Genomic DNA, 115,343 nt, shown 5'->3' with positions numbered 1-115,343 from the left:
CCAAGCCCCGTCGACGCACCCGCGCGGTCAAGGCCGTCGAAGCCGTCGACACGGCGGAAGCAGCCACCCCGGAGGCCAAGCCCAGGCGTACGCGTGCGGTGAAGGCCGTCGCGACCGCCTCCGCACCGGAGTCCGCGGAAGCCGAGGCCGAGGTCAAGCCCCGCCGACGCACCCGTAAGACGGTCGCGGCAGCGGACGCACCTGCTGCTGTCGCCGAGGGTACGGCCGTCGCCACGGAGGCCGCACCTCGTCGCCGCACCCGTACGACCAAGGCTGCGGCCCAGGCCGAAGCCTGATCCGATCGCCCGACGGCCCGGTTTCCCCGCAAGGGAGCCGGGCCGTTTTGCGTGCGGGTGCCCGCTGCCCAGTACGGCCGGGCGGGCCGGATGGCCCCCGGGTAATCTCCCTGTATGAGTCGTCCGCCGACCTTCGCTCCTCCTCCCTGCGCCCGCTCCGGGAGGCTGCGCACCTCTCGTGGGGAGTTCGCCGTGCTCGACGCACGGGCGACGGGCGAGCACGGCGCCCCCTCGGGTACTGCGCTGCTGCTCCCGGGATTCACGGGGAGCAAGGAGGACTTCATCGCCATGCTCGCTCCGCTCACGGAAGCGGGCTTTCGCGCGGTGTGCGTCGACGGCCGGGGCCAGTACGAGACGACCGGCCCGGACGAGCCCGACGCCTATTCCCAGCGGGAGTTGGCCCTCGATGTGCTGGCGCAGGTGGAGGCGGTGGCCGTCGATGGGCCCGTGCATCTGCTCGGGCACTCGCTCGGTGGGCAGATCGCCCGCGCCGCGGTCCTGGAGGTCGCGGCGACCCGTGCCGTCTCACCCTTTCGTACGCTGACCCTGATGTCGTCCGGTCCTGCGCAGATCAGTGCCGCCCAACAACAGAGGGTGGCGCTGCTGAGCCAGGCGCTGGCGCAGTTGAGCATGGCCGAGGTGTGGGCGGCGATGCAGGCGTTCGAGACGCCGGAGGAAGCCGCCGTCGACGGCGAGGACCTGCGTCGGCGGTGGCTGCGGCACCATCCGCAGCAGCTGATCACCACAGGTCGACAGTTGTCGATCGAGCCGGACCGGGTCGATGAGCTCGCGGCCGTCCCGGGGCTTCCCGTGCATGTGATCAGCGGCGAGAGCGATGACACCTGGCCGGTGCCGCTGTTCGATCGGATGGCGGAGCGGCTCGGCGCCCGGCGGACCGTCGTTCCCGGTGCCGGGCACTCCCCGAACACCGACCGACCGCGGGAGACCGCCGAAGCCGTCGCGAGGTTCTGGGCGGCCCACTGACACGCGCCGCGTGCCGTCTGGCCCCGCCCCCACCGGCGCGAGGGCGGCCAGGAGTGCCGAACGTCCGTCAGAACTGGGACTGGAGATGCTGCCAGAAGCCGTCGCGCAGAGCCCTGCGCAGGACCGCGTGTCCCCGTAGCGACCGTTGGAGCAGTGCCTCCGCCTCGATCAGCAGATCCTGGTCGACGGGTCCCGGGAGATAGGGATGGCCGGGCAGTAGCTCGGCGAGGGCTTCGCTGCCCCGTTCCGCCAACCAGGTGGCGGCGATCCGTGCACCGACGAACCGCACCTCATCGCGCGAGGGGGGCGGCGTACCTTCGTTCTCGTACGTTGAGACGGCTCGGCGGGTGAGGTACGGGCGGCAGAAGTCCAGGTCGAAGGTGCGGGTACTGTCCACTTCCCAGCGCAGCGCCTCGGCCTGGTTGACGCCTTCGGAGGCGTCGATGCCCCAGAGGTGCACCCGTGCCCCGTACCCCTGGGCCGCCTCCACCGCGGACACCAGGTCCTCGTCACCGCCCACGAGGGCCGCGTCGCTGATGGCCCGATGGCGTGCGAGGGACTCCAGATCGGTGCGGATCAGCGAGTCGACGCCCTTTTGCTGGTTGTTGGCGTTGAGGTTGCCCAGTCGCACCTTGACGTCGGGCAGTTCGGCGATCGACTGCTGCTCCGGCGTGGGGATGCGGCGCCTGGCGCCGTCGTACCAGTACACCCGGAGCAGCCTGCTGTCGGCGAAGATGCTGCGGGCCTTGTCGATGAACGCGTCGATCAGACCTTCTGCATCCAAGTCGAAGGAGCGTCGGTCCTCGGTGCCCGCAACCAGCAATCCTGCCGCAGCGTAGACGTAACCTGCGTCCACGAAGATGGCGTGTGTGGAGGGCGTCTTGGCCACCTCGGCGAGCATGCGGTGCAGTAGCTCGTTGGTGCGGTCCAGACGTGCGCTGATCTGGGTGATCGCTGTGTCGATCGTTGCCTCGTTCATACGGAGCTCATTCTCAGGGCGCTCGGCGACACCCACCAGTAGTTAGCGTGCCAAAGATTTTCTTTAGTGTAAGGAATATTTGCCGGGCACATCACTGTTGAACCCGAGTGGAACCTGCGCACCCGGAGCAGTGGGGTGCGCGCTACCAACAGTTCTCCCCTGGGGAGGATCAGACGAAGGGAGAAGCCTTGCGCTTCGAGATCATGCGCCTCGACGACGTCGACGGCACCGCCGTGGACAGCACCGTCGTGGACGCCGCCTCCGTCAACCGGATCGTGCAGCAGGCCGCCGCTACCGGCCAGCGCATTTACATCCGCCCGGCCGACGCGTCGGCCTTGTAGTGCCCACACCTGCGTAGCGCCATCGGCGCGTGCGTGACATGACTCGCCCCCGCAGCGGACATCGGTCCGTACGGGGGCGTTGTCGTGGGTGGACCCATGTCCACCGTCTCAGGCACTCTGCACGACTTGGGTGACACCGTTGATGATCTGCTGCACGGCGATCGCGGAGAGCATCATGCCGGCGAGACGGGTCACCAGCACCACTCCCCCGTCCTTGATCACGCGGATGATGCCCAGCGAATAGCGCATGGTCAACCAGAGCACCACGTGCATCGCCACGATCGCGCCCCAGACCGCGATGTGCTGGGGTGCGCCATCGGCGTTCTGGACCGCGAGGATCACCGAGACGATGGCGCCCGGCCCTGCGAGCAGGGGCATTCCCAGCGGTACGAGGGCGACGTTGACGTCCTTGGTCTGTTGGGGCTCGTCCGTCTTCCCCGTCAGCAGATCGAGGGCGATCAACAGCAGGAGGAGCCCGCCGGCGATCATCAGGGCGGGCACGGAGACATGCAGATAGTCCAGGATCTGCTGGCCGACCAGACCGAAGACGGTGATGACCCCGAAGGCGACCGCGACCGCCTGCCAGGCCATCCGGCGTTGCATCTTGACCGGGCGCCCCGAGGTGAGGGCGAGGAAGATCGGTGTGATCCCGGGCGGATCCATGATCACGAAAAGGGTGAGGAAGAGGGAGCCGAAAACGGCAGCGTCGAACACGGTGATGCCTTGCGAGAAGAGGGGTCGAACGGGACGGCGAAGGTCAGGTGCGACGTCCGCCCGCGCCGGGGACCGGGAAGGCGCCGGTGGCACGGCGGGTGATCTCGCCGTAGATCTCCGGGTCGGTGGTGTACTCGCCGAGCCCGACCGTCTTGCGACTGCCGTGGTAGTCGCTCGAACCCGTGGTGAGCAGGCCGATGTCGGCCGCGAGGCCGCGCAGTCGTTCACGGGCCGGACCATCGTGGTCCATGTGGTCGACCTCGATGCCGTCGAGGCCGGCTGCCGCGAGGTCGGCGATGACCTGCTCGGGCACCGTACGTCCGCGCTTCGCCGCCGCCGGATGGGCGAAGACGGACACTCCGCCGGCGGCCTTCACCAGCCGGACCGCGGTGAACGGGTCCAGTTCGTGCTTGGTGATGTGCGCCCTGCCGCCGTCGGCGATCCACTGCGGTGTGAAGGCGTCGGAGACGCTCGGGACCACGCCGAGTTCCACCAGGGCGGTCGCGATGTGGGGACGGCCGACCGATCCGTCGCCGGCGATGCGGGCGACCTGCTCCCAGTCGATGGGGACGCCCAGCTCCCGGAGTTTGGCGACCATCGCCTGCGCCCGGGGCACCCGGTCGTCGCGCACCAACTCGCGCTCGCGCAGCAGGGCGGGCTCCTGCGGGTCGAAGAGGTACGCCAACAGATGCAGGCTCACCCCGTCGAGCGCACAGGAGATCTCGGCCCCGGTGACCAGGGTCAGTGCGCGGGGGGCCTCGTCGAGGGCGGCGATCGCCTCGGCATGGCCGCGCGTCGTGTCGTGGTCGGTGAGGGCGACGACGTCCAGCCCGGCCGCCGCGGCCTTGTGCACCAGTTCGGCGGGGGTGTCCGTACCGTCCGACGCCGTGGAGTGGGTGTGCAGATCGATGCGCACGAGCGGCACTCCGGGGATGTCGGGCGAACGGGGGACGGTCCAGTGTATCGGGCAGCCGAAGGCGGCCCGGCCGCCCGGCGGACAGCGACCCGGCCCCTGCGTCCATCCGCCGTCATCCGGCCGCCGCAGGGCCACCCCACGGTGTGCGGCTCAGGACAGCAGTCGTGGCGAGAGCGCGCCGCAAGGCACCAGTTCGACCTCCGCTCCGGCGTCGCGCAGATCCGTCAGCACCAACTCGTCGTACATCAGGAGCCCGGACTGTTCGGGCCAGACGATCGCCCACAGCCACAGCCCGCGGGCCTCGCCGGCGAAGACGGCACGGTCCGCGGGAGTGCCCTGGACGTGCCACAAGGGTGTGGGACGTCCTGCGGCGAGCACCTTCGACTGGGCGGGTCTGCCGATGTCGATGTGCTGGCCGGGGTCGGGGCCGTCGATGCCGGCGTAGCGCGAGCCGAGCCCGACGCCCAACTCCTCTGCGATCAGCAGCAGTTCTCCGATCCCGCCGAGCGGGCCGGGGCCGGAGCAGACCACGGCGGTCGCTCGGCCTCCGCTGCGGTCGTCACCGGCGTACGCAACACCGGTGAACAGCCAGCCGACGGGCAACGGCCAGGGCATCCACACCGGGACCCTGGCCCGGTGCACCACGACCCCGAGGGCTTCGACACTGGGCGGAATCACCGGCTGGAGTGGGTGCACGGTGCCGTGCACACCGCACTGCCAAGCTTCGGCAAAGAGACCGGGCGCCCTGACCCGGCCACCGCACTTCGGGCAACTGGGTTCGCCCCTCATAGCGTTCCACGGTCCTACCCGCCCGGCGTCGCGTCAAGGACGATCACCCGTCCGGAGTGAGCTGCTCACTCAGTGCCGATATGGCTCAACTGAGCGTCACGCTCAGTGTCGACTCGGGGGACTCAGGGGGTGGCCGCTCGAACACACGGGCGGTGGGCACGGCTGCCGCCCCCTCTGGGGAGGCGTACGTCACGTCCTCGACGGGAGCAGGGGACGGGAGGCGGGCGACCTCAGTCGAGGGTCACGGACCTGCGGTGCGGATCTCGTAGATCGGTCCCCCGCGCCAACCAGCGTTCCTGGAGTTCCGCCGCGCCGTGCACCCGCTTCCAGGCCGCCTCGTTGGACGTCATCGGCAGCAGGGGGAGGAAGCGCACCGGCTCGCGTGGGGCGTCGAGTTCCAGATCCTCGACGAGCCCGCCCGGTTCGGCGACCAGTACGGAGCTGAAGGGCGCGGATGGCCAGAGCGATGCACCGATGTCCAGGGCGGCGCCCGGCGCGATGACGACCCCTTCCACCTGCGGCGAAGCGGCCAGGACCGCCAGGGGGCGCAGCACCTGATCAGTGTCCGCCGTTCCCGGACGCACCGAGAGGACCAGTTCGGCGCGCGGGCCCTGCACAGGGTCGGCGATCGCCGACGTCGGATCGTTCATGGGGTGGGCGGACATCCCCAGGGTGGCGTAGCGGACCAGCTCGTCCGCGGACCCGTCGCCTGGGGTGCGAAAGCGCAGGACCTCGATCCGGTCCGTACCGATGAACGTCACCGAGGCGCGGGCGTCCGGCTCCCCGAGCGCCGTACACAACCTGGCCTCGACCAGAGCAAGAACGTCTGCCATCCGGCGAGCATAGAACGCGTAAGGATGGGGCAATCACAGGGATTGACCCGCAGTCGGCTGATAGTCTTGGCCGCTGGCCGGGTTGGTGTGCTCAAAGCACACAGGCCGGCGGCGCCAAGGCGCCGCCCGCTCCCGGCGTCACGCTATCCCTTACGGGGGACCGGCCGGAGGAGGTGGGGTCTGCGGTGGATCGAAGTCGACCGTGCAGTACCAACCGCTCTTCCGTACGGCGTCACTTCCCGGCGGTCTAGGACCTCTCGCACAGGCCCACGGCATTCCGACGGCGTTCCGTACCACGGCGTTCCGTAGCTGGAATCCCGCACGACGGAAGAGCAGCTCGTTTTTGCCTGTCTGTAGCGAACGCCGTCACCGCGATCCCGCGGTGCCGCCCGCTTTGCGGACGTAGTGCTCACGTCCCCATTCCGGGCTGTGCCACGCCACTCGCCGACGGCCTCTCCGTGAAGGAGCCAGCCATGTCGATGATTCGTGACCTCCGTGCCGCCGTCCGTCCCGCCCTGCGGAGGAGCAGCACCGCCTACCACTCGTACGACACCACCCGTGACCCTTCGGCCTCCAGCGCCGTCGTGGACTGCGCGGTCTACCGCGATGGGCGCCGCCTCCCAGGGGACGACTCGCAGACGCCCCGTGAGGCGATGCTGAGGGTGCGCGAGGGCGGTGGGTTCGTGTGGATCGGTCTGCACGAGCCGACGGAGGAGGAGTTCGCCGGCATCGCCGCGGAGTTCGGGCTGCACCCACTGGCCGTGGAGGACGCGGTCCACGCCCACCAGCGGCCCAAGCTGGAGCGGTACGACGACACCCTGTTCACCGTCTTCAAGACTGTCCACTACGTGGAGCACGACGAGTTGACCGCGACCAGTGAGGTCGTGGAGACCGGTGAGGTGATGTGCTTCACCGGTCGGGATTTCGTCATCACGGTCCGGCACGGTGGCAAGGGTTCGCTGCGGGCACTGCGGTACGGGCTGGAGAAGGACGCCGAGCTGCTCTCGAAGGGGCCGTCCGCGGTTCTGCACGCCATCGCCGACCATGTCGTCGACGGCTACATCGCGGTCGTGGCAGCCGTGCAGGACGACATCGACGAGGTCGAGATCGATGTCTTCTCCGCGCCGTCCAAGGGCAGGCAGCGGGGTAGCGACGCCGGGCGGATCTACCAGTTGAAGCGGGAAGTGCTGGAGTTCAAGCGGGCAGTCTCCCCGCTGCTGCGGCCCATGCAGTTGCTCAGCGAGCGGCCCATGCGGCTGATCGACCCGGACATCCAGAAGTACTTCCGTGACGTCGCCGACCACCTGGCCCGGGTCCAGGAGGAGGTCATCGGCTTCGACGAGCTGCTGAACTCGATCCTCCAGGCGAACCTGGCGCAGGCGACGGTCGCCCAGAACGAGGACATGCGCAAGATCACGTCCTGGGCGGCGATCGTCGCGGTGCCCACGGCGGTGTGCGGGGTGTACGGCATGAACTTCGACTACATGCCGGAGCTCCAGTGGAAGTACGGGTATCCCATGGTGCTCACCGCCATCATCGGGATCTGCTTCACCATTCACCGGACGCTCAAGCGCAACGGCTGGCTCTAGCGACCAGCGGCTGGCGGCTGGCGGCTGGCGGCTGGCGGCTGGCGGCTGGCGGCTGGCGGCTGGATAGGCTGCGCCCATGACAGACACGCTGCTCGCCCAGGCACTCGTCGAGGAAGCCACCAAGAAGTCCGGCCTCATCTGGGTGCGTTCCACGGGCCCCGAGCGCACGCTGTGGCACGTGTGGCACGAGGGCGCGGCCCTGGTCGTGGGCGATGGCCCCGGGGAACAGCCGCTGCCGGACCTGGTCGACAAGGGCACCGCCGAGGTCATCGTCCGCAGCAAGGACAAGGGCGGCCGGCTGGTGTCCTGGACCGCGGTGGTGAGCGAGTTGGAGCCGGGATCCGAGTCCTGGGAGTCGGCGGTGGCGGAGCTCAAGGCGAAGCGGCTGAACGCCGTGGACGCGGAGACCGTGCCGGATCGGTGGCGGCGCGAGTGCCGAGTGGTGCGGCTGACCCCCCGGGAGTCGACGACCGACCATCCGCAGACCTCGCTAGCGACCCCGCCGCTGCCCACCGGGGCCACCACCCGGCGCCCGATCCCGGCCGCCCTGCCCCGACTGCTGCTGTCCCGCAAGAAGAAGCGCGGCTGACCGCCGAACGGGCTCAGCCGCTGGTCTTCGGGAGCTGCTTCCCGTAGTCCACGGTCTCCTCCTTGGCGGGCGGCACAAGCGCGAAGTCCACGTCCCACTCGCCCAGGGTCAGGACACCCTTGCCGCCGGCCCGCGCGAACTGGAGCGGATACGGCAGGCCCTCCAGCGAGACATCGAGGACGCCACCGGCCCCCGCCGCCGCCTGGACCTTGATCGCCTGTACGCCGCCGACCTTGGTGCGGTCGCCCTTGCTCAACTTGCCCTGCATGCCGAGGAGCCCCTCCAGCAGCACGTCCATGTCCGTGAAGCCGCGGAACCTGTCGTACGCCGGGTCGCCCTGCGGAACCTTGACGTACTTGTCGCGCAGCTTGAGGGCGGCTTCCTCGTCCGCCTCGCTCGGTGCCTCGCCCGAGGCCCCGTCGTCATGGCTCCAAAAACCCACATCGGCTTTGAGGTACAGGTCGTCACCGATCCTGAGCAGCTCGAAGGCGTTCTCGCTCGTGGTCACCGAGCCGGTGCCGCCGTCCTGCTTGAGCCGCATGTTCAGCTTGTAGGTGCCGCCCTTGCTGACCAGCGTCCCAGCCAGACGGACCGCTGATGCCGCGTCCGCCGTGGCCCGTGCCTTGCTCTCGATCTCGGCGGCGGTGAGCCTGCCGACACCGTTGGTGCCCTTGTCCGGATCGACCTTCTCCTCGCAGGCCGTCGCGGACACGGCCAGCCCTGCACAGAGCACCAGGGACAGCGCGGTCCTGCGGGCACGGGAAACCGGGGGGAGGAGAGTCACCAGCACACTGCCTCTCGTCTGCTGGGCAGCTGAACGCCAACTGCTTCGCCTGCGGATGATCGGGGAGCAGACCGCAGCGTACCGGGGTGGCAGTCCACCTCTCGCAGCCAGTCGTGCAGCGTGTGCACCGGTTCCGCGCCCACTCCGTACGGCCCCCTGGCAGCAGCGGTGCACATCGGTACGGGCTAGCCTGAAGCACCTGAAGGACAGTGTTTCCGGCGAAGCGCCGCAGACCGGGATGGAGGTGTCGACCGTGGTCGCCAGCGTCACGCGTGTCTTCGTCTCGCACCTCTCCGGCGTCCCGGTCTTCGACCCGAGCGGTGACCAGGTGGGCCGGGTCCGGGACCTGGTGGCGATGCTGCGGGTGGGCCACCGTCCGCCGCGGCTGCTGGGCATGGTGGTGGAGGTGCTGAGCCGACGGCGGATCTTCCTCCCGATGACCCGTATCACCGGCATCGAGTCGGGCCAGATCATCACCACCGGTGTGCTGAACGTACGGCGCTTCGAACAGCGCCCCACCGAGCGGCTGGTCCTCGGCGAACTGCTCGACCGACGCGTACAACTCGTGGAGAGCGGCGAGGAGGCCACCGTCCTCGACGTGTCCGTCCAGCGGCTGCCGGCTCGCCGCGACTGGGAGATCGACAAGGTCTTCGTGCGGCGCGGACGCGGCGGGGCGCTGCGCCGCCGGGGCGAGACGCTCACCGTCGAGTGGTCGGCCGTGACCGGACTCTCCCTGGAGGAGGACAGCCAGAGCGCGGAGAGCCTGGTCGCCACCTTCGAGCGGCTGCGGCCGGCCGACGTCGCCAACGCGCTGCACCATCTGACGCCCAAGCGGCGGGCCGAGGTCGCCGCCGCGCTCGACGACGACCGGCTCGCGGACGTGCTGGAGGAGTTGCCCGAGGACGATCAGGTCGAGATCCTCGGGAAGCTCCAGGAAGAGCGGGCCGCTGACGTCCTGGAGGCCATGGACCCGGACGACGCCGCCGACCTCCTGTCCGAACTCCCCGAGGAGGACCAGGAGCGACTACTCGCTCTGATGCGCCCGGACGACGCCGCAGACGTACGTCGGCTCCTGTCGTACGAAGAGCGCACCGCGGGCGGTCTGATGACCACCGAACCCATCGTGCTGCGGCCGGACGCCACGGTCGCCGACGCCCTCGCCCGGGTGCGGCAGCAGGACCTCTCCCCCGCGCTGGCCGCCCAGGTGTACGTGTGCCGCCCGCCCGAGGAGACTCCCACCGGGCGCTACCTGGGCACGATCCATTTCCAGCGGCTGCTGCGGGACCCCCCGTTCACCCTGGTGGGATCGATGGTGGACAGCGATCTGCCGCCGCTCGCACCGGACACCCCACTGCGGGCCGTGACCAGCTATCTCGCCGCGTACAACATGGTGGCCGCCCCCGTGGTCGACGAGATCGGATCGCTGCTCGGTGCCGTGACCGTGGACGACGTACTGGACCACCTGCTGCCCGACGACTGGCGCGAGACGGACTTCGAGGAGTCCGCGCATGGGTAGCGGCGGCGAGCGCGAGGAGACGAAGGACCGGCCCGGCTCCGGGGCGGGTGCGACTGCGCGCCCCCGGGTACGGCTCGACCTGCCCCGTGCACCCCGCCGCACACTGCTGCCCGAGTACGACCCGGAGGCGTTCGGCAGGCTCTCGGAGCGGATCGCGCGGTTCCTGGGCACCGGCAGGTTCATCGTCTGGATGACCCTGATCATCATCCTGTGGGTGGTGTGGAACATCTTCGCCCCGAAGGCATTGCGCTTCGACGAGTACCCGTTCATCTTCCTGACCCTGATGCTCTCCCTCCAGGCGTCCTACGCGGCCCCGCTGATCCTGCTGGCGCAGAACCGGCAGGACGACCGGGACAAGGTCACCCACGAACAGGACCGCAAGCAGAACGAACGGTCCATCGCGGACACCGAGTACCTGACCCGCGAGATCGCGGCGCTACGGATGGGACTCGGCGAAGTGGCCACCCGGGACTGGATCCGCTCCGAGATCCAGGACCTGCTCAGGGATGTGCAGGACCGCCGGGGCCACCTCCCCCACGAGGGCGGCCAGGGGAGTGACGAAGCCGACCGCTGACGGGCTTCCCGGGCCCGGCGGGCCGCGCCGTACCATCGTCGTATGGCTACGGAAGACGCGGTGCTTGAAGCACTGGCGACGGTGAACGACCCCGAGATCCACCGACCCATCACCGACCTGGGCATGGTCAAATCGGTCACGGTCGCGGCGGACGGCGTGGTGGCCGTCACGGTGTACCTCACCGTCTCCGGCTGCCCGATGCGCGAAACGATCACCAACAATGTGACGGAGGCTGTGCAGCGCGTCGACGGAGTCACCCGCGTCGATGTCACGCTCGATGTGATGAGCGACGAGCAACGGCGCGAACTGGCGTCCTCACTGCGCGGCGGCACCGCCGAGCGGGAGGTTCCCTTCGCCCAACCCGGCTCGCTGACCAGGGTGTACGCGGTCGCGTCCGGCAAGGGCGGCGTGGGGAAGTCCTCGGTTACGGTGAACCTCGCCGCGGCGATGGCGGCCGACGGGTTGAAGGTCGGTGTCGTCGACGCCGACATCTACGGCCACTCCGTGCCGCGCATGCTCGGCGCCCATGGTCGACCCACCCAGGTCGAGAACATGATCATGCCGCCGTCCGCGAACGGTGTGAAGGTCATCTCCATCGGCATGTTCACCCCGGGCAACGAACCCGTGGTCTGGCGCGGCCCGATGCTCCACCGGGCGCTCCAGCAGTTCCTCGCCGATGTGTACTGGGGCGATCTGGACGTACTGCTCCTCGATCTGCCCCCGGGCACCGGCGACATCGCGATCTCGGTGGCACAACTGGTGCCGAACGCCGAGATCCTGGTGGTCACCACTCCCCAGCAGGCGGCGGCGGAGGTGGCCGAGCGGGCCGGTTCCATCGCGGTCCAGACCCATCAGAAGATCGTCGGCGTGGTGGAGAACATGGCGGGACTGCCCTGCCCGCACTGCGACGAGATGGTCGACATCTTCGGTACGGGTGGCGGCCAGCGGGTCGCGGAGGGGCTGACGAAGACGACCGGGGCCCATGTGCCCGTACTCGGGTCCATCCCCATCGACGTACGGCTGCGCGAAGGCGGCGACGATGGCAGGCCCGTGGTGCTGACGGACCCGGAGTCCCCCGCGGGCGCGGCGTTGCGTTCGATCGCGGGCAAGTTGGGCGGCCGTCAGCGAGGGCTGTCGGGGATGAGCCTGGGCATCACGCCGAAGAACAAGTTCTAGGTCCCCTCGTCGCATCCCGCCGACCGGGCGGGCCTGCCGCGGGACTTCTGGGGACCGGTTCCGGCCGGGCGGGTGCAGCCGATGTGATCCCGCCCGGCGCCGTCCCCGAGTTCCGCAGCACGGGCGGCGCCGTCCCGAAGGACCCGTCCTCGGGCGGCGATCACCCGGGCACGGGCCGCCTCGTACGCGGAAGGGCGGGTCTCCCGGCCGCAGGGCACTGGCCGCGTTCACACACCGGGGCAGGCCCGGGCCGTGGGGCCCGGGGTGCTTCAGACGTACGGCCCCAGGTCGCGCACCTCGAAGAAGCCCAGACCGTAGGCGCTCATCCCGCGCCCGTACGCCCCGATGTGCACACCGGCCGCGGTGGACCCGGCCAGCACCCAGCCGAACTCGGACTCGCGGTAGTGGAAGGTGGTGGGCTCCCCGTCCACCGGGAGCGACAGCGTGGACCACGCAGGGCCCTGGAGATCGTCGGCCAGTTCGAAGGCCGTCTCCGTCTGCTGGTCCAGCCAGTCGTCCCGCAGGGTGTGGTCGAGTTGCGGCGGCCAGGTGTGGGCCAGCAGACCGGAGCCCGCCAGCCAGGCCGCTGACGAGGCCGTGGTGGCGTCCAGCACTCCGGTGCCGTCGCCGCTGCGGCGCACCGGGCTCGCGGCGACGGTGATCACCACCGCGAACCGTTCCTTCTCCAGTGCCGTGGCCTCGGTCCGTATCGACGGTTCGTCGCCATGGCCCAGCGAACCGTGTTGGACCACCCCGTCGGCGGCGGAGGCGACCTGCATCAGCCAGCGCTGGCCGGTGAACGCCGCGTCGAGGCCGTACCAGGGGAAAGGGGCCCGCGCATAGGCGTCGGCCGCGCTGCGGGCTGCGGCTTCCGCACGCTCCGCCGCCTTTGAGTCCTCAACGTCGGGAGCGGGGGAATCACTGGCCGTGTTCTGCGCCGTCGGCCGACTGGTCGTCTCCATCGAGCGGGCCGCCTCCTCTGTGTCCGAGGTCTGGAGCGGACCCGCCCCCCTCGGGCGTCCTCGCGTCCTGACAGATGGAGAGAATAGCCACCCACTCCCCGGTCGCAGGGATTGACCGTGCTCAGGTGGCGTCGGCGTCGAACGGCGGGCGCTCGTCCTTGACCGGCTGATCGCGCTTCTTCAGCAGGTCTGGTGTCCCGGATCCGCCGTTGACCGCGGCGGGGACGGAGGCGTCGGAATCGGTGCCGTGGACGGTGTCCGAGATCTCGTTGATCTCCTTGGTGAGGTCGAAGGAACTGCCCAGTTCCTTCAGCTCACGCAGGTCGTCACTCTCGTTCAGGTGCTTGCGGATGAAGGTCTTGGGGTTCAGGTCCTCGAACTCGAAGTCCTTGAACTCAGGGCCCAGTTCGCTGCGGATGTCGTGCTTGGCGTTGTCGGAGAACTCGCGGATCTTCCGAATGAAACCGGTCACATCCTGGATGAGCTTCGGGAGCTTGTCGGGGCCGAAGATGAGCATGGCGAGCACGACAAGAGTCAGCACCTCCAGTACGCCTATGTCACTGAACACCCTGTAGCTCCTCGTGTTCTCAGCTGATTCCCCCGGCCCGGAGGTCGGACGGCATCCGAGCCCGATCCACGGTACCCGCCAGGACTTGGGAGAGTCACGTGCCGGGAGGCCGTGATCCTGGATTGACGGCCGCAGATCATCGGCCGTTCACACCGAAGGATCGCCCGCGGGTCCCTCCGTGGCCGACCCGTCATGGCCCCGACGGTGGTGACCGTGGCTCCGTCGACCATGGATCGGTGATTGATTTTCACCCATTCAGCACGGCCTATACACCTATAGCCGATATCGCCTGTTCCGCATCATCCGGTCGGCCTTCGAACGGAGGTCAGCGCATGCCCGGGCCGGCACGGGCCCGGGTCAGTCGCCGTCCGCCGAGCCGAGGGTGAGCGTCAAGGAGCGCTCCTGCCCGGCACGGGTGAGCGTGAGCTCCAGGGTGTCGCCCGGACGGTGCGAGCGGATCTTCACGATGAGCTCCTCACCGCTGTGGACCCGCTGGCCGTCCACCTTGGTGATGACGTCCCCTGGTTTGACGCCCGCCTTGGCGCTGGGGCCATCGGGGGTCACGGACGGGGTGCCGTCCTTGCCCTTGTCCCCGACGCGTGCACCGTCACCCGTGTACTTCATGTCGAGGCTGACCCCGATCACGGGATGGGTGGCCTTGCCGGTGTTGATCAGCTCCTCGGCGACCCGCTTGCCCTGGTTGATGGGGATGGCGAAGCCGAGACCGATGGATCCGGACTGGCTGCCCTCCGCCCCACCCGTGTCGGCTGCGCGGATGGCGCTGTTGATGCCGATGACCCGGGCCTGGAGGTCCACCAGCGGGCCGCCCGAGTTGCCGGGGTTTATCGGTGCATCGGTCTGGAGCGCATCGACGTAGCTGACGTCACTGCCGTCACCCTTCTCGCCGCCCGCGGTGATCGGGCGTTCCTTGGCGCTGATGATCCCCGAGGTCACGGTGTTCTGGAGGTCGAAGGGTGCACCGATGGCGACGACCGGATCGCCGACCTGGACACTGTCGGAGTTGCCCAGTGGTAGGGGGGTGAGGCCGGAGACCCCCGTGACCTTCACCACGGCGAGGTCGTAGCCGCTGTCCTTGCCGACCAGGGTCGCCCGGGCGGTCTCGCCCCCGCTGAAAGTGACGGAGATCTCGCCGGAGGAGCCGGCGGGGTCGACGACATGGTTGTTGGTGAGGATGTGACCCTTGCGGTCGAGGACGAACCCGGTACCGGTGCCCTGCTCTCCCCCGCCGTTGACATGGAGGGTGACCACGCTGGGCAGGGCGCGGGCCGCGATGCCCGCGACGCTCGTGGGAGCCCGGCCCCCGTCATCGGGCGGAGCCTGGTCCAGTTCGACCTGGGTGATCCCGCCGTTGCGCTCTATGTAGGCGCCGACGCCACCTCCGATCCCGCCCGCGACCAGGGCGAGCAGTGCGGCCCCGATCAACAGTGCTCCGGTCCGTCGCCTCTTGCGCCGGGGCGTCGTCGACTCGTCGTGCACGGTGAGCGGCGCGGCCCCCGGGGCACCCCACGGGTCGTACTGGAACTGGCTCGTCATCGGGGTGGGAGGCGTGAGGCGAGGCTGAGGCTGCTGCGGTGCGGGCCGGGGCCCGCCGTACTGCGGGGGCACGGCCGCGTCCCCGGCCGGCGGAAGGGGCGTGCCACCTGCGGGGGTGGGCACCGGACGCTGTACGGGCGGTGCGGGCGCCCATGGCCCGGGCCTGCCGTACGGCGGCGTGCTGTACCGGTCCGGCTCGTGCAACGGCTGCGGCCGGCCGGGGGCGTGCGGGGAGCCGCCTTCCGACGGCCCGCGCTCGCTTGGATCCGGCTCGAACGGACCGTGTCCGGGTGCGCCCGGCTGGCTGTGACGCTCCATGAGCGGCCGAGGCGCACCGTAGGGAGGCTCGGAGGCATAGGGCGAGGAATCCGGGGGCACATGCGGTACGGGAGCCGCTGGCGCGGCCTCAGCGGGCGGCACGGCGTCCCCGGGCTCGTCCTGCAGACCGTGGGGTGCTGGACGGGTCGTGTCGCCCGAGCGGGGGCGGCTCCACCAGTTGGCTTTGGCGCCCATGGGCTTCCCGTCGTCCATGCACTCTCCGCATACAGCTGTCCGCCACGGCACCCCCGCGGGCACCCGTCCCAGGATTCAACCAGGTTTGAGAATGCCCGCGCAGGGGTCTGGTCGGCGGTGGTGGTGTCAGCGTGCGGACGGGTGCGTCGGCGCCATGAGGTGGGACGGGGCGGGGGTCGCCCAGGGAGTCAGCCCCGACGCGGTGGCGAGATGGAAGGCCGATCCCGTCGGACGTATCAGGGGGGTCGGTGTGAAGGCCCCGAGCGGCGCCACCGAGCTGAGCGGCCCGACCGCCGGGCTGGCGAGGGGTCGATTCAGCGGACCGGGTGTCAAAGGACCCGACACGGAGAGACCGATCGCCCTCTCCTCCGATCTGGTCGGGGTGTGGACGGGACCGCGACGGCGCTCGTAGTCGCTGCTCCGGACATTGACCGCGGTGGCGGTGTTGACCCCGGGCGTCCCGGTGGCGGCGGGCCTGATCGGCGTCACATTGTTTCCGGTGCTGCCCCGGGGGCCAGCCTGGAGCGAAGCCTCCAGGGGCAGGGCTCCGCCGAGGGCGATGGCGGCGAAGGACACCGCACTGGCGGCGGCGAAGGCGAAGCGACGCCCCTTCCACGGGGAACGCTCCGCTTCGCGCCCCACATCGTGGATGCGAAAACCGCTGTCCGGTGAAACTGCTTCCTGCCCGGGGGCGATAGCCCCGGGGAGGACACCGGCGCCGACGTGCCCGCCAGGAACGTAGCCGAAGGTCTCCCCGTGGCGGTCTCGAAGACGGCTCGTGGATGACGTCACTCCGCCGAAGGACGGTTCACCGTCCCGCCCTCCGAGGGTCCCCTGGAAAGGTCCGCCCCTGCCGAGGTCACCACCTCCCGGTCCTGCGGGCAGCCCTTGGAGCCGGGCCAGCAGCCCTTCGGACAGGGGTGGCGGCGCGGCCTGTGCGAAGACGCTCTTGAGTCGGCGCTGGGCGTCGGCCTCCGCCTTGCACTTGGGGCATGTCGCCAGATGTGCGAGGACACGGTCCCTCGCGTCATGTTTGAGCTCGCCGTCGACCAGGGCGGCGAGCCGGTCCCCCAGATGCTGCTCAGCTGGGGTGGGGCCTGTGCCACTCACGCCGGTCCTACCTCCCCTGCGAGTCCGACCGCTCCCGCCAGAAGACGCTGCTCGGCACGGGCCTCGGGGGAACGGTGCTTCAGTGCCTTGCGCAGATGCGAGCGGCCACGGTGGATACGGCTGCGGACGGTGCCGAGCTTGACCCCGAGCGTCGCGGCGATCTCCTCGTAGGAGAGCCCCTCGATGTCACAGAGCACCACTGCGGCTCGAAATTCGGGCGCAAGGGTGTCCAGCGCCTGCTGCACATCCGCGTCGAAGTGGGTGTCGTTGAAGACCTGCTGGGGAGAGGGCTCCCGGCTGGGCAGCCGCTCAGCGGCATCGTCCCCGAGGGCATCGAAGCGGATGCGCTGCTTCCTACGGACCATGTCCAGGAAGAGATTGGTGGTGATGCGGTGGAGCCAGCCCTCGAAGGTGCCCGGCGTGTAGGTGGACAACGACCGGAAGACACGGACGAAGACCTCCTGCGTCAGGTCTTCGGCATCGTGTTGATTGCCCGTGAGGCGGTAGGCGAGGCGATACACCCGACCGCTGTGCGTGCTGACGATCTCCTCCCAAGTGGGAGGTGTCCACGCCTGGGATTCCGCATCCGATGCGAAGGTCGCGGTTGTTGCGGAGTCGGCAGTGGCGGAGCGGTCAGCAAAGTTGGTCACGGATTTCGGCTCACCCGGTGACCTGAGGAAGCGTCTGAGCGCTCCTCTCCGATCCGCAGGTGCAGCCGCACCTCCCCTATCGGCTCTGGTGGTGTCCAGCGGAGCCCCTACCATAGCCACCTCGCCCGTTAGCTCCGGATAAGAATCTTTACGCGAATTTGGGTGCTGCTTACCGCTCTGATCCATTGCGCCCCCCTGCCCCGTACAACGCCTGGTCCCATCTGCGGGTTCCCAGAGCCAGCGGATACAGTCAACGTCGCGTTCAACTACGGGGACAGGAGAGGCCCATTACCGCAAACCGGCAGACGAGCTGGGCGTTCGCCGACGCCTTTGTCGCCGAGGACGACGCACTGCACTGGGCCCGTGAGCGGGCCCGGGAGTCGGGAGTCCCCTCGGTGTCGCCTGGCACCGGCGCCGCGCTGCGACTGCTGGCCGCGACCGCGGACGCGAAAGCGGTGGCGGAAATCGGTACGGGGACGGGCGTGTCCGGGATCTATCTGCTCCAGGGAATGCGGTCGGACGGGGTGCTGACCACGGTCGACCCCGAGCCGGAGCGCCAGCAGTTCGCCAGGGAGGCGTTCCGCGAGGCCGGCTTCGCCGGGAACCGGGCCCGCTTCATCCCCGGCCGGGCCCTCGACGTCCTGCCTCGCCTGGCCGACGGCGGCTACGACCTCGTCTTCTGCGACGGGGATCGACTGGAGTCGCTGGAGTACCTCGCCGAATCGTCCCGCCTCCTGAGACCCGGCGGGCTCGTGTGCTTCGAGGGTGTCTTCGCACGCGGACGCACCGTCGACTCGGCGGCGCAGCCCGCCGAGGTGCTGCGACTGCGGGAGTTGCTGCGGTCGGTGCGCGAGAGTCAGGAACTGCTGACCTCCCTGCTGCCCGTCGGCGACGGGCTGCTGTGCGCGGTGCGCCGGGCTTAAGGCGTCCTGCCTCATGGCGTCGTCCGCCCGCGGGCCGGAGGGGAACTCCGGGCCCGACGGGATTTCTTCAGACACCTTCCAGCCGTATCAACCCGATTGACCCGGTCGACCCGGTGGCCGGGCTGCCCGTCGTCACCCGGGCCCCGGTCCTCGTACGGGGCGGCGACCACGGGTGAACAAGGGGTTCGCCCGCCCAGGGTCATCCGGGGGTCGCGGCGACTCACGGGAAATGCGTCTCGCCCCGGCATCCACGAGGGATGCCGGGGCGAGGAGAACATCGGGCGCTCGAGGTTAGCCAACGACCTTCTTCAGGGCATCGCCCAGCGCTTCGGCCTCGTCCGGAGTCAGCTCGACGACAAGCCGACCGCCGCCTTCGAGCGGAACGCGCATGACGATGCCCCGCCCCTCCTTGGTCACCTCGAGCGGGCCATCGCCCGTCCGCGGCTTCATGGCCGCCATGCTCGTTCCCCTTCCTGAAACCAGCTCATCGTCAGCCGACGGCCCTGGGTAGGCACGAGTCACCGGCATCGAACACATTGCTTCCTGGTCATTATCCCGCATCGCAGGACCCGATGACCAACATCGGTCGGCATCGCTTAGGCAACGCGCTTTCGCAAAACCACCCAATTCGCCGATCGTCCTGCGATACTTTGCCGCCGCCTCCCCGATCGAGCCTTCCGTTCGACCGCTCGTTCTTTGACGCAGGTCACATGCTTGCAGCCCAAGATCTCCGCCATGCTGTGCCATGCACCCACCCGCTGAGCCGCAAAGGGGACCTGACATGGCCGACTCCGTGCTGTACGAGGTGAGCGACGGACTCGCGACGATCACAATCAATCGGCCCGAGGCGATGAACGCCATGGACGGCGGATCGAAGGTCGCCCTGCGGGACGCGGTACTCGCGGCGGCAGCGGACACCTCCGTACGGGCGGTCCTGCTCACCGCGAACGGGCGGGCCTTCTGCGTGGGGCAGGACCTCAAGGAGCACATCGCCGACCTGACCCAGGCCAAGAAGGACGGCTCCGACGATGTGATGAGCACCGTGCGCGAGCACTACAACCCGCTCATCCGTGCGCTGGCCTCCATGCCGAAGCCCGTCGTCGCCGGGGTCAATGGCGTGGCGGCCGGAGCAGGGTTCGGGCTCGCCCTCGCCGCGGACTACCGGGTCGTCGCCGATACCGCGAAGTTCACCACCGCCTTCGCCAATGTCGCGCTCACCGCAGACTCCGGGATCTCCTGGACGCTGCCGCGGCTGATCGGCCGGAGCAGGGCGGCCGACCTGCTGTTCTTCCCGCGTTCCATCACGGCCCAGGAAGCGTTTGACCTGGGCATTGCCAACAAAATCGTCCCTGCGGACGCCTTGGCGGCCGAGGCTGCCGCCGTGGCCAGGGCACTGGCCGACGGCCCGACCCTGGCCTATGCGGCGATCAAGGAATCCCTTGCCTACGCGGCGGACCATTCGCTGGACGAGACGCTGGCCAAGGAGGACGAGCTCCAGTCGCGAGCAGGGGTCTCCGAGGACCATCTGATCGCCGTACGGGCGTTCGTCGCCAAGGAGCAGCCGAAGTTCCTCGGACGTTAGGCCATTCGGGGGAACGGCTGTGACCTGGGCGGGACGGGACCGGCCGTCAGCGGCGTGTCGCTCCCGCGCCTGGGGTGCCGCCACCACGAGCGACACAGCCTTCGAGGTGGTCGTCGACCAGTCCGCACGCCTGCATCAGGGCGTAGGCAGTGGTCGGGCCGATGAACCGGATCCCCTTCTTTTTGAGGTCCTTGGCGAGCGCCGTCGACTCATCGGTCACCGCGGGTACGTCGGCGATGGTGCGGGGCACGGGACGGGTCGCGCCGTCCGGTGCGTACGACCAGATCAGGTCGTCGAGATCGCCTTCGGCCCACTCGGCGAGCACCCGTGCGTTGGCCATGGTCGCCTCGATCTTGGCGCGGTTGCGGATGATTCCCACATCGGCGAGCAGTCGTTCCCGGTCGGCTTCCGTGTAGGTGGCGACCGAGGCGATCGCGAAGCCGTCGAAGGCGCGACGGAAGCCCTCACGCCGCCGCAGAATCGTGATCCAGGAGAGACCTGATTGGAACGCCTCCAGACAGAGCCGCTCGAAAAGTGCGTCGTCCCCGTGCACCGGACGGCCCCACTCGTCGTCGTGGTACGCCACGTAGTCATCGGTGGCCAGGCCCCAGGGACACCGCGGCTTCCCATCGGGTCCTGCCGCAAGGCCGGTGTCACTCACCGTGGGCCCCCTCGCCGGGCTTCGTGAACAGGTCGGGCCCGCCAACGGCGGTCGCCTGCGCACCGGCCAGGGCGGATTCGAGCTCGGCGATGCGGGCGTCCCGCTCGGCCAGTTCGGCGCCGAGACGGGCGAGTACGTCGTCGACATCGGCCATGCGATAGCCGCGCAGACTCACCGGCAGCCGCAGCGCCTCGACGTCTGCCCGACCGATCGGCCGGGTGTCGGGCAACGGATCGACAAGTTGCTCGGGCGCCGTGTCGGGCAGGGCCGCGCTGTCACCGCCACCGATCACGGCAAGCGTGACCGCGCCGACGACCACAACCATCGTGATCAGCAAGAACAAGAACACGGACGACCCTCTCCCCGACCTTCGGGCGCTTCCCGGACGGAAACCGTTCCCGGCTCTGATCGTGCCACGCCGGTGTGACAGTTAGGGTCTCAGCCGGACGACCTGAGGAGGAAAACAGCTGATGCTGCGGCTGGGACAGCGTGAATTCGGTCCGCACGAGCCAGTGATCATGGCCATCGTGAACCGTACCCCCGACTCCTTCTACGACCAGGGTGCGACCTTCCGGGACGAGCCCGCGCTCGCCCGGGTCGAACAGGCGGTGGCGGAGGGTGCCGCCATCATCGACATCGGAGGGGTGAAGGCGGGCCCCGGAGCAGAGGTCACGGCCGATGAAGAGGCCCGCCGTACGGTCGGCTTCGTGGCAGAGGTGCGCAAGCGATTCCCCGACGTGGTGATCAGTGTCGACACCTGGCGCCACGAAGTGGGTGAGGCGGTCTGCGAAGCAGGTGCTGACGTGCTGAACGACGCGTGGGGCGGGGTGGATCCCCGACTCGCCGAGGTCGCGGCCCGCTACGGCGCCGGTCTGGTGTGCACCCACGCGGGCGGTGCCGAGCCGCGCACCCGGCCGCACCGGGTGGCGTACGAGGACGTGGTCGAGGACATCCTGCGGGTGACGCTGGGACTGGCCGAGCGGGCGGTGGAGTTGGGGGTGCCGCGGGAGTCGATCATGATCGACCCCGGGCACGACTTCGGGAAGAACACCCGGCACTCGTTGGAAGCGACCCGCAGGCTCGGCGAGATGGTGGAGACCGGCTGGCCGGTGCTGGTCTCGCTGTCGAACAAGGACTTCGTCGGCGAGAGCCTGGACCGCCCGGTGAAGGAGCGGTTGACGGGCACCTTGGCGACGACGGCGGTCTCCGCATGGCTGGGCGCACGCGTCTACCGGGTGCACGAGGTGGCGCAGACGCGCGAGGTCCTGGACATGGTGTCGTCGATCGCGGGGCACCGGGAGCCCGCGGTGGCCCGCAGAGGGCTGGCCTGACACGGTCGGGGGCCGCCCGCACGGGAGGTGCCCACGCTTCCCACGGCTCGTTCAAAGACGCGTCCGGCGCCATGCGAGCCCGGCACCCGGTCCCATCGCCCCGTACTGCTCCGAGGAGGGCGATGGACCGGACCGGCGTTCAGGAAGCGGGCCTCAGAGCCCCGTCTCCTTGGTCACCAGCGACACGGCTTCCTCCACGTCGTCCGTGACGTGGAAGAGCAACAGGTCCTTCTCGGACGCCTTGCCCCCGCCGACCACGGTGTTCCGCAGCCAGTCCACGAGACCGCTCCAGTACTCGGTACCGAAGAGGACGATCGGGAACCGGGTGACCTTGCCCGTCTGGACGAGCGTCAGCGCCTCGAAGAGCTCGTCCAGAGTGCCCAATCCGCCCGGCAGGACCACGAACCCGGACGCGTACTTCACGAACATCGTCTTGCGCACGAAGAAGTAGCGGAAGTTCACACCGATGTCGACGTGCTGGTTGAGCCCCTGCTCGAAGGGCAACTCGATGCCGAGACCGACCGAGATCCCGTTGGCCTCCCGCGCACCGCGGTTGGCCGCCTCCATGGCACCGGGACCACCGCCGGTGATCACCGCGAAGCCCGCGTCGACGAGCGCCGTACCGATGCGGATGCCCGCCTCGTACTCCGGGGTGCCCGGCTTGGTGCGGGCCGAGCCGAAGACGCTGATCGCGCTGGGCAGTTCGGCGAGTGCGCCGAAGCCCTCGACGAACTCCGACTGGATGCGCATGACCCGCCAGGGATCGGTGTGCACCCACTCGGAGTCACCCTCGGTGTCCAGCAGCCGCTGGTCGGTTGTCCCTGGCTGCACCTGGTCTCTACGACGCAGCACCGGCCCCTGTCGCTGCTCCTCCAGCGCCCGCGAACCTTCGGGGTTGCCCATGACCTGCTCCCTCCGCCGAACATCAATTGCTGGAGCAAGGGTAGGTCGACGAAGGCGACGAGGAGGGAAACTCCGGACGTCAGCCACTCCCGTAACCGTCCTTCACCATGTGTGATCTTGTCATCGGCCAGGCACCCATCCCTCTTGTACACATAGAGCGCGTTATGCACACAAGGCGCACAGGGCCGCACCGGTGGACGGGGGCCGTGGTTCGCTGCGGTCGGTGCGGTCCGGTGCGGGGACTGTGGTGTGCCGGCCCGGGGGACGTCGACCCCGGCCGAACTCGGACCTGACGCCATGGACCGACCGCACGAACCGGGGACGGAAATCCGCCACGGACCCGATGCCGTCAGGCGCCGCCGAGCACTCTCACGCGGAAGTGCGACCCGAACGGAACCACCTGGGGACAGGGCCGGTTCGGACGGCTCCGTCGCGGACCGGGCCTAGTACGGTGGGCGGGTGTCCAAGCACGCCTCCTCCGCCGCCCGACCCAGCCGCGTACCCCGTTCCGCGGTTGCGTTCTGCGTCCTACTGCTGCTGGTCGGCTATGTGGCCGTGCAGTTCATCGCAGGCGACCGGGCCGCCCGCTGTGTCGTACGGGCCTCTTCCAGCGGCGCTGGCCCGAGTTACGAGTTGAGTACGGAGATGGCGGCGAACGCGGCGACGATCTCCGCGGTCGGCACCAGGAGGGGACTGCCCGAGCGGGCGGTCACCATCGCCCTGGCCACCGCCATCCAGGAGTCCTCGCTGCGCAACATCCAACACGGCGACCGGGATTCGCTGGGCCTGTTCCAGCAGCGGCCGTCGAAGGGTTGGGGCACCCCGAAGCAGATCCTCGACCCGGTCTACTCGGCGGGGAAGTTCTACGACGGACTGGTCGAGGTGCCGGGCTACTCGCGACTGCCGCTGACGGTGGCCGCACAGCGCGTCCAGCGCAGCGGTTTCCCCCAGGCGTACGCCAAGCACGAGCCGAACGCCTCCCTGCTGGCCGCAGCGCTCACCGGACGGACGGACTCGGCACTGACCTGCGCCACCACGAAGGGCACCACGGCCGGCGACGCGGTGAAGGTGCGGGCGGAGTTGTTGCGGGCGTTCGGTCCCGACGTGGCGCCGAAAGCGGTGTCCGCGGGAGCCCTGGGCCGTTCGGGCACCTCACCCGCGGGCGAGGTGCTGATTCCGTTGCCACCGGCGCTGGTGGCCAATGACGGCACCCGTGGCAGCAAGGCGTCCAAGCGCGGCTGGGAACTGGCGCACTGGGCGGTGGCGCGCGCCGACGGACTGCGGATCGACGAGGTCTCCTACGGGGGCAAGGTGTGGCGCGCCGAGGACGCCAGGACGTCCGGGGAGGGTTGGCGCTCCGGTGCCGCCGGGGAGCCCGCACGCGGTGGAGCCGGGCAATCGGCCAAGACCGGACACGACGAGGTCCGCATCCGTATCGCACGCTGATCCGAACGTTCCCCCGCAGGGGTTAGGGGACGCCATCACTCCAATGCACCAACGGAGCACTCGGTCCGGCCCGCGCCCCCCTGCGGCGCTCCCCTTGGGAATCAAGGGAAGTGACGGTTCGGCAGGGTGTCGAGCGTGGGAATGTTTGCCCGTCTTTATCCAGGGCCGATAATGCGACACATTACTAATTCTTTACCTTGAGGCACCGCAACTTCCCCTGCCCTCTCAGCGGTTGTCACTGCGTCCGATCACCCAGACCGGACTTCCCCAGTACGTAAATCCTTCTGTCTCAAGGAGCATCATGTCCCTCCCCCTGACCCGTCGGATCGCCCGCGCCGCGCTGCTCATCGCCGCTGGCACAGTTCCCGTGGTCGGTGCGGCCGGCTCCGCAAGTGCCGTGGAACTCCAGCAGGCCAACCCCCTCGGCGCGCTGACCGCGCTCGACTCGGGAGCCCTCAGCGGTGCCGTGGACGGCGCCGCGCAGAAGACCTCCAACCTCGCGGACAGCACCGGGAACAACACCGTCAAGGAGACCGTCCCCGCCGCAGCCAAGACCGTCGGCCAGGCGGGCGAGGCCGCCGCGCCGGCCGCCCAGAAGGCTGCCGGAGAGGTCACCGGCACCGCGAGCAGCACCCTCGGTCGGGCCACGGGCAGCACGGGCGAGTCCCTCGGCGGCCTGCCCACCGGACAGCTCGGCAGCACTCTGCCCGCCGACCAGCTGCCCCTGAAGGGCCTGCCGCTCGGCTGACCGGCCCTCGGGTTCGGCAGACCCGCCGCCGCCCGCCCACGGCGGTACGGCAGCTCGCCGGGTCATCGTGGACCGCCCGTGACCGCGGGCCCCGCGCTCACGGGCGCAGGAGATCCGCACAGGGCACACCATGCGACAGGGCCCCGGGTTCGCACCCGGGGCCCTGTCGTCGGTCTGTCAGTCTGTCCGTCTGCCGGTCTCGCGATGGGGACCCGTGCCGCTGCGTCGCCGCCGGCGAAGATCAGCCTGCGGATCAGGCAGAAGTTCAGCCGAGGCGCTTGACGGCCGCCTCGACGCGCTCGTCGGTCGCCGTGAGGGCCACCCTGACGAACCGCTCGCCCGCGGTGCCGTAGAAGTCGCCGGGGGCGACCAGGACGCCCAGTTCCGCCAGGTGTCCCACGGTCTGCCAGCACGGCTCGTCACGCGTCGCCCAGAGGTACAGGCTCGCCTCGCTGTGTTCGATCCGGAAGCCGTGGCCCTCCAGGGCCGTCCGGAGCACGGCGCGGCGCGCCGCGTACCGCGCCCGCTGTTCGACGACGTGGGTATCGTCACCGAGCGCCGCGATCGTCGCCGCCTGCACCGGTGCGGGGGTCATCATTCCGCCGTGCTTGCGGATCTGGAGCAGCTCGCCGAGCACCTTCTCGTCCCCGGCGATGAACGCGGACCGGTAGCCGGCCAGGTTGGAACGCTTGGAGAGGGAGTGGACGGCGACCAACCCGTCGAAGGAACCGCCGCAGACGTCGGGGTGGAGGACGGAGACCGGTTCGGCCTCCCAACCCAGCTCCAGATAGCACTCGTCGCTGAAGACCAGCACCCCGTGTGTACGCGCCCAGGCGACGATCCGCGTCAGTTCGTCCTTGGCCAGCACCCGGCCGCTCGGATTCGAGGGCGAGTTGAGCCACAGCAACTTGAGATCGGTCGGGTCCAGCTCGGTGGGGTCGTCGTAGACGACGGGGGTCGCCCCGCACAGACGCGCGCCGACCTCGTACGTCGGGTAGGCGAGCTGCGGGTAGGCGACCCGGTCACCGGCGCCGAGGCCCAGTTGGGTCGGCAGCCAGGCGACCAGTTCCTTGGAGCCCACGACGGGCAGCACCTGCTGGTGGGAGACGGCGAGCGCACCGAGTCGGCGTTCCACCCAGCCCGTCAATGCATCGCGCAGGGCGACCGTGCCCCACACCGTCGGATAACCCGGCGAGTCGGCCGCTTCGACGAGGGCCTGCTGGATCAGCGCGGGGACGGGGTCGACCGGCGTACCGACCGAGAGGTCCACGATGCCGTCGGGGTGGGCGGCGGCCCTGGCCTTGTAGGGCTCCAGCCGGTCCCACGGGAAGACGGGGAGGCGCGAAGAGACTGCGGACACGGGACGTTCTCTCTACTCGTGGGGCTCTCGCCCGAACCCGAGCCCGGACCCTCGCCCAGGGCTCACGGTGCCTCGGTCCCGCACGAACGACGACGTACGGGACGCGAGGACGTGCCGGTCCTAGCCGTTCTGCGGTGGGAGGGAAGCGATGAAGGGGTGGTCGCGCTCGATCAGACCGAGCTTGGACGCACCGCCGGGGGAACCCAGCTCGTCGAAGAACTCGACGTTCGCCTTGTAGTAGTCCTTCCACTCCTCCGGAGTGTCGTCCTCGTAGAAGATCGCCTCGACGGGGCAGACGGGCTCACAGGCCCCACAGTCGACGCATTCGTCCGGGTGGATGTACAAGGACCGCGAGCCCTCGTAGATGCAGTCGACGGGGCACTCCTCGATGCACGCCTTGTCCTTGACGTCTACACAAGGCTGCGCGATGACGTAGGTCACGCTGTCGTTCCTCTCGGTAGGGCTCTGGCATTGCGCGGGAGCGCGGCGTCGTCGATGCCCGCACCTAGTATCTCCGTTCCTGACGACGATCCGCACAGGAGGGGCTTGCCCAACCGTGGAAATCACTGGCGCAGGACGCCTCGAAGTCCGTATTACACCCCATGACGTGGGCAAACGCGTATCAATCCGACGTCTCACCGATCCCGCCGCAGGGGTCGAGAAGTTCACCGACACCATCGGAGTTCTCACATCCTGGGACAAGGGTGTGCTCCTCATCACACGCAAGACCGGTGAGAGCGTCCACATCCCGGAATCCGCGCTCGTCGCGGGCAAGGTCGTGCCCCCCGCGCCTGCTCGACGGCGGGGCCCGGCCGCGAACTTCGCCGAACTGGCCCGGGTGACCGCGCGGGCGTGGCAGCCGGTCGAGAGCGATCGCCTCGGGGACTGGCAGTTGCGGGCGTCCGCCGGCTTCACCCGCCGCGCCAATTCGGTGCTGCCGCTCGGCGACCCGGGCCTACCGCTTCCCGAGGCGCTCGCCCGGGTCCGCGGCTGGTACGAGGAACGGGGACTGCCGGCGTACATCCAGGCGTCGACGGGTGCAGCGGGCACCCAGGAACGGCTCTGCGCGGACCTTGAGGCACATGGTTGGCAGCGCGAGGTGTCAGCGCTGGTGCGCATCGGGGCGCTGACCCCCATCGCCGATCAGGTGGCGCCCGTCGAGCGGGTGCGGCTGGCCCGTGACCTCGACGAGGGCTGGCTGCGTCGCTACCAACGCACCGGAAGGTACGGGGACGCCATGCGCAAGGTGCTGAGCAGCGGCCCTTCGGTGTGGTTCGCATCGGTGCCCGCCCCGGACGAGCCATCGGCGGACGGGCGCACGGCCGAGGATGCCGTGCCGGCCGCCATCGGCCGCTGTGTCGTCGACGGCCGATGGGCCGGGTTCATGGCGGTGGAAACCGCCCCCGAGCACCGCCGACAGGGTCTGGGCACCGCCGTGATGACCGCACTGGCACAACGCGCCCTGGAAGAGGGCGCGTCAGCCGCATGGCTCCAGGTGGAGGCGGACAATGCAGGGGCGCGGGCACTGTACGACGGGATGGGATTCGCGACCCACCACAGCTACCACCACTTCCGTCCCCAGGCGCTCTGACCATGAACGCCGTCCGCCACGGAGGCGGGGCGCGCCACCTCCGGTGCGACCCGTCTCCGGGGCGGAGGATCATCTTCCAACGTACGGACACGGCCCCGACGAACGCAGACGGACAGGACGGCACATGCACGACGACGGCACCGACCATCGCGAGCGATTCGCCGAGGAGGCGCGTGCCGAGCGGCCCGACCTCTCGCTCCTCTGCCTGCTGCTGGGCGCGGTGGCCGACCCCTCGCTGGACGAAGCGGGCCTGGACGCCGCCCAGATCGAACTGGACCGGCTCGCCGGACTCATCCCCTACGGCGTGAAGGGCCCCCACGAGTGGGCGGCGGCGCTGGCCGCCCTGCTCGGCGGTCGCCATGGGTTCCACGGGACGTCCGATGACTACCAGCGGTTGGAGTCGTCGCTCCTCCACACGGTGCTCCAACGACGTCGCGGGCTGCCGATCCTGCTCTCGGTGGTCTGGATCGAGGTGGCCCGACGGGCCGGTGCTCCGGTGTACGGAGTGGCCCTGCCCGGTCACTTCGTGGTCGGCTTCGGCGACCCGCAGGAACACGCGGACCTCGACGCCCAGGTACTCGCCGATCCCTTCGCCGGTGGCAATCCACTGACCGGCATGGACGCAGAACTGCTGGTCGTGGAGGCGACAGGGGCACCGCTGCGGCCGGAGATGCTCTCCGCCGCGCAACCGCTGGACGTGGTCCTGCGCATCCTGAACAACATCCGGTCGTGGGCGTCGGGGCGCCCGGACCGCACGGATGTCGCACTGTGGGCGGTGGAGCTGTCCTTGCTGCTGCCCTCGCATCCGGCGAAGCTGCGCTACGAACGCGCCCAGTTGCTCTTGCAGCGCGGTGACTTCCTGACGGGGGCGGCGGAGTTGGACGCCTATGCGGAGGTGGTGGCCGCGGTGGAGCCCGAAACGGCGCAGACGCTCAGGGGCCGGGCCCGCGCGGCCCGGGCACGGTTGAACTAGCGAACCGGTCGAACTGGCGACCCGATTGAACTGGTGGTGCGGTTGAGTACGAGACGTCGAAACGCGCCGCGGACGCGGTTGCCCGGACCGCTGGGCGAGCCGGACGGATCACGCGCACATCCGAAAGGGCCACACCCTGTCAGCAGCACCGCGGTACGACGCCGAGCAGGTGCGACTGTTGCGGGCGAGGTCGCAAGCGGTGGGCGACGGGATGCGTTCACCGCACTGTCGGCGCGGATCGAGGCGGCCATCGAACGGGAGGGCGTCGAGGTCGCCGCCTTTCTTCACCCGTCCGGGTGAGGCCGCCAGATGGGTCCTGCTGACGGGATCGGCGGGCAACGCCACGCTCAGGTCATCGACCTCGGTCTCCACTCGGCCTCGGTCTCGGTCTCGGTCTCGGCTGTAGGTGCTTGAACCGCATCACCGTCTCCCGCACCGGGGAACGCGTCGTGCCCGGCCTCCCTGGCAAGGTGACCGGGCACGATGTGCGCAGCTGCGTCAGTTCGGGTTGAGGGAGATCTCGACCGTACGCTCCGCCCGGGTCTTGCCGCGCAGCGCCGGACCCATGGCCTGAGCCACGTCATCGGCGCTGAGCTGGTGCTTCTGACCGTCGCCCTTGGTGATCATCACGCCGGCGAAGGTGCTTCCGATGAGTTCCTCGATCGCCTTCTTGTCGTAGAACTCGACCAGCTTGCCGTCGACCGCCTTCATCGACAGGATCCGGGGCAGCGACTTGGCCGGACCGAAGGGAATCGTCTGACCGCCCGCATTGATGGTGATCCGGTCGGACATCGCGGGCTCTGCGAACTCCTTCAGGGCCCGTTGGATCTCCGCCTCGCTGACGGTCGGCTCCCGCGAGACCACCGGCAGTTGCACCACATTGGGGCGACCGGTCTCCACCTGAGCCCGGAACGCGTCCTTCACCGAGGTCATCGACCGGGCGACGTCCAGACCGTTGCCGGGCTTGCCCGGTACGGCCGTCACCTTGTTCGGCTCGAACTTGATCGTGCCCTCGACCGCCGAGCCGGAGTTGCCCGCGAGGTCGGTCAGCGCGACGCTCAGCTTCTCCTCGTCGACGACGATGACCGGTTCGGCGACACGCTGCTCGCCGAAGAGGGAGCCGATGACGGAGATCGGGTTGTAGTCGCTGCCCGCCGCCTGCCGCACGGTGGTCTGACTGTCCAGGGACAGTCCCGCCTTGTCCGGGGCGAGTTGTTCCTTCTTGTCCCCGATGGTGAGCTGCAGGGCTGTCGCAGCCCGCTTGCCGAGCGCGGCATCGAGCTTGACGACCGCCTGCTCCTTGGTGCCCCCGCCGATGTCCACACCGAGGACCGTGGTCTCCTTCGGCACCTCCGAGTGGTTCAGCAGCAGGCCGGCGCCATAGGCGATGCCCAGCAGTCCGACGACGCCCACGCCCATCAGCACCAGCTTGGAGCGCCCCTTCTTCGCGGGGCGCGGAGGGGCCGGCCGGGAGGCCGGCGCAGGAGCGGCGGCGGCATCGGGCGCGCTCGGACGGGCGGCGGCGGGGCCTGCCGGGAAGTCCGCGGGTGCGAAGTCGCCTCCTGGGCGGCGCCCATGAGGACCCGTACCGCCTGCGGTGTCGGCGGCGGGGACCACCGGGATACCACTGGTGAGGGTGTCGCCGGAGACCTGACTACGGGGCGCCGGCCTGCCGCCCTGCTCCGGGATCGGCTTCTGCGGGGTCAGGACGGCCGTGTCGTCGGACATCCTGGGCACGGCCGCACCCGGCGCCCCGTAGCCCGCGGCTGTCTGCTGGCCGGGGAGCGCTGCGAGGTGACCGGCGGGAGCCGAGGCACCCGGGACACCGGCCTTGGGGCCGCCGTCCGACCGTGGGCGGACCGGCATGTTGCCCTGCGCGGGCCCTGCGGTCGCCCCCGTCGGCTGCTGGCGCGCCGATGCGGCGGTACCTGCGCCGGCGGCCAGTTCGCTCAGGGAGCCCTTCGAGCCGCCCTGCTGACCCGGCACGGCGGGCACGGGCGCGCCCGTCCGCTCCTCGGTCGCGGGAGACGGGATGCCCGCGCCGTTCGTCCCCGACTTCCTCGGCGCGAACCAGTCGCTGGAGGGCGGTTTCTCCGCCGGCTGCCCGGTCGGGGCGCCGGTCGGCCCCGCGGGGGCCGTGGGTGCCTGGGGGCCGCCTATCGCCGGCATGGCGGCGGTGCGCTCGGCATCCTGCTCGACGGCCGGACGGGCCGGCGCCTTGGCCGGCGCCTCGGCCTCGCTCATGGGCTTGCGCATGACGACGGGGGGGATCGGCCGCGAACCCGGGATGTTGATCCGGATCCGGGTCGTCAGCGTCGTCTCCGTCTTGGGTTCGGGCTTCGACGTGGCCACGGACTGGGCCGCGGCAGCGTCGGACCTGGGGTCACGAGCCCTGTCTGCGGCATCGGTCGCCGCTCCGTCCGGAGCGTCCTGCGTCGGGTGCAGCGGCGGATACTGGCGCGACCCGTAGGGCGGTGTCCCTGAGGGGTACGCGGCTCCCCCGCGCCCCTGGGGCCCGGAGGACGAACTGTCAGTTTCACGACTCAAAGCAGGTTCTCCCGGTTGGCTTCGCCGCCCGTTTCTTACTGGATAGCTACTGCTGTGGGCGGCTCGGCGGCGCGCACCACCATACTGGCCGCCAAGGACACTCACTGTGCGACGGGGAAAGCATCATCCCGTCGACCGTACGGGCATGGTCAGTTCGAAGGGCGATCGCCCTCTGTGGCGCCCCACCCTAGAAGCCTGTCGATCCGCCGCTTTCCGCGGGGTTCGTCACAGGGCCCTACCGGTCAAGTCGGGTTTTGTCTCCGTTCGGTTGCGTCGCCCCGACCATCGTGGCGCACATCACAGCAAGAGCCATGCCGACGACGATGTACGCGAGCGGTCCGATTCCCGCCGAGAACAGTCCATCGCCCTCGGCGCGCCCGGTGCTGACCACGACGATAGCTATCAGCCAGCCCGCACCCGAGGCGATCGCGCCCAACTGGGTGCCGGTGGTGCGGGCAGAACCGTAGAAGAGACCGGCCGAAGCCAGCAGGGCGAGCAGCAACCCGCCCGGGAACCAGGCGCCTTGGACGAGCGAGCCGGTGACACCGACGACCGCGCCGAACAGGGCGAGCCCGAGATAGGCGGCGATCCGTCCCGGCCGGGCGGGACGGGCCAGCCACGCTCCCGGGGTGCCATCGCTGCTCATGTCGTCACGCCCGCGAACAGGTCCTGCTCACGCTCGCCCTCGGGTGCCCCCGGCACGCCCTGGGCCAACTCGTAGTACTCGGTGGTGAGGATCGGCTGCCCCAGCCGGTTGGAGAGCACGAAGTTGGTTCCTTCGACGGTGATTTGCGTGGCGTGGGCCGCCATGGCGGCGGCTTTGCGCTCCGCGTACTTCGTCCCGTCGATCTCGGCGGTGATCCGCGCGTCGTCGGTCACTCCCGGAACATCGTCGATCGGGGCGATGCCCTCGAAGTCGACATCGGTGTCCGCGTGCAGCCGGGCGAACGCCGCCTCGGCCACCGAGCGGGGCACCCGGTTCCAGTAGATCTTGGTGATGGTGTGCGGATCACCGAGGTCGCGGCGGTAGGCGCGCTCCGCGGCCAGCTCGGCCGCCCGCATCGCCACCCGGTGCGCCTGGATGTGATCGGGGTGGCCGTAGCCCCCCGTGGGGTCGTAGGTCACCAGCACCTGGGGGCGTACCGCTCGGATGATCTCCACGAGGTAGCCGGCCGCGTCGTCGACGGGGGTCTGCCAGAACGCGCCTTCGCGGCGGTTCTGCTCGACGCCCATCATCCCGGAGTCCCGGAAGCGGCCGGGCCCGCCGAGGAAGCGGTGGTCGGTGACGCCCAGTTCCTTCATGGCGGCGGCGAGCTCGCCGATGCGATGCGGACCGAGCCGGTCATCGCGATCGGATGCGAGATGGGCGAGATCCGGTGGGATCACCTCGCCCTCTTCCCCGAGGGTGCAGGTCACCAGCGTGACCTGGGCGCCGACGGCGGCATACCTGGCCATGGTGACGCCATTGTTGATCGACTCGTCGTCCGGGTGTGCGTGCACCAGGAGCAGACGACGGGCGGAAAGATCCTTCATACGGGACAGCCTACGAGGGCGAGCCACGCCACCGTGCAAGAACGTGCGGCCCTCGTTGGCCGGATTTGCCCTCCCCCTGGTCACAAGCGGCGACCGGGACGACAGAAACAGCCGCGAAGGGCCGCAGAAGGGCCGTCCGAAGACCGCTGGGAGCGCCGCGGGGGCGCGGGGGGACGATCAGAACTTGAAGTCTCCGATCATTCCGGCGACGTTCGTGGTCAGATCAGTGATCGTCGGAGCGATGGACGAGCTAGCGAGATAGAACCCGAGCAACACGCAGACCGCCGCGTGCCCGCCTTTGAGTCCGGACTTCCGGATCAGCAGGAACATGATGATCGCCAGCAGCAACACCGCCGAAATCGAGAGGGCCACGGCGGTTCACCTCCACAGATATTCGGTCGGGACAGGCAGGTTGCATGTGCCAGGTGGTTCCTACCCACCTTGCGCTACGGATCATAACTATCCGTGCGAACGCATCGATCGGTGCACGGCAGCACACGGGGGCGCACGACCGCTAGGTTCGGTCACATGACCATGAGGAAGCTGCTCTCCTTTCCGCGCCAGAACGCCCGGACCCAGCGCTACACATTGGGCGCACCCCGGACTTTCACCATCTCCCCGGACGGCGCCAGGGTGGTCTTCATCCGGTCGTCGTCGGGGACCGATCGGTGCGGTCAGCTATGGGTCGTCGACCTTGCCATCGACCCCGCCGACGAAGGGATTCGACTCCGGGAGCGGCTGGCCGCGGACCCCGGGGTCCTCCTCGACAGCGGGGAGGAGCAGCTTTCGGCCCAGGAGCGTGCGCGGCGCGAACGCGGGCGGGAGGGCGGGTCGGGGATCGTCGCGTACGCGGTGGACGAGGCGGTCGAGTTGGCCGCCTTCTCGCTGTCGGGGCGGTTGTTCTGCACGGAGCTGCCGGTCGGGACCGTCCGTGAACTCCCGGCGCTGGAAGGGGTGGTGGACCCGAGGCCCTCGCCCGACGGTCGTCACATCGCGTATGTCAGCCAGCGTTCCCTTCGGGTCGTCGAGGCGGGGGGCGACGGGGACAGGACCCTGGTCGAACCGGAGGACGAGTACATCTCCTACGGGGCTGCGGAGTTCATCGCAGCGGAGGAGATGGGGCGCTCCCGCGGGTTCTGGTGGTCGCCGGAGTCGGACCGGCTGCTGGTGGCACGTGTGGACGAATCCAAGGTGCAGCGCTGGTGGATCTCGGACCCCTCCCATCCGGAGCGGGCGCCCGAGCCGGTGGCCTACCCCGCTGCCGGGACGTCCAATGCCGAGGTGCGGCTTTTCCTGGTGACCCTGGACGGCGAGCAAATGGAGATTGGCTGGGATCGCATCCAATTCCCCTATCTCGCACGGGTTCACTGGTCCAAGGGTGGCGCTCCGATCCTGCTTGTCCAGAGCCGCGACCAGCGAATTCAGCATTACCTAGCAGTGAATGCAGACAATGGCAGCACCAGAACCATTCAGAGCGACGAGGATTCTGTATGGCTTGATCTATTCCCTGGCGTGCCGGCATGGGGCCCTGGTGGCGCTCTGGTGCGGATCGTCGACGAAGGCGGCGCACGCGTACTCGCCGTCGGCGACCGCGTCTGGACGGACTCCTCGCTCCACCTCAGGGCGGTGCTCGACATCGGGACCGACGACGTCCTGGTGCTGGCCTCCGCCGGCGAGACGGCGGCCGATCCGGAGCTCGGTGAACTCCATGTCCACCGGGTCACCGAGCAGGGCGTCGAGCGGATCTCCCACGGCCCGGGTGTGCACAGCGCGGTGCGTACGGGCGCGGTGACCGTGCTGGCCACGGCACGGCTCGACGTCAGCGGCACCTTGTTCACGGTCCTGCGGGAGGGCGAGGAACTGGGCCCGGTGGCGACCCGCGCCGAACAGCCGGTACTGACCACACGCCCCCGACTGTGTGAGGCCGGAGTACGACGGATTCCGTGCGCGGTACTGCTGCCACAGGAGTACCAGGAGTCGGACGGACCGCTTCCGGTCCTTGTCGATCCCTATGGCGGACCGCACGGTCAACGCGTCTACGCGGCACACAACAGCCATCTCACCTCCCAGTGGTTCGCGAACCAGGGATTCGCGGTGATCGTCGCGGACGGCCGAGGCACCCCGGGACGCTCCCCCGCCCGGGAGAAGGCCATCAAAGACGACTTTCCGCTGACGCTGGACGACCAGGTGGACGCCCTCCACTGGCTGGCGGAGCAGTACCCCCTCGACCTCGGACGGGTGGGCATCCGCGGCTGGTCCTACGGCGGCTATCTGGCGGCTCTCGCGGTACTGCGGAGGCCCGACGTGTTCCACGCCGCGATCGCCGGCGCCCCGGGAACGGACTTCAGCCTCTACGACACCCACTACACGGAACGCTATCTGGGCGACCCGAACGCACGCCCGACGGTGTACGCGTCGAACTCGCTGGTGACGCAGGACGGACTGACCGCTCCCAAGGACCCCGCTCGACCGTTGATGATCATCCATGGTCTGGCCGACGACAATGTGGTCGCCGCCCACTCCCTGCGGCTGTCGTCCGCGCTGCTGGCGGCCGGACGCGAGCACGAGGTGCTGCCGCTGAGCGGGGTGACGCACATGACTCCGCAGGAGGAGATCGCGGAGAACCTCCTGCTGCTCCAGGTCGACTTCCTGAAGCGAAGGCTGGGCTGAGATGACATGGCCGGGGCTCCCCACGGCGCCCCGCGCACAGGGCCGGGCTCGCCGTACGGGCGTACGAAATCCGTATGCGTCGCCGCGCCCGGTTCTGCGATCATCCCGGAATGTCCCACCGCCTCGAACCCCTGGTCATCCGGCATACCCACCGTCTCCCGGCCCCCTCGGGGCCCGTCGGGCAAGGCGGTGTCGCGGCACGGCAGTTCGATGCCGCACTGATGTCAGTGGGCTTCAAGCTCTCGGCAGCCCTGCTGGAGCGGCTGTCCGGACTGACCGAGGAAGCAGTCGTCGCCACCGCCGCTCGCACCCTGGAGACCGTCCGTGAGATGGTCGGCGACCATGTCCGGCACAACGCCTACTTCATCGACTTCCCGGCCCATGTGCCCGACACGTTCGAGTTCTGGATGCAGTGCATCACCGAGGCGCTCGTCGACGACACCTCGCGCGACGGCACCCTCACCCAACTCCGCTCCGGGATAGTCGACTTGCTGACCCTCCCGTCGTACGGCAACTACCAGCACGCCTACGCCGAGATGCTCGCGGCTCACGATGAGCTGATCCCCGCCACGGGCGACCGCACGACGGTCCTCCACCTCGGAGACAGCGCGGACACCGAGGTCACCGCCCTGTACCTGGCCCTGGCGGGCAGCACCACCCCGCTCGGCACGGAGGGTCTGCGGGACCTCGCCGTGCTCGCCGGGCACTGTGTCGAGGGGCCCCAACCCGATGAGATCCCCGTCAGGGAGAACCGCGCGGTCATCAATGTCGCCCGTCTGGGCGCCGGCGCGGACCTCCTGGTGGACACCGTCACGGACGTGCTCCGCCTGGCCTGCGCGCTTTCGGACGGCGATATGACCCTGGTGGCACCGACCCGGCTCCGGTCGCTGCCCCGACGCACCCGCCGCGCCCTGCTCGCCGCACTCGACTCGGTGGTCGCAGGTGCCCCCGACAAACTCGGCGATGTCACCGCGCACCGCGAGGCTTTCAAGCGGCTGGGCGAACGCCTCCATCCGCATGAGTTCCCGCGCTGGCCCCGTGCCGCCGAGGTGTTCGCGGTGGCCCGGGGCGAGTTGAAGGCGCCCTCCTTCGACAGCCGCGTCGAGGCGCTGTTGCGAACGCACGACATCACCGGCGCCGCACGACTGCTGACCGCCGCGCCGGGCAAGCTGTTCCGCTCCCTCGACCGCCTGCTGCGCACGTGCCTCACTCAGGATGAGCGCGATGCCGTCGTGGCCGCGGCCGAGCAGGTCGCCCCCCGGGTCTCCGCGAGGGTCCTGCTCTCGGTCCGCGAGCACCTCCACAACCGTGCGCGCGAGTCAGATGAGCGCCGTGTCTTCGTCAATCGCCTCGGCCGTGCCCAGGTCACCGACGATGTGCGTCCACCCGTACCGGAGGCGGAGCGCATGCGTCTGATCGCCGCCCTGGACACCGAGATGCGCCGCCGGCTCCCGGTGCCGGGGCGGTTGCTGATCGATCCGGACATCCTCGACGTCGCGCTCCCGCTCAGCGGCAAGGCGACGACCGCCGGTCTGGGTGTGCTGCCCCGAGGCTCCCTCTCCCCCGTCGACGGCGACCTGCTGAGGTTCTTCGTCCACTGGAAGCAGACCGAGCGCTCGACGGACTACGACCTTTCGGCACTGATGCTGAACGCCTCGTACGAGACCGTCGTCTGGCTGTCGTACACCGCCCTCACCTCGGTGGAGGGCGAACACTCGGGTGACATCACGAACGCACCCGACGGCGCATCGGAGTTCATCAATCTGCGTCTGGACGCCGTGCGAGGGACCTTCATCGTTCCGCAGGTCAACATCTTCTCGGGGGAGGGCTTCGAAGAGGCCGAGGAGTCGATCTTCGGATTCATGCTGCGCGATGCCGAGCAGAGGGGACGTCCCTTCGAGCCGCGGACCGTGCGCATGAAGTCGGAGTTGCGAGGTCCGGGCCGCGTCGCGCTACCGCTGGCGTTCGTGCGCGGGAACGACGGCCGCTGGCGGGCCAAGTGGCTCCATCTGTACCTCCGGGGCAATCCGGCCTGGAACCGGGTCGAGGAGAACCGGGTGTCGGTCGCGACGCTGGTGCGCGGCGTCGTCGAGCGGGACTACCTCACCGTCCGGTACCTCATCGAGCTGATGGAGGAGGGCGCGACGGGCACCGCGCTGTGGGACGGGACGACGGTTCCGGACGGGCCGGTCACGTACATCGGCCTGGAGCGCCCGGACGGACTGCACCCGGACTCCCTGGTCATCACCCCGGAAAACCTGCGTGCCCTGATCCCGGGCTGACTGCTAGCGTTGGGTTCGGCGAGGCCATGGACGGACTTCCTTCTCACTCACTCTGAATTAGTCCCTCCGCTTTCCTCGCCCTCGATGTCACGCCGGGGGTGCCGCAAGGCGCCCCCGGCGTCGTCGTTCCAGCACGGGACACGGGCACCGGTCGGTGAACCGTGTGTCGACGGCTCCCTCACCACCCCGGCGGCGGGGCGGACGGCGGTGGCGGACCGATCGCCGGGGGGCTCTCGCGGAAGGCCGGTCGGACCGGCTCGGGTCGCGCCAACAGCACCAGGACCACCGCGCCCGCCGTGGCCTCGAAGCCCCAGGAAGCCATCAGGAGTTGCTCCTCCACGGATAACTCCTTCAGCCGCACCGCGACCCCGTCACGGAGCAAGCCGCCCAGCTGACGGACGCCCGCAGCGGCCAACAGCGCCGCCGCCACCAGGCCCAGCGGACGCACCGCCGCAAGTGTCGCCCCGAGCGCGAGCGTTGCGGTGAGGACCGCAAGCCAGCCGGGCGGGGCGGCCAGGAGCGGCAGCAGCGCCGTCTCGCTCCCGGTGAACCGATCGAGGGCTTCGCCGTCGGGGGACCGTAGGAACCAACGGATCTCCCAGCCCGCGAGCACGCCGGCGGCGACCCCGAGCAGCAGCGAGGTCAGCAGCGGAGCCCGCTGCGTCGGGTGGGTGGCGGCGCTTCTCCCCGCGGCGGCGGTGATCAGCAGGCCCACGCCCAGCCCGAGGGCCGCCAGGGACGTGTAGACGGCCCGCATCCTCAGTTCATCGGTGGCGCGCAGATCCATCCAGGGCGAGGTGAGCACCCACAGTCCCGGCAGCCGGACCACCAGGGTCGCCAACCCGGCTACGACCAGCGCACCAGCGGTGGTCCGACGCCGGACGACGCCCACGAGGACGGTGACGTGGACCAGCAGCAGAAGCGGGGTCTCCAGGGTGGTCGTGGTCGACATGACATGGAGCCGGCCGATCCAGGAGTTCCACAGGTCGAGTGGGGATGGGATCGCGGTCAGGTCGCGGACGATCCAACCGCCCTCGATCAGTGCGAGGGCGATGCAGAGCGCCGCGCCGGTTCTCCTGGCTCCTGAGGTGAGCGTCACCCTGAGATCGTGCCGCCGTGCCCGGCGCACGGGCAAGACTGCGTCCGGACGATCGGCCGGGGGCCGTTGAGGAACCCCCGGCCGATCTACGGCACCCGCACGGCCGTACCCGCCCGAGACTGCACCGTCCGTATATCGGGACCGCGACGGGCGCATTGCCCGCGCGTTAAACCGATGCAGGGGGCGCGCGTTTCACTCGGCCGTCGGCACCACGTGTTTCTCCTCGGCGAAGTGACAGGCCGACGGATGCTTCGCCGGGCCCTCCCCGAGTCGGAAGACGGCCGGCACGGCCAGCAGCGGCACTTCGAGGGCACAGCGTTCCTGTGCCTTCCAGCAGCGGGTGCGGAAGCGGCAGCCGGACGGGATGTTCGCCGGTGAGGGCACGTCCCCGCCGAGGAGGATCCGCTCACGGGACTCGCGCGCCTGGGGGTCGGGGACGGGGACTGCCGACAGCAGGGCCTGGGTGTAGGGGTGGGTGGGGTGTTCGTAGATCTCCTCGTCCCGTCCGAGTTCCACCACCCGCCCCAGGTACATCACGCCCACCCGGTCCGAGATGTGGCGGACGATGGAGAGGTCGTGGGAGATGAACACCAGGCTGAGGTTGAACTCGTCCTGGAGGCCGGAGAGCAGATTGATGACCTGCGCCTGGACGGATACGTCGAGCGCGGAGACGGGTTCGTCGGCGACGATGATCTCCGGTTGGAGTGCGAGTCCGCGTGCAATGCCGATGCGCTGGCGCTGCCCGCCGCTGAACTGGTGCGGGTAGCGGTTGATGTACTCGGGGTTGAGGCCCACCACGTCGAGCAGGTCCTGCACGCGTCGGCGCCGATCTCCCCGGGGGGCGACCTCGGGGTGGATGTCGTACGGCTCGCCGATGATGTCGCCGACCGTCATCCGCGGGTTCAGCGAGGTGTACGGGTCCTGGAACACCATCTGGATATTGCGTCGGACCGCCTTCAGGGCCCGCCCGGAGAGCTTGGTGATGTCCTCGCCCTTGTAGCGGATCGTGCCGGCGGTCGGCTGTTCCAGATGGACGATCATCTTGGCGAGCGTGGACTTGCCGCACCCGGATTCGCCCACGATGCCGAGCGTCTCCCCGGTGATGAGGTCGAGGTCGACGCCGTCCACCGCCCGGACCGCGCCCACCTGCTTCTTGAAGAGGATGCCCTGGGTCAGCGGATAGTGCTTGGCCAGGTCACGGACTTCGAGGATCGCCTCAGTCATCGGCTGCCGCCTCCTCTCCTTCCAGTGTGCGCTGCCAGAAGTGGCAGGCGCTGGCACGCTCCCGGGAGACCTCGTACAGCGGTGGTTCGTCGGTGCGGCAGATGTCCTGGGCCAGGGGGCAGCGCGGGTTGAAGGCGCAGCCCGGTGGGATGTTCATCAGGTTCGGTGGCAGCCCCTTGATCGCGTAGAGCTCCTGGCCCTTCTGGTCCAGCCGCGGGATCGACCGGAGGAGTCCTCTGGTGTAGGGGTGGGCGGGTGCCTGGTAGATGTCGTGGACGGGTGCGGTCTCCACGATCCGGCCCGCGTACATCACGGCGATCCGGTCGGCGACATCGGCGACGACACCGAGGTCATGGGTGATCAGGATCAGGCCCATGTTGAGTTCGCTCTGCAGCTTGGCGAGGAGGTCCATCACCTGTGCCTGCACGGTGACGTCGAGGGCGGTGGTGGGCTCGTCGGCGATGATCAGGGCCGGTTCCAGGGCCAGCGCCATCGCGATCATGATGCGTTGGCGCATGCCGCCGGAGAACTGGTGCGGGTACTGCCGTACGCGCTCCTTGGCGGCGGGGATGCCGACCCGCTCCATGAGTTCGATCGCCTTGGCCCGGGCGTCCTTCTTGGACATCCCTCGATGGACGATGAACATCTCGGCGAGTTGATCACCGACGTTGATCACCGGGTTCAGTGAGGAGAGGGCGTCCTGGAAGATCATGGCCATCTCCGAGCCGCGGATCTTCCGTCGCTCCTCCTCCTTGAGCGTGAGCAGGTCCCGGCCGCGGAAGAGGATCTGGCCGCCGGTGATCTTTCCCGGTGGGGTGTCGAGGATGCCCATGATGGCTTGGGCGGTGACGGACTTCCCGGAGCCGGATTCGCCGAGTACGGCGAGCGTCCGGCCCTCGTGGACGGTGTAGCTGACGCCGTTGACCGCCTTGGCCACCCCGTCGCGGGTGTGGAACTCGACCTGGAGGTCGCGTACGTCCAGCAGGGAGTCGGTGCTCATGGCGGGCTCCTCAGCGCAGCTTCGGGTCGAGGGCGTCGCGCACCGCGTCGCCGAGCATGATGAACGCGAGCACGGTGATCGCCAGCGCGCCGGCCGGCCAGAGCAACATGTGCGGGGCGTTGCGGATGTAGGGGGAGGCCGAGGAGATGTCGATGCCCCAGGAGACGGTGGGCGGCTTGAGCCCTGCGCCGAGGTAGGACAGCGTGGCCTCCAGTGAGATGAAGGTGCCCAGCGCGATGGTGGCGACGACGATGACGGGCGCCACGGCATTGGGGGCGATGTGCCGGAGCAGGAGGCGGGAGTTGGAGGCGCCGAGAGCCCGGGCGGCCTGGACGTAGTCGTTCTGCTTGGCGGTGATCACCGATCCACGGGCGATGCGGGAGATCTGCGGCCAACCCAGGAGCACCATGAAGCCGACGACCGGCCAGACAGTGGTCGAGCTGACGACGGAGAGCAGCACCAGGCCGCCGAGGATGACGGGAATGCCGAAGAAGATGTCGGTGAGCCGGGACAGGATTCCGTCCCAGCCGCCGCCGAAGAACCCGGCGAGTCCACCGAGTACGGAGCCGAGCAGGGCGACACCGAGGGTGGCGCAGACACCGACGGTGACCGAGGTTCGGGCGCCGTAGACCACCCGGGTGTAGACGTCGCAGCCCTGGCCGTTGAAGCCGAAGGGGTAGCCGGGCTGGGAGCCCTCCTGGGCCTTGGCGAGGTCGCATTGGAGGGGGTTGCCGGAGGCGATCAGCGAGGGCCAGATCGAGATGATCACCAGGAAGATGATGAAGAGGCCCGAGAGGATGAAGACGGGGTTGCGTCGCAGATCGCGCCAGGCGTCGGACCACAGGCTGCGCGGTTTGCCGGTGGGGCCGGTGCCGAGCGGGCCGCCGGGGGCCTTCTCCAGCGTCGCGCCCTCGCTGGTGGCGAGGTCCATCGCACCGCCGGCACCGGTGGATGCGATGGCTCCGTCGTCGTCGTACCGCGGCTCAGGCATAGCGGATCCTTGGGTCGAGTACGGCGTAGAGCAGGTCCACGATGAGGTTCGCCAGCAGGAACACCAGCACCAGGACGGTCACGAAGCCGACGACGGTCTGGGTGTTCTGGCGGACGATGCCCTGGTAGAGCTGGTAGCCGACGCCGTGGATGTTGAAGATGCGCTCGGTGACGATCGCTCCGCCCATCAGTGCGCCGATGTCGGTGCCGATGAAGGTGACCACGGGGATCAGGGAGTTGCGCAGCAGATGGCGGGTGATGACCCGGCGTCTGGGCAGTCCCTTGGCCTTGGCGGTGCGGACGTAGTCGGAGCGGGCGTTCTCGGCGATGGAGGTCCGGGTGAGTCGGGTGACGTACGCCAGCGATACGGAGGCGAGCACCAGGCCGGGGATCAGCAGTTCGTTGAAGGGCGCCTCGGGTGACACGGCGGGCTTGATGATGCCCCACTCCACACCGAGGAGGAGTTGCAGGAGCAGGCCGGTGACGAAGGTGGGGACGGAGATGACGACGAGGGTCAGCAGCAGGACCGTGGTGTCGATGGGGCGTCCCCTGCGCAGCCCGGTGAGGACACCGAGGGTGATCCCGATGACGATCTCGAAGAAGATGGCGACGATGGTGAGCCGGATGGTGACCGGGAAGGCGGAAGCCATCAACTCGGTGACGGGCTGGCCGTTGAAGGCGGTGCCGAAGTCGCCGGTGAAGACGTGCCCCATATAGGTCAGGTACTGCTGCCAGACGGGCTTGTCGAGGCCGAACTCCTTGCGGAGTTGGGCGGCGGTCGCGGGGTCGCACTGGCGTTGGCCGCAGAGTCCGGCGATGGGGTCGCCCATCACATTGACCATGAGGAAGATCAACAGCGTCGCACCGAAGAAGACCGGGATCATCTGTAGCAGACGCCGGAGCACATAACGTCCCATGAAGGTCTCCAGGGGTCGTGTTCGTGGTCAATGCCGGATCTCACGGGGTGAGCGCTGTGCCGGGGAACGGTGCGGCCCGGTGTACGGGACACCGGGCCGGTCGTCCGCCTCGGTCAGTTGACCTTGATCTCGTTGTAGACGGGGACGCTGAAGGGGTTCAGCTCCACGTTCGAGATGCGCGTCGAGTAGCCGGCGCTGCCGTTCTGGTACCAGAGCGGAATGGCGGCCATCTGGTCCCGTACGACCTCTTCGGCCTGTTGGAAGGTCTCCACCGCCTTCGCCGTGTCCGCCTCGGCGTTGGCCTGGTCGACGAGTCGGTCGAAGTCGGGGTTGCTCCACTTTCCGTCGTTGGACGAGGCGTTGGTGTAGTAGAGCGGCTGGAGGAAGTTCTGGATGAGCGGATAGTCCATCTGCCAGCCGGCCCGGAAGGGGCCGGGCATCTTGGACTGGGTGATCTGGTTGCGGAAGTCGGCGAAGGTGCCGATGGGGTTCCCGACGCAGGCGCGGTCGTTGCCGAGTGCGTTGTTGATGCTGTTGCAGACGGCGTCGACCCAGTCCTTGTGCGAGCCGGTGTCCGCGTTGTACGAGAGTTTCAGCGAGCCGCCGGGGATGCCGCCGCCCTCTTCGACCAGCTTCTTCGCCGCGGCGGGGTCGTATTCGCAGGCGTCGCCGCACAGGGTGTCGCTGAATCCGCCCTCCTCACCGAGGACGGGCGAGGTCCAGTCCTTGGCGGGCGTGCGCGTCTTTTGGAAGATGGTGTCGGTGATCTGCTGGCGGTTGATCGCCTTCGAGAGCCCGGTGCGGAGCTTGTCGCTGTCCGGCCCGTTCCACGCGTCGTCGTAGAAGGGGAAGGCGAGGGTCTGGATGATGCCCGCGGGGGTGTTGATGTAGCGGTCGCCGAGGTCGGCCTTGACGTTCTTCAACTGGGAGGCAGGGACGTCGTCGACGAGGTCGAGATTGCCGGCGGTCAGATCGGTGTAGGCGGTGTTGTTGTCGGTGTAGACCTTGAGGTCGACACCGCCGTTCTCCGCCTTGTCCGATCCGGGGTAGTCGTCCCACTTCCGCAGGGACATCTGCGAGCCCCGGGAGTAGGAGTCCACGGAGTACGGGCCGTTGCCCACGGGCTTCGCGAGCCAGGAGTCGTGGTCGTCGAAGAACGCCTGGGGCAGTGGGGCGAAGGCCGCGTACCCGAGGGTCTCCGGCCAGGTGGAGAACTTCTGGGTGAGCTTGACCGTGAAGGTCCGATCGCCGGTGACCTTGAGGCCGGTCAGGGTCTTGGCGGTCGGCTGCCCCGAGTCGGGGTGGAGCTTGTCGTACCCCTCGATGTAGCCGAAGAAGTAGGCGTTGCGCTGGTTGTTGCGCAGGTCGGCGCCGTAGTTCCAGGCGTCGACGAAGGACTTGGCGGTGACCGCCTCGCCGTTGCTGAAGGTCCAGCCGTCCTTGACGGTGATGGTGAAGTTGATCGAGTCGGTGGTGTCGATCTTCTCGGCGAGCATGTCCTGGGCTTCGCCGGTCTTGGGGTCGTACCGCTTCAGTCCCCGAAAGAGCATGTCGAGGACCTTGCCGCCCTGGACCTCGTTGGTGTTCGCGGGCTCCAGTGGGTTCTGCGGATCGCCCCAGGAGGCACTGACGATTCCGTCTGCGCCACCGCCGCCACCGCTGTCGCCGCCCCCGCCGCAGGCGGTCGCCGCAAGGGCGACCACGACCGCGCCTACGACCCATTTGGCGTGCGTGGCTCCACGCATGGAGTGCCTCCCATGTCCTAAGTCTCACTTAGAACGGATATCACCCTATTTAGGGCGATTCTGCACGCCAGCCGCGGCCGTCCGGACGAGTTCGCTCCCTCCGGACGGGTCAGATCGGCAGGAAGGCACCCGGTCGACAGGAAGGCACTCCGTCGGCGGGAAGACGCATCCCGCGGAGGGAAGGCACCCCGCCCGCGGCTCACCACCCGTTGCGCGAGAGGCGAACCGACGGATGCGAGCGTCTCCGGGGGACGCACACCACTATGAGCCGACCGGCAGGGTGACCTCCCAGGTGTTCACCGCAAAGTGGGTCGTCATGCCGTGCGCCTCATAGAGCCTCAGGGCGCCCGTCTCGTTGTCGGTGTCCACGCCGAGACCGATGCGGTCGCGTCCCAGTTCCGCGTACACCCCGAACGCATGGCGCAGCAGATGGCCCGCGACGCCCCGCCCCCGGAACTCCTTGCGCACACCCAGATAGCTGATCCACCCGGTGCTCTCCCGGTCGTTGCGGGTGAGCGCCACCGCGACGTCACCCATCCCGGGGAGGGAGGCGATCCACACCAGGGACCAGTCGATGTGGGCCCCCCGGTCGGCGAGCCACTGCTCGTAGCTACGGGTCTGGTGGTCGAAGTGGTCGGCGAACGTCTCCTCGATCAACTGGTGCGCCAACCTGCGGTCGGACTCCTGCTCGCAGGAACGCAGGGTGAGCCCCTGGCGCGGCTCGGGCACCTGGTCGACCGAGGAGGACAACATCCGGGTGAGTGCGTGGTAGCGGCGCACCGTGTGCCAGCCGCGATCGACCAGGATCGCCGGATCGAGGGTGGGACGCACATTGAGGTGCATGTGGACGACGGCCTTCGCCGCGCCGTTGCCCGCAGCCCGGCGCACGGCGTGCGCCTCCATCAGATCGAGCAGCCGCTCCCCCGCATCCTGGTCGCCGGGGCGTATGTACTGGTCCATGTCGATGCGCTCGGCCCCGGAGTCGTCCCACATCAGCCCGTAGCCGACGAGTTCTCCGGCACGGAAGGCGAGCCAGGAGTTCTCCTCCAGTGCGGCTTCGGGGTGGGTGAGGTCGGCCTCCACCTCGTGCAGGTCCGTCTCCTCGCGCCCGATCTCGGCGAGGTCCACGGCGTTGAGCAGTCGGCAGATCTCGGGCGCGTCAGAGGGGACGGCCGGCCGGACGGTCAGTTCTTCCATCCGCTCAGGGTCCGTTGCACGGCAGGGCCGGTGCAACGCGTTTTCCGCCCGGGACAGCCCACCGGGCGGGAGCACGACGGTCGGGGCGCAGTGAAGGCCCCGGCCCCCCCTTAAGTGCTGGTGGTTGTCCGGGGCCTTCACCACACGGAACTCAGTCCGTGGCGCGGCTGTCCTCCAGCGCGACGAGCGCCGGGTCCATCACCACGTCCTCCTTGCGGGCCGCGATCGAGGGCGCCTCCGGGAAGTGGCACGCGGTCAGATGACCGTCGTCACTGCCGGCGATCTGCACCAAGGGCGGCTCGTCCGTCGCGCACTTGTCCTGCGCCTTCCAGCAGCGGGTGCGGAAGCGGCAGCCGGACGGCGGCATGATCGGCGAGGGAACGTCGCCGTGGAGGCGGATCCGCTCCTTCTTCGAGGAGTCGACGTCGGCCTCGGGCACGGCCGAGAGCAGCGCGTGGGTGTAGGGGTGACGCGGCCGGGTGTAGAGGGATTCGCGGTCGGCGACCTCCATCACCTTGCCCAGGTACATCACGGCCACGCGCTGGGAGAAGTGGCGTACGACGGCGAGGTCGTGGGCGATGAAGAGGAAGGCGATCCCCAACTCGTCCTGGACCTTCTTGAGCAGATTGACGACCTGCGCCTGGATCGACACGTCGAGCGCGGAGACCGGTTCGTCGGCGACGATCAGCTTCGGTTCGAGCGCCAGGGCCCGGGCCACGCCGATGCGCTGCCGCTGACCGCCGGAGAACTCGTGCGGGAAGCGGTTGTAGTGCTCCGGGTTGAGACCCACGGTCTCCAGCAGTTCCCGAACGCGGGCCTCCCGCCCACCGGGCGGGTTGATCCCGTTGACCTCCATCGGCGACTTGATGATCGTGCCGACGGTCTGCCGCGGGTTCAGCGACGAGTACGGGTCCTGGAAGATCATCTGGATCTCGGACCGCACCGGCGCCATCTGCTTGCGACTGGCGTACGTGATGTCCGTACCGGCGTAGGTGATCTTGCCGGCGGTGGGGTCCATCAGCTTGGTGATCAGCCGACCGGTGGTGGACTTGCCACATCCGGACTCGCCGACGAGACCGAGGCTCTCACCGGCATGGACGGTGAGGTCAACACCATCGACGGCCTTGACCGCACCGACCTGGCGCTTGATGGGGAAGCCACCGTAGATCGGGAAGTGCTTGGTCAACCCTTCGACCGTGAGCAGGGGCTCACTGGTGGTCTTGGGCTTCTGTGTTCCCTGCTGTTGCGGCAGAGTGACGTTCTCGCTCATGTCTGCGTCTCCCTAGCCGAGCCGGGGCTTGATCTGATCGATGAAGATGGACTGCTTCTGGTCCCCCGTGAGGTGGCAGGCCGAAGCGCGCCCCTCGGCGAGCGCCGGGCGCTCGCCCGAGCACAGTCCACCGCTGACCTGGTCCTTGAAGACACAGCGCGGGTGGAAGGGGCAACCGGACGGCGGGTTGAGCAGGCTCGGCGGCGAACCGGGGATCGGCATCAGCGCCTCGTCGAGAGGGCTGGACAGACGCGGCATCGAGCTGAGCAGACCCCAGGTGTAGGGGTGCTTCGGCGACTGGAGCACCTCACGGACGGTGCCGCGCTCAACGGCCCGACCCGCGTACATCACCAGCAGGTCGTCCGCCATGTTGGCGATGACGCCCAGGTCGTGGGTGATGAAGATGATCGCGGAACCCATCTCCTGCTGGAGTTCCTTGAGAAGGTCGAGGATCTGGGCCTGCACGGTCACGTCGAGCGCGGTGGTCGGCTCGTCCGCGATCAGCAGGTCAGGGTCGCAGATCAGCGCCATCGCGATCATGGCGCGCTGGCGCATACCGCCGGAGAACTGGTGCGGGTAGTCGTTGAAGCGCGTCGCGGGCTGCGGGATGCCGACCTTGTCGAGCATCTCGATCGCCCGGGCCTTCGCCTCCTTCTTGGAGGCGCCGGTGTGCTTCATGTACGGCTCCGCGATCTGGCGGCCCACCGTGTAGTACGGGGAGAGGGCCGTCAGCGGGTCCTGGAAGATCATCGCGACCTTGTTGCCGCGGAGCTTCTCCATCTGCCGCTCAGGAGTGTCCAGCAGTTCCTGGCCGTCGAGGTGGATCTCCCCGTCGATCGCGGTGCTCTTGCGGTTGTGCAGACCGAGGATGGTCAGGTTGGTCACGGACTTGCCGGAGCCCGACTCGCCCACGATGCCCAGCGTCTTGCCGCGTTCGACGTCGAAGGAGAGGCCGTCAACCGCGTTGACGATGCCGTCCTCGGTGGAGAACCGCACCCGCAGGTCGCGGACCGAGAGGAAGGCCCCCGGCCCGGTCGGGGCCGGTGTGTCTTCGGTCTTGGTCAGAGTGGTCACGGTCGTTCTCCTAGGCGAGGCGTACGCGCGGGTCGATGTAGGCGTAGGCGAGGTCCACGAGGATGTTCAGGAGCAGGATGAAGAAGGCTCCGAACAGCATCACGCCCATCGTCAGCGGCAGGTCCTTGTCCAGTGACGAGTTCACGGCCAGCCGTCCGATGCCCGGCAGGTCGAAGGTGAACTCGGTCACGACGGCGCCCGCGAGGAGGCCGCTGAGGTCCATGCCGAGAATCGTGACGATAGGCGTCAGGGAACCGCGCCAGGCGTAACGGAAGAATACGTACCGCTGCTTCATGCCCTTCGCGCGGGCCGTGCGGACGTGTTCCTCCTGAAGTTGCTCGATCATGGTCGAGCGCGCCATACGCGTGTACTGAGCGGTGAAGATGGTCGCCATCACGGCCCAGGGGATGAGCAGTCCGACCACCCAGCCGACCGGGTCCTCAGTGAACGGGACATACGACGGGTTCTCCATCCAACCCGTGCTGTAGACCATGATGCCGAGGACGATCGGGCCGAGGAAGTAGATCTGGAACGAGCTGAGCAGCATCGACGTGCCGCTGACGATCTTGTCGATCACCGTGCCGCGCTTCCAGGCGGCGAGCAGACCTGCACCGAGACCCAGGGTCAGGAAGATGACCAGGCCGCCGACGGTCAGGGAGAGCGTCAGCGGGAAGCGGTCCATGATCGAGTCCCAGACGAACTCTTGCGAGGAGAAGGAAACGCCCAGGCACGGCGCGGGGCAGTGACCCACGGCGAAGTCCCGACCGGAGACGATCCCGCCCATGAACTCCCAGAACTGGGCGGTGATGGGCTTGTCCAGCCCGAGGTTCTCGCGGATGACCGCGATGTTCTCCTTCGTGCAGGTCTTGCCGCAGGCGAGTTCGGCGAAGTCCTGAGGAATTGTATAGAAAAGGAAGAACGTGAACGCAGCGATCAAGAACATGATCGCGACTGCGCCGGTCAACCTGCGGATGAGGAACTGAAGCATCTCGGGAGGCTGCTCTCTTGGGAAAGGCGGCGGGGGGTGACATACGTGGGCCCTTGGGGGTGCGCTCCGCCTGGCGCGCACCCCCAAGGATCATCCGTGCGGGGTTGTTACGGGTTGATCAGGTACAGGTCGTTGATGTCGATGTAGCTCGACTCAGTGCTGTACTTGGCGCCACCGACGTTCGAGCCGGAGAGCTGGATCTGCTTCGAGTAGTAGACCGGAGCAGCCGGGTTGATCTCCTCCACGACGCGGTGGTGGATCTCCTCCCACTTCTTGGCAGCAGCCTCGGGGGCCAGCTTCAGGGCCTCGTCGATGCCCTTGGTGACCTGCTCGTCCTTGATGTGCGAGTAGTTCGAACCACCGTCGGAGACCAGGTCACCGTCGTAGACCGGGGTCACGACCGTGGCGGGGGACGGCCAGTCCTGGCCCCAACCGGTCATGTAGAGGTCAAAGCTGTTGTTGACCTTGCCGATCTGCTCGTAGAACGAGGCGCGGTCGATCTCCTTGGCCTGGACGTCGAAACCGACGGCGTTCAGGGCCTCCTTGATGATGACCATCTGCTTCTGCCCACGCGGGGTGTTGGAGTACGCGTAGCTGAGCTTCGTGCCCTTGGCGACGCCCGCCTCCTTCAGCAGCTCCTTGGCCTTCGCGGGGTCACCGTTGGGCTTCTTCTGCTTGCCGAAGGGGTCGTACGTCGGGTCGTAGCCGGGCAGGGTCGGCGCGAACAGACCGCCCGCCAGTTCGCCGCCGTACTTGCCACCGTCAGCCTGGATCATGCGCTGGTTGGGCAGCGCGTAGGTGATGGCGTCGCGGACCTTCTTGTCCTTCAGCCGGTCCAGGTTGAAGGTCATCTGCCACACGTAGGGCTGGTAGCCCTTGACCGTGCGCTTGTTGACCTTCGCGTTGGTGATGACGTCACGCATCTGCGCCGGGTCGACCGAGTCCGTGAACTGGATCGCGTTCTTCGCATCGCCCTGGTCAGCGATCAGACGCTTGGTCTGGCTGGGCTGGTCGATGGTGGTGGTGAAGTTGTAAGCGTCGACGTACTGGTGGCGGACCGCGTCGGTCTTCGGGTCCCAGTTGGTGTTCTTCACCAGCTTCATCGACTTGCCGGCCTTGTACTCGGCCAGCTTGTACGGGCCGAGCGAGGCGGGAGCCTTGTCGTACTTCTCCTTCGTGTCCGCCTTCGCGGGCACGATGCTGTAACCGGCCATGGCCAGCGCCTGCGGGAGGTCGGGCTGCGGGTCGGTGAAGTTGAAGACGACCGTCTTGGCGTCCGGCGTCGCGAGCACGGTGTCGGGCAGGTGCTTGCCCTTGTAGGGGCCGTCCGGCAGCGCGTCACGGTACTTCGCGCCCGAGAGCCAGGTCTGGACGAAGGTGGGGCCGTCGAAGATGACCTTCGAGTACAGACGCTCGATGGTGTGGCGGACGTCGGCAGACGTGATCACGTTGCCCTTGTCGTCCTTGACGCCGTCCTTGAGCTTGAACGTCCAGGTCTTGCCGCCGTTGGACGACTGACCGGAGTCGGTGGCAACGTCACCGACGACCGTCAGGTTGCCCTTGTCGTCCTCCTGGAAGTTGGTCAGGCCACGGTGGATCAGGTTGGAGAACTGACCGGCGTCGCTGACGTAGATCTGACCCGGGTCCATGTGGCTCAGGTCGGACTGCATGTAGACATTGATGGTGCCGCCGTTCTTGGCACCGGGCACCGGGGCCGCGGGTCCGTTGGACGCGGCAGCGTCTCCGTACTGAACCGGCGTGGACTGCGCGGCGGCGTCCTTCTTGGACTTCGACTCGTCCTTGGTGGAACCGCTGTCCTTGGAGCAGCCGGTGAGCGCCAGGGAGCCGGCCGCGGCGGCGACGACTATGACGCGCGCTGAGCGCGAACGAATGGGCTTCATGATGCTCGATGCACCTACCTGTCCTTTGTCATTCATCAAGAGCTGCCTGACCGTCCGGTTGCCCGGCGCGAGGGCGGCAGTCACCCTCGCCCTTGGACGTCACCGTCCGGTCTTGGGGTCGAACGCGTCCCGGACTGAGTCGCCGAGAAGGTTGAACGCAAGGACGAACACCACCATGGCGACGCCCGGGAAGAACATGAACGCCGGGTTCTGCTCGTAGATCTCAGATCCCGTGGCGAACATCCGGCCCCAGTCGGGGGTCGGCTCCACAAAGCCCACGCCCACGTACGAGAGGAAGGCGATGGTCAGGATGGAGCTGGGCAGCTGATAGGTGCCCTGGACCAGAATCGGGGTGACGATGTTGGGCAGGATCTCCTTGCGGACGATCCGCCACCGGGAGGCGCCGGAGACCTTGGCGGCCTCCACGAACTCCCGCTCACGCAGGGACAGTACGGAGCTGCGCACCAGACGGGCCATGCCCATCCAGCCCAAGAACCAGAGCACGAGGATCATCACGACCGCGCGCAGATAGGTGGGCGTCTCGTCCGTCGGGGAGACGAACAGCGCGGTGACCACGGGCATGAAGGCGATGAAGAACAGCTGGCTGGGGAAGGCCAGGAAGAAGTCCGTGGTCCGTCCGAGCCAGTAGTCGACCTTGCCACCGAAGTAGCCGCTCACCATGCCGATGACCACGCCCGTGAGGACACAGAGGAAGGTGAGGACGAGCGCCATGTACAGCGAGGTGCGCATCCCGTAGAGCAGCATGGTGAACACATCGCGACCCAGGTTGGGCTCGATGCCGAACCAGAAGTCTCCGGAGATGCCGCCGAAGGCTCCTACCGGCAGGGAGAACTCATCAAGGAGTCCCTCATAGCCTGGTTTGTCCGCATAGAGCGTGTACGGGTCCTTGCCGTACAGCTTGGAGATCACCGGAGCCAGCGCGGAGACGACGAAGAAGAGGATCACCACTACGGCGGAAACCACGCCCACGCGGTCGCGCTTGAAGCGCATCCACATCAGCTGGCCCGGCGAACGGCCGGTGAGGTTCACGCCGTCGGCAGCGTCGTTCTTGGTCGCGGTGTCTTTGTCCAAGGCGACGGAGGCGGTCGAGGCCTCAGTCTCGATTGGACTGGTCATGATGTGTCCATTCACGGGTGTCGGGTGACCCGCGGTCCTGCGCACGGCGACTGGGACGGCCGGGTGTTGTACACCCGTACGTCAGAGCCACCGCATGACGATCCCCCAGTCGGCCAGCCCTCAGTGGGCGTGACCGTACTGCCTCGTGCCCATGGGGCTACCCACGGACAAAATGGCCGGAAAGTGCGTCAATAGGGATTGATTCCACCCTCAGGATCGCGAGCCGAGCGGTTGACCGGGGCTCAGGATCGGTGGCCGCCGCCGTCGGCGGCAAAACCGGATGGAATGCGCTGGAAACCGGCCGTACACGGCATCGGTGACGACCCGACCCCACTGGCGCTCGTGGCACCGCGCATGGGTTCCTCCTCATGAGTCCACGTGTTCACTGCAAGGTTGGGCACATGACACCCGCCGACACCCCTGACGGCGAAGAGCTGTACCCCGTGTGCTCGTGAGTCGGCGCTCCCCACAGCGCATGACCCGTTGACCCGAGCTCAGTGAAGCCAACTATTGGGTAAGTTCGGGCCGTAAACCACACTTAAAGCATCTCGTTTTGGCAACATCAGCGAGGCCCCGAGGACCAAAATTCGGACAAAGGGATCGCAGACAGACACACTCGAAACGGACTGTTAATACAGGTTTCCGGTGAGCTACGCCCGATAGTCGGACGTGGTTGAGAGGAAAACCGGTTGACGGACAGGCCCCCGCCGGTGGTCCAATCCCACAGTTTCCCACGCATGGGGTAGAGGCAAACGGCCCGGGTCGCCGCTCTTGAAGATCGCCAGCTCACCTCGTCACTCTCAGCCTCCCTGTTCCTGGATCGAAGCCCTCACGGCGGCCAAAACCTGGGGACGAGCCTCGGCACAGTCGCCCACGTGAAAGCGGGGGCGGGACGGAAGGCGCTCTCTGGCGGCGCGGTAGTGGCCAGCGGGACGAGGGATACCTTTGGGGCGTACGAGCCCCAGGAGAGCGATGTGAGGGCTCTCCAGCCCCCTTCCGGCCCGGGGCTGGTCCGGGTGCCGGCCGGGCCAGCCCCATGGATCATTGCCGGCCCCTGCGATCCGGATGTTCGCCGGCCCCAGGCATATCGAGGGATGTCACCCCCGGCAGGGCCCGTCGCACTCTGCGAAATGGATCGTCAAGGTCAAGAACAGGACGACGCACAACGGCGTGAAATCGCCCTCTCCTTACCCACGGAGCGCGACATGACGTTGAGCGACAGTGTTGTGACCCAAGGTGAAGGGACTGCGATCTCTCCTGCGGCGTCGCAAGACCGAGACCGATGGCGATCCCGAGTGCACCGCCGCCGCCCGACGGCAGAACGAAGGCGAAGGCAGACGAAGACAGACGGGACGAAGGCGCAACGCAGGCACAGCGATGGCGCAGCGAAGCCAGACGACAAAACGGCCGGGTACGACCATGAAGGTCGTACCCGGCCGTTTTAGACCGTCCGGGGAAAACGGGCTCCCCCGAGTGTTCTTGGTTCTCCTATGGATCAGGCCGAGCGGATCAGGCCGAGCAGGATCCGAAAGAAGGGGGCCGGTCCTAGCCGTGCTTGGCGCGGGAAGCCGCGCGAGCGCGCTCGCGCCCGTCCAGCTTCACCTTGCGGATGCGGACCGCCTCCGGAGTCACCTCGACGCACTCGTCGTCGCGGCAGAACTCAAGGGACTGCTCCAGCGAGAGCTTCCGCGGCGGGACGATCGCCTCGAAGGAGTCCGCGGAGGAGGAGCGCATGTTGGTGAGCTTCTTCTCCTTGGTGATGTTGACGTCCATGTCGTCGGAGCGGGAGTTCTCTCCGACGATCATGCCCTCGTAGACCTCGGTGCCCGGGTCGGTGAAGAGAACCCCGCGCTCCTGGAGGTTGGTCATCGCGAACGCGGTGACGGAGCCCGAACGGTCCGCGACCAGCGAGCCGTTGTTCCGCGTGGTCAGCGTGCCGAACCACGGCTCGTGACCCTCGTGGATGGAGTGGGCGATACCGGTACCGCGGGTGTTCGTCAGGAACTCCGTACGGAAGCCGATCAGACCACGGGACGGAACGACGAACTCCATCCGGACCCAGCCCGAGCCGTGGTTGGACATGTTGTCCATCCGGCCCTTGCGGACGCCCATGAGCTGCGTGACCGCACCCATGTGCTCCTCGGGAACGTCGACCGTCATCCGCTCGACGGGCTCGTGGACCTTGCCCTCGACCTCCTTGGTGACCACCTGCGGCTTGCCGATGGTCAGCTCGAAGCCCTCACGGCGCATCTGCTCGACCAGGATGGCCAGCGCCAGCTCACCGCGGCCCTGCACCTCCCAGGCGTCGGGACGCTCGGTCTCCAGGACGCGGAGCGAGACGTTACCGACCAGCTCGCGGTCGAGGCGGTCCTTCACCTGCCGGGCGGTGACCTTGCGGTCCTTGACCGCGGCCTTGTTCTCAGCACCCTTGCCCGTACCACCACGGCCGACCAGCGGCGAGGTGTTCGTACCGACGGTCATGGAGATGGCCGGCTCGTCCACCGTGATCAACGGCAGCGCGATCGGGTTCTCCGGGTCGGCCAGCGTCTCGCCGATCATGATGTCGGGGATACCGGCGACGGCGCAGATGTCGCCCGGGCCCGCCACCTCGGCGGGCCTGCGGGTCAGTGCCTCGGTCATCATCAGCTCGCTGATGCGGACGTTGGCCATGGTGCCGTCGCGCTTGATCCAGGCCACGGTCTGGCCCTTGCGCAGCTCGCCCTGCTCCACGCGCAGGAGCGCGATGCGGCCGAGGAAGTTGTCGGCGTCCAGGTTGGTGACGTGGGCCTGGAGGGGCGCGGACTCGTCGTACTCGGGCGCCGGAACCGTCTGCAGGATGGTGGAGAAGAACGGCTCCAGGCTGTCGCTGTCGGCCGGGACCGTGCCGTCGGCGGGCTTGGTCAGCGAGGCGACGCCGTCACGGGCGCAGGCGTAGACGATGGGGAACTCGATCTGGTCCTCGTCGGCGTCCAGGTCGAGGAAGAGGTCGTAGGTCTCGTTGACGACCTCGTCGATCCGGGAGTCAGGACGGTCCGTCTTGTTGATGCAGAGAATGACGGGCATCCGGGCCTGGAGGGCCTTGCGGAGGACGAAGCGGGTCTGCGGCAGCGGACCCTCGGAGGCGTCGACCAGCAGGACGACCGCGTCGACCATGGACAGACCACGCTCGACCTCGCCGCCGAAGTCGGCGTGACCGGGGGTGTCGATGATGTTGATCGTGATGGGCGCACCCCCCGCCTTGGGGTGGTACTTCACCGCCGTGTTCTTGGCGAGGATCGTGATGCCCTTCTCACGCTCCAGGTCGTTCGAGTCCATCACCCGGTCGTCGATGTGCTGGTGGGCGGCGAAGGCGCCGGCCTGCTTCAGCATGGCGTCGACCAGTGTGGTCTTGCCGTGGTCGACGTGGGCGACGATGGCGACGTTACGGATGTCGTGGCGCGTGGGCATGACTGGCTGGCGCTTCTCTCGATCGTGGGATGCGGCGTTTTCCTCTGTACGCCCCGCCGAGGCATACGCGCCACGGCTCTGTCCCATGGTACGGGGCTGTTGCGTCCGGGGCTTCCCGGACCGATGCGAGAGGGAGTTCCGCAGGTGGGGCGGGTCCGACCAGGCGGATTTGGGGTGCCGGGATCGTCGACCGGGTTGAACAAGGGTCAAGGGGTGGACATGATCTTGCCCGCCGGTGGTTCCGGCGGGCAAGGGAGTTGAGGGGACTCTGAGGTTGTGGCGATCACCCTGCGGCCGGTTCCCCGCCTGATCAGCGGTCGCACGGTACGGATGTGCCGCAGCACGGATGCCGCAGCGCCGAGGGTCACCCGGCAGGTTCGGCTGCGGTCCCCTCGGCCACGCGGGTACGGGCGGGCTCGGGCTGCCCCTGCGCCTGCTCCCCGGGGGCCGCGGGCCCCTGCGCCGGTACGGATCCCTTGGCGAATCCGATGTCCTGGTAGCGGGGGGTGGCGAACCCGAACGCCCCCGCATTGCGGACGCTCGGCTTAACGGCGACCAGTTCCGGGCGCTGATACAGGGGAATGGACCCGGCCGCGGCCCAGATCCGGGCGTCGGCCCGCCGCATCAGATCACGGGCGGTGTCCTCGTCGAGTTCTGCGGCGGCCTGGTCGAAGAGCTGGTCGATGTGGTCCGTACCGACGCGGGTGTAGTTCTGCTCGACCAGGAGCGATCCGTCGCTCGCGGGCTCGGGCTTGGCGTAGATGGGACGGGCGTCGGTTGCGGGATAGGCGGTGGCGGGCCAGGAGTAGAGCGCCAGATGGTAGTTCCCGGAGGCGATGTGGTCCCGGAAGTAGCTCTCGTCGGCGACCTTGACGATCTCGGTCCTGATGCCGATCCGGTCCAGCATGCGCGCGATCTTGTCGCCGACCGCACGCAGTGCCTCCGAGCCGGGGCCCGAGGGCAGGACGAACCGGAGGGAGAGCGCCTTGCCGTCCTTGCCGAGCCGCCCGCCCGCGGCGACCGGAGCCGCCGTACCGGCCGGGGCGTACGCCCCCGCCCGGCCGCCCGGCTGGCGCTGCACCTCAGCCGCACCGTCCGCTCGGCGTTGCATCGACAGGTCCTGGAAGTCCACCGGAGCGGGGGCGAGGACATGGGTACGGTCGGTGCCCACGGCGGTGGCACCCATGTCCTTGGCCTTGCCGTCCTTCTCGTCGCCGACGATGTAGAGCCCCTCGTTGGAGGGGGTGTCCGTCGTCTGGTCCTTCGCCTTCGCCGCGCGCCCGTCCTTGGCCTTGCCGTCGAAGGCTCCGGCCGATGTGTCCTGGGCGGCCGGGTTCTTCCCGTCGCCGGGGGCTTCCTCCGCGGGCACCCTGGCCGTACCGGGCGGGGTGTCCACCCGTTCGCCCCCGGCCTTGGCGGGCTCCGGCTTCGCGAGTGCACCACCGGGCACCCAGCCGGCGTCGGCGAGGAGCGCCTGGGCCTCCTGGGTGTTGTGCTCGCCGAGCGCCCCGCTGTTATCGGTGTAGGCGCGCTGGCCCGCCAGAGCCAGATGGCTGCCGGGTGGGACGGCGGGGAGCCCGAGCGGACGGAGCACCGTCTCGGCGAGTTCCTTGCGGTCCAGCGCCCGGGCGACGGCACGGCGTACCCGGTCGTCGGCGAGCGGACCGGTCTCGCCGTTCAGCGCGAGTTGGGTGAAGGCAGGCTCCAGGGACTTGCGGACCGCGTAGCCGGTGAGTCCCTGCTGCTCGCTGGCGTAGACCTCGATCGCACGGGCGGTGCGCAGACGCGCGGCCTGCGCCTTCTCGGCGGCTTCGGGGTCGGAGCCATGGGCGAGCGCCCAGGACAACAGCGCGTCGGATGGGGTGACGCGGGCGCCCGGACCATGGGCGAGTTCCCGGGTGCTTCGCGCGGCTCTCTGCTCGGTGTTGGCCGCCGACTCCGCTCCTTGCGCGGGCGGCTGACCGGCAGTGCGCTGCCGAGCCGCACCGCCGACACCTTCTCGACGCTGCTGGCCTGCGGCTCCCTGCTCACGCTTGGCCAGGGCGATGCGTTCCGCCGTACCGCGGTCGATCTCGGCGATGTCCACCTTGCCCGCGGCGAGGGCGGCTGCCCGTTCGGCCCGTGGCACGGCGGTGACCTGCAGACGGTCCAGCTTGGCCGGCTCGCCCCACCAGCGGGGGTTGCGTTCGAGGACCGCAGTGCCGGCCTTGCGGTCGACCGCGCCCAACTGGAAGGGCCCCGCGGTGGCCTTGAGGGTCTTGCGCGCACCGTCGTTGAAGGCATTGGGGCTCGCGGTCACCTCCTTCGGGTACAGCGGTGTGAAGAGGGACTGCCAATCCGCGTAGGGCTTCTTGAAGGTGACCTTGACCTCCAGGTCGTTGGCGCCCTTCTGGATCTCCTCGATGCGCTCGTACCCCGCATTGCGCGCGGTCCAGTAGGCGGTGTCGCGACCGCTGAGCGCGCGCCATTGGGCGGCGAAGTCGGGGGCTCCGATCTCTCGGCCGTCGCTCCAGACCGCTCGTTGGTTGAGCTTGTAGAGCACGACCTGCTTGGGTTCCCGGGCAACGATCTTCGCGGATTCCACATAGTCGGGATTGCGCTGGGGGCGACCGTTGCTGTCGAGGGTGAAGAGGGCGGGGAGCACGGCTCCGGCGATCCGGGAGGTCGCCGCGTCGGCGTCCGCCTGGAAGGTGTTCAAAGTGGTGGGGACGGCGTCGATCGCCCATCTCAGGGTGCCGCCGTGGCCGACGTCGCCGCGCGCCGTCGGGGCGATGTCCTGGGGTACCACTTGGCCGCTGCCCCCGGATTCGTCCGTGGTGCAGCCGGTCAGTACGGGCAGGACGAACGCTCCGCAGACGAGGAGCGCGAGGGGACGGCTCGCCCGGTGGGCACTGCTGGCTGAGTGGCGTTGCCGGCTGCTCGGCCGTGGCCCTTCCGGTGCGGACGAAGCGTTCGGGCGGAGTCCGCCTGCTGATTCCGGTTGGGGCCGCGGGGCGTCGCTCGGCGAGCGTCGTTCGCCGTTCGCGGGTGCCGTGTCGGCGGTCGGCAAGGAGAGGGGCCCGGCCGTGCCGGCCGAGGCTCCGACGGTGGGCGCGGAGTGCTCCGAAGGCTCGGCGGCCCCGGAGGTCCTGGCGGCCAGGAAAGTCCAGGAGCGGGCCCTTCCGCTCGGCTCGTCGGCCTGGGGCATGAGCTTTACCTCTTCATCCTATTTCATGGAATTTGGGATGATCACACCGATTCCGGCTCACTGAAGTGGAGAGGGAGCGTCCAGGGGCGCAGACACAGCGCCGGCGCCCCGAAAAGTCACTCGTGCGGCGCAATGTGCGACTCAGCGCAACCGAAAATTTCCCAAGAAAACTGCAGAATAGGGATAAACCCATCGAGGGTGCGTCGACGATGTGCGTGATGAGAGGCGATGAGAATCCCGCTCGTCCCCTTCCCAAGGGGGGTGCGAAGCGCAACACTCGCAGGCGCATGAACGACGCCACCCGCACCCTGCGGAAGTGAGGGCAAGTCATGTCCCAGCAAGTTGATCTGACGACCATTCAGCAACGGCTCGACGAGTTGGCCCAGCGCGTCTCAGAGCTCGAACGAACCGTCGATCGACTGGGTGGCGCAGACGACCAGCGACCCGGTTCGACCAAGGCCCCCGGGCACAGGCCGACGGCCCGCGTCGATCTGGTCACCATCCCCGACGTTCCGTACGACAACGCGCTGTGGACGGACTCGGACGACGAGGGTCTGGGCGTCCGTGACAGGCGTGCTCCCTGATCCGGCCTGGCCGAAAGGCAGGCCCTAGGAGACCTCGTTGGCCACTGGTACCGAACCGACACAAGTCCATACCGGCGTGCACGGCCCCACGCGTGCCGCCATCGGCCCCCGCCATCTGCGGACCGACCGATGGTGGCTCGCACCGGCCCTGACCGCGGGCGGGCTGCTCGCATTCATCATCTATTCGACATGGCGCGCATTCGCCAACGCGGACTACTACGCGGCGCCGTACGTATCGCCGTTCTACTCTCCATGCCTCGCGGAGAACTGCGAGCCCATGAAGGGCGGCCCCAACTGGGAGATCTTCGGCAGTTGGTGGGGCCTCTCCCCCGCCTTGCTGATCCTGATCTTCCCCCTGGGCTTCCGGCTGACCTGCTACTACTACCGCAAGGCGTACTACCGGGGCTTCTGGGCCTCGCCGCCGGCCTGCGCGGTCGCCGAGCCCCACAAGAAGTACTCGGGGGAGACGCGATTCCCGCTCATCTTCCAGAACATGCACCGGTACTTCTTCTACGCGGCCATTCCGGTCGCCGGAATCCTCACCTATGACACGGTGCTCACCTTCCGGGACGAGAACTACGAGTGGGGCCACATGGGTCTCGGCACGCTCGTCTTCCTCGTCAACATCGTGCTCATCTGGGCCTACACGCTCTCCTGCCACTCCTGCCGTCACATCATCGGCGGCCGGCTGAAGCACTTCTCCAAGCATCCGGTGCGCTATCGCATGTGGGGCTGGGTCGGCCGACTCAACGAGCGCCACATGCCACTCGCCTGGGCGTCGCTGATCAGCGTCGGACTCTGCGACTTCTACGTGTATCTGATCGCGTCCGGTGCCTTCGACGATCCGAGGTTGTTCTGAGATGACAGAGTTGGAACGACAGCAGTGGGACGTCGTGATCGTCGGCGCGGGCGGCGCCGGGCTGCGGGCGGCCATCGAGGCACGCGAGCGGGGCGCCCGTACGGCGGTGATCTGCAAGTCCCTGTTCGGCAAGGCCCATACGGTGATGGCCGAGGGCGGAATCGCCGCCTCGATGGGCAATGTGAACTCCGGGGACAACTGGAAGGTGCACTTCCGCGACACCATGCGCGGTGGGAAGTTCCTCAACCAGTGGCGCATGGCCGAACTCCACGCCCAGGAGGCACCCGACCGGGTCTGGGAGCTGGAGACCTGGGGTGCCCTGTTCGACCGCACCCACGACGGGAAGATCTCCCAGCGGAACTTCGGCGGACACGAGTACCCCCGACTGGCCCACGTCGGCGACCGCACCGGACTGGAACTGATCCGCACCCTCCAACAGAAGATCGTCTCGCTCCAGCAGGAGGACAAGGCTGAGTTCGGCGACTACGAGGCACGGCTGAAGGTCTTCCAGGAGTGCACGGTCACCCGGGTGCTCAAGGACGGCGAGCACGTCTCCGGCACCTTCTGCTACGAGCGAGAGACCGGCCGCTTCTTCGTCCTGGAGGCACCCGCCGTCGTGCTCGCCACGGGCGGCATCGGCAAGTCCTTCAAGGTGACGTCCAACTCCTGGGAGTACACGGGCGACGGGCACGCGCTGGCACTGCTCGCGGGCGCACCGCTGCTCAACATGGAGTTCGTGCAGTTCCACCCGACGGGCATGGTCTGGCCGCCGTCGGTGAAGGGCATCCTCGTCACCGAGTCGGTCCGCGGCGACGGCGGAGTGCTGCGCAACTCCGAGGGCAAGCGGTTCATGTTCAACTACATCCCCGACGTCTTCAAGGAGAAGTACGCGCAGTCGGAGGAGGAGGGCGACCGCTGGTACGAGGACCCGGACAACAACCGCCGGCCTCCGGAACTGCTGCCCCGTGACGAGGTGGCCCGAGCCATCAACTCCGAGGTGAAGGCCGGCCGCGGTTCACCGCACGGTGGAGTGTTCCTCGATGTGTCGACCCGGATGCCTGCCGATGTCATCCGGCGCCGACTGCCGTCGATGTACCACCAGTTCAAGGAACTCGCCGACGTGGACATCACCGCCGAGGCCATGGAAGTGGGTCCCACCTGCCACTACGTGATGGGCGGGATCGCGGTTGAATCCGAGAGCGCAGCAGCTCTCGGCGTGCCAGGGCTGTTCGCGGCGGGCGAGGTCGCAGGCGGTATGCACGGCTCCAACCGACTGGGCGGCAACTCCCTCTCCGACCTGCTGGTCTTCGGCCGTCGCGCGGGGCTGCACGCTGCCGAGCACGCCGCGGCACGCACCTCCCGCCCCACCGTGGACGAGGCCCAGATCGAAGCGGCGGCCACCGAGGCCCTGCGGCCCTTCCAGGCCGAGCCGCAGCCGGGCGGAGCACAGCCGGAGAATCCGTACACGCTCCACCAAGAGCTCCAGCAGACGATGAACGACCTAGTCGGCATCATCCGGCGGGGCGGGGAGATGGAAGCGGCGCTGGACAAGCTCGGTGAGCTGCGCGGCCGGGCGCGTCGGGCGGGGGTCGAAGGGCACCGCCAGTTCAACCCGGGCTGGCACCTCTCGCTGGACCTGCGGAACATGCTGCTGGTCAGCGAGTGCATCGCCCGGGCGGCGCTGGAACGCACCGAGAGCCGCGGCGGCCACACCCGTGAGGACTGTCCCACGATGGAACGCGAGTGGCGGCCGGTGAATCTGCTGTGCCGACTGGCCGATCCCACCGGGAAACCGGCGGCCGATCCTCGCCAGGGGCAGATCGCCCTGGAGCGCAAGGCCACCGAACCCATCCGCCCGGACCTGCTCGCTCTCTTCGAGAAGGAAGAGCTGGTCAAGTACCTCTCCGAAGAGGAGCTCTACCAGTGAGTGCGACGGCTTCGACCCAGTACACGGCGCGCTTCCGGGTGTGGCGGGGCGACCAGGACGGCGGGCAGTTGGAGGACTATGCCGTCGAGGTCCACGAAGGTGAGGTGGTGCTCGACATCATCCATCGGCTCCAGGCCACCCAGGCGTCCGACCTCGCGGTCCGCTGGAACTGCAAGGCCGGCAAGTGCGGTTCGTGCAGTGCCGAGATCAACGGTCGGCCACGGCTGCTGTGCATGACGCGGATGTCCGTCTTCACGCGCGAGGAGACGATCACCGTGACGCCGTTGCGGGCGTTCCCCGTGGTGCGCGATCTGGTGACGGACGTGTCCTTCAACTACACCAAGGCGCGTGAGGTGCCGTCCTTCGTACCGCCTCCAGGGGTGGCGGCGGGCGAGTACCGGATGCAGCAGGTGGACGTGGACCGCTCGCAGGAGTTCCGCAAGTGCATCGAGTGCTTCCTGTGTCAGGACACCTGCCATGTGGTGCGGGACCACGAGGAGAACAAGGAGGCGTTCGCCGGGCCGAGGTTCCTGATGCGGGTGGCCGAGTTGGACATGCATCCGCTGGACGCCGCCGCACAGGCCGGCCTCGACCGCAAGAAGACCGCACAGGACGAACATGGTCTCGGCTACTGCAACATCACCAAGTGTTGTACCGAGGTCTGTCCCGAGGGCATCAAGATCACTGACAATGCGCTCATTCCGCTGAAGGAACGGGCGGTGGACCGCAAGTACGACCCGCTGGTGTGGCTCGGCAGCAAGATCGGTCGGCGGGGAGGCAGCCGGGACTGAGCCGAGGGCCGTGCCCCGGGGCCTGCTGGGACTCCGGGGCGCGGCTCTCTCCGTACCCGCAAGGGTCGGCTACCCCGTCTGGCCGTGATCGGGTCGCGGACCGTAAAAGCCGGGCATAGCCTCCCAAACGTGAGCCGAATAGCCCTCCGAATGCTGCTGGCCGTGTGGGTGGCGGCATGGTGGCTGATCGTGCCCGCCGGACCGACCGCTCGGGCCGACGACCCCGTCGCCCTGGCACGCGAGGGCCAGATCACCGACCGGGTGGACGCACTCGGTGACCGACGCTCCGACGTCGTCCAAGCCCTCGAACGGCTCGACCGCCAAGAGCGGCTGCAACTCTTCGCCGTCTACGTGAGGGACTTCTCCGGCCGTTCTCCCCAGGACTGGGCCGACGCCACCGCACAGCGCAACGGCCTCGGACAGAACGACGCCCTGCTCGCGGTGGCCACCCACGACCGGCAATACGCGTACTGGGTGGCAGCGGACTCGCCCATGACGGACGCCCAACTCGCCGAGGTCGCCGCGGTGGCCATCGAACCCCCGCTACGACGAAACGACTGGGCCGGCGCGGCAACGGGGGCGGCGAACGGCTATGCCGCCGTACTGAGCGGACAACCGGTCCCCACGCCCGTCATCAGACCCGGCGATCCGGACCCCGGTGGATCGTCCGCGGGCGCGCAGGCCGGCGATCTGGTGCTGCCGATCGCGCTGGTGGCGGCAGTGGGCGCGGTCGGCGCCTACGCCCTGGTGAAACGACGACGGCGCAGCACCACCCGGACCACTCCGCAGGGCGGTCAGGGCTGGACCAGTGGTGGCGCTCCCGGCGCTCCCCCGCTCACGCCGCTGCCCGAACTGGATCAGGAGGCCAGACGGGCGCTCGTCGAGACGGACGATGCCGTACGCACCAGTCAGGAGGAGTTGGGCTTCGCAGCCGCCCAGTTCGGAGACGCCGCAGCCAGGCCCTTCCAGGAGGCGGTGACGTACGCCAGGGAGGAGTTGACCGCGGCCTTCCGGCTGCGCCAGCAACTCGACGACGCCCATCCCGAGGACGACGACACCCGACGGCACATGCTGGACGAGATCCTCTCCCGGTGCACCGACGCCAATCGGCGGTTGGACGCCGAGGCGGAAGCCTTCGACCGACTGCGTGCCCTGGAGCAGAACGCCCCACAGGCGCTGGCCGCCGCGGACGCCGCCTTCGCCGACCTCGACGGGCGGGTCATCACGACCGAGGCGACGCTGTCCGTGATGCGGGAGCGGTACGCGCCTTCGGCATCCTCGCCGGTCGGTGCCGACGCCGACCAGGCCAAGGAGCGACTGGTCTTCGCGCGGGGCGCACTCGATCAGGCCCGTACCTCGATCGAAGCCGGCGACAAGGGCTCCGCCGCCGTCCATGTGCGAGCTGCCGAAGGAGCACTGGACCAGGCCGGCCGGCTGATGGAAGCGGTCGACCGGCGGGCCAGGGAACTCGCCGAGGCGGCCGGAAATCTGCCCGGCGCGCTCAGCGAGACCGACAGCGACCTGGCCGAAGCGGGAGGACTGCTGAAGGGGACGGCGCAGGGCGCGCCGACGGCTGCGCTCCAGGGCCGTATCGCGCGGGCCGAATCCGTCGTGGCGGAGGTGCGCGCGGAAATGGCGGCCGGGCCGTACGACCCCATCGACGCGCTGCGACGGGTGGAGGAGGCGGATGCGGCGCTCGATGAATCGCTGGCCGGGGCGCGGGAGAACGAGGAGGGCGGACGACGGGCGAGGGCGCTGTTGGGGCAGGCGACACTCGCGGCCCGCTCATCGATCGGCGCGGCGGTCGACTACATCACCACCCATCGCGGTGCGGTGGGCAGCGAGGCGAGGACCCGACTGGCGGAGGCACAGCGCCGGCTGGCGCACTCGGCCGAGTTGGCGGGCCCGGATGCGGCCGTCGGCACCGGCGGCGACCCTCAGGCTGCGCTCGCCGAGGCCCAGCAGGCGGATGCGCTGGCCCGACAGGCGCAGAGCCTGGCTGAGGACGACGTCAGGGGATTCGGGAACCGATTCGGGCCGGGCGGTGTACCAGGAGCAGGAAGTGCCGGAGGGGGACTCGGGGGCGCCGTGCTCGGCGGGATCATCCTCGGCGGGCTGCTCGGCGGCGGAAGGGGTGGAGGGTATGGCGGCGGCATGGGGGGCGGCTTCGGCGGCGGTCCCGGAAGTTTCGGCGGAGGCGGCACGCGCGGCCGGATGGGTGGGGGGCGGTTCTGATGCACCGCGTCACGGCTGTGCGCACGGCTGTGCGGCGGAGCCCTCTCGGGGCGCTGGCTCCTCTCCTTCAGGTGCCGGTCCGTTCGGGGGCGGCATCGGGTCCGGGCGGGGCGGCGCCCGTCGTGCCCGGCCGGAGGACGGTCGTCGTGCCGGGCGGGGCGGAGGCTGCCCGCTCGATGGGCGCCGTCCGCTCGGCGGGCGCCGTCCGCTCGATGGGCGCCGTCCGCTCGGCGGGCGCCGTCCGCTCGATGGGCGCCGTCCGCTCGGCGGGCCGAAGTCCCATGGGAAGGCCGCGTTCGTCCACAGCCCGCACGACGGGCGAGGAAGCCACCGCTGGAAGGCATCCAGCACCCCCTTCAAGGAGATGCGCCATGACCAAGCAGACGATCCTCGGCAGGGTGACCCAGTTGGCGAAGGCCAACATCAATGCGCTGATCGACCAGGCGGAGGATCCGCAGAAAATGCTCGACCAGCTGATCAGGGACTACACCAACAACATCAGCGAGGCGGAGCAGGCGGTGGCGGGCACCATCGGCAATCTGCGGCTGATGGAGCAGGACCACAAGGAGGATGTGGCCGCGTCGCGGGAGTGGGGCGACAAGGCGCTGGCCGCCAGCAAGAAGGCCGATGGATTGAGGGCCGAGGGCCAGAGCGCGGAGGCGGACACCTTCGACCGGCTCGCCAAGGTGGCCCTTCAGCGGCAGTTGCAGTCCGAGAAGGAGGCACGCACGGCGGAGCCGACCATCGCCTCGCAGACGGACATCGTCGAGAAATTGAAGGTCGGACTCGACGAGATGAAGATCAAGCTCGGGGAGCTCCAGTCGAAGCGGGACGAGTTGGTGGCCCGTTCGCGAACGGCCTATGCGCAGAACCAGATGATGGACGCGGTGAAGAGCATCGATGTGCTCGATCCCAGCAGCGAGATCTCACGGTTCGAGGACAAGGTGCGCCGCGAGGAGGCCAGAGCGCTGGGCAAAAAGGAGTTGGCCGCGTCATCGCTGGACGCCCAGTTCGAGCAGTTGGACAGCCTCGGGGACACGGCGGAGGTGGAGGCCCGACTGGCCGCCCTCAAGGCGGCGTCCTAGCACGGCTCCTCGTTTGCGGGTGGCGTGGCCGTGCGGTGGGCGGTCCGTTGCAGGATGCCCGGGAGGGCTGCGGTCCCGGGCTCGCTGGATGGCCGGGGACCGTGCTCCGGCGAGCCCTTCGGTGGTGGCGGGACTCCTCAGAACATGCTCAGCAACTGCTCCACCGTGGGTTCGGCGCTCGGCCCGTCGTCCGGCAGGGCGAGTTCGAACCAGACGGTCTTGCCGCGCGGAGTCCGGCGCGACCCCCAGCCGGCGCTGAGCATGCCCACCAGTTGGAGGCCCCGACCGCCTTCGTCGGTGTCCCGTGCGCGTCGGCGTCGCGGCTGTACGAGACCGGCGTCCCAGACCTCGCAGACCAGGGTGCGATCGCGCAGCAGTCGCAGTCGGATCTCGCCTTCGCCGTACCTCAGGGCATTGGTCACCAGCTCGCTCACCAGCAGTTCGACGGTGTCGACCAGCGCTTCGAGGTCCCAGGTGAGCAGTTGGCCCCGGGTCAGTTCACGGGCGCGGCCGACCGAGCGCGGCTCCCGCGGCAGTCGCCAGTCGCCGACCGCTTCGCTGGGCAGCCCCTGCACCTGGGCCATCAGCAGAGCGATGTCGTCCTCGCCATGCCGGGTGTCGAGCGTGTTCAGCACATGGTCGCAGACGTCCTCCAACGACTTGGAGACGTCTGCGGGGCGAATCACTGCGGGCGAGCGGTGCCCCGGTGCGGGCCGGGAAGGACCGGTCAGGGCAGTGCGGAAGGCGCGCAGCCCGTCATCGAGGGGCTGTTCGCGGGACTCGACGAGGCCGTCGGTGTAGAGGGCGAGGAGTGCCCCTTCCGGGAGCTCGACCTCGACCTCTTCGAAGGGTTCGCCACCGACGCCCAGCGGCATCCCCGGCGGTACGTCGAGCAGCAGGGCCTCTTCGCCCGGTTCGACGAGGATGGGAGGCAGATGCCCCGCGTTGGCGAAGGTGCACCGCCGGGTGACGGGGTCGTAGACGGCATAGACGCAGGTGGCGAGGTAGACCTCGGCGAGGTCCGCCTCACGGGACTTGTGGGCGACGCGTGCGGACTGCTGGGCACCGATGGGGCTGCCGAGCCCCCGGGCGACCTCGTCCAGCGCGGAGAGCACCTCGGCCGGTTCCAGATCGAGCAGCGCCAGGGTCCTGACCGCGGTCCGCAGTTCGCCCATGGCCACCGCCGCCCGCAGCCCCCGCCCCATCACATCACCGATGACGAGTGCGGTGCGGTGACCGGGCAGTTCGATGACGTCGAACCAGTCTCCGCCGACCTCGGTCGCGGTGTTGCCGGGGAGGTAGCGACAGGCAATGTCCAGACCGGCGGCCTCGGGGTCACCGGGCGGCAGGAGGCTGCGTTGGAGGATCAGCGCCCGCTCGTGCTCCCTGCGGTAGAGGCGGGCGTTGTCGATGCAGACCGCGGCGCGGGCGGCGAGCTCGGTCGCCAGTGCCCGGTCCCGATCCCCGAAGGGCTCGCTCCCCTTGGCCCGGGAGAACTGCACCAGTCCGACGACGGTGTCATGGGCCATCATCGGCACGGCGAGCGTGGACTGCACGAGGCTGCCTTCTTCGCCGGGTATCAACTGGACACGGGCTGCACGCAGGGCGTTGGCGCACGGCGAGTTGAAGGCGTAGCGGTGGACCTCCCCCACGGAGGTGGGGGTGTTGCCGCGGGAGCCGCAGCCCGGTGTCGTGATCAGGGGTGCGTCGGAGACGGCGCTCGCGAAGGCGACGCGCCGCAGGGTGGCGGTGCCCGCGCCGGCGCCCTCGGCGCGCGGGGAGTCCCAGCGGCCGGGCGGGGCTTCCTCGCCGGTGAGCAGCCCCTGGTAGAGGTCCACGGACGCGAGGTCGCAGAATCCGGGAACGGCGACGTCGAGCAGTTCGCGGGCGGTCGTCTCCAGATCGAGCGAGTTGCCGATGCGGGCGCTCGCCTCGTTGAGGATCGCGAGGTTGCGGCGGGCGTTGGCGGCCTCACGGGCGGCGACATGGCGGCGGGTGACATCGGTGCCGATACCGGCCACTCCGACGGGACGGCCGGAGCCGCTGTGGACGCGATAGAGGTTGATCGACCAGTGCCTGCGGTCCTTGCTGTTGGGGATCGATCCGACGAGTTGCAGGTCGATCGCCGGCTCACCGGTCGCGAGGACCCTGCGCAGCGATGCGGTCATCCGGTCCGCTTCGGAGCGGGAGAGGTAGTCGTAGACGGTCCGGCCTCGGTGCTCTTCGGCGGTTCCGCCGAAGATGGTGGCGAAGCGCTGGTTGGCGCGCTGCACCTTGAGGTCGGTGCCGAAGAGGAGAAAGCCAAAGGGGGATTGGCCGAAAATGGCCTGCGATGCAGCGAGATCGGTTTCGATCCGGCGCAGTGCTTGGACATCGACGACGATGCAGAGGGCCGCTCGGGCACCCGTCTCCGTCTCACTGGGCATCACATAGATCTCGGCTACCCCTTGGGCGCCTTCGGATCCCGGCAATCGATAGGGGACGAGTCCCGTCCACTCCTTGCCGTCAAGGATCTCCGACACCTGCCGCCGGCCGTGCGGGCGCAGCTGCGCCGGGACGAAGACCTCGATCGGGTCCCTGCCCCTGACCTCGGCGGCTGTCAGGCCGAAGAGCTCTACCGCACGCTGACTCCACTGATCGATCCGACCATCAGGGCCGATCGAAAAAGAGGCGGCCTTGATGTAGTCATAGATCGAGCCAGGCGGGTTGCTCTGCCATACAACGCTGCCTGTCGACCCAGATATCTCGCTCACGCGACCGTCCCCTCCAGCTCACCGCACCGGACCGGCCATGACCGCAGTATTCAGCACTACGGCGCTGACGGACACGGCGTTCACGATCACAGCACGGTCTCGTTCATTTTGCGCCGAACGAGCTGTGATCGTTGTCCCTTCACACTTTTAACCGGCAAGAGCCAGCTCGAACCACACCGTCTTGCCTTCTGTGTCCCGTCTGGTACCCCAGCGGCGGGCAGAACCGGCGACCAGTTGGAGACCTCGACCGCCCTCGTCATCGTGGGCCGCGACACGCTCGGTGGGGGGATCGGGCAGCGGGTCGGAGACTTCGACCAGCAGGGAGGGCGGCCCCTCAGCCGGTTCGCGGTGGGCAAGGCGCACCCCGATCGGCCCGGAGGCGTAGCGAAGGGAGTTGGTGACCAACTCGCTGACCAGCAGTACGGTCACATCGCGAGCACCGGAATCCAGTCCCCAGGCGTTCAAGGTGTCGCGAACGGCGTGGCGCGCGGTGCGTACGGCGTTGGCCTCGGCGGGGAAGGTCCACTCGGCGCGTGCGCCGTCAATGTCGATCACGCCGCTCACTTCCCGGATCGCAGCAGATACGTACCCCTCTCAGGGGGTCACTCAGCACATACCCGGCATTCAGCTAGAGATATCGCCATAAGTCACTTAAACGGCATATCGCTGATGCACATGGAGTAGGGGGCGCGGCCTACCGCCCGGTGAGCGCGATGCAGCCGCTGACTGCGGACGGCGCTCTCACCTGCGGAGGTCTACCCGAAGCGGAAGGACGTCTCCCCCAGCCCGGACACCGAAGCGACCCACTCCTTCGATGGTGAGCCCCGCGTACTCGTCCAGCGCAATCGCAGGGGTGCCGCTGCTGTCGACGACCCGGCGTCTGCCGTCGTATCCGTCTGCTTCCGCGCTCGCCGCCAGCAACCACAGTTCTGGCGATGACTCTCCGCGGCGGGCCGCAAAGTCCGGTCCGGGAGGTCTAGGGGGTGATGGGCGAGCCATCGCCCGGCTGGGCGAGGGAGCTAGCCGCTCAGACCGAGCTCTCGCCGCGCTCTGTGCCCTGCTCGTCCGCGCCTGATTCGGGGCGGAACGCACCACTGGCCCGTCGTAGCTGACGAGCCGCTTCCGCGACGGCCGGGCGGTCCTGGTCGAGCCAGTCCACGGTGTCGGTCTCATCGGGGGACAACCAGCGCAGAGCGTCATGGTCTTCCAGTGGCTGCGGTTCGCCCGACACCAGTCGAGCCGTCCACACTCGGAGCACATAGCCCGAGTTGAGCGGCCACTCACCAGGAATCCTGTTCAGGATCTCGGCTTCCACTCCGAGTTCTTCGCGCAGTTCGCGCAGGAGTCCACCCTCCGCGCTCTCCCCCGCCTCCAACTTGCCGCCCGGCAACTCCCAGCGTCCGGCGATGTCCGCGGGAGCGCTGCGACGTGCGGCAAGGAGTCGCCCCCGGTCGTACACGGCTGCGGCTACCACCACGCGATCAGTCATATGCGGGAGCCTACTGCGCCGCGCTGGGGCGGTGGCATGTCGCCGGCACCACCCAAGGGCGCGCACAACCCCGCTCCAGAAAAAAGACCGCCGAGGGTCAGGAAGCAGGGGTCAGGAAACAGGGGTACGAGCCATCGACGCGACCGCTGAGACTCGGAATGCCCTATTCAAGATGGCCGTCCCATTCAAAACTGCCAGCTCAAGCCCTCAGCGCGATGCGCCGAACGAGACCGACCGTGCCCCAGGAGGATCCGGAGAGCTTCAGAGAGTTGTGCGCTCGATGCGCTCAACCCAGTAGACCTGTTTGTGTCCCTTGCTATCGAGCGAAGTGACCATCCGCTGAGCCTCGTCCTCGGTGGCGTACCGGCCGACGCGATAGCGGTTGCCGTTGTCGTCCTCGCGTATGACGAGCCAGGGGAGCACAGCGCTGGTGTCACTCATCGCACTCCTCCTTCGATTGATTCGCACGCCCGTAACCGTGGCCAGGAAACCGCAATGCGCATATGCCCGAGCCTACGCCTGACCTTCACTCAGCGGATACGGGTTTACACAAAGAGGCAGGAAACAGAGGGCGCGCGGCGGGCAGCGCGCTCCCCGGAGTCGATCCCAGCACCAGGGAGCACCCTCCCACTCTCCCGCCACTCCGTTCCAGCATGATCAGGAAGATCGTCTTCGATGAGCACCACGGTTCTCGCTGACGGCCATGCCTCCGCTCGGACTCATTTCACCGGAAGGCGATAGGCCACCCGGAAACGGTCAGCGAGGACGACGACATCCGCCGTCTCGACCGGCCGATCAGACGCGTAGTAGGTGCGTGCCACGACCATCACCACATGGCCCGGCACCCCGCCGAGCGTCATGAGTTCCTCCGCCAACCCCGGCCGGGCACCGACCTCTTCCGAGACGTTGTCCACGACGACATCGATGGCAGCCATCCGTTCGACCACTCCGCACCCGCCCAACGGCCCTTCTTCCGGCAGCATCACGGGGGTGCGCCCGGTGACGGCCAACGGCTCCCACGAGGTGGAGAGCATCATCGCCTCACCGGCGTCGCGAAACACATAGCGGGTGCGCATCAGCCGGGCGCCCACATCGACACCGAGCCGGGCGGCGATCTCCGTGCTCGCCGACTCCTGCTCGCTGCTGGACTCCCAGGTGCCCCGAGCACCCTGAGCCGCCTGCTCCTGACGAAAGGGGTTGCCCCCCTGCGGCGAGCGGTAGCCGGTGCGGGAAAGACGACGGGGAATCGGACGCTCCCGTACATAGGTCCCCGATCCGGAACGGCCCTCCACGAGACCCTCCGCCATCAGCACTTTGCGTGCCTCCAGGGCGACGGTGTCCGAAACCCCGTATTCCGCACGAATTCGAGCTTGCGACGGGAGACGCGTATGAGGAGGCAGGGAACCATCGACGATCTTTTGGCGGAGATCGCCGGCAACGCGCAAATACGCGGGCTGCTCACCGAATGTCACTGGCCACTCCCCTCGCATTGACAGACAGCAACAGACTGACAACGGCGGATTGTTGACCGCAACTATGGGCCAGAGTTTCACTCGAAGTGATGACTTGGCCCCCTACGACCGATTCCCACCTGCCTCAAGAGACACATTTCCTCAACCCAAATGATCGTTCATTTCCTAAGCATTGACCTTATTGGTACAGACCAATACCGTCCTGAGCTGCACGACGCCCGTTCACGGAGATGTGTCGGCGCACGACCACGCCGAGACACACACAGGAATGAGTCACATGCGTCGAAGAACCCTTGTTCGTACCGCAGTTGCAGCCTGCGCGCTCTCGCTGATGGCGACGGTCGCTCCCGCGGCGACCGCCGACCCGGCGGGTGCGACCGTCACCCCGCGAGCCGCTGCCGGCGCCTCCCACGATGACGATGACGATGAAGACCGACGCTCCTACAAGCGCGTCGGCTACTTCACTCAGTGGGGTGTCTACGGCCGTAACTACCAGGTCAAGGACATGGACAAGACCGGCCAGGCGGCCAAACTCACCCACATCAACTACGCCTTCGGCAATGTCAGCCCCGAAGGCAAGTGCTACATGCCGAGCACGCTCGGCGAGGGCGACCCCTGGGCCGACTACGTACGCCCGCTGGACGCCGCCAACTCGGTCGACGGCGTCGCGGACGACTGGAACCAGCCCCTCGCAGGAAACTTCAATCAGCTCGTCGAGCTGAAGGCCAAGTACCCCGGGCTGAAGGCGCTGATCTCCCTGGGCGGCTGGAGCTGGTCCACCCACTTCTCCAACGCGGCCCTGACCCCTGAGTCCCGCAAGGCCCTCGTCTCCTCCTGCATCGACCTCTACATCAAGGGCAATCTGCCCGTGGACGGCACCCGAGGCGGAGTCGGCGCAGCGGCCGGGGTCTTCGACGGCATCGACGTCGACTGGGAGTGGCCCGGATCCTCCGGCGAGGACGACACCCCTTACCGCCCCGAGGACAAGAAGAACTTCACCGCCCTGGTGAAGGAGTTCCGCACCCAGCTCGACGCCTACGCCAAGAGCGAGGCCGTCCGGACGGGCAAGAAGGCCAAGCACTACGACCTCACCGCCTTCGTCCCGACCGCCCCCGCCAAGATCGACGCGGGCTTCGAGGTCCGCAAGATCATGCGTGATCTGGACTGGGTCAACCTCCAGGGCTACGACTTCCACGTCTCCGGCGAGGCGACGACCAACCAGCAGTCGGCCCTCAAGGCGAAGAACGACTTCAGCGTCGACCAGACCGTGAACGACTGGCTCAAGCGTGGCGCTCCCGCCCGCAAGCTGGTGGTGGGCCTTCCGTTCTACGGCCAGGGCTGGACCGGAGTGACCGGTGGGGGCGACGGGCTGAACCAGCCCGCCGCGCGCCCCGCGCCCGCCACCTGGCAGGCCGGCTACGAGGACTACAAGGCCCTGAAGAAGCTGGTCGACTCGGGTACGTACAAGGTCCACCGCGACAAGAAGAACGGGCACGCCTGGATCTTCGACGGCAACACCCTGTGGACGTACGACGACCCCCAGGTGCTGCGCGCCAAGACGGAGTACATACGCGACGAGGACCTCGGTGGGGCCATGATCTGGTCCCTGGACGGAGACACCTCGGACGGTGAGCTGATGACCAGCATCGACCGCGGACTCAAGCGCCGCTGACGAGGCACTGCTCCCCCGGGCCGGACGGTGTCCGGGGGAGCGATCGGAGCGAGACCGGCGTCGCACGGGCTGTCGGTGGCCCTGGCGCCGGTCTCCTTCGCATCAGCGCAAGGCCGCAACCCTGGCCGACGCATCCCGGACCTGTGCATTACCGGTCGGTGCTCACGCCGATACGGCCAGCGGCTCCCATACCCATGAGTCATCGCCGTACGACATCGGGTGGCCCTGTGCTCAGACGGCGCTCTCCTGCTCGGCCTCCGCCTCGATCGGCGGTACGGTCTCCAGCCCGATGGCGCCGCGAAGGGCGATCTCCGTCTTTCTGGCGAGGGCGGTCTCCCCCGCCCTGCTGTGACCCCAGAAGCGATCCTCGTCCCTGGTCACCGCGGCCTTCTGCCAATGGGCGCCGGCCCGTTCGAACTCCGCGGCACGATCCGCCGCGGCGCCCGACGCACTCTGCGGCCAGGTGTGCTGACGAAGGGCCCGTGCCTGCTGACCGAGAGCTGCTGCCACCCTCGTCGCCCACTGCTGGTGACCCGCGATGTCCTCGGCGTAGTCGGCTTCCGGAATCACATAGTGAGCCTGGAGGACCAAGCCTTCGGCCCGGAGGTACGCGACCTGGTGGGGGTCGAGGACCGTGGCGTCACGCCGTACGGAACCCGTCGTCATCTCGCCCTTGGTGGTGGCGAATCCACAGGTGATGCTTCGGTCGTCCAACCGCCAGCTCTGCCGGGTCGGCAGGTAGTAGTAGAAGTCCATGGTGTTGGGCACCACCCACGGGTCCATCGCATAGGCGTCGTTGATCTTCTGGCAGCCCTCTTCGGCGAGCGCCTCCAGCCTTCGTTCACCCGGGAATTCACGGTATCCGGTGATCTTGTAATCTCCCGCGATCTCCGCCTGGTGCTCGCCGGCGCACTCCACCGTCTCGACGGCCGCGGTCTCCTTCGCCGAGTCGTCGGTCTTCCCCTCGCCCGGCAGGTTGAAGCAGTCACCGCTGCGGAGGTCGAGAGTGCTGCGGGAACGGGACGCCTCGTCCATGCCCTCCTTCATCCCCTCCCACGCACTGCCCAGGACCCCGGTCGCCAGCAGGGCGAGCGTCAGGAGGGTACTGACCGAGGAGAGGATGGTGCCCGCTATCGCCATGCCCTTGCCACGCTCACCCCTGCGCCGGATCTGCCGCAGCGAGATCAGCCCGAAGACCAGACCGAGCGGCGGCAGACAGCAGACGAGACCGCACACCAGGGACGCGATGGAGAGGCCGTTCACCGCTGGGGTGGGCGCGAACGGCGGTACGGGGTACGACTGATAGGGCTGGTTCGGGAGATACGCAGGATGGGGTTGTGGCATGGGATGCGGCTGGTACGGCTGCTGTCCGCCCTGCTGCGATGGATCCACGGATGCGGCGCTCCTCGTCGGAAGTGGAGTGGGGCCGGGGTAGGTCGAAATCGTATAGACCGACCAACCGCCCGCAGTGCGCCGGGTCCACACCGAAAGGGGGCGGTCGCCATGGCGACCGCCCCTCCATCGAGCGCCGGTGTCGCGTCAGTTGAAGGAGTCTGACGTCCCGACGGATCGAGGCTCGATGCGCATCAGAACTGGAGTGCCCACAGGTCGATCTTGCCGACGTCCTGCGAGGCGTTGTCGGTGACCCTCAGCTTCCAGGTCCCGTTCGCGACCTCGGACGACGCGTTCACCGAGTACGTGGTGTTGATGTTGTCCGCGCTACCGCCCGCTCCGTACGCCTTGAGGTTGTAGACGCTCCCGTCGGGTGCGACCAGGTCGATCTGCAGATCGCCGACGTAGGTGTGCTTGATGTCGACGGGCACGCTCAGTGCGGCCGGGGCGTTTCCGGCGACTCCGCTCACCGTGACCGGGGACTCCGCGGTGGCGTGGTCGTTGATGGTGTAGTCGGCGGCATTCTCGAAGCGCTTGCCCGGAGGGTTGGTGTTCCCGGTGCCGACGTAGAGCAGGCGGTTCGGCGAACCGGGGCCCGGGTTGGTGACGACGCCGGGGGTGGCCGCCGTGGTCAGTGCGGTGGAGACCTGCGCGGGAGTCGCGGCCGTGTTGGTCGCGAGGTACAGCGCTGCCGCGCCCGCCACGTGCGGGGCCGCCATGGACGTACCGGAGATCGTGTTGGTCGCCGCGTCACTGGTGTGCCAGGCCGAGGTGATGGACGAGCCGGGGGCGAAGATGTCCAGCACACTGCCGTAGTTCGAGAAGCTGGAACGGGCGTCGGTGTTGGTGGTGGAACCGACGGTGATCGCCTCGGTCACCCGCGCGGGCGAGAAGTTGACGGCGTCGGCGTTGGAGTTGCCAGCGGCGATCGCGTACGTGACTCCGGAGGCGATCGAGTTGCGCACGGCTGCGTCGAGGGTGGCATCGACGCCACCGCCGAGACTGAGGTTGGCGACGGCGGGCTTGACCGCATTGCGCGTCACCCAGTCGATGCCGGCGACGACACCGGCGGTCGTCCCGGAACCGGCGTTGTTGAGCACCCGCACCCCGACGACCTTGGCCTTCTTGGCGACGCCATGGGCGGCACCGGCGATGGTCCCGGCGACATGGGTGCCATGGCCGTTGCCGTCCTGCGCGACGTTGTCATTGTCGACCGCGTCGTACCCGTCCGAGGCCCGGCCGCCGAAGTCGCCGTGACTGACACGCACCCCGGTGTCGATGACGTACGCGGTCACGCCCTCACCCGCGGTGTCCGGATAGGTGTAGCTGCCGTTGAGGGGCAGGGCCCGCTGGTCAATCCGATCCAGACCCCAGGACGGTGGATTGGGCTGGGTGGCGGCCACGGTGAAGGTGCGGTTCTGGACGACGGCGGCGACGGCCGGATCCGCGGCGAACTTCTTGGCCTGCGCCTCCGAGAGCTGGACGGCGTACCCGTTCAACGCCTCGTGGTACGTGTGCCGGATCTTGGCTCCGTACTCGGCCGCAAGGGCACGCCCCTGAGGAGAGGCAGCGTCAGCGGCCGAGTCGCGCAGGGTGACGATGTAGCTGTCCTTGATGACGCCCGGGGCGCCCGCGTTCTGAATGGTCCCTTCCGGCGCCCGATCGGCCGCAGCGGCCGGGAGCGCGGAAGCCGCGCCGAGCGCGAGGGCAGCAACAGCAATGGCACTGGCCGCAGTAAGTCTTCGACGCGGGATTCGCAGCACTGTCATGTCGGGGGATCCTCCTCGATGGGTGACGCATGCGATCTTCATCAGGTGCATGACAAATAGCGGCAGCTGAATCTGCCATGTACATGCCTTGCCTGCTGAGCGAAAGATTGGCCTGTCCATAGGAATCCCACAAGGGGCCGCACATCGATGTAACACATGCGCCACACAAGTCACCGAGCGTTGAGGACGCGTTGGCGCTGGTGATCGTGCCGTCGCGGACACTTGCCGATCGAGGACCGCGACAGCAACCAACGCTCCGCCAGCGGGAGTGTGACACCCCGTGCATCGCAGAGGCGCTCGAAGCGCAGCTCACGAACCAAGGGGCTCGACGGCCCGGCCGCGCCAACTGGTCCAGATCTACCGCTGTCAGAATCAGATCACACCGCCCCCGCTCGGTCTCCTCCCTGGTGAAGCGAGTAGATACAGCCAGAACCGCAGGCAGGAATACGTCCCGGTAGCGGCGATCTCTCGACGGGCTTAGCGATACGGGCAGTTCCACAGCAACGATCCGCTTGCCCCTGAGGGGCTTCAACGCTCATGGCAGAGGCGTAACCCCGATCCCGCCAGTTGCACGGGCCATGCCGGTGAAGCCCCTCGCACCCCTGCCGATAGCCGACAGCACCGTACGCGCCTGAACCTACGGAGGACTTCGCAGCCAGCGCACGCTCGGCCGGAGACCAACAAGGCCGAGACCGGGTTCACTCAGCGCCTCGCCCAGGAAGGCCGACGGCGTTTCGTAGAGAAGAGAACCGAAGAGGCAACGGGCAACCCCGCCGAATCTCGATCCTCGAAACGCACCTCGTGCCAAACTCGCTCTCGGATGCAAAGTGAAACGAATCCGTCACGATGGGTGTTCGCCACCGGTCTTCACATCGGCCGAATACCGAACAAAGGTTCCCCGTGAGGCTGCACAGCTCTCACGGTCGCTAGTCAAGGGGAGGTTGGTTGATGGTGAGTACGAACTTACGTTTCGGCCCGGAGCTCCGCCGTTTACGACAGGAAGCGGGGCTCACTCTGACCGAGTTCTCCGCAGCACTCAACTACGACAAGGGGCATCTCAGCAAGGTCGAGCGCGGGGAGCGTTCCGCCTCACCCCAGTTGGCCAGGCGGTGCGATGCCTTCCTCGGAGTAAACGGCGAGTTGGAGCGTCTGGCCGTCCGTCCTGAGACAGACGCGGATACCGACGAGACCCCCACCCTGAGCCCCTGGCTCGTCGGGCGCCGGGCGGTTCTCGCGGCGGGTTCAAGCGCGTTGATCGACCTCGGCCTGCAACTCGGCAGTCAGGCGCCCCCTGCCACCAGCCCCCTCCTCCCCTCCTTCCTCGCCCAGTTCGACCAGCTACGAAAGCTCGGCCAGTCCACCGCGCCGAAAGCCTTGCTTCCCCTGCTGGAGACGCAGACGCGCACGGTCGCCGGGCTGGTCACCGACACCCCGTCCGCCACTCGGGGCCCCACGCTCCTGCTCGCCTCGCGGTTCGCGGAGTTCACCGGCTGGATGGCTCAGGAGGCCGGGGACAGCGGTGCGGCGCTCGGCTGGACCAGTGAGGCCGCCGAACTGGCACGCGCCGGGGGTGATCCGTACCTCGGTTCCTACGCGCTCGTGCGACGCGCCCTAGTCACGCTCTATGACGGGGACGCTGGGGGCACCGTCGCCCTGGCCCGCCAGGCCCAGGGCGACGAACTCCCACCGCGCATTCGGGGACTCGCGGCCCAGCGGGAGGCGCAGGGACACGCACTCGTCGGCGACGAACACGACTGCCTCCGCGGCCTCGACAGGGCGCGGAAGCTCCTCGACAGCGACGACGCCCGCAGCGGCACCCAGCCCCTGATCGGCACCACCCACGTGAGCGATCCGGCAGCGATGACGACCGGCTGGTGCCTGTATGACCTCGGCCGTCCGAAGGCCGCCGCCGAGGTCCTCGACCGGGAATGCCGCCGCCTCCCCCCGAACGCGCTGCGCACCCGCGCCCGCTATGGCTTCCGTAGGTCTTTGGCCCACGCCGCGTCCGGAGAGGTCGAGCACGCGTGCACGATCGCCGCAGAGCTTCTAGGCGTGATGCCGGCCGTGCCCTCGGCCACGGTAAACAGCGACATCCGACGTCTTGCGCGGGAACTCTCCCGGTTCCGCAGCAGCCGGGCCGTACGCGATCTCCAGCCGGCGCTGGCACAGGTACTCGCCCCCGCGCACGGCTGACTCCCGCTCCGCAAACAACACCGGCTTGAGCCCTTGGCTCGCCGGACTACCCAGCCCCTCCGGCCGTCCAAATCCGACGATCCCGGCGGCATCTTCTGATTCCCACCTGATGCATCGCACCCGCACCCAAGCTCTTTCGGGCTGCCCTCGACCATGACGCGCCAGTAGCGCGCCTCCCTTCGAACTCCATCCCGTGGTCGCGCCGTGCCGTCGAACGGTTGGGACATCACGGCCTGGGCGGACCGGCGCCCAACCCCCGCGCTCGTACCCACCCACACCCGGCACCTCCTATGAAGGGCCCCATACATGACTGACGTCTTCGTCAACTACCGCACAGGCGATGAGGAATCCGCCGCGGCCATGATCGCTCGGGAGCTAATCCGGCGGTTCGGCGAGGATCCCATCTTCTTCGCCAGCAGCTCGATTGAGATCGGACAGCGCTTCCCAAAGGAACTGGTCAGGGCGATGAAGGAGTGCGAGGCACTCCTCGCCGTGATCGGCCCGCGCTGGGCAGAGGTGCCGGGAGCCAACGGTCGCCCCGCCATCGAAGCAGAGCAGGACTGGACCCGTCGTGAGATCCGGACCGCGCTAGACCGCGGAATCCTGGTGATCCCCGTGCTCGTAGGAAGGGCCACGCGGATCGACAGCGCCATCCTCCCGGACGATCTGCGGGAGCTGGCGGACTGCCAGTACAGGCGGTTCGACCACCGCAACTCCGGGCCAGACCTAATGGCACTCGGCGACGACCTCGCCCGTCTGCTGCCCGAACTGGGCGCGTTGGACCGCGACGCCCGTGCGGCACAGGAGCGGGCAGAGTCGAAGCCCCGCAAGAAGTCGGCCGAGGACAGCGGACACACCAGGATGCGGACGCGCGACGTCGAGCAGCACATGCGCGGCAGCATCGGAAACCTCAACGGAGACCTGTCCGGCACCTTCGTCAACGAGCCGCAGGGGCCGGTGAACACCGGTCAAGGCAGCCAATACAACGCGCCTCACTTCGAGGGCGACAACACCGGGGTTCAGTTCACGGCGGGCGACAACAGCGGAACGGTGCACCAGCGTTTCGAACGCGAGCGCCGACGCTCGGACGACGAACGATGACCGAACAGGACCGTGTCACCATCAATGATCCGCACGGCCCGGTCAACAACGGCGAGGGGCCGCAGTACAACTTCTACGGCCGTGACGTGACGGACCGGATGATTCGTAGAGGGGTCGAATCCCTCCGGATCGTCCACAAGGACCGGATGCGGCTGGCCGACCGTTTCGCTGCGCCCGTGGGCTACCGCGTCGCCGCCGACCGCCTGGAGAAGCCCGGATCGGTGGTGCTGCTCGACGCGCCGCCCGGCAGCGGCCGGCGCGCTGCGGCGATCATGCTGCTGCACAGGCTCAATGAGGAAAGGGGCGTCGACGAGGAAGGGGTCCGGTTCGAGGAGCTTCCCGCCTCGGACAAGCACGAGCGCACGGACGATAGTCCTCTCGCTCCCGGTGAGGGGGATCGCTTCCTCCTCGATCTCTCCGGGATCGTCGACGAGGAGGCATACGCCAAAGCCCAGGGCCGGCTGGCTGTGTACCGGTCACAGGTCCAGGAGGCCGGGGCACACATGGTCGTCGTCCTGGCTTCGGGCATGGAGCACGTCCACGCGCCGGACCTCGAACCGCACATGGTGACACTGGGGCGCCCCCGGGGCATCGCCGTCGTCACCGGACACCTCCGCATGGACCGGATGGCCTTCCGCCCCGCGGACCTGGAGAACGCCGACCTCCAGCGCCTGTGCGACCGCTCCCCCATGTGGGAGCTGGCACGGCTCGCGGGGCTGGTGAGGGCCGCTCGCGACAGCGGGCGGTTCGGCGGCGACTTCGCGGGATGGCTCGACCAGGCGATGCACGCGGTGACCGACCGAGCCGGTGAGGTGGGCCGACAGATGGCCACGGTCCGCACCGCGCCCGAACGGGCCCTGCTTCTTGCGACGGCAGTGTTCGAGGAGGCCCGCGCCGACGCCGTCTACGAGGCATGGCACGGCCTGATGAGGACGGTGAGGCACAAGGAAGAGGCAACCACCGAGCTCGCGCAGACGGATTTCGGGGAGCGGTTGACTGCACTCGGAGTCGAGCGGAACCTGGACGGACGGCTCCGCTTCGGGCGCCTGGCCTACGCCGACGCAGTACGGACGTACTTCTGGGCGAATTTCCCCGGGGTGCGCGACGACCTCAAGGGCTGGATCGGTCATGCCGCCGGGCTGCGTGCTCTGACCATCGACGACCGTGTGAACGTCGTCGTTCGCTTTGGCGAGCAGTCGCTGGCCGTCGGGCGTCCCGACCACCTCTTCAACCTCGCGATCCGCTGGGCGGGCAGCGCGACCGGGGCGTCCCGCGACCCGCGAGCCGTGGCGGCCCTCGAAATCGGTCTCAGCCACGAGAGGTTCGGGGGGTGGTTCCGCGAGCGAATGTACAAGTGCGCGAGGTCCGGCCCCTTGTCGGACGGGTTCGCCCGCGTCCTGACCAGCGCCTGCGTCCAGAACCTCGGCACGACGCATCCGGACCAGGCGATCGTGCGGCTCCACTATCTCGCCATACGGAAAGGGGAGGCCGCGGGCGAGGCCCGGGAGGCACTTCTCAACCTCGTCGGCCGCGACCGTCGGCTCTACCGACTGCTGATCGACCGCTTGCGGGGGTGGACGCATCGGGAGCCGCACAGAGCCGAGCCTCATCTCCGAATGCTCACGGAGCTGTTGAGAAGCGACCGGGCTCCAGAGCCGCCACCTTGGCCAGACCTGTTCCTGGGCTGCAAGACGGTCTTCTCCCAGCCGCCGACGGAGCTCTGGAACCCGCTGGTGAGTAGCTGGCTGAACGCCGTGGCGGGCGACAGCACGCGGGAGATGGCGCTGGAGGTGATGGTCGGGGCGACACACGGCCGCATGACCGCTCTCCACCGCCTCTACGCCATCGCCTGCGACTGGGCAGGGCAGGCGCACCACCCTTCCCGAGCCGCCGTCGCCACCCGCTTCTGGCAGCGCATCGACGAGGCCCAGTACGCCCGCACGGAAATTACGGAGCACGCGGGCGCCGAACCACTGACCACGGAAGAGGCACGATGAAACACCGCATTCCCAGGCTGCTGTTCGTCGCCCTCTGCGGCCTCGCACCGGCCGTTCTCGGTAACCTCCTGAACTGGTCCGTGTTGCTGTGGGGCTTCATGTCCGCGGTCACAACCTCGGGCTCCCTGCTGCTCGTGATGACGGTCTTCAGCGGTGGCCGCGCGCCGGCCGACCCGTACGAGCCCGGGGAACCCGAACCGCTCGCAGCGCCAACCGAGCAGCCGTATCAGGAGACGCGCGTGAACGACGCGGCGCTGCCGAGCGCGGCGGACGGCTACGACTTCCTGTTCTCCGCCACCGTGCGATGGCGGCCGACCTCGCACCACTCCGACCGGTCGGACGGTGCCTACCTAGCTCTCGCCGTGTCCTCGGTCGTCAACCGAGCCCTGGAGGTCGTCCGCCACGAGGAGCCTGGCCGGGCGAGCTTCGCGCGGTATCTCTTGGAGGGCGAGCTGGGCGTCCCGATCCCGGACCGTCGCGGGCGGGTGCAGGCCATGGCGACCGATGTGACGCTCGCCCTCGCCCTCGCCGACCGCGAGCGCCTGCGGAAGTTGAACGACCTTCGCAAGGACGAAGAGATCTGGGAACACGAGCGTCAGCACGAGCGCAACAAGCGCCGCTACCTCGGTGACGACGTCCTCAAGAGCGCGGGCAGCGCGGTGGTGTGGTGGCTGGCCCGTCACGAGAACGAAATCGAGAAGGCGGTCGACATGATCGGCCCGCTCGCCCAGATCGCAGCGGCGGCCAATGACGATGAGGTACCCGAGCTCTTTCGCCACCTGCTCGTCCCGCCCGCCCATGCGCGGAGCGAAGCCGCCGCCGGGGGGCCGCTGTGGGATAGAAGCGGCCAGGGAGGAGGGATGTTCAGCCGGGAGGACGAGGTGGGGGTTGCGGACCGGCTGCTCCTACTGCTGGCAGCACTGGGTCTGAAGCCGGAGACGGACGAGTGCACGACGTTCGTGCACCGTGTGGTGCGGAGCCTGCAAATGGCCGGACTGTACGAGGCCGCCGATGAGATCAGGCAGACCGTTCTCGCAGAGCCCGACGAGGGCGAGGGGGCGGAGGATGGGCCTTCGCAAGCGGGGGGCACCACAGGGCCCTGGTCACCGCCCTACCCAACCGCCGAGGACTCACCGTTCACCGACGTGGCGGATGCCGAGGACCCAGCTGCCGCGGGCGCAGGAACATTCACGCCGGGGTCGGCGGAGAGCGGAGCGGACGAACGGAACGAAAGCCGGGGGGAGACGGGCGAGGGCGGCATGACACCTCCGTACTTCTGGGACACCTCACACAGCCCGCACCGACCCGCCGCCCCTCAGGCACAGGACGGGGACGACGAGGACGGGAGCTGATCCGGTAGGTGTCGGCCCCCAAAGCGCCCCGTCACCGCACACCACGACGGAGTTGCCCTTCCTGCCCCAAGACCTGGGCACGATCATCACTCGCTCGGACGCTACCGCGGGCAACGGTGGGGAGGAGGGCAACGACCCAACGCAGGAGCACCATCCCAGCACGCCTTCCCACTGGAAAAGCTACTCCTTCTCCAGCAAGCCTCGTCGAACGCTCCAGCTCGGTACAAACCACGCCCTTGCCTCTGTAGGTGATGCTGCATCACGTATCTCCGAGAATCGGACCCTATTCACCTGCACATTCGACACAGGCGAAGTGGTGGAACTACGCCTAAACGTTGCACCGGAACGCTCAACACAGAGCTCCCACCTGCCGAAACGCGGATCCAGCAGTGGTCATCCAGCACCCATCAAGCACGGCACGAACTCATCCAGCCAAACCGTGTAGAGGTCCCGCAAGCCCAGGTTCTTCGATGCAGCGGGTTCAGGTGACGAGCGTCAATGCGGCTCTAGCCTGACTGCCATGACTGGAATCCTCGCCCTCTACGGCTGGAGAGCGTGAGCTTGCCCCCGTAGGCAGCCGGATACTGGTCGAGGCACAGATCCGTGTGACAGTGCCAGAAGAGGATTGCGGATCCGCCCTGGTGCTCGCGAATCTGGACGGCCTCGACGATTCCGCGGTGTGATGCCTTGCAGAACCTAGTACTCGCGTCCGGCCGCGCGATCAGTCAACTTCTTCGCCGTCTCGGTGGCCATGTGGCCGACCAGATAGATACGGACCCGACCCTCCTCCTGCCCGGGACCGTCGTGCGTGGACAGACGGTCTTCCCTGGAGTGTCCACGGTCCAGAGGGTGCGGCTGCAGTTTCCAGGCGTCGCCGAACCTGACGTGGGCCGTGGATTGCTGGACGCCGATGGCCTTCAGCAGGCGCGGCAAGGTGTTCCGGGAGAAGTCGGGTGCGATGCAGCGGGCGGGGCGGTCCGGCGCCAGCCCGAGGAAGTCCTGCCAGATGCACTTCAGGCCGGTGGGGTGGTCGTTGCGACCGTAGACCTTGTCCTTCTGGACATCGTCGAGATGGCCGAGATCCAGAGCCGAGAGGAAGTTCGCCGGTTCCACGCGCGGCACGAATCGCTCGGGGATGCCCAGCTTGCGCGCCGCCGCCAGGAGCCTGCTCTCGAGGCCCTTGGGCTTGGCGTCATTGAAGTGGAGCGGGTTGTTGATCGCCCGGGCGCGGTCGGATCAGTGGAAGTTCCAGGTGGATCCGTTGTTCTCCAGCCACCCCAGATGGCTCCTGAATCTCGACCAGGTAGTGGCCCGCGGGTACTGCGATCAGCAGGTCGCGCTCGTTGATACGGCCCGACTGCGCTGTGAAGGAGAATGTGGCCAAGGCGCGATACAGCTCGGCGGCCAGCATCAAGCGACGTACGTGGTCGAGAGTCCTGCTCCCAGGGGTAGGGGGAGGGCCGGTCCTGGGTCTCCGTTTGTCTTGCTCCCAAGGTGGGCGGACAGACGACGGCCTGCGGAGATGGTGTCCAACCTCACTGCTTGTGGGAAGGACCACCTGGACCGATCTCAAGCTCTAACTCCACTCGGCTGCACTGCCGTTGGCCCGATGAGAGAGCGCCCCGTGGGATAGGCTCCTAGTGCTGCGCACCTTCCCGGAGGGTACGAGGCGGAGTCCACGGCCCAGTCCACTGGGCGTGAGTTACGGATGGGGCGGATGCCCGGTAGGGCGGTCCTACCACTCGGAACTCACACCCCGGAGTGGCCCTTATGGAACCTGTCGAGTACAAGCCTGCGCGTCGTCCCTGGATCCGCGAGATCCTGGCCGGCGTCGCCGCGAGCGTGATCTCCAACCTCGTGTGGGAGGCACTGGCGGTGGCAGCGCGCCACCTCATCTGAGGCAGCGAGTGGCGGGCCCGGCGAGCCCGCCACTCTCATCCTGTCTGGCGTTAGCGCTACGGCAAGGGCCCCTCAGAAGAGCAGTTCCTGCCCGGGAGGGGTGGCATGGCCCTTCCTCTTCGGGCTGGGGCGATGTGGAATCCGCGCCTCGGCAGAGAGGTTTTCCCACGTGGGCCGCAGGCCGTGTATCTGAACGTCACCTACGCGGCTCTTGAGGTACGCCTGCGTCTCCTCATCCGTGGAGTACAGCACCGTCGCCCGGCTCGCCCTGGTCATGAGCACGTGGTACGCGTGCCGGACACACCGCGCGAACTCCTCCGCCTTCTCTTCCTCGCTTCCCGTCCCCTCACGGAGCTTCATGTCGAACGAACCGGGCACCCTGACACGCTTGACCCCGCTTTCCGTATCCTCGCGCCACTGCCCCTTGCGGTAGACCCAACGGCCGTCGCGTCTCACCATGTCCTCGCCAAGGATCACCCCGCACCAATCCCACTCAAGGCCCTGAGCCGTGTAGACGCAGCCGATCTGGTTGATGCCATACGGGTGCACTGACCATTTCGTGGACGGGGGCACAGATCCGTCCTCGCGGAAGGAGTCGCCCTTGGCGTTCCACGGTCGGTGCCAGTCACCGATCCGCACGTCTGCCTCCAGGCGCGCAGCCTTCCCCTGGCCCACCGGCTCAGTCCACGGCCAGCAGAAGCCGGCCACCATGCGTGCAGTCGCTCCCGCCGCCTCCTCCGCTCTGATGATGTACTCAAGTTGCTCCGGACTGTCCGCGACCTCGACGTGCATCAAACCGTCGGGGGTCCACTCAGTGGTTCCTTCCTCAATGTCGAGGACAGCCCGCACCCAGCGGATGTAGGCGTCGCTGCCCCCGCACCGCCATTCCTCCCTGAGTCTGTAGCGGAGCGGAGTGATCCCCCGCGCTCGTGCGGCCTCCTCGATCAGACTCACCGTTCCGACTTCCTTGGGTCGCACGGACTGGCTCTCGTCGAGAAAGAACACAGTGAGGCGGGAGGCATCGAGCAGATCGTCCACCTGGGGCTGCTTACCCGACTTCTCCTCTCGCCGGTATATGTCGATGGTTCGTTCTCTCAGGCGATGCGCCTCATCGCAGATGAGGACGTCCAAGGGAGGGGCCGGAGGGGTCACGAAGGAACTAAAGTAGGCGAATCTCTCCCTGAACTCCTTGTCGGTGTAGCCCACCTGTTCCTGGAGCGCCCCGTTGAACGCACGGCTGCCACTGGCGTACTTCACCGTGCGTCCGGCTGCCTCGAAGACGGCTCTGAGCTGCAGACCCACAGCGCTCTTTCCGGTACCCGCACCACCCGTCACGATGAACACGGCTCTCTCGTCGTTCCGCGGCAGAGCGGGCTGATCGCGATCGCCGAGGACCAGGGCAGCTCGTTCTAGAACACTCGCCGACACCCTCTTCTGCTGGCCGCGCAGCGTGAAGACCGTGTCCTCTCCGCGAGACCGGATCATCGCGTCGAGGAGCGGCGTGTTGCGAAGGTTCATGAACCTGAGGAGTTGCTCAGCCTCGGAGGCCGCGCCGTCCTCCGTGAAATGCTTTCGCAGATCCCCGAGGAGGAGATCGCGGCTGTCGCGGGTGTACACACGCTCATAGGCTCCCGTCGGCGCCAACGTGTCGAGCAGCGGTCGAACGGAGTCGTCGGTGGCGTTGTGCAGATACGCGAATCCGCCGCATTCCACCGCGATGCCACGCAACGGACCTTGGTCTCCAGTGAACAATTGGTAAGAGTTCCTGAGTTGCAGTGCAGGGTGCTTCTTGGGCCTTTTCAACCCCGGCACACTCACGAGCTGCGCGGTGGCGGCTTCCACTCGCGTCACCATCGACCATCTCTTCAGCTCGACAAGCTGGAAGGACGGCAGCCCCGTCTCCGGATGTCGGCCCACGAGCACGACGTCGATGAGGGACGGCTCACCCTTCTTTGGTTCGTCGACCGTCGCCGCGCACTCGACGACCATCTCGACGTTGCCCCGCTCCGCTTCGACGAGGTCCTCCGCCAACTCGACCAGGCTCTCGGCCCATGCCTCCCGTTCGGTATCGGACACATCGCGCCCTCGGAAGTACCAGTACCTGGCAGCGAGATGCGGCACCATCCGCCGCCTGGAGTTCAGAGTGAGCAGGTCCTGCGCAGATAGCCTCAGCAGGAGCATCGACACGAGGTGGTTCCCCCAGAGCACGAGTGACTCGTGCGGGTGGGGGCGTGTCCTCGTGCGGAGGAAGCCCGTCGGGCCGCAATGACTACAGGCGATCTTAGGAGGCGGTGCAGCGCACGCGAACTCCCGCCGTCCCGCGGATGTCAGTGGCACGTTGGCGAAAAGTTAGTAGCACAGTCCGGTCGTTCACGCCGTGACATCCACGCGCCGCCCGGCCCCCACCAGGTCTCGTAGCTTCTCCTGCGTTTCCCGATCCGTGGAGTAGACGACCGTGCCGACCATTCCGCGGGTCAGCAGCACCTTGTACGTATTGCGGATCAGCCGATCCACATCGGCATCCGGTGTCGAGCGCTTGAACACCGGATCCTTGGATGCCGTACGGACCGTCACCCATCGATCGCCGCGCCACACCAGGTCGGGGCCGATGATGACGCCCGACCAGTCGTACTCGAAACCCTGGGCGGTATAGACGCAACCGATCTGCCCGAAGCCCGCCGGGTCCGTGGCCCACAGAGCAGACGGCGGTGCGCCGGAGACAGAGCGGTCGCCGCGCAGGTTCCAGGGGCGTGCCCAGGCGCCGATCCGCACGTCTGCCGGAAGAGGCTGCCCTGGCTTAGGTTCCGGGGACCACTGCCAGCAGTAGCCGGCTGATATGCGAGCGCTGTAGTCCTGTCCGCGGCGGCCGTCCAAGAAGCCTTCCATCTCTTCCGGGCTGTCGGCCACGAAGAGGTGCATGCGATCGTCCGTGTTCCACGCCACCGGGCCACCGGTCTCCAGTCCCAGAAGCCGCACCACCCAGCGCAGGTAGGCATCGCTCCCGCCGCAGCGAAACTGGCTCTCCAGCCTGACGACGGGGCAGTTCAGCCCCCTGCGTGCGGCTGCGGCTCGAATGTCCTCCACCGTGCCCATCTCACCCGGGCGCACGACCTGGTGCTCATCGAGCAGGAAGACGGGCACTTTGGCCACGTCCATCAGTTCGTCGATCTGCTGCTTACTGGTCCGGCGTGCGGCCGGCGTGTACCGGTTGGCGGATGTCTCACGGATGCGGTGGGCCTCATCGCAGATCAGTACGTCGAGGCTGTTCTTCTCCGTCGTCATGAAACTGTTGAAGTACTTGAAGAGATCTTGGACTTCGCGCTTTCTGGCCCCCGCAACCTTGCGCATCGTCTTGGTGAAGGACTGGGACCCGGTCGCGTGTAGAGCTGGGACGCCTCGCCTGTACAACTCGCCGAGCAGCGAGAGCGCGATGACGCTCTTGCCGGTGCCGGGGCCACCGGTGATTACCACGACCTCCTTGTGGTCAGACTGCTGGGCCTTGCGTACCGCGTTGAGGACCTTTCGGTAAGCGACCTGCTGTTCGTCGAGAAGCACGAACTGCTCCCTCTCGCGGACTTCCTGCGCTGCGACAGCCATCAGCTGCTTCGAGGGGACCGTCCTGCCCGCGAGCAGCCCGTCAGCGGCTGCGGCGCCCGGGTACTCAGGGCTGAGCCGAGCACGAACGTGGTCGATGAACCTTCCGCGGGTGTCGCCCGTGAACAACTGGCCCCACTGGTCAGACTCGATCTCACGCAGGGCAGCCACATCGAACTCGGTTGCATTGTGCAGGAAGGCCACTCCCCCGACCCTCTCCGGGTGGCCGGCGACAGCGCCGTTGAAGTTGACCAGGTACTCGCAGTACCGGCGCACCTGCTCGATGGGGTTGAGGACCGGCTGAGTGTATGACGGGACGTGGCAGAGTACCGGGTCGTCCTCATCCGGTAGAACATCGCTCCACTGCTTGAGCTCCACCACGATGTAGGAGGGGTCACCCGTGCGTGGGTGGATCCCGGCGAGAACCGCATCGGCTCGCTTGCTGTTCATCGGAAGTGCGTACTCGAGCATGACCTCAACGTCACCGAGTCCCGCATCATTGAGCGCAGCGGTCAGCGCGGGGATGCTCCGCTCCCAAGACCGCGCCTCCGAGGGGTTGGGCCGGTAGCCGTGAGTGTGGGTGAACTGCTCGGTGAGGTGGAGATAGAGCGAACTGTCGAGCGCCATGGCGGCGACCGTTTTCGCAGACGCGCGGAACAACAAGGACTTCCCCCGGGCAACACGAAATAGCGCGTGCGGGTGGGGGCGTGTCCTTCGAGACTCCACGGGGTGGAGCGGAAGCCCGTCGGGCCGCGTTGACGATGCGTTTGAGGGTACCTGGCGGGATTGCCTGTCGCATCGGCGGCAGCATGCGTGGCGCTTGAGGCCCGGACCCTTCTGCGAGTAGCCGACCATGAGGCGACAAACCGACTTCGGCTGAACGCTCCATGTCGTGCGAGCGCCCACGCCGCTTCGTCACTCACCGGCACGGCCAGGACGATAGGAGACGAGGGGGCAGCTATCCCAGTACGGGAAAAAAAGCTAGGGACCCGACCCCGAAGAGTCGAGCCCCCTGACCTGCACGTTTGCCAGATCAGCGACGTGGTGATGCGTCAGCTGTTAAACGTTGAACTTTAACGTTCAGCACAACGCTCCCACCTGCGGAAACGCGGCTTTCCGGGATCTCATCCAGCACACCGGGGCGGTGGCAGAAGCCCCGAGTCCCGGTCCCGCCATGTCGTCGAAATCCGGTGACGGGTCGGAAGTACGCGCTCCAACCTGACCGCCATGACCGGAATCCTCGCCCTCTGCGGCTGGTGCGAGCACAGGCACCAGGTGACGCCACCTCCGCATCGTCGACGGGTTTCACACCCGCGTGACGCTACAGTTGTGTACGCACGGCACACTCGGTACCCTTGGGCGCATGACGCAGCCGCTACCCATAGAGTCCATCCGTGACGTGCGAGCTCACCTGGCGGAGGTGGTGGAGCGCGCCGATCGCGACGACGTACCCACGGTGATCACGCGCCGAGGCAAGGAAGTCGCCGCCGTGGTGTCCATCGAGGTGCTGCGCAAGTACCAGGCATGGGAAGAGCGCGAGATCAACCGGATCATCGACGAGCGCATGGCCAACCCGGCACCCGGCATCCCGATCGAGGACATCATGAGGGAGACACTGGCGCGCGGTGAGTGAATACCGAACCGTCTTCCGACCCGAGGCGCAGGCCGAGCTCCGGAAGATCCCTCGCGACGTGGCGCTGCGCATCCTGGCCAAGCTGACCGAGTTGGAAACCGACCCTCTCGGCTTCAACACCACCGCACTCGTCTCCCAGCCCGAACGTCGCCGCCTCCGCGTCGGCGACTACCGCGTCGTCTATACAATCGACAACGGGGAACTGGTGATCTGGGTCGTTCACGTCGGACACCGGTCCACCGTTTACGAGACCTGATAACCACTGACCCCGCGTCAGAATATCCAGCACCCATCCAGCACCGTGACGAAGAAGGGGTCAGACTCGACAGAGTCTGACCCCTTCTGACCTGCATGCCTAACCAGTCAAGCCACGTGCAGCAAGCGCACCGCTACACGTTGAACCTGAACTCCACCACGTCCCCGTCCTGCATCACGTACTCCTTGCCCTCCATGCGCGCCTTGCCCTTCGCGCGGGCCTCCGCCACCGAGCCCGTCGTCATCAGGTCGTCGAAGGAGATGACCTCGGCCTTGATGAAGCCCTTCTGGAAGTCGGTGTGGATCACACCGGCCGCCTCGGGGGCGGTGGCGCCCTTCTTGATCGTCCAGGCGCGGGTTTCCTTCGGGCCAGCCGTCAGATAGGTCTGGAGGCCCAGGATGTCGAAGCCGACGCGGCTGAGCGTGGCGAGGCCGGGCTCTTCCTGGCCCATGGACTGGAGGAGCTCAAGCGACTCCTCGTCGTCCAGTTCGATCAGCTCGGACTCGATCTTGGCGTTGAGGAAGATCGCCTCGGCCGGGGCGACCAGTGCGCGCTGTTCGTTCTTGAAGTCCTCGTCGACGAGCTCGTCCTCGTCCACGTTGAAGGCGTAGAGGAACGGCTTCGTCGTCAGCAGGTGCAGCTCGTGCAGCAGGTCGCCCTGCTCGGTGCCCTTGGTGATGCCCGCCGAGAACAGCGTCTCGCCCGACTCCAGGATCTTCTGGGCGGCCTCGACCGCCGCGAGAACCGCCACCTTGTCCTTCTGGAGGCGGGACTCCTTCGTCAGCCGCGGGACGGCCTTCTCGACCGACTGGAGGTCGGCGAGGATGAGCTCGGTGTTGATCGTCTCGATGTCGTCCTTCGGCGAGACCTTGCCGTCGACGTGCACCACGTTGTCATCCTTGAAGGCACGGATGACCTGGCAGATCGCATCGGACTCGCGGATGTTCGCCAGGAACTTGTTGCCGAGCCCCTCGCCCTCGCTCGCGCCACGGACGATGCCCGCGATGTCGACGAAGTCGACCGTCGCCGGCAGGATCCGCTGGGAGCCGAAGATCTCCGCCAGCTTCGCCAGTCGGTCGTCGGGGACCCCGACCACACCGACGTTCGGCTCGATCGTGGCGAACGGGTAGTTGGCCGCCAGCACGTCGTTCTTGGTCAGGGCATTGAAAAGGGTCGACTTACCGACATTCGGCAGGCCGACGATTCCGATCGTGAGCGACACGTTGGCGACTTCCTGAGTGAGGATGCTGGGTGGGGACCGGCCCGATGCTGGGCGATCCCGGTCGGCCCGGACGGGGACCGACCACCCAGTTTACGGGCGGGTCGGGGCCGGCGAGGACGGGATGGTACGCCGCTTGATGCGGCGGGGAGTCGAACTCTTCGCCAAGGTCATCCAAAGTGCGTGTCCCGTGCCGACTTCCGGGCCGCTCGCAACCTACGTTGGGGGCGTGGAGCAGCACAGGACGAGTAACCCCCAGCGCCGGCAACGGCCGCAGCCCCCTTTGACGCCGCAGGGACCCCTCTCACCGCAGAGTGCCCTCGCCGACGCGCCCGCCGTGTACGGGCTTCGGCCCACGGCCCCGGCCCGTTCCGAATCCGCCCTGGTCGTCGCCCTGCGCCGGTTTCCGGCACCGCGACTGACGGGCTTGGGCGCCGGTCTCTTCGCCATCGTCACCATGCTGGTGATCGGCGCACTCGACTGGCTGTTCTTCGACGGCTCGGCCGCGGTGTTCGGGATGCTCTATCTGCCGGTCTGTGCGCTGACGGCCCTGTGGGTGCGGGAAGCGGACCTGGTCACGGCACCCATCGGGGTTCCCATCGCGTTCGCCGTCGGGGTCGTGCCCATCTCCGGTGGGGAGGGCGGCATCGGTGGCCAGATCATGGCTGTGGTCACCTCGCTCGCCGTGCATGCCGGGTGGCTCTACGGCGGAACCCTCGTGGCCGGTCTGATCACCTGCGTACGCAAGGTGCGGTCGATGGGGCGGCGTCGGCGCAAGGTCCACCCCGCCACACCGCCACCCGCTCACCGGCCGCACGTCCGGTGAGGTGGGACGGGCCGCAGGCCGCTGTCGGCCCGGGCCCGCCCACCTTCCGTTCTGCAGGTCCGGTCAGCTCTGGTGGTGCTGGTCGCCCTGCGTCGCCATGGCGGCGCCGACGATGCCCGCGTTGTTCTTGAGCTCCGCGGGGACGATCTCCGCTCGGATCCCTTCGATCAGCGGAACGAACTTGTCCGCCTTCCGGCTCACTCCACCGCCGAGGATGAACAGCTCGGGCGAGAACAGCATCTCCACATGGGCGAGGTACTTCTGCACCCGCCGCGCCCAGTGGTGCCAGCTCAGGTCCTCGTCCTCCTTCGCCTTGGTCGACGCGTGCGTCTCGGCGTCGCGGCCGTGCAGCTCAAGATGTCCCAGCTCGGTGTTGGGGAGCAGCCGTCCGCCGGTGAAGACCGCGCTGCCGATGCCCGTCCCGAGGGTCAGGACGATCACCGTGCCCGTGCGGCGACGGCCAGCGCCGAAGGTCATTTCCGCGATGCCCGCGGCGTCCGCGTCGTTCAGCAGGGTGACCGGTACACCCTTGAGCCGCTCGCTGAGCAGCCCCGCCGCGTCCTTGTCGATCCAGTCCTTGTCGACGTTGGCCGCCGTACGCGTCACTCCGTCGGTGACCACGCCGGGGAAGGTGATGCCCACCGGGCCCGACCAGTCGAAGTGCCGCACCACTTCGGCGACGCCGTCCGCCACGGCGTCCGGCGTCGCAGGGTGCGGTGTCAGTACCTTGTGGCGTTCCTCCGCCAAGTCACCGCGCTCAAGATCTACGGGAGCGCCCTTGATTCCCGATCCACCGATGTCCACTCCGAACACGTTCATGGACCCCACGGTAAGGGCAGCTCCGCGCTGTCACTCGCCAGAGCGCGCGGATGCCTTGGCGACCAGTTCGGCCGCCTCGGCGCGCAGGTCCCGGCGCAGTTCCTTCGGCAGCGAGAAGGTGATCGACTCCTCGGCCGCCTTCACGAGTTCGACGTCCTCGTAGCCACGCTGGGTGAGCCACTCCAGTACGCCTTCGACCAGGATGTCGGGGACGGACGCGCCGGAGGTGACACCGACCGTGGAGACCCCTTCGAGCCATGCCTCGTCGATCTCTTCGGCGAAGTCGACCAAGTGGGCGGAGGATGCGCCTGCGCCGAGGGCGACCTCGACCAGTCGCACGGAGTTCGACGAGTTCTTGGAGCCGACCACGATCACCAGGTCCGCTTCGGCGCCCATCTGCTTGACGGCGATCTGACGGTTCTGAGTGGCGTAGCAGATGTCGTCGCTGGGCGGGGAGATCAGCTGGGGGAACTTCTCCTTCAGCCGGTCCACGGTCTCCATCGTCTCGTCGACCGAGAGGGTGGTCTGGGAGAGCCAGACGACCTTCGACTCGTCGCGGACCTCGACCTTGGCGACGTCGTCCGGGCCGTCGACGAGCGTGATGTGGTCCGGGGCCTCGCCGGAGGTGCCGATGACCTCTTCATGGCCTTCGTGACCGATCAGGAGGATGTCGTAGTCCTCGTTGGCGAACCGGACGGCCTCCTTGTGCACCTTGGTGACCAGGGGGCAGGTGGCGTCGATGGTCGCGAGCTGGCGGCCGGCCGCCTCTTCGTGGACGACGGGTGCGACCCCGTGCGCGGAGAACATGACGATGGAGCCTTCGGGGACCTCCGCCGTCTTGTCGACGAAGATCGCGCCCTTCTTCTCCAGGGTCTGGACGACGTATTTGTTGTGGACGATCTCGTGGCGAACGTAGATCGGTGAGCCGTACTGCTCAAGCGCCTTCTCGACGGCGATCACGGCACGATCCACTCCCGCGCAGTAGCCACGGGGCGCGGCGAGCAGGACGCGGCGGGCAAGAGGCGTAGCAGTCATGCCCCCCATCGTAAGGCCGCTCAGAACAGGCGGGAGATCACCACCCGGGCCAAGACTGGTGTGCGGACGGGCGACGGACGGAGGGCCGGATGGGTACGGCGGGAGTCTCTGCGGCTGGCGGAGGGGGTCGGGACGCGGGCGGGGCGGGTGCGGACGGCGCGCCCGGGCAGGACCCGAACGGCGGCGGTGAGCTGCGGCGCACCCTGGGATTTCGCGATCTCGTCGTCTACGGATTGCTGTTCATCGCGCCCATGGCCCCGGTCGGTGTGTTCGGCACGCTGGACGCCCGCTCGCACGGTGCCGTGGCCCTGGTCTACGTGGTCGCCACCGTCGCGATGGGCTTCACGGCGGTGAGCTACGCGCAGATGGTGCGGGTCGCGCCTCGGGCCGGGTCGGTCTACACGTACGCGCGCAAGGGCCTCAGCGACGGGGCGGGCTTCATCGCCGGCTGGATGATGATGCTCGACTATCTGCTGATCCCGGCGGTCGCGTATCTGTTCTCGGGGATCGCGATGGAAGCCCTGGTGCCGGGGGTCGACCGGTGGGTGTGGACGTTGATCGCGGTCGTGGTGACCACGCTGCTGAACCTCTGGGGGGTTCGGGCCGCCGCCCGGGTGGGGTTCGCCGTGCTCGCGATGGAGATCGTGGTGTTGGTGGTCTTCGTCGTCTCGGCGGTGGTGGTGCTGGCGCGGGACGGTGCCCAGCGCGGCTGGCTGTCGCCTTTCACCGGGGACGGGGACTTCTCGCTGGCGGCGGTGTTGGGGGCGGTGTCGGTGGCCGTGCTGTCCTATCTGGGGTTCGACGCGATCGTGTCCTTCGCTGAGGAGGTGACGGGCGGGTCGCGCAAGGTGGCTCGGGCGGTGTTGTTCTGTCTGGTGCTCGCGGGGGTGCTGTTCATCGTGCAGACCTATCTCGCGGCCCTGCTGGAGCCGGTGTCGTCGGCGGAGTTGGCGGCGGACCCGGCCAAGCAGGGGGCGGCGTTCTATGTCGCGGTGGATGCCTCGGTCGGGAGCTGGTTGCACGATCTGATCGCGCTGAGCAAGGCGATCGGTGCCGCTTTCGCCGCGTTGGCCGGGCAGGCGGCTGCGGGGCGGCTGCTGTTCGCGATGGCGCGTGATCGCAGATTGCCCCGGGGTCTGGCGCGTACGGGGTCGGGGGTGCCGCGGGTCGCGCTGCTGCTGGCGGCCGTGGTGACGTTGGTGGCCGCTGTCTGGGCGGCGCGTCGGGACGACGGCCTCGACCATCTGGTGTCGGTGGTGGATATCGGGGCGCTGACGGCGTTCGTGTTGCTGCACGCGAGCGTGGTGGGCTGGTTCGTGGTGCAGCGTGGTGGTGGGGCGGGAGAATTCGCCTGGGGCCGGCATGTAGTGGTGCCGGTGGTCGGGTCGGCGATCCTGATCGCGGTGATGGCCAAGGCGGCGGGATCGGCGCAGGTGGTGGGCGCGGCATGGTTGGCGGTGGGGCTGGTGGTGCTGGCCGTGCGCTGGGCTCGAACCCAACGCACCTGACGCACCTGACGCACCTGACGCACCTGACGCACCTGACGCACCTGCCAAACCGGCCGGCCCGAGCACTGGGGCCGCACCGAACGGGTGTCGATCCGGTCGGCGTGGCCTCTCCCCCCGCAAGTTCGGCGGGCCACGGGCAACGGTCCCGATCGGTCGAGGCGGGGGACGTTGTCGGAGCCGGCCGATACGCTCGTTCGCATGGCTTTGAACACATCTCCCGACGCCCCCCTCCCCGTCGGCGAGGTGTCCCGGCTCATCGGCGGATGGATCGACCGGCTGGGTGCGATCTGGGTCGAGGGCCAGATCACCCAGCTCTCCCGGCGCCCCGGGCAGGGCGTGGTCTTCATGACCCTGCGTGACCCGTCGTACGACATCTCCGTGGCCGTCACCTGCTACCGGCAGGTCTTCGACGCGGTGGCCGATGTCGTCTCCGAGGGGGCGCGGGTCGTGGTGCACGCGAAACCCGAGTGGTACGCGCCGCGGGGGCAGCTGTCATTGCGGGCGGTGGAGATCAAACCTGTCGGGATCGGTGAGCTGCTCGCCCGGTTGGAGCAGTTGAAGCGGGCGCTGGGCGGGGAGGGCCTGTTCGCCGTCGATCGGAAGAAGGCGTTGCCGTTCCTGCCCCATCGGGTGGGGTTGGTGTGCGGGCGGGCGTCCGCGGCCGAGCGCGATGTCCTGGAGAACGCCCGGCGGCGCTGGCCCGCGGTCCGGTTCGAGGTGCGCAATGTGGCCGTGCAGGGGATCCATGCGGTCACCCAGGTGATCGAGGCGGTTCAGGAGCTGGACCGGGACCCCGCGGTGGACGTGATCATCGTGGCGCGCGGCGGTGGCAGTGTGGAGGACCTGCTCCCGTTCTCGGATGAACAACTGGTCCGTGCCGTCTTCGCGTGCCGTACGCCGGTGGTGTCCGCGATCGGGCACGAGCCGGACTCGCCGCTGCTGGATCTCGTCGCCGACCTGCGGGCCTCCACACCGACCGATGCCGCCAAGAAGGTGGTGCCGGATGTGGGCGAGGAGTTGGAGCGGGTGCGCCAGTTGCGGGACCGGGCGCTGCGGACGGTCCGTGGGCTGTTGGAGCGCGAGGAGCGCGGTCTGGCCCATGCGCTGGGACGGCCGGCCATGGAGCGGCCCCACCGGATGGTGGACGAGCGGGAGGCCGAGGTGGATGCGCTGGTGGCGCGCAGTCGACGGGTGCTCGGGCATCTCCTGGACCGTGCGGAGTCCGAGCTTTCCCACACCCGGGCGCGGGTGGTCTCGCTCTCTCCGGCGGCCACGCTGGAGCGGGGGTATGCGGTGCTTCAGCGTGCCGATGGTGCGGTGGTGCGTGCGCCGGGCGAGGTGGGCGGAGGGGAAGAGTTGCGGGCTCGGGTCTTCGAGGGCGAGTTCGCGGTGCGGGTCGTGGAGTGAGGCCCGCGGGCTGCGCCATCGGGGCGGAGCCCGCCCCAGGTGAGCAGGGCCGGTGCGGGGAGCGCATCGAGCACGGGCCAAGCGGTCCATGGGCTTCGACGGGCTCGTATGGACGGTGGAACAGGACCTCGGGTCCGGGATCTAAGGGTGGTTGGCATGGCTGCGAAGACGGATGAAGCGGCGCTGGGCTATGAGCAGGCGCGGGACGAGTTGATCGAGGTGGTGCGCCGGCTGGAGGCGGGGGGCACGACGCTGGAGGAGTCATTGGCGCTCTGGGAGCGGGGCGAGGAGCTGGCCAAGGTCTGCCGCCGTTGGCTGGAGGGTGCCCGGGCTCGGCTGGATGCCGCGCTGGCAGGTCCCGAGTCGGACGAGGGTGACGCCGAAAACGACTAAAAGCCCTGGTGAGGGGTGCGCGGGGCCGCAGCGGGCGGGTGAGGGTCGTCACAACCAAGCCATTAGTTGAAATTTAATGTATTCGGCTACGGTTATGCCCGGTCGTACACCCCCACGAGCACCGAAAGGCACTCCGAGCATGAGCATCGTCCTTGACCCCACCGCCCAGGACCTCCTCTTCCGCGAGGCACGCACTGCCAACACCTTCACCGACGAGCCGGTGACCGATGAGCAGATCCAGGCGATCTACGACCTGGTCAAGTTCGGACCGACCGCCTTCAACCAGAACCCCCTGCGGGTGGTCCTGGTGCGCTCCGCGGAGGCCCGTGAGCGCCTGGTCCCCCACATGTGGGAGGGCAACCAGGACAAGACCGGCACCGCTCCGCTCGTGGCGATCCTCGCCGCCGACAATGAGTTCCACGAGGAGCTCCCGTCCCTGCTGCCGCACTTCCCGCAGGCCAAGGACGTCTTCTTCGCCGAGCGTCCGGTTCGTGAGGAGGCGGCCAGCCTGAACGCCGCGCTCCAGGCCGCGTACTTCATCGTCGGCGTCCGTGCGGCGGGTCTTGCCGCGGGCCCGATGACCGGCTTCGACTTCTCCAGCGTCCAAAAGGAGTTCCTGGACGCCGACCACACCCCGCTCATGATCGTCAACATCGGCAAGCCCGGTGAGGACGCCGCCTTCCCGCGCTCGCCGCGACTGGCCTACAACGACGTGGTCACCACGGTCTGACCAGGCTCCCGAGCATGAAAGGGCCGCCGCACCCCTGCTGGGTGCGGCGGCCCTTTCATGTGTAGGGGCGGGCCGGTCAGGCGGCGCCCACGGGCTTGGGGGTCTTCACCTTGAGCGCGGCTGCCATCTCGGCGAGCCGGTCGAACGGGGCGGTGCCGGTGACCACGGTCGTCGCGCCCTTGCCCGCGCGCACCAGGGCGTCGTACTTGGGCCCCTCCCAGATCTGCCAGCTCTCGCCGTTGACCTGCCGGGTCCGGCCGGTGTCCTCGGCGTGATGGGTGACCCGTCCGACGTACTTCTTGAACGGCGCGGTCGACTGCTCCACGGCGACGTACTCGCGCTTCGGGTCCAGGAACCCGAGGTGCCAGGCGTTGGAGTCACTCCGGTTGTAGGTCACCGAAGTGGGCTTCCACGCCTTCGGCAGACCCTGGGGCGCGACCACCGGGTAGGGCGCCGCGCGTTGGGCGGTCACCAACTCGATCGAGTAGTCGACCCGCTTGATCGGGTCCTTCGTATCGTCACGGGGGATGAAGATGTACGTCACACCGACGACGGCCCCGATGACCACCATCGAGAGCACCATGTCCCGAACCGTCTGCTTGCCTCGCATACCTGCCACGCACACCATCGTCGCATCCGTGGTCGGCGCTCAAACGTGGGCCCCACTGCTCATTTTATCGACGTACAGATAGAGTCACAGCACCCTCTATATCCGGCCGTCGTCGTACAGAAAGGTGCGCTCCGATGACCGAGCACAATCTGCCGTCCCAGCTGGAGGTCTCGCCCGAGGCCCCCGATCGCAACCTCGCCCTGGAGCTGGTCAGGGTCACCGAGGCCGCCGCCATGGCCGCGGGCCGATGGGTCGGACGCGGTGACAAGAACGGCGCGGACGGTGCGGCCGTCAAGGCCATGCGGACCCTCGTCCACACCGTGTCGATGAACGGCATCGTCGTCATCGGTGAAGGTGAGAAGGACGAAGCCCCGATGCTCTTCAACGGCGAGCGCATCGGTGATGGCACTGGTGCCGAGTGCGACATCGCCGTGGACCCGATCGACGGCACGACCCTGACCGCCCGGGGCATGCCGAACGCCATCGCCGTTCTCGCGGCGGCCGACCGCGGCGCCATGTTCGACCCGTCCGCGGTCTTCTACATGGACAAACTCGTCACCGGCCCGGAAGCCGCCGACTTCGTCGACATCAACGCCCCCGTGTCGGTGAACATCCGCCGCGTCGCCAAGGCGAAGCGGTCATCGCCCGAGGACGTGACGGTCGTCATCCTGGACCGCCCGCGCCACGAGAGCATCGTGAAGGAGATCCGGGAGACCGGCGCACGCATCAAGTTCATCTCCGACGGCGATGTGGCCGGCGCGATCATGGCCGTACGGGAGGGTACGGGCGTCGACATGCTCATGGGCGTGGGCGGTACGCCGGAAGGCATCATCACCGCCTGTGCGATCAAGTGTCTCGGCGGCACGATCCAGGGCAAGCTCTGGCCCAAGGACGAAGCCGAGCGCCAGAAGGCCCTGGACGCCGGCCATGACCTCGACCGGGTGCTCGCCACCGACGACCTCGTGCGCGGGGACAATGTCTTCTTCGTCGCCACCGGCATCACGGACGGGGAGTTGCTGCGCGGGGTGCGGTACCGCGCGGAGACCGCCACCACGCAGTCGCTCGTCATGCGGTCCAAGTCGGGCACGATCCGCCAGATCGACTCCACCCACCGGCTGTCCAAGCTGCGCGCGTACAGCCAGATCGACTTCGACCGCGCGCAGTAGTTGAAAACGATGCAGTAGTTCAAACCAGTGCAGTAGTCCAGACCGATGCAGTAGTTCAGGCCGAGACGCAGTAGTGCGACTGCGGTTCGACCACACATCGTGAGTGGCATTCGGTCGCTGCCGACACCGCCGGCCCCATCGCGAGCAGGGGCGCCCCCAACCATTCCCAGGGGTGCCCCTGAGCCGGTGTTCGCAGACCGTACGGCCCAGATCACGCGCAGGGGGAAGGCACTCCAAGCTCATCCCGTAGGGCGTTCACCGGGTGTCGGGTCTCTCAGCGACACCAGTGGGCGCGTACGAGGGGGTCAGCCGGCGAAGCGTCCGTCCTCGCGGTGCCGGGCGACCGTGGGCCCGGCGCTCCCGCTTCCCGCTCAAGCCGCGGACTGTGACTTCTTGGTCTCCACGTCCCGCCGCCTGCGCCGGGCGAGCACCACCCGCCGCTCAGCCGCGGTCAGTCCGCCCCACACTCCGTAGGGCTCGGGCTGGAGCAGCGCGTGCTCCCGACACTCGACCATCACCGGGCAGCGCCCGCAGACCCTCTTCGCGGCCTCTTCGCGCGACAGCCGTGCGGCCGTGGGCTCCTTGGAGGGTGCGAAGAACAGTCCGGCCTCGTCCCGACGGCACACCGCCTCCGCATGCCAGGGGCCGTCCTGGTCTTCCCGAGCGGGCGCACGCTGAGGCGGTACAGCGGCCACCTGCAAGGACTGGTACGGCAGTTGCAGCACGGTCTACTCCTGACGACGGCTTCGCGAGCGAGAGACGATGCAGCTCTCCCTACCCGCTGTGCGCACGCCTATGCACTGAGTGGCATCGAGTTCCACCTCCGCGGAAGCCCACACAGCCGTTCGCGACCGAAATCCAGCCAGGGGCTTGACACCTGCGGTCAGCCGCTGGGCACAGAGGGATTGCGACCGGGGCGTCACCGTGCAGACGGGACTGCCAGACCCTGCCTAGCCCAGGAACTTCTTCAGGCGGTGCTGGAGGTCGGAGACCCGACGGCCCCGCTTCGCCTTCGCCTCGACATTGCCGAAGACCGAGTATCCGTTGACGACGACCACGGGGGCCTCAGGGTCCGCGGCCTCCAGGCCGCGGACCTCGAAGTTGCCGAAGATGCCACTGCCGTTGCCGCGCAACGTGATGTTCTCGGGCACGCGCACTTCAACATTGCCGAAAATCGATGTTGCATTGATCACTGTCACCCGCTGCTGGAACAACGCCTGCGTGAGGTCGATCTCCACGCTGCCGAACAGGGAGAAGGCGTTGGTGCGACGGCCGACCCGCCAGCGGCCCTTGCGGGTGGAGCTGGAGAACACGGCGATCAGGTTCTCCGTCTCGCCCGTCGGGTCTTCGGGCCCGTAGGAGTAGCCGGCCGCCTCGGAGCCCTTGCGCGTGGTGGGCAGGTCCTGCACCAGCGGCTGGAGTTCACCGACGGTCTTGGCGCGGTAGACCGCGTCGATCCGCTCGGAATGCTCCTCGGCGTCCAACCGCCCTTCGGCCAGGGCGTCCCGGAGGATGTCGGCGATCCGGTCGCGATCCGCGTCGGATGCGCGGATCGCACCGGGCGCGCTCGGGGCAACGCCGCGCTCCGCTGGGACGGCGGGCTTCTGGGGGTGCTTTTCGAGGTCCACGGGACAAGGGTAGCTAAACGCGATAGATCGCGACTAGGGGCAACACCGTTCCGAGGTCGATGAACGGCACTCTGCCAGCGCTTTCTCTACTGAGCCTTACCTCACCAGAAGTCGCGTCGGACCGCGTTCTACGCTGGAGGGCGCGCCGCCGACGGAGGCTGCGTCGCTGCCCGCCGAGTGAGGAATGGCCGCAATGTCTCTAGTCCCCCGCCCATCCAGCCCGGCGTTCGCCTACACCGACCTGCTCCCCCTGGGAGAGGACACCACGTCCTATCGACGGGTGACCGCCGAGGGCGTCTCCACCTTCGAGGCCGACGGACGGACGTTCCTCAAGGTCGAGCCGGAAGCCCTGCGCCGGCTCGCCGCCGAGGCGATGCACGACATTTCACACTATCTGCGGCCGGCGCACCTGGCGCAGCTGCGACGGATCGTGGACGACCCCGAGGCGTCGTCCAACGACAAGTTCGTCGCGCTGGACCTGCTCAAGAACGCCAACATCGCCGCCGCGGGCGTGCTGCCCATGTGCCAGGACACCGGTACGGCGATCGTGATGGGGAAGCGCGGTCAGAACGTCCTGACCGAGGGCCGGGACGAGGAGGCGCTGTCGCTCGGCGTCTTCGACGCGTACACCAAGCTCAATCTGCGCTACTCGCAGATGGCACCGCTGACCATGTGGGAGGAGAAGAACACCGGCTCCAACCTCCCGGCGCAGATCGAGCTCTACGCGAGCGACGGCGGCGCGTACAAGTTCCTCTTCATGGCCAAGGGCGGCGGTTCGGCGAACAAGTCCTTCCTCTACCAGGAGACCAAGGCCGTCCTGAACGAGTCCTCCATGATGAAGTTCCTGGAGGAGAAGATCCGCTCGCTGGGCACGGCCGCGTGTCCCCCGTACCACCTGGCGATCGTGGTCGGCGGTACGTCGGCGGAGTTCGCGCTGAAGACAGCGAAGTACGCCTCCGCGCACTATCTGGACGAACTGCCATCCGAGGGCTCCCCCACCGGGCACGGCTTCCGGGACAAGGAGCTGGAGGAGAAGGTCTTCGAGCTGACGCAGAAGATCGGCATCGGGGCGCAGTTCGGCGGCAAGTACTTCTGCCACGACGTCCGGGTCGTACGACTGCCGCGGCACGGTGCCTCGCTGCCCGTGGCCATCGCGGTGTCCTGTTCGGCGGACCGACAGGCCGTGGCGAAGATCACTGCCGATGGTGTCTTCCTGGAGCAGTTGGAGACCGACCCCGCGCGGTTCCTGCCGGACACCACCGATGATCACCTCGCCGACGCCGACGTCGTGCGCGTCGACCTCAACCGCCCGATGGACGACGTGCTCGCCGAGCTGACGAAGTACCCGGTCAAGACCCGTCTGTCGCTCACCGGCCCGCTGGTGGTCGCCCGTGACATCGCCCACGCGAAGATCAAGGAACGACTGGACGCGGGCGAGGAGATGCCGCAGTACCTGAAGGACCACCCGGTGTACTACGCGGGCCCGGCGAAGACCCCCGAGGGGTACGCATCCGGTTCCTTCGGGCCGACGACCGCGGGCCGGATGGACTCGTACGTGGAGCAGTTCCAGGCCGCGGGCGGCTCGAAGGTGATGCTGGCGAAGGGCAATCGCTCCCGGCAGGTCACCGAGGCGTGCGGCGCGCACGGCGGCTTCTACCTGGGATCGATCGGTGGGCCTGCGGCGCGGCTGGCGCAGGACTGCATCAAGAAGGTCGAGGTCGTCGAGTACGAGGAGTTGGGGATGGAGGCCGTGTGGCGGATCGAGGTGGAGGACTTCCCGGCGTTCATCGTGGTCGACGACAAGGGGAACGACTTCTTCACCGAGCCGGCTCCGGCTCCGACCTTCACGTCGATCCCGGTACGCGGACCGGGTCTTTAGGGTCGGGGTCTCTAGGGTCGTCGGGGTCTATGGGGTCGGGGTCTTCAGGGCCGGGCGGGGTCGCCCCGGCAGGGGCCACGGCCCCGGCCTTCACTACGGGTGCCCCGACGCCCGTCGCGGAACGACCCTGTAGCTCAGCGCGCGCTGTGGGTCGGTCGCGCCCCCGTGTCGGGCGCTCGGGTTTTTGCGCTCGGGTATTTACTGGTCGGTAAACGCAGCGGGGAATAGCCGGAACCGGACAACCGCTCACCTATCCGCGGGGGACCGCGCCCGGCGGGCCCCCAGAGCTGGAGGTACCGTCCCGATGACCGACGCCGCCGACCACCGCATCGAGCGCGATTCCATGGGCGAGGTGCGGGTGCCCGTGGACGCCAAGTGGCGCGCCCAGACCCAGCGGGCACTGGAGAACTTCCCCATCTCGGGGCAGCGGCTGGAGCGCGCGCACATTGAGGCCCTGGCCCGGATCAAGGCGGCTGCCGCCGAGGTCAACGCCGAACTCGGAGTGCTCGACAAGGACATCGCGCGGGCGATCGTGGATGCGGCGGCGGAGGTCGCCGACGGGCGGTGGGACGACCACTTCCCCGTCGATGTCTTCCAGACCGGCTCCGGCACCTCGTCGAACATGAACACCAACGAGGTGCTGGCCACGCTCGCGGGTGAGCGCCTGGGGCGCCCGGTCCACCCGAACGACCATGTGAACGCCTCCCAGTCGTCCAACGACGTCTTCCCCTCCTCCATCCACATCGCGGCCACCGCGGCCGTCACCGCCGATCTGATCCCGGCCCTGGAGCACCTGGCGGCGTCGCTGGAGCGCAAGTCGGTCGAGTTCTCCGAGGTGGTCAAGTCCGGGCGCACGCATCTGATGGACGCCACGCCCGTCACGCTGGGCCAGGAGTTCAGCGGCTATGCGGCACAGGTCCGCTACGGGGTGGAGCGGCTGGTATCGGCGCTGCCGAGGCTGGCCGAACTGCCCCTCGGGGGGACCGCGGTGGGCACCGGCATCAACACCCCGCCCGGGTTCTCCGCGGCCGTGATCGCCGAGGTCGCACGGTCCACGGGGCTTCCGCTGACTGAGGCCCGGGACCACTTCGAGGCGCAGGGCGCCCGGGACGCCCTGGTGGAGACCTCCGGCCAGTTGCGCACGATCGCCGTGTCCCTCACCAAGATCGCCAACGATCTGCGCTGGATGGCCAGCGGCCCACGCACCGGATTGGCCGAAATCAATCTGCCCGATCTCCAGCCGGGTTCTTCGATCATGCCGGGCAAGGTCAATCCGGTGATCCCCGAGGCCGTGTTGATGGTCGCGGCCCAGGTGATCGGCAACGACACCACGGTCACGGTCGCGGGTGCGGCCGGCAATTTCGAACTGAACGTGATGCTGCCGGTGCTGGCCCGCAATCTGCTGGAGTCGGTGCGCCTGCTGGCCAATGCGTCCCGGTTGCTCGCCGACCGCACGGTCGACGGCATCACCGCCAATGTCGAACGGGCCAGGGAGTACGCCGAGTCGTCGCCGTCCGTGGTCACCCCGCTCAACAAGTACATCGGGTACGAGGAGGCGGCGAAGGTCGCCAAGAAGTCGCTCGCGGAGCGCAAGACCATCCGCGAAGTCGTCCTGGAGTCCGGGTACGTGGACCGCGGGGCGCTGACGCTGGAGCAGTTGGACGAGGCGCTCGACGTGTTGCGGATGACCCGGCCCTGAGGGCTGTTCCCAGCCGGCTGGTCGGCCCGCCCGGGCGCGCCGTTGTGAAGATCCGGTACGGACAGGTGTGCCGTACTCCTAAAATCTGCTCATGACAGGCACGGAACGCATTGAACGCTGGAGCCCCGGAGACCACATCCTCTGGCGCTATCGCGGCCATGCCCCGGACCTGGCGGGTCATTACGGGGTGGACATCTGCCGCCCCGTCACCGTCGTCCAGGACACCGCCGATGTGCTGGCCGTGTGGATGGCTCCGGGTACGGAGTGCGTGAAGCCGGTGCTCGTGGACGGCACCCCCGTCCACGAACAGCCGCTCGCCACCCGCTACACGGCTCCGCGCACGGTCAAGCGCGACCACTGGTTTGGCACAGGTGTGCTCAAGTTGGCCCGACCGGGCGAACCCTGGTCGGTCTGGCTGTTCTGGGAGCCGGGCTGGCGGTTCAAGAACTGGTACGTGAACCTGGAGGAGCCGCGGACCCGTTGGGCGGACGGCATCGACTCCGAGGATCACTTCCTGGACATCTGCGTCTATCCCGACCGCAGTTGGCGCTGGGAGGACGAGGACGAGTTCGACCAGGCGCAGCGGGTGGGTCTGATGGAAGCCCAGAAGGCCGTGCAGGTCAGGGCCGCGGGGCTGGCCGCCGTGGAGGTCATCAACGCCTGGGGGGCGCCGTTCTCCGAGGGATGGGAGCACTGGCGTCCCGATCCCGGCTGGCGGGTGCCGGAACTACCGGCCGACTGGGACCGTACGGCCGCCAGGCTGGCCTTTTGACGGTGGCGGGCCGTCGGACTTCGTCGGACGGGCGCAGGGGGCAACCGCGGCCGTGGCGAGCGTCCGCGTACCCCGACCCCGACCACCGCGAGTGCCGTGATGTCCCGAAAAGGACTAAACGATACAGAATCCGCAGAAGTCTCCGAAGACCCACAAGGTTCTCGGGTCCCTCACGTTCCGACGCTCCCGACGGCAGGGCGGAGGTCCGCCCCCTCGCCCTCGGCAGCCGCCCCGCACCGCTCCGGCTGAGTTTGCCGGTGCGGGGTGACTTCAACGGGTGCACCTTGGAGGGGCATGATGGTCCCGCGGGTGTGTCGGTCACCCGTCCCGCAAGATGTCGGACTCCGGTCCCTGAACACACTCCGGCGCATACGAGGCCATGAGACTCTTGATACGCCCCCTGGGGGCAAACGTAGGATCGTCGTCCGCAGGGCTGCATCGTTCGGAACCAACCTGTAACTCTTCGGCGCAGCGCACGACCTGACCGTAAGTCACCAAGTCGCCACAAGTTTCTTCTAGGGGGTGGAGCCGTGCCGGATGCCCGCCACCCTGTCGACGCCACCTGTAGAGCGGGTACACCGCCTCACGAGGCGTTCGCATCGCACACCCGGCCCAGACGGACGGAAGCCCACGCGTGACGGAGCAGCCAACCTCCCACGAAGGCCGCCAGCCCTTGGCTGCGAGGCCCCAGGAACGCACCCGGCCGCGGGCGGATTCGGCCGGTTCACCGGCCGTGCCCGCCCCGGCCGCCCCCTCCGTCGTCCCCGCGCCCAACGGCCCGCCGGCCGATATGCAGGACCTGGCGGCAACCGCGCGGCGCGAGGGTGACCGGCTGCGCTTCACCGGCGCAGCGACCCGCAGGATCGCTCGTGGCATAGACCTCGACGAGATCGTGCTGGGGCTGTGTCGAGCGACAGTGCCCACGTTCTCGGACGCGATCCTGGTCTTCCTCCGCGACCCGCTCCCCGTCGGTGACGAGCGCCCGGTCGCGCCGTTCGTGTTGCGACTGCGGCGAACCGACCGGCTGCGTTTAGCCGAAGACAGCGGTGACTTCAGCACCTCGGCGCTGCTCGCCGGAGTCACCGGCACCTCCTTGTCCGCCTCGTCGCTCACCTCGCCCTCCGTCGACCCGCACACCGATCTCACACCCGCATCAGAGCTGTGCGAGGTGCGGCCCGGTGGTGCGCTGTCGGAGGTGTTGCGCGGGGTGCGGCCCGTCTTCGGCGACTCCGCAGCGGCCCGGGCCGCCCTGCCCGAACTGCTCGGCGCCGACCGGACCGTCCCGAACGGACACCGCGCGATACTCGCCCCGCTGCGTGGACGTCGGCGGGTGATCGGTGCTGCGGTCTTCGTCCGACGCCCCGACCGGCCCGCCTTCGAGCCGAACGATCTGCTGGTCGCAGCGCAACTGGCCACGCACACGGCACTCGGCATCGACAAGGCCGTGCTGTACGGGCGGGAGGCGTACATCGCCGACGAGCTCCAGCGCACGATGCTGCCGGACTCGCTGCCCCAGCCGACCGGGGTGCGTCTCGCGTCCCGCTATCTGCCCGCGGCGGAGACCGCGCGGGTCGGTGGCGACTGGTACGACGCCATCCCGCTGCCCGGCAGTCGGGTGGCACTGGTGGTGGGCGATGTCATGGGGCACTCGATGACATCGGCGGCGATCATGGGTCAGCTGCGGACCACCGCACAGACCCTGGCCGGTCTTGACCTGCCGCCGCAGGAAGTGCTGCACCACCTGGACGAGCAGGCGCAGCGGCTCGGTACGGACCGGATGGCGACCTGCATGTACGCGGTCTACGACCCGGTCTCGCACCGGATCACCATCGCCAACGCCGGCCATCCGCCACCCGTGCTGCTCCATCTGGGTGGCCGGGCCGAAGTGCTGCGGGTTCCGCCCGGGGCGCCGATCGGTGTGGGCGGGGTGGACTTTGAGGCCGTGGAGTTGGACGCACCGGCGGGGGCGACCCTGCTGCTCTACACGGACGGTCTGGTCGAGTCCCGGCTGCGGGACGTGTGGACGGGCATCGAGCAGCTCCGGGAGCGGCTGGCCGCGACCGCCCAGCTGACCGGTCCCGACCATTCGCCGCCGCTGGAAGCGCTCTGCGACGACGTCCTGGACATGCTGGGGCCGGGCGACCGGGACGACGACATCGCGCTGCTCGCAGCCCGTTTCGACGGGATCGCGCCGAGTGATGTCGCCTACTGGTTCCTGGAGCCGGAGGACGCCGCCCCGGGCCGGGCCCGTCGTCTGGCTCGCCGGGCACTGTCCCGCTGGGGGCTGGAGGAGCTCAGCGACGCGGTGGAGCTGCTGGTCAGCGAGGTGGTGACCAATGCCGTGCGCTATGCGGAACGCCCGGTGACCCTGCGGCTGCTCCGGACGGACGTCCTACGCTGCGAGGTCGGCGACGACTCTCCGCAGCTGCCCCGACAGCGTCGGGCACGGGACACGGACGAGGGTGGACGCGGGCTGTTCCTGGTGAACCGACTGGCGCGGCGCTGGGGTGCCACCCGGCTCTCCAGCGGCAAGGTGGTCTGGTTCGAACTGCCGACCCGGGCCTGAGTCGTCCCGTGGTGTCGATCAGGGCCGCATCCCCGGCTGGGGGTGCGGCCCTGATTCGTTGCCAGCGGGCGCCGTGCTCCGTCGCCGGCAACGGTCGTCGTGGCCGTCTTTCACCATCTCGACCGTCGCCGGGTGGCCCGAACGGGCGGTGTGCGCGTACGGCCGTCATCCGATCGGGTTCGGGGCCGGGGTGCGAAGGCGACGAGCGGGCGGTTCCCGGCGTACGCACTGCGCTGACCGGGCGGCGATGACGGGGGCGAATCCCGATAAAAGTTGCCGACGAAGTGTCGGCGGAGTTGACTGGGGCACACGGCCGAAGCGACCACACCCTCATCCCCCATGCCCCGGGAGGACGCTCGTGACCGAGACATCGCCCAAAGCTCCCTACACGACCAACAACGCCGGTATCCCGGTGGAGAGCGACGAGCACTCGCTCACCGTCGGCCCTGCGGGGCCGATCCTGCTCCAGGACCACTATCTGATCGAGAAGATGGCCCAGTTCAATCGGGAGCGGGTCCCCGAACGGGTGGTGCACGCCAAGGGATCGGGAGCGTACGGCTTCTTCGAGGTCACCCATGACGTCAGCCAGTTCACCAAGGCGGACCTCTTCCAACCGGGGAAGCGCACCGACATGCTGGCCCGGTTCTCGACGGTCGCCGGTGAGCTGGGTTCGCCCGACACCTGGCGCGACCCGCGCGGATTCGCGCTGAAGTTCTACACCGAGCACGGCAACTACGACATGGTCGGCAACAACACGCCGGTCTTCTTCGTGCGTGACCCGATCAAGTTCCAGGACTTCATCCGTTCGCAGAAGCGGCACCCGGCGACCGGGCTGCGCAACAACGAGATGCAGTGGGACTTCTGGACGCTCTCGCCTGAGAGCGCCCACCAGGTCACCTGGCTGATGGGTGACCGCGGCATCCCCCGCTCCTACCGGTTCATGAACGGCTACAGCTCGCACACGTATATGTGGGTCAACGCCGGCGGTGAGCGGTTCTGGGTGAAGTACCACTTCAAGACCGACCAGGGCATCGAGTTCCTCACTCAGGACGAGGCCGATGAGCTGGCCGGGCACGACGGGGACAAGCACCGCCGGGACCTGTACGAGGCGATCGAGTCCGGGGACGCTCCGACCTGGAGCCTAAAGGTGCAGATCATGCCCTTCGAGGACGCGCCGGACTACCGGTTCAACCCGTTCGACCTGACGAAGGTGTGGCCGCACGGCGACTACCCCTTGATCGACGTGGGCCGGATGGTGCTGAACAAGAACCCCGATGACTACTTCGTCCACATCGAGCAGGCGGCCTTCGAGCCGTCGAACCTGGTGCCCGGAATCGGCCCGTCACCGGACAAGATGCTGCTCGGACGGCTGTTCTCGTACCCGGACACCCATCGCTACCGGATCGGTCCGAACTACGCGCAACTGCCGCCGAACCGGCCGCACTCCGCGGTGAACTCCTACGCCAAGGACGGTCCGATGCGGTACGTGCCGTCGAACGCCTCGATGCCGTACGCGCCGAACTCCTTCGGCGGGCCGGCCGCGGACGTGGACCGCTTCGGCGATCCGGCGGGCTGGGCGACGGCGGGCGACATGGTCCGCGAGGCGACCAGGCTGCACCGGGAGGACGACGACTGGGGCCAGGCGGGCACCCAGGTCCGTGAGGTGCTCGACGACGCGGCGCGCGACCGGCTGGTGGCGAATGTGTCCGGGCATCTGCTCCAGGGGGTGTCCCGGCCGATCCTGGACCGCGCCTTCCAGTACTGGCGCAACATCGACAAGGGGATCGGCGACCGGATCGCCAACAAGGTGAACGGCGGCTGAGCTCCCTGCCTGAACGACCGTGACGGTGGCACCCGGCTCTCCGGCCGGGTGCCACCGTCATGCCTCATTCGCGGGAGCCGCTGCCCTCGCTGCCCTGGGTGGGCCGGCCGGACCTGCTGGGCCTGGGGTTGGGCTCCGTCGATCGGCTACTGCTGGTCGAGGGCTCGGGTTCCGCCTCGGACCTGCTCGGCGACGGCTTGTCGGACGATGGCTCGGGCTCCGGCTCCGAGCGGCTCGGCGACGGCTCGTCGGACGGCTCGGCCGACTCGCTCGGGGACGGACTCGACTCTTCCGACGGCGAGGGCTCCGGTTCAGGCTCGCTGCGGGCGGGCTCCTTGACCTCCAGGTCGAAGCGGGCGTCCGCGTCCTGGCCGAGCGCCTTGGCCGTGTACTCCTGCCAGATCCGGGCCGGAACGCCACCGCCGCCCGTGCGTCCGGGGCTGATGGTGTCGGTCAGGGTGACCCGGCCGGTGCCGTCCTGCTTCTCGCCGAACAGGGCGACTGCGGTGACGAGCTTGGGCGTGTAGCCAACGAACCAGGCGGCGAAGTTGTTCTCCGCGGTACCGGTCTTGCCTGCGGCGTCGTAATTGCCCTGAGCATTGCGGCCTGAGCCGTTGCGGACGACGTCCTCCATGGCGGAGGTGACGGTGTCGGCGGTGCCCCGGCTGACGACCTGGCGCCCGATCGGGTCCGCCAGGTCCGGCTTGCGCAACTGGTGCTTCGCCGACTTCAGGATGGTCGGTGTGACCTTCTTGCCGTGGTTGTCGAGCGTCGCGTACACCCCGGCCATGTCCCACGTCGACGCGTGCATGGTGCCGAGCGACATCGCGGGGCGCTCGGGCCAGTCCTTGCCGTCCCGCATTCCGAGGTCGAGGGCGGTCCGCTTGGTCTTGTCCGGCCCGACGTCGACGATCATCTGCGCATAGACGGAGTTGATCGAGCTGTTGGTGGCCTTCTGCACGGTGACCGGGCCCCAGTCGCGATCGTCCTCGTTCTCCGGGTTGAAGGGGGTGTCGCTGCCTTCGACGGGACGCTTGCTGGTGCCGTCGTACATGGTGTTGAGGCCGATCGGCTGCTCGTCCTGCGTCTTCGACTCGTTCTCCAGGGCGGAGGCGAGGACCACCGGCTTGAAGGTGGACGCCGGGGTGTAGTCACGGCGGGTGGCGTTGGAGAGCCAGTGCTCGGTGGCACCGACACCGCCGTAGAGCGCGACGACGGCACCGGTCTCGGGGTCGACGGAGGTGGCTCCGGCCTGGACGGTGGCGTCCTTCTTGTCGCCCTTGCGGTCGAGCTTGGCCTCCAACTCCTTCTGGACGGCCTTCTCCAATGCCTTCTGCCGCTTGCTGTCGACGGTGAGCGTGATCGTCCAACCGCCGGCCTTGATGTCCTCTTCGCTGACTCCCTGGCGGGCGAGTTCGGCGTTGGCGGCCTCGACGAGGTAGCCGGTCTGCCCCTCCATGCCGGGGGCTGCCTTCGGCGCCTTGGGCACGGGGAAGGTCAGCCGGTCGCGTTCGGCGGCGTCCAACCAGCCTTCCTCGACCATGTTGTTCAGGGTGTACCGCCAGCGCTCGCTGGCCAGCTTCTTGCCGGTGTCGGAGGCCACCGCCCAGTCGTACTGGCTGGGCGCCTGAAGCAGCGCGGCCAGATACGCGCCCTGTGCGAGGGTCAGTTTTCCGGCGTCGACGCCGTAGTACGCCTGGGCTGCGGCCTGGATTCCGTAGGCGCCCCGCCCGTAATAGCTGGTGTTGATGTACCCGGCGAGGATCTCGTCCTTGCTTCTCTTCTGGTCGACCTTGAGCGAGATCACCAGTTCCTTGAGCTTGCGGGTGAGCGTCTGGTCCTGGTCCAGGTAGTAGTTCTTGACGTACTGCTGGGTGATCGTGGAGCCACCCTGCTTGCCGCGGCCGGTCAAGGTGCTGACGAGTCCGCGGGTGGTGCCCTTGAGGTCGATCCCGTGGTCCTTGTGGAACGACTTGTTCTCCGCCGCGACAAAGGTGTAGCGCACGTCCTCGGGGATCTTCTCCAGCCCGATGATCTCGCGGTTGACCTTGCCGGTACGGGTCAGGATCTTGCCGTCGCTGTACTTGTAGACGTTGCTCTGCATCTCCGCGTGGGCGTTGGCGGTGGGCACCGGGACCAACAGGTAGACGACGAAGAAGGCGCCCGCGAGGAGCACGACGAGTCCCAGGAAGGTGCCCAGGACCTTCTTCCAGGTGAAGAAGCGTCGTATGCCCCGGGGCGCGGCGGCCCTTCTGGACTGGCGGGCGCCGGTTTCCCGCGCCCGTCGGGCTTCCGCTCGGCCCATCGCTCGTCCGCTCCGCTCTCGCTCGCTGTCGTCGGCGCCGGTCGGTCCGGCGGTGAACCGCTTCCGCCCGTGGGTCCGTCCGCCGGTGCCTGCCCGGAGGCTGGTCACCGGGTTCGTGCGGTGTCGATGCCTGGCGGTTGCCCGCGTTCCGCAGCACGAACCGCTTCGGATGCGTACCGCCCTGACGGCTGAATCCGGTTCTGGAAAATGCCGCCCGCAGGGGCTCGACCGCATGCAGGAAGCAGCTCAGAAAACTAGCACCGGCCGCTGTGACAAAGGTTTACCGATCCGGACTTTACGGACGTGACAAACAGCACCCCGTCCACTGGAACCGACTCCCGAGGGGTGTGCAGGGTTGCCCCGTTGGGTTAATGTGTAATCACTTAGCTAGCTGGAGCACATCACTCAGCGGATCCTTCCTGAAGAGACCGCTGCTCAGGGAGGGACCACTGAGGCGATGGCTCCGACCGTGACCGCCAGGTGGGGGCCGCGGCCGATCGGACAACGGACGACGGGGGAACCCATGAATGCCACGACCGCTCCACACATCGACGACGTACCGCAGATGCCCGCGCCACGCGTGCGCGAGTTCGCCGCCCACAGCATCGGCGGCGGCCTCGCACTCCTGCTGGGTCTGCTCGGCCTGGCCCTGGGCGTCCTCACCATCGTGTTCGGCGCCATGACCGGCAGCCCCGCGGTGATCGCGACCCTGGTCATCGTCGGCAGCCTGATCACCTTCGGGGCGTTCCTCGCGATGTGCGGTCTGAACATGGTCGCGCCCGGCGAGGCCAGGGTCGTCCAACTCTTCGGCCGCTACCGCGGCACCATCCGCACCGACGGGCTGCGTTGGGTCAATCCGCTCACCTCCCGCGCGAAGATCTCCACCCGGGTGCGCAACCACGAGACCGCGGTGATGAAGGTCAACGACGCCTACGGCAACCCGATCGAGTTGGCCGCCGTCGTCGTGTGGAAGGTCGAGGACACCGCACAGGCACTGTTCGAGGTGGACGACTTCCTGGAGTTCGTCTCCACGCAGACCGAGGCCGCCGTGCGCCACATCGCCATCGAATACCCCTACGACGCCCACGACGAAGACGGTCTCTCCCTGCGGGGCAACGCCGAGGAGATCACGGAGAAGCTCGCCGTGGAACTGCGCGCCCGGGTCGAGGCAGCGGGTGTGCACATTGTCGAGTCCCGCTTCACCCATCTCGCATACGCTCCCGAGATCGCCTCCGCGATGCTCCAGCGCCAGCAGGCGGGCGCCGTGGTCGCAGCGCGCCGGCTGATCGTGGACGGTGCCGTGGGCATGGTGGAAGAGGCGATCAACCGAATCGGCGAGCGGGACATCGTGGAACTTGACTCGGAACGGAAGGCGGCGATGGTGTCCAATCTGCTGGTGGTGCTGTGCGGGGACCGCTCGGCCCAGCCGGTCCTCAACACGGGCACTCTGTACCAGTGACGCCCCCGGCCGAGCGCAAACAGGTACTACTGCGGCTGGACCCGGTGGTCTACGACGCGCTGGCCCGGTGGGCGTCCGACGAACTGCGCAGTGCCAATGCGCAGATCGAGTACCTGCTACGACGTGCACTGTCTGAGGCAGGTCGACTGCCGGGGGGTGTGGGCCCCATCCCCCGGCGGGGCCGTCCACCGAAGCAGACGCCTCCCCCGGAAGCTCCGACGCACGAGTGAGCACGCGCCCGAGCCGGTGAACGCCGGTTCGGGCGCTCATATGCGAGGGCGCCG

The 115,343-nt window shown here is 68.3% G+C and carries 99 protein-coding genes (1 of these 99 only partly in view); 45 read left to right on the top strand and 54 right to left on the bottom strand.

The window, feature by feature from the left end:
- Together OID54_RS25290 and OID54_RS25285 are read left to right on the top strand one after the other, a co-directional pair.
- Positions 1–296, top strand: partial view of a DEAD/DEAH box helicase gene (locus tag OID54_RS25290; protein ID WP_329023053.1) — the final stretch only. Its footprint begins 1,798 nt before the window's first position; only the last 296 of its 2,094 coding nucleotides appear in the window; its start codon lies beyond the left edge, outside the window; its stop codon occupies positions 294–296.
- A gap of 114 nt (positions 297–410) precedes the next feature.
- On the top strand, positions 411–1,280 hold the full coding sequence (locus OID54_RS25285; protein WP_329023051.1) for an alpha/beta fold hydrolase: 870 nt from the start codon (positions 411–413) through the stop codon (positions 1,278–1,280).
- A 67-nt stretch (positions 1,281–1,347) separates the two neighbouring features.
- On the opposite strand, the gene OID54_RS25280 is transcribed toward OID54_RS25285, so the two are convergent.
- A complete protein-coding gene (locus OID54_RS25280; protein ID WP_329023049.1) occupies positions 1,348–2,259 on the bottom strand; it encodes an NYN domain-containing protein in 912 nt (303 codons plus the stop codon).
- A gap of 188 nt (positions 2,260–2,447) precedes the next feature.
- Between OID54_RS25280 and OID54_RS25275 the strand changes: the two genes are divergently transcribed.
- Positions 2,448–2,600, top strand: coding sequence for a hypothetical protein (locus OID54_RS25275; RefSeq protein ID WP_329023047.1), 153 nt, complete (start codon positions 2,448–2,450; stop codon positions 2,598–2,600).
- A gap of 108 nt (positions 2,601–2,708) precedes the next feature.
- Here the strand turns inward: OID54_RS25275 and OID54_RS25270 are convergent, their stop codons facing one another.
- The 4 genes from OID54_RS25270 to OID54_RS25255 form a co-directional block, all read right to left on the bottom strand.
- A complete protein-coding gene (locus tag OID54_RS25270) occupies positions 2,709–3,314 on the bottom strand; it encodes a MarC family protein (RefSeq protein ID WP_329023046.1) in 606 nt (201 codons plus the stop codon).
- A gap of 43 nt (positions 3,315–3,357) precedes the next feature.
- Positions 3,358–4,230, bottom strand: a complete 873-nt coding sequence (locus OID54_RS25265; RefSeq protein WP_329023044.1) for a PHP domain-containing protein — start codon at positions 4,228–4,230, stop codon at positions 3,358–3,360.
- A gap of 150 nt (positions 4,231–4,380) precedes the next feature.
- Complete coding sequence (locus OID54_RS25260; protein ID WP_329023042.1) at positions 4,381–5,019, bottom strand: DUF6758 family protein; 639 nt, start codon at positions 5,017–5,019, stop codon at positions 4,381–4,383.
- A gap of 230 nt (positions 5,020–5,249) precedes the next feature.
- Positions 5,250–5,852: a suppressor of fused domain protein gene (locus tag OID54_RS25255; protein ID WP_329023040.1), complete on the bottom strand. Its 603-nt coding sequence runs from the start codon at positions 5,850–5,852 to the stop codon at positions 5,250–5,252.
- A gap of 473 nt (positions 5,853–6,325) precedes the next feature.
- Between OID54_RS25255 and OID54_RS25250 the strand changes: the two genes are divergently transcribed.
- Positions 6,326–7,441: a magnesium and cobalt transport protein CorA gene (locus OID54_RS25250; protein WP_329023038.1), complete on the top strand. Its 1,116-nt coding sequence runs from the start codon at positions 6,326–6,328 to the stop codon at positions 7,439–7,441.
- 76 nt (positions 7,442–7,517) lie between these two features.
- The gene (locus OID54_RS25245; protein ID WP_329023036.1) at positions 7,518–8,030 is read left to right on the top strand and encodes a hypothetical protein; all 513 of its coding nucleotides are present in this window, start codon (positions 7,518–7,520) and stop codon (positions 8,028–8,030) included.
- A 13-nt stretch (positions 8,031–8,043) separates the two neighbouring features.
- On the opposite strand, the gene OID54_RS25240 is transcribed toward OID54_RS25245, so the two are convergent.
- Positions 8,044–8,814 carry a hypothetical protein gene (locus OID54_RS25240; RefSeq protein WP_329023034.1) on the bottom strand — a complete coding sequence of 257 codons (771 nt, stop codon included), beginning with the start codon at positions 8,812–8,814 and terminating at the stop codon, positions 8,044–8,046.
- Positions 8,815–9,052: 238 nt separating this feature from the next.
- Between OID54_RS25240 and OID54_RS25235 the strand changes: the two genes are divergently transcribed.
- Genes OID54_RS25235 through OID54_RS25225 form a run of 3 tightly spaced genes read left to right on the top strand, consistent with a single transcriptional unit; the run spans position 9,053 to position 12,080 of the window.
- Positions 9,053–10,330, top strand: coding sequence for a magnesium transporter MgtE N-terminal domain-containing protein (locus OID54_RS25235; RefSeq protein ID WP_383534006.1), 1,278 nt, complete (start codon positions 9,053–9,055; stop codon positions 10,328–10,330).
- Entirely contained in the window at positions 10,323–10,904 is a 582-nt protein-coding gene (locus tag OID54_RS25230) for a DUF1003 domain-containing protein (protein WP_329023030.1), read from the top strand. Before OID54_RS25235 ends, OID54_RS25230 begins: the two co-directional genes overlap by 8 nt.
- A 42-nt stretch (positions 10,905–10,946) precedes the next feature.
- On the top strand, positions 10,947–12,080 hold the full coding sequence (locus OID54_RS25225; protein WP_329023028.1) for an Mrp/NBP35 family ATP-binding protein: 1,134 nt from the start codon (positions 10,947–10,949) through the stop codon (positions 12,078–12,080).
- Positions 12,081–12,349: 269 nt separating this feature from the next.
- Here the strand turns inward: OID54_RS25225 and OID54_RS25220 are convergent, their stop codons facing one another.
- From OID54_RS25220 to sigE, 5 genes are all read right to left on the bottom strand, one after another.
- Positions 12,350–13,042 carry a hypothetical protein gene (locus OID54_RS25220; RefSeq protein ID WP_329023026.1) on the bottom strand — a complete coding sequence of 231 codons (693 nt, stop codon included), beginning with the start codon at positions 13,040–13,042 and terminating at the stop codon, positions 12,350–12,352.
- 121 nt (positions 13,043–13,163) lie between these two features.
- A complete protein-coding gene (locus OID54_RS25215) occupies positions 13,164–13,610 on the bottom strand; it encodes a sec-independent translocase (protein WP_329023025.1) in 447 nt (148 codons plus the stop codon).
- Between the two features lie 357 nt (positions 13,611–13,967).
- Positions 13,968–15,695, bottom strand: a complete 1,728-nt coding sequence (locus OID54_RS25210; protein ID WP_329023023.1) for a trypsin-like peptidase domain-containing protein — start codon at positions 15,693–15,695, stop codon at positions 13,968–13,970.
- A gap of 108 nt (positions 15,696–15,803) precedes the next feature.
- Positions 15,804–16,787, bottom strand: coding sequence for an anti-sigma factor family protein (locus OID54_RS25205; protein WP_329023021.1), 984 nt, complete (start codon positions 16,785–16,787; stop codon positions 15,804–15,806).
- Entirely contained in the window at positions 16,784–17,551 is a 768-nt protein-coding gene (sigE, locus tag OID54_RS25200) for an RNA polymerase sigma factor SigE (protein WP_329023019.1), read from the bottom strand. Before sigE ends, OID54_RS25205 begins: the two co-directional genes overlap by 4 nt.
- Before the next feature lie 107 nt (positions 17,552–17,658).
- On the opposite strand from sigE, the gene OID54_RS25195 reads away from it, so the two are divergent.
- Entirely contained in the window at positions 17,659–18,360 is a 702-nt protein-coding gene (locus tag OID54_RS25195) for an O-methyltransferase (protein WP_329027768.1), read from the top strand.
- 291 nt (positions 18,361–18,651) lie between these two features.
- Here OID54_RS25195 and OID54_RS25190 read toward each other — a convergent pair whose 3' ends face one another.
- Entirely contained in the window at positions 18,652–18,819 is a 168-nt protein-coding gene (locus OID54_RS25190) for a DUF3117 domain-containing protein (protein ID WP_009997451.1), read from the bottom strand.
- A gap of 322 nt (positions 18,820–19,141) precedes the next feature.
- Here OID54_RS25190 and OID54_RS25185 point away from each other — a divergent pair, with 322 nt between their 5' ends.
- Positions 19,142–19,942 (top strand): enoyl-CoA hydratase/isomerase family protein, encoded by an 801-nt coding sequence (locus tag OID54_RS25185; protein ID WP_329023017.1) that lies wholly within the window; start codon positions 19,142–19,144, stop codon positions 19,940–19,942.
- Between the two features lie 46 nt (positions 19,943–19,988).
- Here the strand turns inward: OID54_RS25185 and OID54_RS25180 are convergent, their stop codons facing one another.
- Positions 19,989–20,603 (bottom strand): DNA-3-methyladenine glycosylase I, encoded by a 615-nt coding sequence (locus OID54_RS25180; protein WP_329023015.1) that lies wholly within the window; start codon positions 20,601–20,603, stop codon positions 19,989–19,991.
- Positions 20,596–20,952, bottom strand: a complete 357-nt coding sequence (locus tag OID54_RS25175) for a DivIVA domain-containing protein (protein ID WP_329023013.1) — start codon at positions 20,950–20,952, stop codon at positions 20,596–20,598. The genes OID54_RS25180 and OID54_RS25175 overlap by 8 nt, the downstream gene beginning before the upstream one ends.
- A gap of 121 nt (positions 20,953–21,073) precedes the next feature.
- Here OID54_RS25175 and folP point away from each other — a divergent pair, with 121 nt between their 5' ends.
- Positions 21,074–21,934, top strand: coding sequence for a dihydropteroate synthase (folP, locus tag OID54_RS25170; RefSeq protein ID WP_329023012.1), 861 nt, complete (start codon positions 21,074–21,076; stop codon positions 21,932–21,934).
- 153 nt (positions 21,935–22,087) lie between these two features.
- On the opposite strand, the gene OID54_RS25165 is transcribed toward folP, so the two are convergent.
- A complete protein-coding gene (locus OID54_RS25165) occupies positions 22,088–22,837 on the bottom strand; it encodes a TIGR00730 family Rossman fold protein (RefSeq protein ID WP_329023011.1) in 750 nt (249 codons plus the stop codon).
- Positions 22,838–23,296: 459 nt separating this feature from the next.
- Here OID54_RS25165 and OID54_RS25160 point away from each other — a divergent pair, with 459 nt between their 5' ends.
- Positions 23,297–24,283 carry a hypothetical protein gene (locus OID54_RS25160; RefSeq protein WP_329023009.1) on the top strand — a complete coding sequence of 329 codons (987 nt, stop codon included), beginning with the start codon at positions 23,297–23,299 and terminating at the stop codon, positions 24,281–24,283.
- Between the two features lie 301 nt (positions 24,284–24,584).
- Positions 24,585–25,031: an ATP-binding protein gene (locus OID54_RS25155; RefSeq protein ID WP_329023007.1), complete on the top strand. Its 447-nt coding sequence runs from the start codon at positions 24,585–24,587 to the stop codon at positions 25,029–25,031.
- Between the two features lie 265 nt (positions 25,032–25,296).
- Here the strand turns inward: OID54_RS25155 and dapC are convergent, their stop codons facing one another.
- Together dapC and fdxA are read right to left on the bottom strand one after the other, a co-directional pair.
- Positions 25,297–26,391: a succinyldiaminopimelate transaminase gene (dapC, locus tag OID54_RS25150; RefSeq protein WP_329023005.1), complete on the bottom strand. Its 1,095-nt coding sequence runs from the start codon at positions 26,389–26,391 to the stop codon at positions 25,297–25,299.
- Positions 26,392–26,511: 120 nt separating this feature from the next.
- Entirely contained in the window at positions 26,512–26,832 is a 321-nt protein-coding gene (fdxA, locus tag OID54_RS25145; RefSeq protein ID WP_329023003.1) for a ferredoxin, read from the bottom strand.
- A gap of 115 nt (positions 26,833–26,947) precedes the next feature.
- Here fdxA and OID54_RS25140 point away from each other — a divergent pair, with 115 nt between their 5' ends.
- The gene (locus OID54_RS25140; RefSeq protein ID WP_329023001.1) at positions 26,948–27,982 is read left to right on the top strand and encodes a GNAT family N-acetyltransferase; all 1,035 of its coding nucleotides are present in this window, start codon (positions 26,948–26,950) and stop codon (positions 27,980–27,982) included.
- Positions 27,983–28,106: 124 nt separating this feature from the next.
- On the top strand, positions 28,107–28,955 hold the full coding sequence (locus OID54_RS25135; RefSeq protein WP_329022999.1) for a transglutaminase-like domain-containing protein: 849 nt from the start codon (positions 28,107–28,109) through the stop codon (positions 28,953–28,955).
- Between the two features lie 108 nt (positions 28,956–29,063).
- Here OID54_RS25135 and OID54_RS25130 read toward each other — a convergent pair whose 3' ends face one another.
- From OID54_RS25130 to OID54_RS25110, 5 genes are all read right to left on the bottom strand, one after another.
- Complete coding sequence (locus tag OID54_RS25130; RefSeq protein WP_329022998.1) at positions 29,064–29,327, bottom strand: hypothetical protein; 264 nt, start codon at positions 29,325–29,327, stop codon at positions 29,064–29,066.
- A gap of 126 nt (positions 29,328–29,453) precedes the next feature.
- Positions 29,454–31,502: a hypothetical protein gene (locus OID54_RS25125; RefSeq protein ID WP_329022996.1), complete on the bottom strand. Its 2,049-nt coding sequence runs from the start codon at positions 31,500–31,502 to the stop codon at positions 29,454–29,456.
- 235 nt (positions 31,503–31,737) lie between these two features.
- Positions 31,738–32,148 (bottom strand): DUF6113 family protein, encoded by a 411-nt coding sequence (locus OID54_RS25120; protein ID WP_329022995.1) that lies wholly within the window; start codon positions 32,146–32,148, stop codon positions 31,738–31,740.
- A complete protein-coding gene (mshB, locus tag OID54_RS25115; RefSeq protein WP_329022993.1) occupies positions 32,145–33,035 on the bottom strand; it encodes an N-acetyl-1-D-myo-inositol-2-amino-2-deoxy-alpha-D-glucopyranoside deacetylase in 891 nt (296 codons plus the stop codon). The genes OID54_RS25120 and mshB overlap by 4 nt, the downstream gene beginning before the upstream one ends.
- Positions 33,036–33,212: 177 nt before the next feature.
- The gene (locus OID54_RS25110) at positions 33,213–33,407 is read right to left on the bottom strand and encodes a hypothetical protein (protein ID WP_329022991.1); all 195 of its coding nucleotides are present in this window, start codon (positions 33,405–33,407) and stop codon (positions 33,213–33,215) included.
- A 156-nt stretch (positions 33,408–33,563) separates the two neighbouring features.
- Here OID54_RS25110 and OID54_RS25105 point away from each other — a divergent pair, with 156 nt between their 5' ends.
- Positions 33,564–35,705 carry a S9 family peptidase gene (locus tag OID54_RS25105; protein ID WP_329022989.1) on the top strand — a complete coding sequence of 714 codons (2,142 nt, stop codon included), beginning with the start codon at positions 33,564–33,566 and terminating at the stop codon, positions 35,703–35,705.
- A gap of 110 nt (positions 35,706–35,815) precedes the next feature.
- Entirely contained in the window at positions 35,816–37,987 is a 2,172-nt protein-coding gene (locus OID54_RS25100) for a hypothetical protein (protein WP_329022987.1), read from the top strand.
- A 178-nt stretch (positions 37,988–38,165) separates the two neighbouring features.
- Here OID54_RS25100 and OID54_RS25095 read toward each other — a convergent pair whose 3' ends face one another.
- From OID54_RS25095 to OID54_RS25030, 14 genes are all read right to left on the bottom strand, one after another.
- Complete coding sequence (locus OID54_RS25095) at positions 38,166–39,086, bottom strand: hypothetical protein (RefSeq protein ID WP_329022985.1); 921 nt, start codon at positions 39,084–39,086, stop codon at positions 38,166–38,168.
- Between the two features lie 192 nt (positions 39,087–39,278).
- Positions 39,279–40,310 (bottom strand): ABC transporter ATP-binding protein, encoded by a 1,032-nt coding sequence (locus OID54_RS25090; protein WP_329022984.1) that lies wholly within the window; start codon positions 40,308–40,310, stop codon positions 39,279–39,281.
- Complete coding sequence (locus OID54_RS25085) at positions 40,303–41,310, bottom strand: ABC transporter ATP-binding protein (protein WP_329022983.1); 1,008 nt, start codon at positions 41,308–41,310, stop codon at positions 40,303–40,305. Before OID54_RS25085 ends, OID54_RS25090 begins: the two co-directional genes overlap by 8 nt.
- A gap of 10 nt (positions 41,311–41,320) precedes the next feature.
- Positions 41,321–42,301 (bottom strand): ABC transporter permease, encoded by a 981-nt coding sequence (locus tag OID54_RS25080; RefSeq protein WP_329022982.1) that lies wholly within the window; start codon positions 42,299–42,301, stop codon positions 41,321–41,323.
- Positions 42,294–43,217 (bottom strand): ABC transporter permease, encoded by a 924-nt coding sequence (locus OID54_RS25075; RefSeq protein ID WP_329022980.1) that lies wholly within the window; start codon positions 43,215–43,217, stop codon positions 42,294–42,296. Before OID54_RS25075 ends, OID54_RS25080 begins: the two co-directional genes overlap by 8 nt.
- A gap of 113 nt (positions 43,218–43,330) precedes the next feature.
- The gene (locus OID54_RS25070; protein WP_329022978.1) at positions 43,331–44,962 is read right to left on the bottom strand and encodes a peptide ABC transporter substrate-binding protein; all 1,632 of its coding nucleotides are present in this window, start codon (positions 44,960–44,962) and stop codon (positions 43,331–43,333) included.
- Between the two features lie 261 nt (positions 44,963–45,223).
- Entirely contained in the window at positions 45,224–46,159 is a 936-nt protein-coding gene (locus OID54_RS25065) for a GNAT family N-acetyltransferase (protein WP_329022976.1), read from the bottom strand.
- A 151-nt stretch (positions 46,160–46,310) separates the two neighbouring features.
- Entirely contained in the window at positions 46,311–47,429 is a 1,119-nt protein-coding gene (locus tag OID54_RS25060) for an ABC transporter ATP-binding protein (protein WP_329022974.1), read from the bottom strand.
- 12 nt (positions 47,430–47,441) lie between these two features.
- Complete coding sequence (locus OID54_RS25055; RefSeq protein WP_329022973.1) at positions 47,442–48,503, bottom strand: ABC transporter ATP-binding protein; 1,062 nt, start codon at positions 48,501–48,503, stop codon at positions 47,442–47,444.
- Positions 48,504–48,513: 10 nt separating this feature from the next.
- The gene (locus OID54_RS25050) at positions 48,514–49,491 is read right to left on the bottom strand and encodes an ABC transporter permease (protein ID WP_329022972.1); all 978 of its coding nucleotides are present in this window, start codon (positions 49,489–49,491) and stop codon (positions 48,514–48,516) included.
- Positions 49,492–49,598: 107 nt separating this feature from the next.
- A complete protein-coding gene (locus OID54_RS25045) occupies positions 49,599–51,392 on the bottom strand; it encodes an ABC transporter substrate-binding protein (RefSeq protein ID WP_329022969.1) in 1,794 nt (597 codons plus the stop codon).
- Positions 51,393–51,491: 99 nt separating this feature from the next.
- Positions 51,492–52,529: an ABC transporter permease gene (locus tag OID54_RS25040; protein WP_329022967.1), complete on the bottom strand. Its 1,038-nt coding sequence runs from the start codon at positions 52,527–52,529 to the stop codon at positions 51,492–51,494.
- A gap of 1,545 nt (positions 52,530–54,074) precedes the next feature.
- Positions 54,075–55,976, bottom strand: a complete 1,902-nt coding sequence (gene typA, locus OID54_RS25035) for a translational GTPase TypA (RefSeq protein WP_329022965.1) — start codon at positions 55,974–55,976, stop codon at positions 54,075–54,077.
- A gap of 364 nt (positions 55,977–56,340) precedes the next feature.
- Positions 56,341–59,163, bottom strand: a complete 2,823-nt coding sequence (locus OID54_RS25030) for an ABC transporter family substrate-binding protein (protein ID WP_329022964.1) — start codon at positions 59,161–59,163, stop codon at positions 56,341–56,343.
- 329 nt (positions 59,164–59,492) lie between these two features.
- Between OID54_RS25030 and OID54_RS25025 the strand changes: the two genes are divergently transcribed.
- The 5 genes from OID54_RS25025 to OID54_RS25005 all read left to right on the top strand — a co-directional run bounded on the left by OID54_RS25025 (position 59,493) and on the right by OID54_RS25005 (position 65,559).
- The gene (locus OID54_RS25025) at positions 59,493–59,747 is read left to right on the top strand and encodes a hypothetical protein (protein WP_329022962.1); all 255 of its coding nucleotides are present in this window, start codon (positions 59,493–59,495) and stop codon (positions 59,745–59,747) included.
- A gap of 37 nt (positions 59,748–59,784) precedes the next feature.
- On the top strand, positions 59,785–60,606 hold the full coding sequence (locus OID54_RS25020; protein ID WP_329022960.1) for a hypothetical protein: 822 nt from the start codon (positions 59,785–59,787) through the stop codon (positions 60,604–60,606).
- 1 nt (position 60,607) lies between these two features.
- Positions 60,608–62,533 carry a fumarate reductase/succinate dehydrogenase flavoprotein subunit gene (locus tag OID54_RS25015; RefSeq protein ID WP_329022959.1) on the top strand — a complete coding sequence of 642 codons (1,926 nt, stop codon included), beginning with the start codon at positions 60,608–60,610 and terminating at the stop codon, positions 62,531–62,533.
- Complete coding sequence (locus OID54_RS25010; protein WP_329022958.1) at positions 62,530–63,324, top strand: succinate dehydrogenase/fumarate reductase iron-sulfur subunit; 795 nt, start codon at positions 62,530–62,532, stop codon at positions 63,322–63,324. Before OID54_RS25015 ends, OID54_RS25010 begins: the two co-directional genes overlap by 4 nt.
- 150 nt (positions 63,325–63,474) lie before the next feature.
- On the top strand, positions 63,475–65,559 hold the full coding sequence (locus OID54_RS25005) for a TPM domain-containing protein (protein ID WP_329027766.1): 2,085 nt from the start codon (positions 63,475–63,477) through the stop codon (positions 65,557–65,559).
- Positions 65,560–65,626: 67 nt separating this feature from the next.
- On the opposite strand, the gene OID54_RS25000 is transcribed toward OID54_RS25005, so the two are convergent.
- Positions 65,627–65,890, bottom strand: a complete 264-nt coding sequence (locus OID54_RS25000) for a hypothetical protein (RefSeq protein ID WP_329022957.1) — start codon at positions 65,888–65,890, stop codon at positions 65,627–65,629.
- 40 nt (positions 65,891–65,930) lie between these two features.
- On the opposite strand from OID54_RS25000, the gene OID54_RS24995 reads away from it, so the two are divergent.
- Complete coding sequence (locus tag OID54_RS24995; RefSeq protein ID WP_329022956.1) at positions 65,931–66,644, top strand: PspA/IM30 family protein; 714 nt, start codon at positions 65,931–65,933, stop codon at positions 66,642–66,644.
- 137 nt (positions 66,645–66,781) lie between these two features.
- On the opposite strand, the gene OID54_RS24990 is transcribed toward OID54_RS24995, so the two are convergent.
- From OID54_RS24990 to OID54_RS24970, 5 genes are all read right to left on the bottom strand, one after another.
- A complete protein-coding gene (locus tag OID54_RS24990; RefSeq protein ID WP_329022955.1) occupies positions 66,782–69,397 on the bottom strand; it encodes a SpoIIE family protein phosphatase in 2,616 nt (871 codons plus the stop codon).
- 147 nt (positions 69,398–69,544) lie between these two features.
- Positions 69,545–69,961: an ATP-binding protein gene (locus OID54_RS24985; RefSeq protein ID WP_329022954.1), complete on the bottom strand. Its 417-nt coding sequence runs from the start codon at positions 69,959–69,961 to the stop codon at positions 69,545–69,547.
- Between the two features lie 463 nt (positions 69,962–70,424).
- Positions 70,425–70,886, bottom strand: coding sequence for a (deoxy)nucleoside triphosphate pyrophosphohydrolase (locus tag OID54_RS24980; protein WP_329022952.1), 462 nt, complete (start codon positions 70,884–70,886; stop codon positions 70,425–70,427).
- Positions 70,887–71,147: 261 nt separating this feature from the next.
- Positions 71,148–71,327, bottom strand: a complete 180-nt coding sequence (locus OID54_RS24975) for an SPOR domain-containing protein (protein WP_329022951.1) — start codon at positions 71,325–71,327, stop codon at positions 71,148–71,150.
- Between the two features lie 278 nt (positions 71,328–71,605).
- A complete protein-coding gene (locus tag OID54_RS24970) occupies positions 71,606–72,358 on the bottom strand; it encodes a GntR family transcriptional regulator (RefSeq protein WP_329022950.1) in 753 nt (250 codons plus the stop codon).
- Between the two features lie 277 nt (positions 72,359–72,635).
- On the opposite strand from OID54_RS24970, the gene OID54_RS24965 reads away from it, so the two are divergent.
- Positions 72,636–74,030, top strand: a complete 1,395-nt coding sequence (locus tag OID54_RS24965; RefSeq protein WP_329022949.1) for a glycoside hydrolase family 18 protein — start codon at positions 72,636–72,638, stop codon at positions 74,028–74,030.
- Positions 74,031–74,261: 231 nt separating this feature from the next.
- Here the strand turns inward: OID54_RS24965 and OID54_RS24960 are convergent, their stop codons facing one another.
- A complete protein-coding gene (locus OID54_RS24960) occupies positions 74,262–75,422 on the bottom strand; it encodes a DUF4190 domain-containing protein (RefSeq protein WP_329022947.1) in 1,161 nt (386 codons plus the stop codon).
- A gap of 194 nt (positions 75,423–75,616) precedes the next feature.
- Positions 75,617–77,191: a S8 family peptidase gene (locus OID54_RS24955; protein WP_329022946.1), complete on the bottom strand. Its 1,575-nt coding sequence runs from the start codon at positions 77,189–77,191 to the stop codon at positions 75,617–75,619.
- A 948-nt stretch (positions 77,192–78,139) separates the two neighbouring features.
- Here OID54_RS24955 and OID54_RS24950 point away from each other — a divergent pair.
- The 4 genes from OID54_RS24950 to OID54_RS24935 all read left to right on the top strand — a co-directional run bounded on the left by OID54_RS24950 (position 78,140) and on the right by OID54_RS24935 (position 83,834).
- Entirely contained in the window at positions 78,140–79,384 is a 1,245-nt protein-coding gene (locus OID54_RS24950) for a helix-turn-helix domain-containing protein (protein ID WP_329022944.1), read from the top strand.
- Positions 79,385–79,690: 306 nt separating this feature from the next.
- A complete protein-coding gene (locus OID54_RS24945; protein WP_329022942.1) occupies positions 79,691–80,485 on the top strand; it encodes a toll/interleukin-1 receptor domain-containing protein in 795 nt (264 codons plus the stop codon).
- On the top strand, positions 80,482–82,482 hold the full coding sequence (locus OID54_RS24940) for a hypothetical protein (protein ID WP_329022941.1): 2,001 nt from the start codon (positions 80,482–80,484) through the stop codon (positions 82,480–82,482). Before OID54_RS24945 ends, OID54_RS24940 begins: the two co-directional genes overlap by 4 nt.
- Positions 82,479–83,834: a hypothetical protein gene (locus OID54_RS24935; protein WP_329022940.1), complete on the top strand. Its 1,356-nt coding sequence runs from the start codon at positions 82,479–82,481 to the stop codon at positions 83,832–83,834. Before OID54_RS24940 ends, OID54_RS24935 begins: the two co-directional genes overlap by 4 nt.
- A gap of 696 nt (positions 83,835–84,530) precedes the next feature.
- Here the strand turns inward: OID54_RS24935 and OID54_RS24930 are convergent.
- Positions 84,531–84,947: a hypothetical protein gene (locus OID54_RS24930; protein WP_329022939.1), complete on the bottom strand. Its 417-nt coding sequence runs from the start codon at positions 84,945–84,947 to the stop codon at positions 84,531–84,533.
- Between the two features lie 657 nt (positions 84,948–85,604).
- Between OID54_RS24930 and OID54_RS24925 the strand changes: the two genes are divergently transcribed.
- Entirely contained in the window at positions 85,605–85,733 is a 129-nt protein-coding gene (locus OID54_RS24925) for a DUF6408 family protein (protein ID WP_261712524.1), read from the top strand.
- Positions 85,734–85,805: 72 nt separating this feature from the next.
- Here OID54_RS24925 and OID54_RS24920 read toward each other — a convergent pair whose 3' ends face one another.
- Entirely contained in the window at positions 85,806–87,350 is a 1,545-nt protein-coding gene (locus OID54_RS24920) for a DUF2075 domain-containing protein (RefSeq protein ID WP_329022938.1), read from the bottom strand.
- Between the two features lie 288 nt (positions 87,351–87,638).
- Between OID54_RS24920 and OID54_RS24915 the strand changes: the two genes are divergently transcribed.
- Positions 87,639–87,899, top strand: a complete 261-nt coding sequence (locus OID54_RS24915; protein ID WP_329022937.1) for a hypothetical protein — start codon at positions 87,639–87,641, stop codon at positions 87,897–87,899.
- Between the two features lie 204 nt (positions 87,900–88,103).
- Here OID54_RS24915 and OID54_RS24910 read toward each other — a convergent pair whose 3' ends face one another.
- Positions 88,104–89,990, bottom strand: a complete 1,887-nt coding sequence (locus OID54_RS24910) for a DUF2075 domain-containing protein (RefSeq protein WP_329022936.1) — start codon at positions 89,988–89,990, stop codon at positions 88,104–88,106.
- Positions 89,991–90,690: 700 nt separating this feature from the next.
- On the opposite strand from OID54_RS24910, the gene OID54_RS24905 reads away from it, so the two are divergent.
- Together OID54_RS24905 and OID54_RS24900 are read left to right on the top strand one after the other, a co-directional pair.
- Positions 90,691–90,960: a type II toxin-antitoxin system Phd/YefM family antitoxin gene (locus OID54_RS24905; RefSeq protein ID WP_329022933.1), complete on the top strand. Its 270-nt coding sequence runs from the start codon at positions 90,691–90,693 to the stop codon at positions 90,958–90,960.
- Positions 90,953–91,216: a type II toxin-antitoxin system RelE family toxin gene (locus tag OID54_RS24900; protein ID WP_329022931.1), complete on the top strand. Its 264-nt coding sequence runs from the start codon at positions 90,953–90,955 to the stop codon at positions 91,214–91,216. Before OID54_RS24905 ends, OID54_RS24900 begins: the two co-directional genes overlap by 8 nt.
- 133 nt (positions 91,217–91,349) lie before the next feature.
- Here OID54_RS24900 and ychF read toward each other — a convergent pair whose 3' ends face one another.
- Positions 91,350–92,438, bottom strand: a complete 1,089-nt coding sequence (ychF, locus tag OID54_RS24895; RefSeq protein WP_329022930.1) for a redox-regulated ATPase YchF — start codon at positions 92,436–92,438, stop codon at positions 91,350–91,352.
- Between the two features lie 226 nt (positions 92,439–92,664).
- Between ychF and OID54_RS24890 the strand changes: the two genes are divergently transcribed.
- A complete protein-coding gene (locus OID54_RS24890) occupies positions 92,665–93,261 on the top strand; it encodes a DUF6542 domain-containing protein (RefSeq protein ID WP_329022928.1) in 597 nt (198 codons plus the stop codon).
- A 63-nt stretch (positions 93,262–93,324) separates the two neighbouring features.
- Here the strand turns inward: OID54_RS24890 and ppgK are convergent, their stop codons facing one another.
- On the bottom strand, positions 93,325–94,080 hold the full coding sequence (gene ppgK / locus OID54_RS24885) for a polyphosphate--glucose phosphotransferase (protein WP_329022926.1): 756 nt from the start codon (positions 94,078–94,080) through the stop codon (positions 93,325–93,327).
- A gap of 30 nt (positions 94,081–94,110) precedes the next feature.
- Complete coding sequence (locus OID54_RS24880) at positions 94,111–95,124, bottom strand: 4-hydroxy-3-methylbut-2-enyl diphosphate reductase (protein ID WP_443055672.1); 1,014 nt, start codon at positions 95,122–95,124, stop codon at positions 94,111–94,113.
- 80 nt (positions 95,125–95,204) lie between these two features.
- Here OID54_RS24880 and OID54_RS24875 point away from each other — a divergent pair, with 80 nt between their 5' ends.
- The 4 genes from OID54_RS24875 (at position 95,205) to OID54_RS24860 (ending at position 99,153) form a co-directional block, all read left to right on the top strand.
- Complete coding sequence (locus tag OID54_RS24875) at positions 95,205–96,623, top strand: APC family permease (protein WP_329022922.1); 1,419 nt, start codon at positions 95,205–95,207, stop codon at positions 96,621–96,623.
- A gap of 198 nt (positions 96,624–96,821) precedes the next feature.
- Positions 96,822–98,030 (top strand): exodeoxyribonuclease VII large subunit, encoded by a 1,209-nt coding sequence (gene xseA, locus OID54_RS24870; protein ID WP_329022920.1) that lies wholly within the window; start codon positions 96,822–96,824, stop codon positions 98,028–98,030.
- A 156-nt stretch (positions 98,031–98,186) separates the two neighbouring features.
- On the top strand, positions 98,187–98,423 hold the full coding sequence (locus OID54_RS24865; protein ID WP_329022918.1) for an exodeoxyribonuclease VII small subunit: 237 nt from the start codon (positions 98,187–98,189) through the stop codon (positions 98,421–98,423).
- A 139-nt stretch (positions 98,424–98,562) separates the two neighbouring features.
- On the top strand, positions 98,563–99,153 hold the full coding sequence (locus OID54_RS24860) for a malonic semialdehyde reductase (RefSeq protein ID WP_329022916.1): 591 nt from the start codon (positions 98,563–98,565) through the stop codon (positions 99,151–99,153).
- A gap of 76 nt (positions 99,154–99,229) precedes the next feature.
- Here the strand turns inward: OID54_RS24860 and OID54_RS24855 are convergent, their stop codons facing one another.
- The gene (locus tag OID54_RS24855) at positions 99,230–99,781 is read right to left on the bottom strand and encodes a DUF4245 domain-containing protein (protein ID WP_443055671.1); all 552 of its coding nucleotides are present in this window, start codon (positions 99,779–99,781) and stop codon (positions 99,230–99,232) included.
- Positions 99,782–99,897: 116 nt separating this feature from the next.
- On the opposite strand from OID54_RS24855, the gene glpX reads away from it, so the two are divergent.
- Entirely contained in the window at positions 99,898–100,929 is a 1,032-nt protein-coding gene (glpX, locus tag OID54_RS24850) for a class II fructose-bisphosphatase (RefSeq protein ID WP_329022914.1), read from the top strand.
- A 371-nt stretch (positions 100,930–101,300) separates the two neighbouring features.
- On the opposite strand, the gene OID54_RS24845 is transcribed toward glpX, so the two are convergent.
- Together OID54_RS24845 and OID54_RS24840 are read right to left on the bottom strand one after the other, a co-directional pair.
- Positions 101,301–101,654, bottom strand: a complete 354-nt coding sequence (locus OID54_RS24845) for a WhiB family transcriptional regulator (protein WP_329022912.1) — start codon at positions 101,652–101,654, stop codon at positions 101,301–101,303.
- Positions 101,655–101,879: 225 nt separating this feature from the next.
- The gene (locus OID54_RS24840) at positions 101,880–102,557 is read right to left on the bottom strand and encodes a DUF1707 SHOCT-like domain-containing protein (protein ID WP_329022910.1); all 678 of its coding nucleotides are present in this window, start codon (positions 102,555–102,557) and stop codon (positions 101,880–101,882) included.
- A gap of 193 nt (positions 102,558–102,750) precedes the next feature.
- Here OID54_RS24840 and OID54_RS24835 point away from each other — a divergent pair, with 193 nt between their 5' ends.
- The 5 genes from OID54_RS24835 (at position 102,751) to OID54_RS24815 (ending at position 111,295) form a co-directional block, all read left to right on the top strand.
- Positions 102,751–104,436 carry a fumarate hydratase gene (locus OID54_RS24835; protein WP_329022908.1) on the top strand — a complete coding sequence of 562 codons (1,686 nt, stop codon included), beginning with the start codon at positions 102,751–102,753 and terminating at the stop codon, positions 104,434–104,436.
- A gap of 304 nt (positions 104,437–104,740) precedes the next feature.
- Entirely contained in the window at positions 104,741–106,135 is a 1,395-nt protein-coding gene (locus tag OID54_RS24830) for a class II fumarate hydratase (RefSeq protein ID WP_329022906.1), read from the top strand.
- Between the two features lie 91 nt (positions 106,136–106,226).
- Positions 106,227–106,907: a cytidylyl-2-hydroxypropylphosphonate hydrolase gene (gene fomD / locus OID54_RS24825; protein WP_329022904.1), complete on the top strand. Its 681-nt coding sequence runs from the start codon at positions 106,227–106,229 to the stop codon at positions 106,905–106,907.
- A gap of 634 nt (positions 106,908–107,541) precedes the next feature.
- Entirely contained in the window at positions 107,542–109,473 is a 1,932-nt protein-coding gene (locus OID54_RS24820; protein ID WP_329022902.1) for a SpoIIE family protein phosphatase, read from the top strand.
- A gap of 358 nt (positions 109,474–109,831) precedes the next feature.
- Complete coding sequence (locus tag OID54_RS24815; RefSeq protein WP_329022900.1) at positions 109,832–111,295, top strand: catalase; 1,464 nt, start codon at positions 109,832–109,834, stop codon at positions 111,293–111,295.
- A gap of 64 nt (positions 111,296–111,359) precedes the next feature.
- On the opposite strand, the gene OID54_RS24810 is transcribed toward OID54_RS24815, so the two are convergent.
- Positions 111,360–113,600, bottom strand: coding sequence for a transglycosylase domain-containing protein (locus tag OID54_RS24810; protein WP_329027762.1), 2,241 nt, complete (start codon positions 113,598–113,600; stop codon positions 111,360–111,362).
- 523 nt (positions 113,601–114,123) lie between these two features.
- Between OID54_RS24810 and OID54_RS24805 the strand changes: the two genes are divergently transcribed.
- Complete coding sequence (locus OID54_RS24805; RefSeq protein ID WP_329022898.1) at positions 114,124–115,059, top strand: SPFH domain-containing protein; 936 nt, start codon at positions 114,124–114,126, stop codon at positions 115,057–115,059.
- A complete protein-coding gene (locus OID54_RS24800; protein ID WP_329022896.1) occupies positions 115,056–115,289 on the top strand; it encodes a hypothetical protein in 234 nt (77 codons plus the stop codon). The genes OID54_RS24805 and OID54_RS24800 overlap by 4 nt, the downstream gene beginning before the upstream one ends.
- Positions 115,290–115,343 lie beyond the last annotated feature (54 nt).

It is taken from the genome of Streptomyces sp. NBC_00690, from assembly GCF_036226685.1.
Classification (GTDB): domain Bacteria; phylum Actinomycetota; class Actinomycetes; order Streptomycetales; family Streptomycetaceae; genus Streptomyces.
This window is presented reverse-complemented; position numbering and strand designations above follow the sequence as displayed.

Excerpts from the sequence above, each read along its gene's own strand:
- OID54_RS25285 (WP_329023051.1), top strand. The coding sequence starts at position 411 with ATGAGTCGTCCGCCGACCTTCGCTCCTCCTCCCTGCGCCCGCTCCGGG.
- OID54_RS25280 (WP_329023049.1), bottom strand. The coding sequence starts at position 2,259 with ATGAACGAGGCAACGATCGACACAGCGATCACCCAGATCAGCGCACGT.
- OID54_RS25260 (WP_329023042.1), bottom strand. The coding sequence starts at position 5,019 with ATGAGGGGCGAACCCAGTTGCCCGAAGTGCGGTGGCCGGGTCAGGGCG.
- OID54_RS25255 (WP_329023040.1), bottom strand. The coding sequence starts at position 5,852 with ATGGCAGACGTTCTTGCTCTGGTCGAGGCCAGGTTGTGTACGGCGCTC.
- OID54_RS25250 (WP_329023038.1), top strand. The coding sequence starts at position 6,326 with ATGTCGATGATTCGTGACCTCCGTGCCGCCGTCCGTCCCGCCCTGCGG.
- OID54_RS25245 (WP_329023036.1), top strand. The coding sequence starts at position 7,518 with ATGACAGACACGCTGCTCGCCCAGGCACTCGTCGAGGAAGCCACCAAG.
- OID54_RS25235 (WP_383534006.1), top strand. The coding sequence starts at position 9,053 with ATGGAGGTGTCGACCGTGGTCGCCAGCGTCACGCGTGTCTTCGTCTCG.
- OID54_RS25230 (WP_329023030.1), top strand. The coding sequence starts at position 10,323 with ATGGGTAGCGGCGGCGAGCGCGAGGAGACGAAGGACCGGCCCGGCTCC.
- OID54_RS25225 (WP_329023028.1), top strand. The coding sequence starts at position 10,947 with ATGGCTACGGAAGACGCGGTGCTTGAAGCACTGGCGACGGTGAACGAC.
- OID54_RS25220 (WP_329023026.1), bottom strand. The coding sequence starts at position 13,042 with ATGGAGACGACCAGTCGGCCGACGGCGCAGAACACGGCCAGTGATTCC.
- OID54_RS25210 (WP_329023023.1), bottom strand. The coding sequence starts at position 15,695 with ATGGACGACGGGAAGCCCATGGGCGCCAAAGCCAACTGGTGGAGCCGC.
- sigE (WP_329023019.1), bottom strand. The coding sequence starts at position 17,551 with ATGGTAGGGGCTCCGCTGGACACCACCAGAGCCGATAGGGGAGGTGCG.
- OID54_RS25190 (WP_009997451.1), bottom strand. The coding sequence starts at position 18,819 with ATGGCGGCCATGAAGCCGCGGACGGGCGATGGCCCGCTCGAGGTGACC.
- OID54_RS25185 (WP_329023017.1), top strand. The coding sequence starts at position 19,142 with ATGGCCGACTCCGTGCTGTACGAGGTGAGCGACGGACTCGCGACGATC.
- folP (WP_329023012.1), top strand. The coding sequence starts at position 21,074 with ATGCTGCGGCTGGGACAGCGTGAATTCGGTCCGCACGAGCCAGTGATC.
- OID54_RS25165 (WP_329023011.1), bottom strand. The coding sequence starts at position 22,837 with ATGGGCAACCCCGAAGGTTCGCGGGCGCTGGAGGAGCAGCGACAGGGG.
- OID54_RS25155 (WP_329023007.1), top strand. The coding sequence starts at position 24,585 with ATGTCCCTCCCCCTGACCCGTCGGATCGCCCGCGCCGCGCTGCTCATC.
- OID54_RS25135 (WP_329022999.1), top strand. The coding sequence starts at position 28,107 with ATGCACGACGACGGCACCGACCATCGCGAGCGATTCGCCGAGGAGGCG.
- OID54_RS25120 (WP_329022995.1), bottom strand. The coding sequence starts at position 32,148 with ATGAGCAGCGATGGCACCCCGGGAGCGTGGCTGGCCCGTCCCGCCCGG.
- mshB (WP_329022993.1), bottom strand. The coding sequence starts at position 33,035 with ATGAAGGATCTTTCCGCCCGTCGTCTGCTCCTGGTGCACGCACACCCG.
- OID54_RS25105 (WP_329022989.1), top strand. The coding sequence starts at position 33,564 with ATGACCATGAGGAAGCTGCTCTCCTTTCCGCGCCAGAACGCCCGGACC.
- OID54_RS25100 (WP_329022987.1), top strand. The coding sequence starts at position 35,816 with ATGTCCCACCGCCTCGAACCCCTGGTCATCCGGCATACCCACCGTCTC.
- OID54_RS25090 (WP_329022984.1), bottom strand. The coding sequence starts at position 40,310 with ATGACTGAGGCGATCCTCGAAGTCCGTGACCTGGCCAAGCACTATCCG.
- OID54_RS25085 (WP_329022983.1), bottom strand. The coding sequence starts at position 41,310 with ATGAGCACCGACTCCCTGCTGGACGTACGCGACCTCCAGGTCGAGTTC.
- OID54_RS25080 (WP_329022982.1), bottom strand. The coding sequence starts at position 42,301 with ATGCCTGAGCCGCGGTACGACGACGACGGAGCCATCGCATCCACCGGT.
- OID54_RS25075 (WP_329022980.1), bottom strand. The coding sequence starts at position 43,217 with ATGGGACGTTATGTGCTCCGGCGTCTGCTACAGATGATCCCGGTCTTC.
- OID54_RS25070 (WP_329022978.1), bottom strand. The coding sequence starts at position 44,962 with ATGCGTGGAGCCACGCACGCCAAATGGGTCGTAGGCGCGGTCGTGGTC.
- OID54_RS25065 (WP_329022976.1), bottom strand. The coding sequence starts at position 46,159 with ATGGAAGAACTGACCGTCCGGCCGGCCGTCCCCTCTGACGCGCCCGAG.
- OID54_RS25060 (WP_329022974.1), bottom strand. The coding sequence starts at position 47,429 with ATGAGCGAGAACGTCACTCTGCCGCAACAGCAGGGAACACAGAAGCCC.
- OID54_RS25050 (WP_329022972.1), bottom strand. The coding sequence starts at position 49,491 with ATGCTTCAGTTCCTCATCCGCAGGTTGACCGGCGCAGTCGCGATCATG.
- OID54_RS25045 (WP_329022969.1), bottom strand. The coding sequence starts at position 51,392 with ATGAAGCCCATTCGTTCGCGCTCAGCGCGCGTCATAGTCGTCGCCGCC.
- OID54_RS25040 (WP_329022967.1), bottom strand. The coding sequence starts at position 52,529 with ATGACCAGTCCAATCGAGACTGAGGCCTCGACCGCCTCCGTCGCCTTG.
- typA (WP_329022965.1), bottom strand. The coding sequence starts at position 55,976 with ATGCCCACGCGCCACGACATCCGTAACGTCGCCATCGTCGCCCACGTC.
- OID54_RS25030 (WP_329022964.1), bottom strand. The coding sequence starts at position 59,163 with ATGCCCCAGGCCGACGAGCCGAGCGGAAGGGCCCGCTCCTGGACTTTC.
- OID54_RS25025 (WP_329022962.1), top strand. The coding sequence starts at position 59,493 with ATGTCCCAGCAAGTTGATCTGACGACCATTCAGCAACGGCTCGACGAG.
- OID54_RS25015 (WP_329022959.1), top strand. The coding sequence starts at position 60,608 with ATGACAGAGTTGGAACGACAGCAGTGGGACGTCGTGATCGTCGGCGCG.
- OID54_RS25005 (WP_329027766.1), top strand. The coding sequence starts at position 63,475 with ATGCTGCTGGCCGTGTGGGTGGCGGCATGGTGGCTGATCGTGCCCGCC.
- OID54_RS24995 (WP_329022956.1), top strand. The coding sequence starts at position 65,931 with ATGACCAAGCAGACGATCCTCGGCAGGGTGACCCAGTTGGCGAAGGCC.
- OID54_RS24980 (WP_329022952.1), bottom strand. The coding sequence starts at position 70,886 with ATGACTGATCGCGTGGTGGTAGCCGCAGCCGTGTACGACCGGGGGCGA.
- OID54_RS24975 (WP_329022951.1), bottom strand. The coding sequence starts at position 71,327 with ATGAGTGACACCAGCGCTGTGCTCCCCTGGCTCGTCATACGCGAGGAC.
- OID54_RS24965 (WP_329022949.1), top strand. The coding sequence starts at position 72,636 with ATGCGTCGAAGAACCCTTGTTCGTACCGCAGTTGCAGCCTGCGCGCTC.
- OID54_RS24955 (WP_329022946.1), bottom strand. The coding sequence starts at position 77,191 with ATGACAGTGCTGCGAATCCCGCGTCGAAGACTTACTGCGGCCAGTGCC.
- OID54_RS24950 (WP_329022944.1), top strand. The coding sequence starts at position 78,140 with ATGGTGAGTACGAACTTACGTTTCGGCCCGGAGCTCCGCCGTTTACGA.
- OID54_RS24945 (WP_329022942.1), top strand. The coding sequence starts at position 79,691 with ATGACTGACGTCTTCGTCAACTACCGCACAGGCGATGAGGAATCCGCC.
- OID54_RS24940 (WP_329022941.1), top strand. The coding sequence starts at position 80,482 with ATGACCGAACAGGACCGTGTCACCATCAATGATCCGCACGGCCCGGTC.
- OID54_RS24935 (WP_329022940.1), top strand. The coding sequence starts at position 82,479 with ATGAAACACCGCATTCCCAGGCTGCTGTTCGTCGCCCTCTGCGGCCTC.
- OID54_RS24925 (WP_261712524.1), top strand. The coding sequence starts at position 85,605 with ATGGAACCTGTCGAGTACAAGCCTGCGCGTCGTCCCTGGATCCGCGAG.
- OID54_RS24915 (WP_329022937.1), top strand. The coding sequence starts at position 87,639 with ATGTCGGCCCACGAGCACGACGTCGATGAGGGACGGCTCACCCTTCTT.
- OID54_RS24905 (WP_329022933.1), top strand. The coding sequence starts at position 90,691 with ATGACGCAGCCGCTACCCATAGAGTCCATCCGTGACGTGCGAGCTCAC.
- ppgK (WP_329022926.1), bottom strand. The coding sequence starts at position 94,080 with ATGAACGTGTTCGGAGTGGACATCGGTGGATCGGGAATCAAGGGCGCT.
- OID54_RS24880 (WP_443055672.1), bottom strand. The coding sequence starts at position 95,124 with ATGGGGGGCATGACTGCTACGCCTCTTGCCCGCCGCGTCCTGCTCGCC.
- OID54_RS24875 (WP_329022922.1), top strand. The coding sequence starts at position 95,205 with ATGGGTACGGCGGGAGTCTCTGCGGCTGGCGGAGGGGGTCGGGACGCG.
- xseA (WP_329022920.1), top strand. The coding sequence starts at position 96,822 with ATGGCTTTGAACACATCTCCCGACGCCCCCCTCCCCGTCGGCGAGGTG.
- OID54_RS24865 (WP_329022918.1), top strand. The coding sequence starts at position 98,187 with ATGGCTGCGAAGACGGATGAAGCGGCGCTGGGCTATGAGCAGGCGCGG.
- OID54_RS24860 (WP_329022916.1), top strand. The coding sequence starts at position 98,563 with ATGAGCATCGTCCTTGACCCCACCGCCCAGGACCTCCTCTTCCGCGAG.
- OID54_RS24855 (WP_443055671.1), bottom strand. The coding sequence starts at position 99,781 with ATGGTGTGCGTGGCAGGTATGCGAGGCAAGCAGACGGTTCGGGACATG.
- glpX (WP_329022914.1), top strand. The coding sequence starts at position 99,898 with ATGACCGAGCACAATCTGCCGTCCCAGCTGGAGGTCTCGCCCGAGGCC.
- OID54_RS24835 (WP_329022908.1), top strand. The coding sequence starts at position 102,751 with ATGTCTCTAGTCCCCCGCCCATCCAGCCCGGCGTTCGCCTACACCGAC.
- OID54_RS24830 (WP_329022906.1), top strand. The coding sequence starts at position 104,741 with ATGACCGACGCCGCCGACCACCGCATCGAGCGCGATTCCATGGGCGAG.
- fomD (WP_329022904.1), top strand. The coding sequence starts at position 106,227 with ATGACAGGCACGGAACGCATTGAACGCTGGAGCCCCGGAGACCACATC.
- OID54_RS24810 (WP_329027762.1), bottom strand. The coding sequence starts at position 113,600 with ATGGGCCGAGCGGAAGCCCGACGGGCGCGGGAAACCGGCGCCCGCCAG.
- OID54_RS24805 (WP_329022898.1), top strand. The coding sequence starts at position 114,124 with ATGAATGCCACGACCGCTCCACACATCGACGACGTACCGCAGATGCCC.